This is a genomic window from Variovorax sp. 01T432 (assembly GCF_056398605.1).
In genome coordinates this window covers 1-113,745 of record NZ_JBFTPS010000001.1, presented here as the reverse complement: position 1 = coordinate 113,745, position 113,745 = coordinate 1, and the positions used below count along the sequence as shown (strand labels likewise).

At 63.6% G+C, this 113,745-nt stretch carries 106 protein-coding genes, 1 tRNA gene, 2 pseudogenes and 1 riboswitch (1 of these 110 only partly in view); of the genes and pseudogenes, 40 read left to right on the top strand and 69 right to left on the bottom strand.

Annotation, left to right across the window (positions count from 1 at the left end; translation table 11 throughout):
* The 9 genes in view from AC1DNF_RS00545 to AC1DNF_RS00505 are tightly spaced (at most 46 nt apart) and all read right to left on the bottom strand, a layout consistent with a single transcriptional unit that may run on beyond the window.
* Nucleotides 1-696: the 5' portion of an SDR family NAD(P)-dependent oxidoreductase gene (locus tag AC1DNF_RS00545; protein WP_478146573.1), read on the bottom strand. The gene continues 66 nt to the left of window position 1, outside the view; the window shows 696 of its 762 coding nt (coding positions 1-696); it begins with the start codon at nt 694-696; its stop codon lies beyond the left edge, outside the window.
* A gap of 46 nt (nt 697-742) precedes the next feature.
* Complete coding sequence (locus AC1DNF_RS00540) at nt 743-1,729, bottom strand: branched-chain amino acid ABC transporter permease (protein ID WP_478146572.1); 987 nt, start codon at nt 1,727-1,729, stop codon at nt 743-745.
* Between the two features lie 44 nt (nt 1,730-1,773).
* Nucleotides 1,774-2,652, bottom strand: coding sequence for a branched-chain amino acid ABC transporter permease (locus AC1DNF_RS00535; RefSeq protein ID WP_478146571.1), 879 nt, complete (start codon nt 2,650-2,652; stop codon nt 1,774-1,776).
* 9 nt (nt 2,653-2,661) lie between these two features.
* On the bottom strand, nt 2,662-3,375 hold the full coding sequence (locus AC1DNF_RS00530; protein ID WP_478146570.1) for an ABC transporter ATP-binding protein: 714 nt from the start codon (nt 3,373-3,375) through the stop codon (nt 2,662-2,664).
* A complete protein-coding gene (locus AC1DNF_RS00525) occupies nt 3,372-4,148 on the bottom strand; it encodes an ABC transporter ATP-binding protein (protein ID WP_478146569.1) in 777 nt (258 codons plus the stop codon). The genes AC1DNF_RS00530 and AC1DNF_RS00525 overlap by 4 nt, the downstream gene beginning before the upstream one ends.
* 12 nt (nt 4,149-4,160) lie before the next feature.
* Entirely contained in the window at nt 4,161-5,018 is an 858-nt protein-coding gene (locus tag AC1DNF_RS00520; RefSeq protein WP_478146568.1) for an SMP-30/gluconolactonase/LRE family protein, read from the bottom strand.
* Nucleotides 5,019-5,033: 15 nt separating this feature from the next.
* Nucleotides 5,034-5,822: an SDR family NAD(P)-dependent oxidoreductase gene (locus tag AC1DNF_RS00515; protein WP_478146567.1), complete on the bottom strand. Its 789-nt coding sequence runs from the start codon at nt 5,820-5,822 to the stop codon at nt 5,034-5,036.
* Nucleotides 5,823-5,855: 33 nt separating this feature from the next.
* On the bottom strand, nt 5,856-7,496 hold the full coding sequence (locus AC1DNF_RS00510; protein WP_478146566.1) for a flavin-containing monooxygenase: 1,641 nt from the start codon (nt 7,494-7,496) through the stop codon (nt 5,856-5,858).
* Nucleotides 7,497-7,511: 15 nt separating this feature from the next.
* Nucleotides 7,512-8,348: an enoyl-CoA hydratase/isomerase family protein gene (locus AC1DNF_RS00505; RefSeq protein ID WP_478146565.1), complete on the bottom strand. Its 837-nt coding sequence runs from the start codon at nt 8,346-8,348 to the stop codon at nt 7,512-7,514.
* Between the two features lie 220 nt (nt 8,349-8,568).
* Between AC1DNF_RS00505 and AC1DNF_RS00500 the strand changes: the two genes are divergently transcribed.
* Together AC1DNF_RS00500 and AC1DNF_RS00495 are read left to right on the top strand one after the other, a co-directional pair.
* A complete protein-coding gene (locus AC1DNF_RS00500; RefSeq protein ID WP_478146564.1) occupies nt 8,569-8,805 on the top strand; it encodes a hypothetical protein in 237 nt (78 codons plus the stop codon).
* On the top strand, nt 8,802-9,986 hold the full coding sequence (locus AC1DNF_RS00495; RefSeq protein WP_478146563.1) for a lipid-transfer protein: 1,185 nt from the start codon (nt 8,802-8,804) through the stop codon (nt 9,984-9,986). Before AC1DNF_RS00500 ends, AC1DNF_RS00495 begins: the two co-directional genes overlap by 4 nt.
* Nucleotides 9,987-10,022: 36 nt before the next feature.
* Here AC1DNF_RS00495 and AC1DNF_RS00490 read toward each other — a convergent pair whose 3' ends face one another.
* From AC1DNF_RS00490 to AC1DNF_RS00425, 14 genes are all read right to left on the bottom strand, one after another.
* Complete coding sequence (locus AC1DNF_RS00490) at nt 10,023-10,919, bottom strand: DMT family transporter (RefSeq protein ID WP_478146562.1); 897 nt, start codon at nt 10,917-10,919, stop codon at nt 10,023-10,025.
* Between the two features lie 377 nt (nt 10,920-11,296).
* The gene (locus AC1DNF_RS00485) at nt 11,297-13,477 is read right to left on the bottom strand and encodes a 3-hydroxyacyl-CoA dehydrogenase NAD-binding domain-containing protein (protein ID WP_478146561.1); all 2,181 of its coding nucleotides are present in this window, start codon (nt 13,475-13,477) and stop codon (nt 11,297-11,299) included.
* 27 nt (nt 13,478-13,504) lie between these two features.
* Complete coding sequence (locus AC1DNF_RS00480; protein WP_478146560.1) at nt 13,505-14,716, bottom strand: acetyl-CoA C-acetyltransferase; 1,212 nt, start codon at nt 14,714-14,716, stop codon at nt 13,505-13,507.
* Nucleotides 14,717-14,758: 42 nt separating this feature from the next.
* A complete protein-coding gene (locus AC1DNF_RS00475; RefSeq protein ID WP_478146559.1) occupies nt 14,759-16,315 on the bottom strand; it encodes an acyl-CoA synthetase in 1,557 nt (518 codons plus the stop codon).
* Nucleotides 16,312-18,735 (bottom strand): efflux RND transporter permease subunit, encoded by a 2,424-nt coding sequence (locus AC1DNF_RS00470; protein ID WP_478146558.1) that lies wholly within the window; start codon nt 18,733-18,735, stop codon nt 16,312-16,314. The genes AC1DNF_RS00475 and AC1DNF_RS00470 overlap by 4 nt, the downstream gene beginning before the upstream one ends.
* 33 nt (nt 18,736-18,768) lie before the next feature.
* The gene (locus AC1DNF_RS00465; RefSeq protein WP_478146557.1) at nt 18,769-19,929 is read right to left on the bottom strand and encodes a WD40/YVTN/BNR-like repeat-containing protein; all 1,161 of its coding nucleotides are present in this window, start codon (nt 19,927-19,929) and stop codon (nt 18,769-18,771) included.
* A 12-nt stretch (nt 19,930-19,941) separates the two neighbouring features.
* On the bottom strand, nt 19,942-21,306 hold the full coding sequence (locus tag AC1DNF_RS00460; protein ID WP_478146556.1) for a DUF1329 domain-containing protein: 1,365 nt from the start codon (nt 21,304-21,306) through the stop codon (nt 19,942-19,944).
* 18 nt (nt 21,307-21,324) lie between these two features.
* A complete protein-coding gene (locus AC1DNF_RS00455) occupies nt 21,325-23,121 on the bottom strand; it encodes a DUF1302 domain-containing protein (RefSeq protein WP_478146555.1) in 1,797 nt (598 codons plus the stop codon).
* A 137-nt stretch (nt 23,122-23,258) separates the two neighbouring features.
* A complete protein-coding gene (locus tag AC1DNF_RS00450) occupies nt 23,259-24,563 on the bottom strand; it encodes a cytochrome P450 (protein ID WP_478146554.1) in 1,305 nt (434 codons plus the stop codon).
* 34 nt (nt 24,564-24,597) lie between these two features.
* Nucleotides 24,598-26,034: an aldehyde dehydrogenase family protein gene (locus tag AC1DNF_RS00445; RefSeq protein ID WP_478146553.1), complete on the bottom strand. Its 1,437-nt coding sequence runs from the start codon at nt 26,032-26,034 to the stop codon at nt 24,598-24,600.
* 27 nt (nt 26,035-26,061) lie between these two features.
* The gene (locus AC1DNF_RS00440) at nt 26,062-27,174 is read right to left on the bottom strand and encodes an NAD(P)-dependent alcohol dehydrogenase (RefSeq protein WP_478146552.1); all 1,113 of its coding nucleotides are present in this window, start codon (nt 27,172-27,174) and stop codon (nt 26,062-26,064) included.
* A gap of 125 nt (nt 27,175-27,299) precedes the next feature.
* On the bottom strand, nt 27,300-28,649 hold the full coding sequence (locus tag AC1DNF_RS00435) for a DUF1329 domain-containing protein (RefSeq protein ID WP_478146551.1): 1,350 nt from the start codon (nt 28,647-28,649) through the stop codon (nt 27,300-27,302).
* A gap of 45 nt (nt 28,650-28,694) precedes the next feature.
* Nucleotides 28,695-29,018: a 2Fe-2S iron-sulfur cluster-binding protein gene (locus AC1DNF_RS00430; protein WP_478146550.1), complete on the bottom strand. Its 324-nt coding sequence runs from the start codon at nt 29,016-29,018 to the stop codon at nt 28,695-28,697.
* 14 nt (nt 29,019-29,032) lie between these two features.
* Nucleotides 29,033-30,151, bottom strand: a complete 1,119-nt coding sequence (locus AC1DNF_RS00425; protein WP_478146776.1) for an ABC transporter substrate-binding protein — start codon at nt 30,149-30,151, stop codon at nt 29,033-29,035.
* A 292-nt stretch (nt 30,152-30,443) separates the two neighbouring features.
* Here AC1DNF_RS00425 and AC1DNF_RS00420 point away from each other — a divergent pair, with 292 nt between their 5' ends.
* From AC1DNF_RS00420 to AC1DNF_RS00350, 15 genes and pseudogenes are all read left to right on the top strand, one after another.
* Nucleotides 30,444-31,373, top strand: coding sequence for an SDR family NAD(P)-dependent oxidoreductase (locus tag AC1DNF_RS00420; RefSeq protein WP_478146549.1), 930 nt, complete (start codon nt 30,444-30,446; stop codon nt 31,371-31,373).
* Nucleotides 31,373-32,563 (top strand): acyl-CoA dehydrogenase family protein, encoded by a 1,191-nt coding sequence (locus AC1DNF_RS00415; RefSeq protein WP_478146775.1) that lies wholly within the window; start codon nt 31,373-31,375, stop codon nt 32,561-32,563. The genes AC1DNF_RS00420 and AC1DNF_RS00415 overlap by 1 nt, the downstream gene beginning before the upstream one ends.
* A gap of 10 nt (nt 32,564-32,573) precedes the next feature.
* A complete protein-coding gene (locus AC1DNF_RS00410; protein ID WP_478146548.1) occupies nt 32,574-33,713 on the top strand; it encodes an acyl-CoA dehydrogenase family protein in 1,140 nt (379 codons plus the stop codon).
* 10 nt (nt 33,714-33,723) lie between these two features.
* On the top strand, nt 33,724-34,179 hold the full coding sequence (locus tag AC1DNF_RS00405; RefSeq protein WP_478146547.1) for a MaoC family dehydratase: 456 nt from the start codon (nt 33,724-33,726) through the stop codon (nt 34,177-34,179).
* 11 nt (nt 34,180-34,190) lie between these two features.
* A complete protein-coding gene (locus AC1DNF_RS00400; protein WP_478146774.1) occupies nt 34,191-35,351 on the top strand; it encodes a thiolase domain-containing protein in 1,161 nt (386 codons plus the stop codon).
* A 1-nt stretch (nt 35,352) separates the two neighbouring features.
* A complete protein-coding gene (locus AC1DNF_RS00395; protein ID WP_478146546.1) occupies nt 35,353-35,715 on the top strand; it encodes a Zn-ribbon domain-containing OB-fold protein in 363 nt (120 codons plus the stop codon).
* Nucleotides 35,716-35,724: 9 nt separating this feature from the next.
* Nucleotides 35,725-36,507 carry an enoyl-CoA hydratase/isomerase family protein gene (locus AC1DNF_RS00390; protein ID WP_478146545.1) on the top strand — a complete coding sequence of 261 codons (783 nt, stop codon included), beginning with the start codon at nt 35,725-35,727 and terminating at the stop codon, nt 36,505-36,507.
* A gap of 100 nt (nt 36,508-36,607) precedes the next feature.
* On the top strand, nt 36,608-37,462 hold the full coding sequence (locus AC1DNF_RS00385) for a branched-chain amino acid ABC transporter permease (protein WP_478146773.1): 855 nt from the start codon (nt 36,608-36,610) through the stop codon (nt 37,460-37,462).
* A 4-nt stretch (nt 37,463-37,466) separates the two neighbouring features.
* The gene (locus AC1DNF_RS00380) at nt 37,467-38,543 is read left to right on the top strand and encodes a branched-chain amino acid ABC transporter permease (RefSeq protein WP_478146544.1); all 1,077 of its coding nucleotides are present in this window, start codon (nt 37,467-37,469) and stop codon (nt 38,541-38,543) included.
* A gap of 5 nt (nt 38,544-38,548) precedes the next feature.
* On the top strand, nt 38,549-39,358 hold the full coding sequence (locus AC1DNF_RS00375) for an ABC transporter ATP-binding protein (protein WP_478146772.1): 810 nt from the start codon (nt 38,549-38,551) through the stop codon (nt 39,356-39,358).
* A complete protein-coding gene (locus AC1DNF_RS00370; RefSeq protein WP_478146543.1) occupies nt 39,355-40,152 on the top strand; it encodes an ABC transporter ATP-binding protein in 798 nt (265 codons plus the stop codon). Before AC1DNF_RS00375 ends, AC1DNF_RS00370 begins: the two co-directional genes overlap by 4 nt.
* 7 nt (nt 40,153-40,159) lie before the next feature.
* Nucleotides 40,160-42,022: an AMP-dependent synthetase/ligase gene (locus AC1DNF_RS00365; RefSeq protein WP_478146542.1), complete on the top strand. Its 1,863-nt coding sequence runs from the start codon at nt 40,160-40,162 to the stop codon at nt 42,020-42,022.
* A 40-nt stretch (nt 42,023-42,062) separates the two neighbouring features.
* Complete coding sequence (locus AC1DNF_RS00360) at nt 42,063-43,235, top strand: ABC transporter substrate-binding protein (protein ID WP_478146541.1); 1,173 nt, start codon at nt 42,063-42,065, stop codon at nt 43,233-43,235.
* 29 nt (nt 43,236-43,264) lie between these two features.
* A pseudogene (locus AC1DNF_RS00355) lies at nt 43,265-43,434 on the top strand (thiolase C-terminal domain-containing protein); the annotation flags it as partial.
* Nucleotides 43,435-43,473: 39 nt separating this feature from the next.
* Nucleotides 43,474-46,302, top strand: coding sequence for a winged helix-turn-helix domain-containing protein (locus AC1DNF_RS00350; protein WP_478146771.1), 2,829 nt, complete (start codon nt 43,474-43,476; stop codon nt 46,300-46,302).
* Nucleotides 46,303-46,328: 26 nt separating this feature from the next.
* On the opposite strand, the gene AC1DNF_RS00345 is transcribed toward AC1DNF_RS00350, so the two are convergent.
* The 13 genes from AC1DNF_RS00345 to AC1DNF_RS00285 all read right to left on the bottom strand — a co-directional run bounded on the left by AC1DNF_RS00345 (nt 46,329) and on the right by AC1DNF_RS00285 (nt 59,663).
* Nucleotides 46,329-46,526 (bottom strand): hypothetical protein, encoded by a 198-nt coding sequence (locus tag AC1DNF_RS00345; RefSeq protein WP_478146540.1) that lies wholly within the window; start codon nt 46,524-46,526, stop codon nt 46,329-46,331.
* Nucleotides 46,527-46,568: 42 nt separating this feature from the next.
* Nucleotides 46,569-47,576, bottom strand: a complete 1,008-nt coding sequence (locus tag AC1DNF_RS00340; RefSeq protein WP_478146539.1) for a zinc-dependent alcohol dehydrogenase family protein — start codon at nt 47,574-47,576, stop codon at nt 46,569-46,571.
* Between the two features lie 216 nt (nt 47,577-47,792).
* A complete protein-coding gene (locus AC1DNF_RS00335; RefSeq protein WP_478146538.1) occupies nt 47,793-50,528 on the bottom strand; it encodes a winged helix-turn-helix domain-containing protein in 2,736 nt (911 codons plus the stop codon).
* Between the two features lie 10 nt (nt 50,529-50,538).
* Nucleotides 50,539-50,655, bottom strand: coding sequence for a rubredoxin (locus AC1DNF_RS00330; protein ID WP_478146537.1), 117 nt, complete (start codon nt 50,653-50,655; stop codon nt 50,539-50,541).
* A 300-nt stretch (nt 50,656-50,955) separates the two neighbouring features.
* Complete coding sequence (locus tag AC1DNF_RS00325; protein WP_478146536.1) at nt 50,956-52,194, bottom strand: thiolase family protein; 1,239 nt, start codon at nt 52,192-52,194, stop codon at nt 50,956-50,958.
* A gap of 17 nt (nt 52,195-52,211) precedes the next feature.
* On the bottom strand, nt 52,212-53,762 hold the full coding sequence (locus AC1DNF_RS00320; RefSeq protein ID WP_478146535.1) for an AMP-binding protein: 1,551 nt from the start codon (nt 53,760-53,762) through the stop codon (nt 52,212-52,214).
* Nucleotides 53,759-54,484 carry a glutathione S-transferase N-terminal domain-containing protein gene (locus AC1DNF_RS00315; protein WP_478146534.1) on the bottom strand — a complete coding sequence of 242 codons (726 nt, stop codon included), beginning with the start codon at nt 54,482-54,484 and terminating at the stop codon, nt 53,759-53,761. The genes AC1DNF_RS00320 and AC1DNF_RS00315 overlap by 4 nt, the downstream gene beginning before the upstream one ends.
* A complete protein-coding gene (locus AC1DNF_RS00310; RefSeq protein WP_478146533.1) occupies nt 54,481-55,200 on the bottom strand; it encodes a glutathione S-transferase family protein in 720 nt (239 codons plus the stop codon). Before AC1DNF_RS00310 ends, AC1DNF_RS00315 begins: the two co-directional genes overlap by 4 nt.
* Before the next feature lie 4 nt (nt 55,201-55,204).
* On the bottom strand, nt 55,205-56,338 hold the full coding sequence (locus AC1DNF_RS00305; RefSeq protein WP_478146532.1) for an ABC transporter substrate-binding protein: 1,134 nt from the start codon (nt 56,336-56,338) through the stop codon (nt 55,205-55,207).
* Nucleotides 56,332-57,099 (bottom strand): ABC transporter ATP-binding protein, encoded by a 768-nt coding sequence (locus AC1DNF_RS00300; protein ID WP_478146531.1) that lies wholly within the window; start codon nt 57,097-57,099, stop codon nt 56,332-56,334. Before AC1DNF_RS00300 ends, AC1DNF_RS00305 begins: the two co-directional genes overlap by 7 nt.
* Nucleotides 57,096-57,854 carry an ABC transporter ATP-binding protein gene (locus AC1DNF_RS00295; RefSeq protein ID WP_478146530.1) on the bottom strand — a complete coding sequence of 253 codons (759 nt, stop codon included), beginning with the start codon at nt 57,852-57,854 and terminating at the stop codon, nt 57,096-57,098. The genes AC1DNF_RS00300 and AC1DNF_RS00295 overlap by 4 nt, the downstream gene beginning before the upstream one ends.
* On the bottom strand, nt 57,851-58,768 hold the full coding sequence (locus AC1DNF_RS00290) for a branched-chain amino acid ABC transporter permease (RefSeq protein ID WP_478146529.1): 918 nt from the start codon (nt 58,766-58,768) through the stop codon (nt 57,851-57,853). The genes AC1DNF_RS00295 and AC1DNF_RS00290 overlap by 4 nt, the downstream gene beginning before the upstream one ends.
* 1 nt (nt 58,769) lies before the next feature.
* On the bottom strand, nt 58,770-59,663 hold the full coding sequence (locus AC1DNF_RS00285; RefSeq protein ID WP_478146528.1) for a branched-chain amino acid ABC transporter permease: 894 nt from the start codon (nt 59,661-59,663) through the stop codon (nt 58,770-58,772).
* 33 nt (nt 59,664-59,696) lie between these two features.
* Here AC1DNF_RS00285 and AC1DNF_RS00280 point away from each other — a divergent pair, with 33 nt between their 5' ends.
* Together AC1DNF_RS00280 and AC1DNF_RS00275 are read left to right on the top strand one after the other, a co-directional pair.
* Complete coding sequence (locus AC1DNF_RS00280; protein WP_478146527.1) at nt 59,697-60,554, top strand: SDR family NAD(P)-dependent oxidoreductase; 858 nt, start codon at nt 59,697-59,699, stop codon at nt 60,552-60,554.
* Nucleotides 60,555-60,569: 15 nt separating this feature from the next.
* A complete protein-coding gene (locus AC1DNF_RS00275) occupies nt 60,570-61,307 on the top strand; it encodes a TetR/AcrR family transcriptional regulator (RefSeq protein ID WP_478146526.1) in 738 nt (245 codons plus the stop codon).
* Between the two features lie 724 nt (nt 61,308-62,031).
* Here the strand turns inward: AC1DNF_RS00275 and AC1DNF_RS00270 are convergent.
* The 12 genes from AC1DNF_RS00270 to AC1DNF_RS00215 all read right to left on the bottom strand — a co-directional run bounded on the left by AC1DNF_RS00270 (nt 62,032) and on the right by AC1DNF_RS00215 (nt 73,806).
* Complete coding sequence (locus tag AC1DNF_RS00270; RefSeq protein WP_478146525.1) at nt 62,032-63,273, bottom strand: tyrosine-type recombinase/integrase; 1,242 nt, start codon at nt 63,271-63,273, stop codon at nt 62,032-62,034.
* Between the two features lie 217 nt (nt 63,274-63,490).
* A tRNA-Pro gene (locus AC1DNF_RS00265) sits at nt 63,491-63,567 on the bottom strand.
* Between the two features lie 26 nt (nt 63,568-63,593).
* On the bottom strand, nt 63,594-64,055 hold the full coding sequence (locus AC1DNF_RS00260) for a MerR family transcriptional regulator (protein WP_478146524.1): 462 nt from the start codon (nt 64,053-64,055) through the stop codon (nt 63,594-63,596).
* Between the two features lie 64 nt (nt 64,056-64,119).
* Nucleotides 64,120-64,491, bottom strand: a complete 372-nt coding sequence (locus tag AC1DNF_RS00255) for an integration host factor subunit alpha (protein ID WP_478146523.1) — start codon at nt 64,489-64,491, stop codon at nt 64,120-64,122.
* Nucleotides 64,488-66,923: a phenylalanine--tRNA ligase subunit beta gene (gene pheT, locus AC1DNF_RS00250; RefSeq protein ID WP_478146522.1), complete on the bottom strand. Its 2,436-nt coding sequence runs from the start codon at nt 66,921-66,923 to the stop codon at nt 64,488-64,490. Before pheT ends, AC1DNF_RS00255 begins: the two co-directional genes overlap by 4 nt.
* Nucleotides 66,924-66,942: 19 nt before the next feature.
* Entirely contained in the window at nt 66,943-68,019 is a 1,077-nt protein-coding gene (pheS, locus tag AC1DNF_RS00245; RefSeq protein ID WP_478146521.1) for a phenylalanine--tRNA ligase subunit alpha, read from the bottom strand.
* A 134-nt stretch (nt 68,020-68,153) separates the two neighbouring features.
* Nucleotides 68,154-68,513: a 50S ribosomal protein L20 gene (rplT, locus tag AC1DNF_RS00240; protein WP_028253492.1), complete on the bottom strand. Its 360-nt coding sequence runs from the start codon at nt 68,511-68,513 to the stop codon at nt 68,154-68,156.
* Nucleotides 68,514-68,537: 24 nt separating this feature from the next.
* Nucleotides 68,538-68,741, bottom strand: coding sequence for a 50S ribosomal protein L35 (rpmI, locus tag AC1DNF_RS00235; protein WP_028253491.1), 204 nt, complete (start codon nt 68,739-68,741; stop codon nt 68,538-68,540).
* A 156-nt stretch (nt 68,742-68,897) separates the two neighbouring features.
* Nucleotides 68,898-69,506, bottom strand: coding sequence for a translation initiation factor IF-3 (gene infC / locus AC1DNF_RS00230; RefSeq protein WP_478146770.1), 609 nt, complete (start codon nt 69,504-69,506; stop codon nt 68,898-68,900).
* 96 nt (nt 69,507-69,602) lie between these two features.
* Nucleotides 69,603-71,510, bottom strand: a complete 1,908-nt coding sequence (gene thrS, locus AC1DNF_RS00225; RefSeq protein ID WP_478146520.1) for a threonine--tRNA ligase — start codon at nt 71,508-71,510, stop codon at nt 69,603-69,605.
* Nucleotides 71,511-71,850: 340 nt separating this feature from the next.
* Nucleotides 71,851-73,170 (bottom strand): isocitrate lyase, encoded by a 1,320-nt coding sequence (aceA, locus tag AC1DNF_RS00220; protein WP_478146519.1) that lies wholly within the window; start codon nt 73,168-73,170, stop codon nt 71,851-71,853.
* Nucleotides 73,171-73,404: 234 nt separating this feature from the next.
* Nucleotides 73,405-73,806, bottom strand: a complete 402-nt coding sequence (locus AC1DNF_RS00215) for a gamma-glutamylcyclotransferase family protein (protein ID WP_478146518.1) — start codon at nt 73,804-73,806, stop codon at nt 73,405-73,407.
* 34 nt (nt 73,807-73,840) lie between these two features.
* On the opposite strand from AC1DNF_RS00215, the gene AC1DNF_RS00210 reads away from it, so the two are divergent.
* Nucleotides 73,841-74,770, top strand: coding sequence for a DMT family transporter (locus AC1DNF_RS00210; protein WP_478146517.1), 930 nt, complete (start codon nt 73,841-73,843; stop codon nt 74,768-74,770).
* Nucleotides 74,771-74,953: 183 nt separating this feature from the next.
* The gene (locus AC1DNF_RS00205; protein WP_478146516.1) at nt 74,954-75,373 is read left to right on the top strand and encodes an SWIB/MDM2 domain-containing protein; all 420 of its coding nucleotides are present in this window, start codon (nt 74,954-74,956) and stop codon (nt 75,371-75,373) included.
* A gap of 75 nt (nt 75,374-75,448) precedes the next feature.
* Here the strand turns inward: AC1DNF_RS00205 and AC1DNF_RS00200 are convergent, their stop codons facing one another.
* Complete coding sequence (locus AC1DNF_RS00200; protein WP_478146515.1) at nt 75,449-77,176, bottom strand: thiamine pyrophosphate-binding protein; 1,728 nt, start codon at nt 77,174-77,176, stop codon at nt 75,449-75,451.
* A gap of 253 nt (nt 77,177-77,429) precedes the next feature.
* Nucleotides 77,430-77,596, top strand: a riboswitch (FMN riboswitch).
* Between the two features lie 85 nt (nt 77,597-77,681).
* Here AC1DNF_RS00200 and AC1DNF_RS00195 point away from each other — a divergent pair.
* Nucleotides 77,682-78,194 carry a 6,7-dimethyl-8-ribityllumazine synthase gene (locus AC1DNF_RS00195; protein ID WP_478146514.1) on the top strand — a complete coding sequence of 171 codons (513 nt, stop codon included), beginning with the start codon at nt 77,682-77,684 and terminating at the stop codon, nt 78,192-78,194.
* Between the two features lie 34 nt (nt 78,195-78,228).
* Here the strand turns inward: AC1DNF_RS00195 and AC1DNF_RS00190 are convergent, their stop codons facing one another.
* Complete coding sequence (locus AC1DNF_RS00190; protein WP_478146513.1) at nt 78,229-79,476, bottom strand: MFS transporter; 1,248 nt, start codon at nt 79,474-79,476, stop codon at nt 78,229-78,231.
* A gap of 88 nt (nt 79,477-79,564) precedes the next feature.
* Between AC1DNF_RS00190 and AC1DNF_RS00185 the strand changes: the two genes are divergently transcribed.
* Both AC1DNF_RS00185 and AC1DNF_RS00180 read left to right on the top strand, forming a co-directional pair.
* On the top strand, nt 79,565-80,410 hold the full coding sequence (locus AC1DNF_RS00185; protein ID WP_478146512.1) for an AraC family transcriptional regulator: 846 nt from the start codon (nt 79,565-79,567) through the stop codon (nt 80,408-80,410).
* A gap of 60 nt (nt 80,411-80,470) precedes the next feature.
* Nucleotides 80,471-82,192, top strand: a complete 1,722-nt coding sequence (locus AC1DNF_RS00180; RefSeq protein WP_478146511.1) for a SulP family inorganic anion transporter — start codon at nt 80,471-80,473, stop codon at nt 82,190-82,192.
* On the opposite strand, the gene arfB is transcribed toward AC1DNF_RS00180, so the two are convergent.
* A complete protein-coding gene (gene arfB / locus AC1DNF_RS00175) occupies nt 82,161-82,574 on the bottom strand; it encodes an alternative ribosome rescue aminoacyl-tRNA hydrolase ArfB (RefSeq protein WP_478146510.1) in 414 nt (137 codons plus the stop codon). The two genes, AC1DNF_RS00180 and arfB, sit on opposite strands and share 32 nt — an antisense overlap.
* Nucleotides 82,575-82,748: 174 nt before the next feature.
* Here arfB and AC1DNF_RS00170 point away from each other — a divergent pair.
* Nucleotides 82,749-83,366, top strand: a pseudogene (locus AC1DNF_RS00170) (LLM class oxidoreductase).
* A 23-nt stretch (nt 83,367-83,389) separates the two neighbouring features.
* Here the strand turns inward: AC1DNF_RS00170 and AC1DNF_RS00165 are convergent.
* Both AC1DNF_RS00165 and clpB read right to left on the bottom strand, forming a co-directional pair.
* Nucleotides 83,390-83,719: a hypothetical protein gene (locus AC1DNF_RS00165; RefSeq protein ID WP_478146509.1), complete on the bottom strand. Its 330-nt coding sequence runs from the start codon at nt 83,717-83,719 to the stop codon at nt 83,390-83,392.
* A gap of 8 nt (nt 83,720-83,727) precedes the next feature.
* The gene (gene clpB, locus AC1DNF_RS00160; protein WP_478146508.1) at nt 83,728-86,349 is read right to left on the bottom strand and encodes an ATP-dependent chaperone ClpB; all 2,622 of its coding nucleotides are present in this window, start codon (nt 86,347-86,349) and stop codon (nt 83,728-83,730) included.
* Between the two features lie 97 nt (nt 86,350-86,446).
* On the opposite strand from clpB, the gene AC1DNF_RS00155 reads away from it, so the two are divergent.
* Nucleotides 86,447-87,439: a Bug family tripartite tricarboxylate transporter substrate binding protein gene (locus AC1DNF_RS00155; RefSeq protein WP_478146507.1), complete on the top strand. Its 993-nt coding sequence runs from the start codon at nt 86,447-86,449 to the stop codon at nt 87,437-87,439.
* Between the two features lie 33 nt (nt 87,440-87,472).
* Here the strand turns inward: AC1DNF_RS00155 and AC1DNF_RS00150 are convergent, their stop codons facing one another.
* Complete coding sequence (locus AC1DNF_RS00150) at nt 87,473-87,949, bottom strand: molybdenum cofactor biosynthesis protein MoaE (protein WP_478146506.1); 477 nt, start codon at nt 87,947-87,949, stop codon at nt 87,473-87,475.
* 247 nt (nt 87,950-88,196) lie between these two features.
* Between AC1DNF_RS00150 and dapA the strand changes: the two genes are divergently transcribed.
* Nucleotides 88,197-89,087 (top strand): 4-hydroxy-tetrahydrodipicolinate synthase, encoded by an 891-nt coding sequence (gene dapA, locus AC1DNF_RS00145; protein ID WP_478146505.1) that lies wholly within the window; start codon nt 88,197-88,199, stop codon nt 89,085-89,087.
* Here the strand turns inward: dapA and AC1DNF_RS00140 are convergent.
* The 6 genes from AC1DNF_RS00140 to AC1DNF_RS00115 form a co-directional block, all read right to left on the bottom strand.
* Nucleotides 89,074-89,325 (bottom strand): MoaD/ThiS family protein, encoded by a 252-nt coding sequence (locus AC1DNF_RS00140; protein ID WP_478146504.1) that lies wholly within the window; start codon nt 89,323-89,325, stop codon nt 89,074-89,076. The two genes, dapA and AC1DNF_RS00140, sit on opposite strands and share 14 nt — an antisense overlap.
* Nucleotides 89,326-89,327: 2 nt before the next feature.
* On the bottom strand, nt 89,328-90,581 hold the full coding sequence (locus AC1DNF_RS00135) for a molybdopterin molybdotransferase MoeA (protein ID WP_478146503.1): 1,254 nt from the start codon (nt 90,579-90,581) through the stop codon (nt 89,328-89,330).
* Entirely contained in the window at nt 90,574-91,119 is a 546-nt protein-coding gene (gene mobB / locus AC1DNF_RS00130; RefSeq protein WP_478146502.1) for a molybdopterin-guanine dinucleotide biosynthesis protein B, read from the bottom strand. The genes AC1DNF_RS00135 and mobB overlap by 8 nt, the downstream gene beginning before the upstream one ends.
* A gap of 15 nt (nt 91,120-91,134) precedes the next feature.
* The gene (thrC, locus tag AC1DNF_RS00125) at nt 91,135-92,550 is read right to left on the bottom strand and encodes a threonine synthase (RefSeq protein WP_478146501.1); all 1,416 of its coding nucleotides are present in this window, start codon (nt 92,548-92,550) and stop codon (nt 91,135-91,137) included.
* A 66-nt stretch (nt 92,551-92,616) separates the two neighbouring features.
* The gene (locus AC1DNF_RS00120; protein WP_478146500.1) at nt 92,617-93,939 is read right to left on the bottom strand and encodes a homoserine dehydrogenase; all 1,323 of its coding nucleotides are present in this window, start codon (nt 93,937-93,939) and stop codon (nt 92,617-92,619) included.
* 49 nt (nt 93,940-93,988) lie between these two features.
* Nucleotides 93,989-95,212, bottom strand: coding sequence for a pyridoxal phosphate-dependent aminotransferase (locus AC1DNF_RS00115; protein WP_478146499.1), 1,224 nt, complete (start codon nt 95,210-95,212; stop codon nt 93,989-93,991).
* 66 nt (nt 95,213-95,278) lie between these two features.
* Here AC1DNF_RS00115 and AC1DNF_RS00110 point away from each other — a divergent pair, with 66 nt between their 5' ends.
* From AC1DNF_RS00110 to AC1DNF_RS00085, 6 genes are all read left to right on the top strand, one after another.
* Nucleotides 95,279-95,665: an Mth938-like domain-containing protein gene (locus tag AC1DNF_RS00110; RefSeq protein ID WP_478146498.1), complete on the top strand. Its 387-nt coding sequence runs from the start codon at nt 95,279-95,281 to the stop codon at nt 95,663-95,665.
* A 131-nt stretch (nt 95,666-95,796) separates the two neighbouring features.
* The gene (locus AC1DNF_RS00105) at nt 95,797-96,273 is read left to right on the top strand and encodes a peroxiredoxin (RefSeq protein WP_007830801.1); all 477 of its coding nucleotides are present in this window, start codon (nt 95,797-95,799) and stop codon (nt 96,271-96,273) included.
* Between the two features lie 189 nt (nt 96,274-96,462).
* Nucleotides 96,463-98,214 carry a PhoH family protein gene (locus tag AC1DNF_RS00100; protein WP_478146497.1) on the top strand — a complete coding sequence of 584 codons (1,752 nt, stop codon included), beginning with the start codon at nt 96,463-96,465 and terminating at the stop codon, nt 98,212-98,214.
* Between the two features lie 90 nt (nt 98,215-98,304).
* Nucleotides 98,305-98,754 (top strand): EVE domain-containing protein, encoded by a 450-nt coding sequence (locus AC1DNF_RS00095; RefSeq protein ID WP_477925240.1) that lies wholly within the window; start codon nt 98,305-98,307, stop codon nt 98,752-98,754.
* 21 nt (nt 98,755-98,775) lie between these two features.
* A complete protein-coding gene (locus AC1DNF_RS00090) occupies nt 98,776-99,231 on the top strand; it encodes a GyrI-like domain-containing protein (protein WP_478146496.1) in 456 nt (151 codons plus the stop codon).
* A 108-nt stretch (nt 99,232-99,339) separates the two neighbouring features.
* Nucleotides 99,340-100,038: a helix-turn-helix transcriptional regulator gene (locus AC1DNF_RS00085; RefSeq protein WP_478146495.1), complete on the top strand. Its 699-nt coding sequence runs from the start codon at nt 99,340-99,342 to the stop codon at nt 100,036-100,038.
* On the opposite strand, the gene dnaB is transcribed toward AC1DNF_RS00085, so the two are convergent.
* The 7 genes from dnaB to ppsA form a co-directional block, all read right to left on the bottom strand.
* Nucleotides 100,032-101,441, bottom strand: a complete 1,410-nt coding sequence (dnaB, locus tag AC1DNF_RS00080; RefSeq protein ID WP_478146494.1) for a replicative DNA helicase — start codon at nt 101,439-101,441, stop codon at nt 100,032-100,034. The two genes, AC1DNF_RS00085 and dnaB, sit on opposite strands and share 7 nt — an antisense overlap.
* Nucleotides 101,442-101,609: 168 nt before the next feature.
* Nucleotides 101,610-102,062, bottom strand: coding sequence for a 50S ribosomal protein L9 (gene rplI / locus AC1DNF_RS00075; protein WP_478146493.1), 453 nt, complete (start codon nt 102,060-102,062; stop codon nt 101,610-101,612).
* Nucleotides 102,063-102,075: 13 nt separating this feature from the next.
* Nucleotides 102,076-102,357, bottom strand: coding sequence for a 30S ribosomal protein S18 (gene rpsR / locus AC1DNF_RS00070; protein WP_007830781.1), 282 nt, complete (start codon nt 102,355-102,357; stop codon nt 102,076-102,078).
* Between the two features lie 21 nt (nt 102,358-102,378).
* Nucleotides 102,379-102,681, bottom strand: coding sequence for a primosomal replication protein N (priB, locus tag AC1DNF_RS00065; RefSeq protein WP_478146492.1), 303 nt, complete (start codon nt 102,679-102,681; stop codon nt 102,379-102,381).
* 4 nt (nt 102,682-102,685) lie between these two features.
* A complete protein-coding gene (rpsF, locus tag AC1DNF_RS00060) occupies nt 102,686-103,060 on the bottom strand; it encodes a 30S ribosomal protein S6 (RefSeq protein WP_478146491.1) in 375 nt (124 codons plus the stop codon).
* A 116-nt stretch (nt 103,061-103,176) separates the two neighbouring features.
* Nucleotides 103,177-103,680 carry a hypothetical protein gene (locus AC1DNF_RS00055; RefSeq protein WP_478146490.1) on the bottom strand — a complete coding sequence of 168 codons (504 nt, stop codon included), beginning with the start codon at nt 103,678-103,680 and terminating at the stop codon, nt 103,177-103,179.
* A gap of 220 nt (nt 103,681-103,900) precedes the next feature.
* Entirely contained in the window at nt 103,901-106,294 is a 2,394-nt protein-coding gene (gene ppsA, locus AC1DNF_RS00050) for a phosphoenolpyruvate synthase (protein ID WP_478146489.1), read from the bottom strand.
* 205 nt (nt 106,295-106,499) lie between these two features.
* Between ppsA and ppsR the strand changes: the two genes are divergently transcribed.
* The 3 genes from ppsR to AC1DNF_RS00035 are packed head-to-tail and all read left to right on the top strand — an operon-like array spanning nt 106,500 to nt 108,969.
* The gene (gene ppsR, locus AC1DNF_RS00045) at nt 106,500-107,321 is read left to right on the top strand and encodes a posphoenolpyruvate synthetase regulatory kinase/phosphorylase PpsR (protein ID WP_478146488.1); all 822 of its coding nucleotides are present in this window, start codon (nt 106,500-106,502) and stop codon (nt 107,319-107,321) included.
* A gap of 53 nt (nt 107,322-107,374) precedes the next feature.
* Entirely contained in the window at nt 107,375-107,890 is a 516-nt protein-coding gene (locus tag AC1DNF_RS00040; protein WP_478146487.1) for a MarR family winged helix-turn-helix transcriptional regulator, read from the top strand.
* A complete protein-coding gene (locus AC1DNF_RS00035) occupies nt 107,887-108,969 on the top strand; it encodes an FUSC family protein (protein ID WP_478146486.1) in 1,083 nt (360 codons plus the stop codon). The genes AC1DNF_RS00040 and AC1DNF_RS00035 overlap by 4 nt, the downstream gene beginning before the upstream one ends.
* A 98-nt stretch (nt 108,970-109,067) precedes the next feature.
* On the opposite strand, the gene ahpF is transcribed toward AC1DNF_RS00035, so the two are convergent.
* Nucleotides 109,068-110,657, bottom strand: a complete 1,590-nt coding sequence (gene ahpF / locus AC1DNF_RS00030; protein ID WP_478146485.1) for an alkyl hydroperoxide reductase subunit F — start codon at nt 110,655-110,657, stop codon at nt 109,068-109,070.
* 77 nt (nt 110,658-110,734) lie between these two features.
* Nucleotides 110,735-111,307, bottom strand: coding sequence for an alkyl hydroperoxide reductase subunit C (gene ahpC, locus AC1DNF_RS00025; RefSeq protein ID WP_478146484.1), 573 nt, complete (start codon nt 111,305-111,307; stop codon nt 110,735-110,737).
* 223 nt (nt 111,308-111,530) lie between these two features.
* Between ahpC and bfr the strand changes: the two genes are divergently transcribed.
* From bfr to AC1DNF_RS00005, 4 genes are all read left to right on the top strand, one after another.
* Nucleotides 111,531-112,007, top strand: a complete 477-nt coding sequence (bfr, locus tag AC1DNF_RS00020; RefSeq protein ID WP_478146483.1) for a bacterioferritin — start codon at nt 111,531-111,533, stop codon at nt 112,005-112,007.
* Nucleotides 112,008-112,208: 201 nt separating this feature from the next.
* Nucleotides 112,209-112,481 carry a (2Fe-2S)-binding protein gene (locus AC1DNF_RS00015; protein ID WP_478146482.1) on the top strand — a complete coding sequence of 91 codons (273 nt, stop codon included), beginning with the start codon at nt 112,209-112,211 and terminating at the stop codon, nt 112,479-112,481.
* A 149-nt stretch (nt 112,482-112,630) separates the two neighbouring features.
* Nucleotides 112,631-113,266, top strand: a complete 636-nt coding sequence (locus tag AC1DNF_RS00010; protein ID WP_478146769.1) for an energy transducer TonB — start codon at nt 112,631-112,633, stop codon at nt 113,264-113,266.
* A gap of 24 nt (nt 113,267-113,290) precedes the next feature.
* On the top strand, nt 113,291-113,745 hold a 455-nt coding region (locus tag AC1DNF_RS00005), incomplete at its 3' end, for a MotA/TolQ/ExbB proton channel family protein (protein WP_478146481.1).

Genomic DNA, 113,745 nt, shown 5'->3' with positions numbered 1-113,745 from the left:
CGACAGCCACACGACGAGTTCAGCAACTTCCTCGGGGTTGCCGAGCCGCTTGAACAGCTGCTGGTCCGCCACACTGCGCAGGTTGTCTTCACCGCGCCATGCCGTCATCGGGGTCTTGGTGAAACCCGGGGCCACGGCATTCACACGAACACCCTGGCCCCCGTAGTCGACCGCGGCGCTGCGTGTCAGGCCAAGCACGCCGTGCTTTGACGCGATGTAGGCCGCAAAGCCCGGCGCGTGCGCGACCTGCGCCACTATGGAGGCGATGTTGACGATGGAGCCCCCGCCGGCGTGAATCAGTGCCGGAATCTGCGCACGCAAGCCGAAGAACACGCCGGAGAGATTGACTGCAAGGACCTGCGCCCAGTGCTCCGGCGCCACATCGGCCAGAAGCAGATTTCCACTTTGCTGTCCGCGAACGGTGGCGGCATTGTTGCAAGCGACATGCAGCGCCCCCCATCGCTCCACTACGTGTTCAACGGCCTTGAAGTGCTGGTCAGGTTGCGTGACATCCAACAAGTGGAATGCGGCCTTGCCGCCTGCGCCCTCGATCAGCGCGACCGTTTCCTGCCCCCCTTCGCCATTCACATCGCACACGAGCACGCGGGCACCCTCCCTTGCGTACTGCAGCGCAACACAGCGGCCGATGCCGGAACTGGCACCGGTCACCAGCGCCACCTTGTCTTTCAGCAACATGTCTTGTCCTATCACTGTCAACGCGCACTGCCCCGGGATGGCGCAGTCACGCTCTTTGGTCCGCTGCGCCGCGACGACGCAAGCGGTTGCGGCACGCTGCCACCACCCCGGCCAAACCTGCGGGCATGAGGAACACCAGCAGAATCAGCAGGACGGCGTACACGATGCCCTCCGAGCCTTTTTGGAAGCGCTCGGACAGCTGGGGAACGAACACAATGAAGATCCCGCCGAAGAATGCTCCCGGCAACCAGCGGATGCCGCCGAGAACCATTCCGACGAAGAACGCGATGGACACGCCCATCGTGAAGCTGTCCGGGGAGACGTATTGCACCGTGATCGCACTCATCGCGCCGGCTACTCCTGCGTACAACGCGCTGATGCCGAATGCCAGCGTTTTGTAGAGGGAGATGTTCACTCCCATCGATCGGGCCGCGATCGGGTTGTCGCGAATTGCGACCAGCGCGCGCCCGCTGCGCGTGGTCATCAAGCTGACGGCCCCGGCGAGCATCAGCAACGTCACGAACAGAACGCACAAGTAAAGCCACGCATCAGGGCTCATCGCGAGGCCGAACGGAGGCTCCGGCTTCGCAAGAGAGATTCCGTTGACACCACCGGTAAACGGGATGAGAGGAGTGAGTTTCAGCACCTGCGGGGTTGCCACGGCCAACGCAAACGTTGCCAGCGCCAGATAGATACCCTCAAGTCGGAGGGCGGGAAACCCAAACAGAAATCCGAAGACGAAACAGATCGCGCCTGCGACCAGCAACGTGACTGGGTAGGACACAAGATTCCGATCGAGCAGAATTGCCGCCGTAAACGCACCCGCGGCGAAGAACGCCCCATGGCCAAGCGAGAACTGGCCGTTGAAGCCCGTCAGCAGGATCAGGCCCATGATGGCGACGCTGTACACCAGCACCTGGGTCAACTGGAACGTGATGAAGCCAGGCAGAAGAAACGGAGCTGCCGCGGCCAGGACAATCAATCCCGAAACCACCCATGGATGGCCGGCCGGCTGCTTCTTGTGCGCAGCCACGGACCGGACTGCCAAGGGATTGTCTTGTCTCGATAAGGACGTCATTACACTCGCTCCACGATCGCTCTGCCGAACAGCCCCCGGGGGCGCACCAGGAGCATGGAAATGATCAGCACAAGGGCAATGGTCAGCCGCAGCTCCGTGCCGATCACCGGTATGTAGGTTCCGGCGAGGTTCTCGATGACGCCGACCAGGATACCGCCGACCACCGCCCCCAGCGGGCTCGTCAACCCGCCCAGTACTGCACCCGCGAAGCCGTAGACGAGAATGCCCATCATCATGTTCGGCTCCAGGTAAACGACGGGCGCGATCAGCATTCCGGCGACGGCGCCTATTGCAGATGCAAGCCCCCAGCCGAGCGCTGTCATCCACCCGACCCGCACGCCGACCAGCCGGGCGGAAACCGGATCGGCAGCCGCCGCCGTCATGGCCAGTCCCACGCGTGAGAACCGGAAAAACAGGAACAGCGACAGCAGGATGACCAGGCAGATCGCGAGCATGCCCAGCTGATGGTTGCTGATCAGACTGCTGCCCAGGAAAGGCTTGAATCCGAAGGGAGACGGGAACGTGCGAACCGTGTGCGACCAGATGGCACCGGCGCCACTGTTGAAAAGGCTCATCAGCGCGATGAACATGACGACCTGGAGAAAGGCCGATGCCCGCAGCAGCGGGCGGATCGTCACGCGCTCCACCACCACGCCTCCCGCGAACGAAACGGCGATGGTGAGGACGAAGGCCACCCAGTAGGGGGCGCCCCACTGGATCAGCTGCCATGCGACGAAAGTGGAAAACATCGCCATTTCGCCTTGAGCGAAATTGATGTGGTGAATGGCCTGGTAGATCATCACTGCCGACAGTGCCACGCAGGCGTAGATGGCGCCAGTCGACAATCCGGAGGCAATCTGCTGGATCAGGTGTTCCATGGCTTGGTCTCAGTAGCCCAGATACGCACGGGCGACGTTCTCGTCCTTCTTGACGTCAGCGGCGGCGCCGCCGAGAACGACGCGACCCGTTTCGAGGACGTAAGCCTGGTCGGCAAAATCAAGTGCAATCGAGGCGTTCTGCTCCACGAGCAGCATGCTCGTGCGCTGCTCGCGATTCAACCGGGCGAATATCTTGAAGATTTCCTCGACGATCAACGGTGCGAGGCCGAACGAAGGCTCATCCAGCAGCAACAGCTTCGGGCGCAGCATCAGGGCCCTTCCCACGGCCAGCATCTGCTGTTCGCCGCCGGACAAGAGGCCGGCCTGCTGTGTCCTGCGGGTCTTCAGGATCGGGAAGTAGTCGAACACCATCTCGTGGTCCTGCCGGACCTCTGCCGAAGGCCGCCGCGTGATGGCCCCGAGCCGCAGATTTTCCTCCACGGTCTGGCGTTTGAAGGTTCCGCGCCCATCCGGCACGTGGGCCACACCCTTGCGGACGATCTCCTCCGTGCTCATTCCGATGATCGACTCTCCGGCCAAGCGAATGTCACCCGTACGCGGGATCATCCCGCTGATCGCGCGCAGCGTCGTGGTCTTGCCGGCTCCGTTCGCCCCCAGCAGGGTCGTCACCTTTCCTTCGGCAACGTCGAAGCTCAGGTCGTGCAGTACGTTGGTCTTGCCGTATCCCGCGCCGACGCCGCGGACCTGGAGAATGTTTGTCATGATGCTTTTCCGGCCCCGAGATAGGCGGCGATCACGGCGGGATTGCTTCGCACCTGGTCGGGCGTACCGGCGGCGATGCAGCGGCCGAAGTTCAGTGCAACGATGCTGTCGCAAATGGACATCACCAGTTGCATGTGGTGCTCGACGAGCAGGATGGAAATCCTTCGCTCGGCGCGCACTCGCCGGATGAGGCGTCCGAGATCCTCCACCTCTTCGTGGTTCAGTCCGCACGCTGGCTCGTCGAGCAGCAGCAGCTTGGGTTCCATCGCCAGTGCGCGGGCCATTTCGACGCGCTTCTGGGTACCGAAAGGCAGGTCGGAAACCGTCACATCCTGCATCCGGTCCAAACCCATGTAGTCGATCATCTCGTCGGTTCGGCGCTCGATGTCCCGCTCGTTTTGACGCGCGCGACCCAGCCTGAACATGTCACTGACCAGATTGTTCGGAAATACAGAGTGCGACCCGATCCTGACGTTGTCGCGCACGCTCAGGTCATTGAACAAGGCCAGGTTCTGAAAAGTCCGGCCGATTCCCAGGGGCGCTGTCTTGTGGGGCGCCACGCGCAGCAGTTCGTTGCCTTCGAACAGGATGGAGCCCGAGTTGGGCGTGTAGATCCTGCTGAGGCAATTGAACAGGGTGGTCTTCCCCGCACCATTCGGGCCGATCAAGCCGGCGATGACCCCTTGGGGTACCTCGAACGAGACGGCATCGAGGGCGAGGATTCCCCCGAACGCGACACGAACGTCCTGGACCTTGATGATCGGATCGGCCATCGAAGGGCGACCTCAGCGAAACGGGTGCAACGCCAGCCCGGGGTGCGGCCACTTTCCCCGCAAGACGCGGCCGTTCGACGAATCGGTGACGACGATGTTGCAGTCGGCATCGATGGCGACGTTGGTGCAGTACTGACCGGCGCCGAGTTCGACGATCTCCAGCAATTTGCCTTGGGGTGAGAACACCTGCAGGCAACCCATTTCCTTGTCGCTCAGCCCCACAGTGGCGACGACGAAGTTGCCGGCTGTATCGATCGCAAAACCGTCCGGCACGTTGCGGCTCATCTGGATCACCACCTCCGCTTTCTCCGTGCGGGGATCATCGAGACGAAACCGGAGGATGCGGCCGGACCGTGTATCGGCGACATAGAAGCAGTCGGTCTCGGTCGTGAACCCGATGCCGTTGCAATACCAGTCCATGGTCGTGAGTCGCTCGCCCTCGCCCGACGCCGTGTCGAACCGCCAGAGTCGGCCGTCGTTACGCGCCGGGCCACGTGTGGGGTCGGTGACGTAGAGCAGCCCGTCCGGCCCGAAGGCCAGGTCGTTAGGAGCCGTCGGCCCGCTACTCAGCGCCTGGAAGCTCCCGTCGCGGCGCACGTGCACGACGTCACCCTTCGCCGGAGGCACATTCGGCTTGGTGAGAAACACCCCGCTGGTCCCCCCGCCGCTCTGCGCCACGAACAGATCGCCATTCTTGGCTTCGACGGCGCCATTCGGGCCGCCGCCCAACATGGCCAACATGCTCAGGTTGCCATCCGAGATCTTGTAGAGGCAGCCGTCGCTGAGCGACACGACGACAATGCTGCCATCGCGGCATTGCACCGGTCCCTCGCAAAACCCCACCGCATCCGTTACGACTTCGAAATTCATCTTGTCTGCTCCTAATTAGTCGGCTTTCCACAGCGCGGTGACACCCATCACCGGGCCTGCCAGCTTCCCGCCGTCGACGTTGAGCGATGCGCCGGTCACAAAAGAGGACGCGGGCGAAGCGAGCCAGTAGATGGCCTCGGCCACCTCCTCCACAGAGCCGACGCGTTTGAGGGGAGTGACTGACGAAATGGCGGTGTCGATGTCTTTCCCGTACAGCCGCTCGCTCATGGGGGTGCGGAACGAGCCCGGAGCAATGATGTTCACGCGGATGCCCTTCTCGCCGTACTCGAGTGCGGCCGATTTGGTCAGGCCCACCAGCGCGTGTTTCGTCGCGCAGTAGGCCGCCATGCGGGGCGTGCCCCGAAGCCCGGCACTCGAACCGACGTTGACGATTGCGCCGCCGCCCGTCTCCAGCATCGCCTTGATTTCATGCTTCATGGCGGTGAACACGCCCATGAAGTTGATGTCGTACAGCCGCCTGGCTTCGTCCTCGGAGTAGTCGACGAGAAACCCGCGCGTTCCTTCGACGCCGGCATTGTTCACCGCGCAGTCGAGACGGCCGTGCGTGCGGATTGCGAGGTCGACGAGCGCCTGGACATCGGCGGGCACCGCGACGTCCGTGCGCACAAACGTGGCCCTGCCTCCGGCCGCCCGGATCTGTGCCGCGGTTTCTTCACCGCCCGCGGCGTCGCGGTCGCCGATGACGACGTCATAGCCGTCGCGCGCGAAACGCATCGAGGCCGCGCGACCGAGGCCGGAAGCGCCGCCCGTGATCAGGCAAACTTTTGGATCTGGAGATGTCATGGTTCTCGTACGTGATTGAGTTGGAATGTGGATTTACGAAATGTCCAATTGCTGGTAGCCGGAATTCGCAACCTCGTCGCACTTCTTGCGGTACTCGGTGGCAGGCCCGTTGTACCGAATCACGGACCGCTGGGTCTTGCCGGCGACGTTCTTGTTCACACCCGTCATCCACGAATCGATCTTGCTGGCGAGCAACTCGGTGCCGAGTCCCCGTACGTGTTCCGTCCACGCTTTCATCACCTCGACGGGTGCTGCAATGCGCGTGATTCCCTTGCGCGTCGCGAATCGAAGCAGCTCGGAAATCCACTCCGCGCCGTACTCGATGCCACGGGGCGCATTCCCCAGCGCCATGTGCGGGCCGGCGAGCATCAGGAAGTTCGGGAAGCCGGCGACAAGGATTCCGAGGAAGGTTTCCGGCCCGTTCTTCCACGTCTCTTTCAGCGAGACACCGTCCTCTCCGCGGATGTCGATGCGATCGAAGCTCCCGGTCAACGCGTCGAATCCGGTCGCATACACGATCATGTCGAACTCGAGCTCTTCGTCCCCGCTCACGATTCCCCTGGCGGTCATGCGCTGTATCGGCGACTCGTTGACGTCCACCAGCCGCACGTTGGGCTGGTTGTAGACCTCGTAGTAGTTGGTCTCGAGAGGCACCCTCCGCGTGCCGAATCCATGGTTCTTGGGGATCAATTTTTCCGCCGTGGCAGGGTCCTTGACCCGCTCGCGGATCTTCCTGGCCACGAAATCCGAGAGGGCGGCATTCGCTTCGGGATTAATGAACGCATCGCGGAAGTTCCCCATCCACAGCCCGAAGCCGGGAGTGTCATACTTCTCTTGCCAGAAAGCCTCCCGCTCCTCGGGGGGCACTTCCATCGTGAGGCGAGGGTCGGGAACATGGATGAAACAGCCCGGACTCTCCTGGCATCGGCGAAAGATCTCGGGGAAGTCGGCGCGCAGCCTTTCCATTTCGTCCTTGGCGATCGGGCGGTTGCCGAGGGGAACGCACCAGTTCGGAGTCCGCTGGAACACGGTCAGGTGCTTGGCTGTCTTGGAGATTTCCTGAATCAGTTGCACGCCGCTCGAGCCGGTCCCGATCACGGCGACGCGTTTGCCGGCAAAGCTGACCTCCGTCTTGGGCCAGAGCGAAGCCTGGTACGACTCGCCGGCGAAGTCATCGATGCCCTCGTAGTTCGGCAGGGTGGGCGCCGAAAGCGGTCCAAGGGCTGTGACGAGGAAGCGGCACGTGCAGGTGGAACCGCTTTCCAGCGTTACAGACCAACGCCGTTCTGACGCGCTGTATTTCGCCGACTTCACGCGGCTGTTGAACTGCATGTCTCGCCGCAGATCGAACTTGTCGGTCACGTAATTCAGATAGCTGAGCGTCTCGGGTTGCGGGGCGAAGTGCTCCGACCAGTCCCACTCCGCCAGCAGTTCTTGCGAGAACGAATACGCGTAGGAATAACTCTCCGAGTCGAACCTCGCGCCCGGATACCGATTCCAGTACCAGGTTCCGCCGACGCCGGTGCCGGCCTCCACTACGCGGAAGCGCAACCCCATCTGGCGGAGCCGGTAAGCCTGATAGATCCCTGCAATCCCGGCGCCGATGACGACGACGTCGTAGTCGTTCACCTGCTCGGAAACGAAGCTTTTCAGTGTTGTCTCAATTTCTTTCATGCCCTCGCTCCTCTATCAACGTCCGCGCCACACCGGTTTGCGCTTTTCAAGAAAGGCCGTGGCGCCTTCCAGCAGGTCTTCGCTCCCGAAGAAGATCGTCCGCATTGCGTTCAGATAGGACACGGCCGCATCGAAATCCATGTCCGCCGACTCCTGCATCGCTTCGATCCCAAGGCGCAGGGCGAGGGGGCTGAACTCACCGACGGTGGTCGCCAGGTCCAGTGCCGTCTGCTGGAGGTCTGCCGCGGGCACCACCCGGTTCACGATGTTGTGCTCGAGGGCCTCTTGCGCATCGAGAATCCGGCCGGTGAGTGCCAGTTCGAACGTGAGGCGATCGCCGAGTATCGGGCGAACCACGGGCACAACCGTGAGCGGGAAGATTCCCAGCTTGATCTCCGGAATTCCGAAGGTCGCCACGTCCGACGCAACTGCCAGGTGGGCGAGGCAGGTGATCCCCAGGCCGCCGCCCAGCGCAGCACCGTTCACCGCCGCGATCAGCGGCTTGCGGTAGCTGCGTGCCAACCGGAAGATCTCCAACGGCGGATAGTCGGACAGAACCTCAGGAGGCCGTTTGCTGAACCCGGCCTGGAAGTCCTTCTGGTCACCGCCGACGCAGAACGACTTGCCGTTGCCCGTGAGGATGACGGCTGAAACCTCCGTGGCGGCCGCGGCTTCCTGGAGGGCCGTCAGCAGGTTGCGGGCCTGCACGAAGCTGAGGGGATTGCGCCGCTCCGGCGCGTTGAGCGTGATGCGACGCACGCGCCCAATGTTTTCTACTATCAGTTCCTGAGACATTTGCTCCTCGCGGAAAGCGATCTTGGGATGAGGCGAGGCAAAGGCGATGGTCGCCACGCCTCATTCAGGGGGGGACTCCTGGCCGCGGTGTTCGTGCTTTCGGTCATGACGCTACTGTGCCTTGAGGCTGGGCGGCCGCCATATCGTCGCAACCGACGAATTTGCGTTCCGCACCGCACGGCGCCGCCAAACGAAGGCCCCAATCGTCGGATGCGACGATTGGCCTGTAGCGGTACGCGCTTAAGCTGCCCCTTAACGACGCAAAGGGACGCAAGCCATGGCCCCGACGGAACATCTGCTCGACGTGACGGAACGCCTCACCCGCTGCTGGGACAAGCGCGACATCGAGGGCGCCTTCGGCGACGTCAACTACCGGGAAGCGCTGCGCGAGCACCTGGTCGGCTACTTCAAAGCCTTCGACAGCCGTTGGGTGATCACATCCCACGATCACCTGGCAGGCAAGGACGCAATCCTCGTGAGCGGCCTGATCCAGAAACAGATGCGAATGCCATGACAAGACCGGTCCACGTCGCGGGCGTCGGCATGATGCCGTTCACCAAGCCCGGCGCGAGCGAGTCCTACCATGCCATGGGTGCGCGCGCGGCACGCGCCGCCCTCGACGACGCCCGCGTGGACTACCAGCGCGTCGAGCAGGTGTACGCGGGCTACGTGTACGGCGATTCGTGCAGCGGCCAGGCCGCCACTTATCACCTGGGCTTGACCGGCGTGCCCGTGGTCAACGTCAACAACAATTGCGCCACTGGGTCCACCGCCCTGTTCCTGGCGCGCCAAGCGATTGCCAGCGGCGCCGCCGAATGCGTGCTTGCGCTGGGCTTTGAGCAGATGCAGCGCGGCGCCATTGCCACGCACTGGCAGGACCGCCCGGACCCGTCGCAGCGCCTGCTCGATGCCATGGAAGCCATCCAGGGCCCGTCCACGGACGCGCCGGTCGCTGCGCAGTTCTTCGGCGGCGCCGCCCGCATGCACATGCAGCTGTACGGCACCCGCGCGGACACCTTAGGCCGCATCTCGGTCAAGGCGCGACGCCACGCCGCCGGCAACCCCCTCGCGCTCTTTCGTGAGCCGCTGACACTGGACGAAGTGATGGGGTCGCCGGCCGTGTTCGACCCGCTGACCCGGCTGCAATGCTGCCCGCCCACGTGCGGCAGCGCCGCGGCCGTGCTGTGCTCCGCCGACTTTGCCCGCACGTACAGGTTGGACGCGGTCGTGCGGATCGCCGCGCAAGCCATGACCACCGACGGCAACAGCAGCTTCGACGAGAAGGACATGCGCAAGCTGGTTGGCTACGACATGACCCGGCGCGCGGCGGCACAGGTTTATGACGCCAGCGGCATCGGCCCCGAAGACATCCCCGTGGTGGAACTGCACGACTGCTTCACGGCCAACGAGCTGATCACCTACGAGGCACTCGGGCTCGCGCCCGAAGGATGCGCAGAGAAATTCATTCTCGAGGGCGACAACACGTACGGTGGCAAGGTGGTAACCAACCCCTCCGGGGGTCTGCTGTCCAAGGGTCATCCTCTGGGTGCCACCGGCTTGGCCCAGTGCGCGGAACTGGTGTGGCAATTGCGCGGGCAAGCGGGTGCGCGCCAGGTGGAAGGTGCGCGGCTCGCGCTGCAGCACAATCTGGGACTAGGCGGCGCCTGCGTCGTGACCCTGTTCCAGCGGGACTGACCCTGCCGCCGGCTTGCTCGAAGAGCTGCGCCACGATCAGGCTTCCACGGGTTCCATCTTCATGCGCGTCTCGCGCACCGTGAGCCAGCCGCCCGCCGCGCCGCAGAGCGCGATCAACACGATGCCAGCCAGAGTCCACTGGTCCGGCACGTGCGAGAACACGACGACGCCCGCGAGCATCGCGAAGGCGATCTGCGAGTAGAGATAAGGCGTGAGCGTGGCCGCCGGCGCGCGCTGGTAGGCGAGGATCAGCATGAAGTGGCCGATTGTCGCGGCGAAGCCCATGAAGCCCAGCAGCAGCCAGGTCCACGGATTGGCGATCCAGGTCCACACGAAGGGCAGCGCGAAGCTCGCGCCGATCGTGCCGACCCAGCCGCTCCATAGCTGCATCGTCACCGGGTCTTCGGTGCGCGCCAGGCGGCTCGTGAGCACTTGGAACCACGCGTTCGTGACCACAATGCCGAGCGGCATCAGGCTCGCCCATTGGAACGCTTCGGCGCCGGGGCGGATGATAACGAGCGATCCGACGAAGCCGCCGGTGACCAGCACCCAGCTCAGCGGCGAGACATGTTCCTTCAACACCGTCGCGGCGAGCACCGTGACGGCCAGCGGCGTGATCATCACGATGGCCGTGTACTCGCCGACCGGCATGTACTTCAGGCTCGAGAATGCGATCAGGGTGCTCGCGAGCTGCAGCAGGCCGCGCAAGACCTGGAAGCCCGGATGCATGGTGCGCAGCACGGCCAGGCCGCGCCGCGGCAGCACGGTGGCTGCCGTCGCGAAGGCTTGGAAAGCGTAGCGGAACCACAGCGCCATCAGCAGCGGCACGGTGGCGCTGATGTTGACGTACTTGATCGTCGTGTCGAGCGCGGAGAAGCACGCGCACGCGGTGACGACCAGCGCGATGCCCGCCAGCGCGTGGGCCGGCCACATCACTGGATGCGGTCCGCCGGCAATCCCCACAACGGCATGAGTTCTCCCGGCAGATGGGGCAGCGTCCCGGGCGCCACGTCGAGCGCACCAGCGAATCAACGCAGGGGCGGCATGTGCCACACGTACCAGCCTAGGAGGACGGCGCCGGCCCAGGGCCGCTGCCAGCAGTGCCGCACAGCCGAGGCGGTCGGCCCAATCAAGCAGTCCGTGGCGCGCCGCGCGCCTGGTGTGCGTTTCGGGGTGCTTCTTCACGCCGGCCAGGACGCCGGAATCCGCCTCGGTACCGCCACCGTGTGAAAGCAGAACGGGCGAAAAGCCAGCGTCCTGGTTGCATGAGGATCTCGATCGGTTGCCGATACGCCGTGCTCGCATTTGAACTACGCGGGAGCCGAGAGCCTTTGAGGTGTCAGCGGCGCGTGAAAGCGGCTGTTGTCGAGGGCTCGCTGCTTGAGCCAGCCAGACGGCGCATACCGCACGCCGTACTGCTCGGCCATCTGTTGCGCCTCGTCGACGAAGTGCTGCAAGCCCACCGTTTCGATATAGGACAGCACGCCCCCCGTCCATGCCGGGTAGCCTATGCCGAAGATCGAGCCGACGTCCGCATCGCCCGGGTCGGTGATGACGCCCTCTTCCATGCAACGTGCGGCCTCCAGGGCCTGAATCGTCAGGAAACGGCGCTTGAGCTCCTCCACCTCGGGCTGCACGCTGGCCGGTGGGCAGACTTCGGCTAGTCCTGGCCACAGAAACTTCTTGCCGTCCTTTGGGTATTCGTAGAAGCCCGCACCCGCCGCCTTGCCCTTTCGACCCAGATCGTTGACCATCTTGCGCGTCAATTCGATCGACAACGCCGGCTCGTGCACAGGCTTGATGCCGTCGGCGAGCCACTGGTCGTACACCTTCAGCCCAATCTCCAGCGACACTTCGTCGATCACGGCCAACGGACCGACCGGGAAACCCGCCTGGCGCGCCGCGTTCTCGATCAACGCCGGCTGCACGCCCTCTTGCAGCATCGCCATGCCCTCCTTGACGAAGGTGCCGAACGTCCGGCTGGTAAAAAAGCCGCGGCTGTCATTGACCACGATGGGCGTCTTGCGCAGCTGCTCGGCCAGATCCAGCGCACGGGCCAGCGTTGCCTGGCTGGTCTTGGCGCCGACGATGATCTCCAATAGCGGCATGCGCTCGACCGGCGAAAAGAAGTGCACGCCGATGAAGTCCTGTGGGCGATCGAAGGCTTCGGCCAGGCCGGTGATCGGCAAGGTCGAGGTATTGCTGCCGAACACCGCGTCTTTGGGCAGGGCCGCGGCCGCCTTGCGTGTCACGTCAGCCTTGACGTCGCGATTCTCGAACACCGCCTCGATCACGAACTGGCAATCGGAGAGGTCGGCGTACTCGACCGTGGGCTTGATCCGGGCCAGCAGCGCGTCCGCTTTTTCCACGGTGGACTTGCCGCGCGCGATGGCCTTGTCGAGCAAATTGCGCGAATACTGTTTGCCGCGTTCGGCCTGCTCCTGCGTGGCATCGAGCAGCACCACCTCGATACCCACGGCAGCCGCAGAGTAGGCGACACCCGCTCCCATCATGCCGGCGCCCAGCACGCCGAGCTTGCGCACGCGTGCCTTCGGCACACCGGCCGGACGGTTGGCGAGCTTGTCGGCCCGCCCCTTGTTCACGAACATGGTGCGCATCAGGTTGCGCGCCACCGGGCCGGACAGCAACTGTCCGAAGTACTTGCGCTCGATGCGCAGACCCAGGTCGATCGGCACCTGGGTGCCCTCGTAGACAGCCGACAGAATGGCCAACGGCGCGGGCATGTTGCGCTGGGTCTTCTGTGCCAGCAAGGTGGTGCCGGCGGTGAAGGTGCGGCCCGCATGGCCAGCTGCCGGGCCCGCCCCTCCGGGGATACGGAAACCTTTGGCATCCCAGGGCTGGACTGCCGATGGGCTGCCGAGCAGCCACGCGCGCGCGGCCTCAATCAGCTTCTCAGGTGCCACGACGGCGTGCACGATGCCCAGTTGCAATGCCTCGGCAGGACGCAGATGCTGCCCGCCAAGCAGCGGCCCCAGGGCCTTCTCGATGCCGATCAGCCGCGGCAGCCGCTGCGTGCCACCGCCGGCCGGCAACAGCCCGAGGCCGACCTCCGGCAAGCCGACCACCGCCTTGTGGCTGTCGGCCAGCACCCGGTAGTGACAGGCCAGCGCCAGTTCCAGGCCACCGCCGAGTGCCACGCCTTTGATGGCCGCCGCGAACGGCTTGCCGCAGGTCTCCAGACGGCGCAGCGTCTGGCCCATCTGGTCGCCCAATCTGGCTGCGGCCACGGCATCGATGCCGCGTTCGAATAGATCGAGCATGCCGTTGATGTCCCCGCCAGCCACGAAGCCATCGGCCTTGCCGGAGGTGAGGATCGCGCCGCGGATCGCACTCGTGTCGGCTACCTGTTCAATGGCGGCGGCCAGATCCACCGTCAGTTGCGGCGTGAGGACGTTCATCGAACGGCCAGGAAGGTCGATGGCGATCGTGGCAATGCCGTCGCTGCCCGTCGTCAGTGTCAAGGTCTGCATAGGAGGTTCCAATGGTGTTCTGGCGCGTCAGACACGCTCGATGATGGTCGCCGTGGCTTGGCCAGCGGCAGCGCACAAGGTGATGAGCGCCGTGTTGAGGTTGCGCCGCTCGAGTTCATCGAGCACGGTGCCGACCAGCATCGCACCGGTCGCGCCCAGCGGATGGCCCATTGCGATGGCGCCGCCGTTGACGTTGACACGGTCGGGGTCGAGCTCCAGCGCGCGCATGAAGCGCAACACCACGGAAGCGAAGGCTTCGTTGATTTCGAACAGATCGATGTCGCGCACGCTCATGCCGGCCAGGCGCAGGGCCTTCTCGCTCGCTGCCGCCGGACCGGTCAGCATGACGAAGGGCTCGCTGCCCACCACCGCATAGCTGCGGATGCGTGCCCTGGGCTTGAGTTGGGCGGCATGGCCGAACCCGGCCGAGCCGACGAGGACGGCCGACGCGCCATCGACGATCCCGCTGGACGTCCCGGCGGTGTGCAGGTGCTGAACTCTTTCCAGATGCGGATAGCGCTGCAGCGCAACTGCGTCGAAGCCGCCCTGCTCGCCGACCATGTCGAATGCGGGCTTCAGGCTGGCCAGGCTTTCCATCGTCGTGCCAGGACGCGGGTACTCGTCGCGCGCCAATACGACTTCGCCGAGGATGTCCTTGACGGGCACGATCGCCCCGCTGAAGCGGCCTTCCGCAATCGCCTGCGCGCAACGCTGCTGGCTTTGCAGACCGAAGGCGTCGAGCGCCTCGCGGCTGTAGCCGTCGAGCGTGGCCAGCAGGTCGGCCGACACGCCGGTGGGTGAGAAGTAGGTCGTCCAGATGACCTGCGGATCGTTGCACCAGGCGCCTCCGCCGCCCAGCGGCGCGACGCGGGACATCGACTCCACGCCGCCGGCCACGATGGCCTGCACCTGCCCGCTCGTCACTTGTGCGGCAGCCAGGTTGATCGCCTCCAGGCCCGAGGCGCAGTAGCGGTCGATCTGGATACCAGGCACATGCTGGCCATATCCGGCCACGAGCGCGGCGGTGCGGGCGATATCAGCGCCCTGTTCGCTGAACGGAGTCGTACAGCCGAGGATCACGTCCTCTATCAATTCGGTCGCTACCGCGCTTCGGTCGCGGATCGCGGCCAGCATCTGCGCTGCCAGTTGTACCGGCGTGATCTCGTGCAGGGCGCCGTCGCTGCGTCCCTTGCCGCGCGGTGTGCGCACGTGGTCGAAAATAAAGGCACTTGGAGTCATGTTGATTGCTGTGACCGCTGTCGCGGCAGAGTAAGTTGGCTGTCAAGTCGCCGACACGATGGCGAAATATTGTTCTCTCAACTTTCGGCGCAGCAGCTTGCCGGTCGCCGTGCGTGGCAAGGCAGCGAACTCCACCCGCCGCGGGCATTTGAAGTGGGCTATCTTGTTGCGGCTGAATTCAATCAGTTCGGCGGCCAGAGCCGGGCTGGGTTTCATGCCGGCTTTCAATTCGACCACCGCCAGGACGTCCTGACCGAACTCGGCGCTCGGCACGCCGATAACGGCGACGTCGAGCACGTCCGGGTGCATCAAGAGCGCCTCTTCAGTTTCGCGCGGATAAATGTTGACCCCGCCCGACAGGATCAGGTCCGTGCGCCTGTCGGCGATATAGACGAAGCCGTCCTGGTCGACATAGCCGAAGTCTCCCAGCGTGCTGTAGCCCTGCTTGCTGAAGGCGCTGCGCGACTTTTCGGGATCGTTGTGGTACTCGAAGGACGGCGTACCGCTGAAGTAGATCATGCCGATCTCGCCGGTCGGCAGTTCCTCGCCATCTTCGCCAAGGATATGCACCTTGCCGAACACCGCGCGCCCCACGGTACCCGGATGCGCGAGCCAATCCTGCGAATCGACGGCGCACATGCCATTGTTTTCGCTGCCTGCGTAGTACTCGTACACGATGGGGCCGAACCAATCGATCATGCGCCGCTTGATATCCACCGAGCAAGGCGCAGCCGCATGCACGGCACGGCGCAGGCTGGAAAGGTCGTGGCCCTGCCGCTGTTCCTGCGGCAAATTGAGCATGCGCACGAACATGGTCGGCACAAAGTGGGCGTGCGTCGCTTTGTACCGGTCAATCAGCTGCAGGGTCTGCAGAGCGTCGAACGACTCCGTCAGAACGACGGTGCCGCCTTGCCGCAGCGTTCCCATCGACCAGCCGAGTGGAGCCGCGTGGTACAGCGGCGAGACAGACAACAACACGGCGTCCGAACCGACGCCGTGAAACACGCGTAGCATGCCATCGGCGACGGTTGGCGTTCCCCACGGCTGGCAAAGTGCCGGGCGCTTGATGCCCTTCGGCCGCCCTGTGGTGCCGGAGGAGTAGGACATGACCTGGCCTTCGCACTCGTCCAGCGGCGCGCCCGCGATGTCAGCGCTGAACACGCCCTCGAGCGACGCAAATGCGCCGCAAGCCGGACCATCGACCAGGCGTACCCGCAGCCGGTCGATCTTGGCGACCACCGCTTCGCCCAGTTCGGCTTCGGCGGACGAGATGATCAGCGCCTTGGCGCCACAGTCATCGACAATGTACGTGACTTCGTCCGGAGACAGATGCCAGTTCACCGGCGTGTAAGTCAGCCCGGCGCGCTGGGCCGCCCAGCAAACCACCAGGTAATCGGGTCCGTTCCTCATCAGGATCGCGAGGTGATCGCCGCGCTCGAGGCCATTGCTGCGCAAGTGGTGCGCCAGCTTGTACGAACGGTCGTCCAGCATCGCATACGTGGTGACGGCACCCGTAGCGCCCATGACGATGGCGGGGTGCTGCGGGCGTTCCTGCGCATGGATGCTCAGGTGCAGCACTTCAGGTCCTGGCGTGTTCATGCCATCTCTCCAATCTTTGTTAACCGGCTCTCGCCGCTTGGCCGCTCCCGCATCAGCAAGCTGGCCAGGGCGGGCATCAAGGCGATCGCGCCGACCATGTTCCAGATGAACATGAACACCAGCAGCAGCCCCATGTCTGCCTGGAACTTGATCGCCGAGAACACCCAGGTCAGCACACCCAGTGCAAGCGTGATGCCAGTCAGCGCGACGGCGGCGCCGGTGGTCTTCAGCGTCTCGAAGTAGGCCTGCTTGAAAGTCAGTCCTTTGCGCAGGAAGGCCTCGATGCGGTTGTAGATGTAGATGCCGTAGTCGACGCCGATGCCCACGCCCAGCGCGATCACCGGCAGCGTGGCGACCTTCACGCCCAGCCCGAGCTGCGCCATGATCGCCTCGCACAGTGCCGAGGTCACATACAAGGGGATCATGATCGCCAGCGCCACGCGCCAGGACGCAAACTCCCACCACATGAGCAACCCCACGATGGCATAGACCAGAACGACCATCAGCCACTCGGTTCGCTCGATCACGTCGTTGGTCGCTGCCTCGATGCCCGCATTTCCCGCCGCCAGCAGAAATTGCACCTTGTCGTCGTCGTTCGCTTGCGCGAACTGCATGACCGTCTGTGTCACGCCCTTGAGCGTTTGCGCCTTGTGGTCGGACAAAAACACGACCAGCGGCAGCATCGAACAGTTGCTGTTGTAGAACTCGCTCGAGATCGTCTTGAATGCCGAATTCGCGACAAAGCGATTGCGCGAGAGTCCGTACCACTTCAGGTCGCCGCCGTTCGAGCCCACGATGTAGTTCTTCATCTCATCGAATAGCGAAAACGTCGACTCGACACCGGCCGTGTCCTGCAACGCCCATTTCAAGCGCTCGACGGCCGCGCCGGTTGCGTAGGCGCCGCACTCGCCCGGCGGAGTCTTCACGATCACCACGAAGACGTCCGGGCTTGCGGAATAGTGGGCCGCGATGAAGTCGTTGTCGATGTTGTAGCGCGAGTCCTTGCGCAGCTCGGGTGCACCGCGGTCGAGGTCGCCTATCTGCAGGTCGCGCTTCAGATAGAACGCACCGCCGAGCACCAGTGCAGTAATGACCAGGGACAGCGCGGCCGGTTTAGGGCTGGCCAGCATCGACATCAGTCCGGCCACGCGGTGTGCGCTCGTCGCCTTCTTCTGCTGGTGGCGCAGGCAGGCCGGTGTCACGCGGACAAAGGACATCAGTACCGGCAGAAGAAACATCTTTGTGAAGATGATCACTCCGACGCCAACGCTGGCACTGATCGCCAGTTCCCGAATGACCTGGATGTCCAACACCAGCATGGCCGAGAAGCCGACAGCGTCGCACAGCAATGCAATCGTGCCGGGTACGAAGAGCATTCGAAAGGTCCGCCTGGCGGCCTCCATGCGGTCTATACCCGCCGCCTGGTCGGCGGCTACCGTGTTGATGTTCTGGACCGCATGGCTGACGCCGATGGCGAAAGTGAGAAATGGCACCAGCATCGAATATGGGTCGAGTCCGAAGCCGAACAGCCGCACGGTTCCCAACTGCCATAGCACCGCCAGCAGGCAGCAGAAGACAGTCACCGCTGTACTCTTCCAGCACCGCGAATAGGCCCATAGCAGCAGCGAGGTCAGCAGCACCGTGAGACCGAAGAACCCGWTGATGTCGCGGCCCCCTTCGATCAAATCGCCGATGATTTTCGCAAAGCCGGTGATATGAATCGTGATATCGCCGTGCTGGTACTTGTCACGCACCGTGCGCTCGAGCTGCTCGGAGAACTGGCCGTAGTCCAGCTTGCGTCCGGTCTGCGGGTCATTTTCGAGCAAGGGCACCAGCACGATGCTCGATTGGTGGTCCGCGGCGACCAGGCTGCCGATGCTGCCGGAACGGCGCACATTCAGACGCACCGCGTCCAACTCCTTGGGCGAACCGCCGAAACCCTGGGGCAACACCTGGCCGGCCGCGAAGCCCTCCTCGGTCACCTCGTGCCACAGTACATTGGGTGTCCACAGCGATTTCAGATTGGCACGGTCCACTCCGGGGATGAAGAACACCTCGTCCGTGATCTTCTTCAGCGTGTCCAGATACGCCTTGCTGTAGATGTCGCCGGTCTTGGTGGCCACCGCAATGCGAACGACGTTGCCTAACGGACGCAGCTCGTTCTCATAGTTCAGGTAGTTGGCGATCGAAGGATGGTGTTTGGGCACCATCTTCTCGAAGCTCGCGTCCACACGCAGGTTCGCCGCCGAATAGGCGAAGAGCGCCGATATCAGCGCGAACACCAGCATCGCCCACCGCCGGTGATTGAACAGGATGGGTTCCAGCCAGCGCGCCAGCGCCGCCAGCCCCTTTCCATGTTGTCGGGTGGAGCTGGGGCCGTCAGCTGCCCCAGAGGTAGAAGTATTGAATGAATGGGCCATCGACGTTGGCAGAACTGCTTTCGAATTCGCTATTCAAGGCTTGGCGGCAAGCGGCACGATCGTGACGCCCCCCAGCCCGGCCACTGCTGCACCAGAACCGTCAGCCCAGGCGGCAAGACCTGCCACGCGTGGTGCCGGGGCTTGACCCGCCGCCTGTACCGAGCGGCCCCCGTCGACGCTTCGCCAAAGGGTGCCGTCCTGGCCAAGCAGCAACAGCGCGGTCGAAGACAAGCGCTGCCCGGCCACCAAGGTCGCGCGCTTGTCGCCGGCGCTAACCGCAGTCCAATTCGCGCCACCGTTATCCGATCGGAAAATGCGGCCGGCAAACCCGAAGACGAGCAGCGTCGTAGCCTGGGGCTCTCCAAGATCCAGCACGCCATACAGCGGACCGTTGTAGCCGGTGTCCTGCACGCGCCACGATTCGCCACGATCGTCCGAGCGAAACAGCTTGCCGGACTCGGCCGCCACCAACAACGTTGCGGCGCCGCTGCCCTGGATGGCATTGAGGTGCAGCCCTTCGGAATTGGGAAGCCGGGCTCCCAGAAATTGCCATTCCCGCCCGCCATCCGTGGTGCGGAATATCTGGCCATACGAGCCGACCACATAGCCCTCGGTTTCACTGGAAAACCACAAGCCAAGCAGGGGCCTGGAAGGCCCGAAGCTGTTGCCGGCCTTGGCATCGTCCAGCGCGAACTCGGCCTGGTCCAACGCCTTTTGCGCGCCTTCCCTGGCTGATGCGCCGAGGGCTGCGTTCAACGCCGCGCGTGCGGCGTCGACGCGCTGACCGGCAGCCTTGCTGACCATCGCATTGGCCTGGCCCCCGTCGAACACGCGCTCCCAGCTCTGCCCGCCATCGCTGCTGCGCAGCACCACCCCATCGTGGCCAACCGCCCAGCCACTGTGTTGATTCACAAACTGCACCGCAGTCAAGGTCACCGACACCGGCACCCTCGCCTGCGTCCAGCTCTTGCCGCCGTCGTCCGAGTACAACGCGACGCCACGTTCACCGACCGACACCAGCCTGCGGCCCGCCGTGGTCACCGCGATCTGCAGGATACGGGCGGCATGAGGAGACACGCGGGCCGGCAGTTCCAGCAGATCGGGGTGCCTCTGACCTGTGAGGGCGCTGGTGCCAGCCGCTGCCAGCAGAACGCCCGCGACGAGCAGCCAGCACGGGAGTCGTCCGTATTCCATTGCCGCCCAGCCTCAATTGCTGCGCCGCAGACTGTCCGCGGTGAAGTACGAGCGCGGCTTGAAGTTGCCGAAGACCGGCGGCTTGTCTTCATTTTGCAGAAACTCGAAGAAATAGCGCCGTGCCTGGAGGTCATGCTGGACGGCCAGCGCGTACCAGGTGGTCGGCACGTCATAAAACTGCATCGCGTGGCCTTCGTGCACTCGCCACAGTCCGCCGCGAGCGTCGTATTTGTCTGCGTGCGCAATCTGCCAACTGTCTTCGTCGACATAGAACACGCGCTTTGCATAGATATGGCGGGCGCCTGGCTTGAGCGTGGCTTCCACAACCCAGACACGATGCTTCTCATAGCGAGGCAGTTCCTGATTCGGGACACCGGCTTTGATGACATCGGTGTACTTCAGCGCCTTGCTTGCCAAGTCGTAGTTGTTGTACGAAATCAACATCTCCTTCTTGCCGAGGAGCTTCCACTCATAGCGGTCCATGGCACCGTTGAACATCGCGGAGTCGTCGATCGTCGCCAGCCCGTCCACATTGAAGAACGGCGTATCGTAGCCAACGTCAGGCGCCCGCAGCACGCGACGTTGACCCGGGTTGTAAGTCCAGGCCTGTTGAGTGAACTTGGTGTGATCGATCGCGCCGATGACGATCGTCGCTTCGCCCGCTGAATTGGACGGACTGAGCGTTTGCTGCTTGAAGTAGTAGCCGTTGTTGGGCTCGGCATCGGGCATCTTGGCCGTGTAGTTGATTTCGTAGAGCCAGCGGACGGGCGTGAACGAGCCGTTGGTCTGAACCGCCCCGACCGACATGTTCGTCTGTATCGCATCCGCGATGTAGCGCATGACGTGGTTCTGGATCACCTCGGTGCCGTTTTTCGGAATCGGAAACGGCACGGTCGGCATTGCATTGACGTCCTGTACACCGAGACCGCCGTCAATGAGCTTGGCCTTCGCTGCGTCGCGCTGAATGGCCTCATAGTACGAAGATGGATATCCCGCGCTACGCCGGCTCGGGTAGACCTTCATCTTGTATTCCGGATAGCGCTTCAGCAGCTCCATCTGGCCTGGTGCCAGCAGCGCCTCGTATTGCGCGGCATTGGCTGCCGTGATGATGTACAGCGGCTTGTCGCCGGCATATGGGTTGACGTAGCCCTTGTTGCGGTCAAAGCCGGCCGGCGGTTTCGTCAAGCCGCCATCCCATGCGGGAATGGAACCGTCTGCATTGGCCTCCTTCTGCGCTCCCACGGGTGTCAACTCACGACCCAGTCTCTGCAATTCCTGGGGAGTGAGTTCCGCGCGCGCGCCCGCCGCGACCAGTGTCGTCACGACGAGTACTGCCAGTTGTCGGCCGATCGCGCTCCTGCTGCCCTTGCTTGCCATGTCTTGTCTCCTGAACTTCTAGAAATTGATGCCAGCCACGAGGGAGAAGAAATCCCGGTCGTGAAATTCGTCGTATTTGGCCCTGGCATAGCGCGCATAGCTGAAGTCAAGGTAATACTGGTTGCGATATTCGAAGCGAACACCTGGCGCCACTGTGACGCGGCCTTCGGAGAATAGTCCGTCGGCAGACCAGCCCTTGACGTCATACGACAAGAACAGGCGAGGCTTGATGTTGATGCCCGCGACGACATTCGGATAGCTCAACTCCATGAGAGCGCGCAAGCCCCATGCAGTAGATGTCGCGTAGCCCCGGTTCTCGCAATAGCTGGCGTTGGGATTCAGTGCGGCGCAAGGAATGCCGGCCACCGGGCCTGAGCCGTACACAAATGCGCGGCCGTAGCGGGTACTGGTGGCTGGGTCGCCGATACCTGACCACTTCTGGACCGCGGCTTCGCCGATGAAGGTCAGATTCTCGGCACCCAAGACGCGCGGGAACAGCTGCAATGCGGAGATCTGGGCCTGGGTCTTGGACTTGCGGTCGAAGCCCGCAAGGTACTGACCCTGCGGTGCGGCCGCAAGGTGGCCAACCGGACCGATGCCAGCCACCACGCCGTTCAGCAAGTCCGTGCCATTGATTTGTACCGGCAAGTCGCGGGTGCGGCTGACCTCACCGAACACCGACCAGCCGCCCAGCAGGGTCGAGGCACTGAGGCCGAGCACCTTGATTTTCTCGGCGCTGTAATCGAGCTGCGACTGCATTGCGCGCGATGCCCCAGGGATCGTCTGCGACCAGATCGAGCCGGGGATGGTCGTCGGCACCAGCACTGCACTGAGATTGGGAAGACGCGCGTTGTATTGCGCGTGGTAGAGACCGAAGTCGGTGTCGATCGCTGCCGCGCGGTACCGCCCCGCCAAGCCGAACTGACCGCTGTTGCCCGGCTTGCGATCCGGTTGCAGCGACATCTGCATATTGGCCCCGCCTAGCGCCGCGATGCCATTGAACATCTGTTGATCGGAAAACGGCCCGGCGCCGACCAGGGTGCCGCTGTTCGAGCAATTGACAATGTTGGCAGCCGACCAATAGGTACCGCACCCGTCCAGCACGTCCTTGCGCCAGCGGAATTGGTAGAAGCCCTCAACGCTCAAGCTGTCCGTCAGGGACAGGCTGGCGAAGGCCTGCGGCACGGGCAGCAAGATCTCCTTGACCTGCGCGCCAGGTCGATGGGCCGCCGTGATGTCGAAAGCCCCGAACTGGTTGATCCCGGGAACGAACAAGCTCTCGCCCCAGTTCACCACCTGGTTTCCGAGGCGAACCGTCAATGTCCGCTGGCCCGGCAGCTCGAACGTGTTGTATGCGTAGGCATCAAGCAGGGCCACACCAGAAAACTTCGAGAGGGAATCAAAGTCGCGGTCTTCGAGCCGGGCACCGGGCACGTAGCCGTTCGCATAGCTGCCATGGGGTACACCCTTATTCGAAAGCGTGTAGTCGTACCAACCTTTGGCGCGGGCGAAGAACCCCAGCTTGTTCTTGCTGACATCGACCTCGCCGAGAACGTTGGCGACCGTCGAAAAGGGCTTGTTCTTTCCAAAGTTGAGGTTGCCGTTGTCATTCTGAATTCCCGACAGGCCCCCGTTGCCGAGCGCAATCAGGCTTGGGTCGGCCGCTCTCGCGCGCCAACTGGTACCGAGCGATGCGCCCAGCGACCAGCGCACGTCCGTCCCATCCTCCGTCTGAAAGTTCCCCGCCTGCGCGCCGCAGCAGAGGCTTGCGGCCGCAGCTATCAGGCTCGCTCGCCAGAGTCTCCTGTTGTTCATCGTTGCGTTCCTAGACTTGTTGATGTGAAGGCCAGTCGGAAGGGCAGCGCCTGCAGGCGCGCCCAGTACGCCGGGATTCTGTTTGGACAGAGGACACAGGACACTCGCCACAAATGACGATTTGCCCGTGTCTTGCGTCAGGACATGCGAAAGCGAATCGGCAACCGCTTCGGCCCGTTGACGAAGTTGGACGCGGTCAGCACGATCGGGCTAGTGAGCTCCACCGATTCCAGTCTTGGAATCAGTTCCTCGAACAGGCGCCGCATTTCCATCCGGGCCAAATGTTGGCCCAGGCAGACGTGGGCACCGTAGCCGAACGCGATATGACGATTGGGTTTTCGATCGATCAGGAAATCGAAAGGCCGATCGAATACGTCCTCGTCGCGGTTGCCGGAGGCATAGCACAGCATCAGCCAGTCACCCTTGGCGATCTTGCGGCCTCTCAGTTCGGTATCCGCCGTCGCCGTGCGCATGAAGTGGCGCACGGGCGTTCCCCAGCGGATGGCTTCCTCTACCAATCCGGGGATCAATGCCGGCTCGGCCTTGAGCCGCGGTAGCAGTTCGGGGTACTGCGCCAGGGCCCACATCGCGGTGGCCGTGGAGGACGAGGTGGTGTCGTGGCCTGCCGTCGCGATGATCAGGTAGTAGCTCGAACGCACCCCATCGGAAAGCGGTGCGCCATCGATCTCGGCGTTAGCCAGCAAGGTCGCAATATCATTGCGCGGGTTCTTCAAGCGGTCCGCCGTGATGGCGGCAAAGTACCGTTCGAAGTCGGCAATCACCGCGCCCAACTGGTTCGCTCGAGCGACCGGATCGATCGCGGCGGCCTGGTCGCGGCTCAACTCCGGGTCCTGTGGGGAAAAGATTTCCTGCGTCAGCTTGAGCATCAGCGGCTCGTCCTCCGGCGGCACACCGAGGATGTCCATCACCACATGGAGCGGGTAGTGGAGCGCGACGTCGGCAACGAAGTCGCATTCACCTCCCTTGGCGTGCATCTTGTCGACGGAAGCCTTGGCGATTTCACGGATACGGCTTTCCAGCTTCAAGATGCTGTTCGGCGTGAACCACTCCTGGGTGATGCCCCGTAGCTTACGATGCTGGGGCTCGTCCAGATTGACGAGCGTGTCGGTGGGATTGGGCTTTCCCGTCATCGCGATGAACTGGTCGACCGTGGCTTTCGGGAAGACGAGGGCCGATCGATCGCTGTTGCGAAACGTCTGGTTGTCGCGGCCGACGTGAGTGATGTCAGCGTGCTTGGTAACGACCCAAAACGGATCGAATCCCTCGATGCGTGCAATCCCGAGCGGATTGATGCCACGCGCCCATGTATAGACCGCATGGATCCTCTCCGGGTCGGCATGCGCCTTCGGGTCCACCAGGGTTTGTGCGATATACGGGGGTAGGTCAGTCTCCGTCATCGATGCGGGCAATGTGTTCGACATCGTTGTTGTCTCCTGTGTTGCTAATGACAGGACCTCAGGCCCCGGTACCGGTGGACTTGCGGACCACCATTGTTTGCGCAGCGGTATATTCGAGCAGGCCCTCGACGCCGTTCTCCGTGCCGATGCCGGACTGCTTGTGACCGGCGAAGGCCGTGGCCGGACTCAGGTAACCCGCTTCGTTGATCCACACCGTGCCGGCCTCCAGCCGCTCGGCCACCGCCTGGGCCTTGGCCACATCCGCCGACCAGACCGATGCGCCCAATGCATAGGGAGAGTTGTTCGCCCTCGTAACGGCTTCGTCGAGATCGTTGAACTTGAGCAGAGAGCGCACCGGCCCGAACACTTCTTCGCGAACGATGCGGGCATCGTCCGGGGGGTTGTCCACGAGGGTCGGCGGCACGAAATAGCCTTTGCCCTTGGGCGCCTCCCCGCCGGTCAGGAAACGCAGGCCCTGCGCTCGCGCGTCATCAAGCAGGCTGAGCAGCCGCTCGAACTGCTTGCGGTTTTGAACCGGCCCGAGCTGGGTGCCCTCCTCCAATCCGTTGCCGACCTTCACCGAACGTGCGATGTCAACCATGGCATTTGCCATGGCGGCATAGATATCGCGGTGTACGTAGATTCGTTTGATCGCGATGCACGTCTGCCCGTTGTTGATGAAGGACGACCAGAACAGCTGCTGCGCAACGGTCTTGACATCGACGTCGGGCAGCACGATCGCCGGATCGTTGCCGCCGAGTTCGAGCGTCACCCGCTTGAGCGTGGCGGACGCGCTTTCCATCACGCGGCGGCCGGTCTCGGTGGAACCGGTAAACGAAACCTTGTCGATGTCCGGATGCGCGGTCACCAGGGGGCCGAGCGCGTCGCCACCCGAAATGACGTTCAGCACACCCGGCGGCAGCAACTCACGCGCCAGCTCGCCAATCTTCAGCACCGTGAGTGGCGTGTACGGCGAGGGCTTCAGCAGCACAGTGTTGCCCGCCAGCAGCGCGGGCAACACTTTCCAATAGGCGAGCAGCACCGGGAAGTTCCACGGCGACAGCGCGGCCACCACGCCCAACGGAACGCGCCGCGTCTCGCTGCGACGCTCGGCGCTGTTCTCGGTCACCACCACCGGCAGATCCAGACCGGCTTGCGCTTGCAGCCAATGCACGCAGGCGCCGAGCTCGTATCGCGCATCGACAAGCGGCTTGCCCTGTTCGCGGCTCAGCAGCTGCGCCAAAGGTTCAATGTGCTGCTGCAACACGACGGGCAGCGTCGCCAGATGTTCGCGCCGCTGCTGGACCGAGAGCGCGCGCCAGGCACCGAAAGCATGGCGCGCCGCGGCCACGGCCTGGTCCAATTGCACCGCCGAACAGTCGGGCGCCTGTGCGACGACGTCCTCGGTGGCCGGGTCGATCACCGGCATCACCCTTGCCCCGGCAACGCTTTGGCCGCCGATGGTCATCGTGAATTGAGAGTCAAGAATCGTCATTGCCGCTTCCAATAAATCCGGGTTTGTTCAGGGGAGCAAAACCGGTTTGACACACAGGCCTTCGTGCTGGTCGCTCACCGCCTGGTTGATGTCGGCCAGCGGATAGGTCTTGACCAGCTTGTCGAAAGGGAAGCGGCCTTCCAGGTACAGCGCCATCAATTGCGGGATGAAGACATCGGGATCGCTGTCGCCTTCGATGATTCCGCGAAAGGTGAAGCCCGCCTGCATGGCGCCGGTGAGGGTGCCGGGCAGCTTGAGGTCCATTGCCGCCAAGGGCGGCACGCCGACAAAGCCAAAGGTGCCGCGCGGCGCAAGGAAACTCACCACTGACTCCACCACCGCCGGCAGTCCGGTGGTGTCGAACGCGTAGTCCGTGCCAGCCGGCACGATCGCGCGTACGGCCTGCGCGACATCTGCGGCCTTGGGATCGATCGTGTGGGTCGCACCCAGACTCATTGCGAGCTCGCGCCGCACCGCGTGCGGTTCGACCACGACGATTTGCTTGCAGCCCTGCAGCACCGCCGCCATGACCGCACTCAGACCGACCGCGCCACCGCCGAGCACGACGATTGACGAACCCGGCTTGCAGCCCATCGAGCGCATGACGGCGCCCGCACCCGTCTGAACACCGCAGCCAAGCGTGCCTGCGATCTCCAACGGCACGCCCTCAGGCACCTTCACCAGGTTGCGTTCATAGGCGAGCGCGTAGGACGCAAACGACGATTGGCCGAAGAAAGTGCCGGAAACAGCATTATTCGAGGCGGCCTCCCTTAGCGTCTTCGAACCGTCGGCACGCGCGCCAAGGTAGTTCAGCATCGGCATCGTGTGGCAATAGGCCGGCGCGTGCTCGTCGCAACTGGGACAGTGCCCGCAGGACAAGAAGGTCATGGCAACACGGTCGCCCGGCTTGACCTTCGTCACGCCGCTGCCCACCCGCTCAACAATGCCCGCGCCCTCATGGCCGAACACCGCGGGAAGCGACATCGGAAACGCACCCGCCTGAGCGACAAGGTCCGTGTGGCACAAGCCGACACCCGTGATGCGAACGAGGACCTCGTCGGCTCGCGGCCCGTCGAGCTCGAGTGGCTCAATTGAAAATGGCGCCATGGGTGCCCGCACGACGGCTGCTTGAATCTTCATTGAGTCTCCTGTGATCGGTATCTGCGCGCTATCCATTGCCAGCACGCGCAGCGAACATCCACTCTATTGATGACGGCCGCCGGCGCCGATCGTCAGTAATGATGATTTTGATGATCCTTGCGCGGTCAGCGCGTGAGGCGGCGCAGCGAATCCGACGTGAAAAAGTTGGGTTCGAGGCTCACACCGAAGCGCATGGGCGGTGCCTCATTCGTGAGGCCACTCACCAGATATCGTCGAGACTCCAGGTCATGGGAAACCTGGGCGGCGTACCAAGGCGCGGGCGCGTCATAGAACTGCACGGCATGGCCTTCCTGCACGCGCCAGAGCTGTCCACGGCCGTCGAACTTGTCCACGTGCGCGATCTGCCAAGTGTCTTCGTCCAGATAGAACACGCGCCGCGCGTAGACATGACTCGCACCGGGTCTGAGCTTTGCTTCGACCACCCACACGCGATGAAGCTCGTACCGAAGGTATTCTGGATTCAAGTGGAGCGGCCGGATCAAATCTGCATGGCGCAACTTCTTGCTCGTCAATCGGTAGTTGTTGTAGGAGATCAGCATCTCGCGCTTGCCAAGCAGCTGCCATTCATACCGATCCGGCGCGCCATTGAATCCATCGAAATCGTCGATGGTGCTCAGGCCGTCCGCACCATCGGCCGGGCTGTCATAGCCCAGCGACGGTGCGCGCAGTACGCGGCGCTGCCCCGGGTTGTAGGTCCATGCAAGCCGCGCCTCGCGCGTCTGGTCCATCGGGTCGATGGCCAGCAGGCCGAGCCCGGCCAACGCGGGCGGGGATTTCACTACACCCAGGAAGTACACGAGCCGGTTCGGCTCCGGCCGTTCCATCGCCGCTGCCCAGGCGATCCATTCCTCGACCCTGATTGGCGTGAATGCGCCGTTGGCCAGCACCGGGAAAGTGTCGCTGCTTCGCTGCACGCTGCCGCCGCGCCAGCGAAACAAGTGATTCCATAGGGCTTCCAAGCCGCTCGCAGGCAACGGGAACGGCACCGTGGAGCGGCGAATTCCGACGACTCCGTTGCCGCCCTCGGCGAGGACGGCATCGCGTGCCTCGCCGCGAATGTGTGCATATGCCCGCGCCGGATAGGCGGCCGTTCGGTGACTCGGATAGACGAAAAGCCGCAGGCTGGGGTATCGCTTGAGCATCTCCAGCTGCCCCTGCGGCAGTTTGTCGAGGTACGCTGCGACGTTGGCGCCGTCAATCGCGTAAAGCGGTCGTTCACCGGCGAAAGGGTCAGAAAGGCCCTGAGCCACGTCCAAGCCGAATGGCGGTGCGGACAGGCCGCCATCCCACGATGGGATGCTGCCCTCACGGTTTCCCACACGCAGCGCACCCATCGGCGTCAGATCGCCGTCCAGGTGCTTCAGATCGTTCTCGGCGGATGCGCCTCCTGCCGGGCACGATGACAGCATCCAGAGCGGGGGACACGACGCGGCCAGAACTTGCCTGCGCCTCATTGCGTTCAAATCTCCGGCATCGGAGGCCGCGACAGCCGCTGCTGATCAGGCTTGGGGATGAGCGACCCTGACGGTGAGCCCGTCAAGTTGGTCCGTCATCACCGTCTGACAGCTCAGCCGGCTGTTGTTCGCCCTCGGTGCCGCAGTGAAATCGAGCATCTGCTCTTCCTGCTCGGAGACGGGAGGCAGTAACTCGAGGTACGAGGATTCGACGAAGACGTGGCAAGTGGCACAGACCGCCACGCCCCCGCAATCCCCGAGGATGCCGCTGACACCATGGTCGCCCGCAGCGCGCATCAAGTTGGTTCCGACGGGGACCTCGGCCTCGATGCGCCGTCCGTTGTGTTCGATAAAGATTGCTCTTGGCATGATTTCGTCCGCGCTCAGGGTGCTTTGACTCGAGAGAGCGGAACGGTTTTCCACCGACCGTCCTGAAGCTGCGCCAGCAGGACCCTTTCCGTTCCCAGGTGCATCGTCTTGCTGAACGTCATCGCCGGAGTGCCGAACATATCTTCCGGCGCTGAAAATGACTCCATCGTCCTGGCAAAGCTGTCGGTTGTCAGGTTCGCACCCGTCTTCTGCAATGCGGCGACGAGCCGGTCCACGATGGCATAGCCGTAAACCGACAGCACCGTGGGTTCCATGCCGAACGCGGTCTGGTATTTGGCCGCCCAGAAGCGAATCGCCGGGGACGTGTCGTCCAGGTAGGGATGCTGCACGAACATGCCGGCAAAGAAGCCGTCCATCGCCTTGCCTCCCAGCCTGGGGATGATCGTCGTGTACGTCGCCGTCGAGCCGATCGTGGTCGGATGGAAATTCAGCTTCCGCATCTCCGCGATCGCGCCTATGGTCTCGCGGATGGCCGTACCGAGAATCACGAAATCGCAATCCGCCGACTTCAAGCGAGCGGCTTGCGAAGAGAAATCCGTTGCGCCGCGCTTGTATGTCGTCTTCTCCGAGATCTCGACGCCGATTTCCTTCAAACCGGCCTCAGCGCCGCGAACGATCTCCTGCCCAAACTCGTCGTCCTGGTGCAAGGTACAGGCTTTCGTCGCGCGCTTGTCCCTGTACAGGAACGGAATGGTCTGCCTGGCACCCTCGAAATAGGATGGCGCGAACGCCCACTTCAGCTTGGTCGGCGGGTCGTACATCTCCCTGGCGCTCGAGGTCGGCATGAAGTTGATGATGTTCTTTGCGAATAGCACCGGCATGGCAGCAAGGTTGGTCGAAGTGCCGATGCTGCCGACCATCATGAATATCTTGTCCTGGTCGACCAGTTTCTGGGCCGCGAGAACCGCCCTCTTGGGGTCGTAGCCGTGATCCTCGACCAACAAGGTCAGTTTGCGGCCATGCACGCCGCCTTGCTCATTGATCTCCGAGACACGCAACTTCATGCCGTTGAGCTGCTCCTTGCCGAACCCCGCCAGCGGACCTGACAAGTCCTGAAGCGTGCCGAGCAGCAGTTCACCCTTGGAGACGCCTTGTTGCTGCGCCATCGCCATCGATCCGGCGCTCAGTAGCAGTGCGAACAGGGACAGTGATGAATACCGCGCAAGCCGCGCGACGATGACTTGATAGGACAGCAAGCTGAGTCTCCTTGTATTTGATCAACATCCAGCGAGCCAATTCTTGAAGGGGTGCGCCACGTCGCGACATCGTCACAACTGATGATTTTCAGCGTGGCGGCATTGGCCAATGGCCCCAGCCTGAAAAGTTCGTCGGATGCGACGATAGTCGCCGTCCAGCGCTTCCGCGATCCTCTGCCGAATCGAACATTCACAGAAGGAGATTGCGATGCGGATGAAGGATCGGGTTGCCGTCGTGACCGGCGCCGGCAGCGGGTTGGGGCGCGAGCACGCATTGCTGCTCGCGCGTGAAGGCGCGAAAGTTGTCGTCAACGACCCGGGTGGGAGCGTCAATGGCGTGGGCGGCGACAACTCCGCAGCCGACAAGGTCGTGGCTGAAATCCATGCTGCCGGCGGACAGGCTGTGGCGAACTACGACTCGATCGCTTCGCGCGAAGGCGCGCAGCGTCTCATCAACACGGCGGTCGAGCATTTCGGCCGAGTGGACGCCCTGATCAACAACGCCGGCATCCTGCGCGACAAGACCTTCCTCAAGATGCCGCTCGAGGACTTCGAGGCGGTTCTGGCCGTGCACCTGCTCGGCACCCTCTACTGCACCAAGGCCGCCTGGCCGCTGATGATGGAGCAGAAATACGGCCGCATCGTGATGACGACATCCGTCGCCGGCACCCACGGCAACTTCGGCCAATCCAACTACGGCACGGCAAAGATGGCCGTGCTGGGCCTCATGAACGTGCTGGCTGTGGAAGGCGCCAAGGCCAACATCCGTGTCAACGCCGTCAGCCCCAGCGCCACCACGCGGATGACGGGGGGCCTGGGTGCTTTCCCCGGGGAGATCGAGGAGATGATGCACCCCAGCAAGGTCTCCCCCGCGGTGGTCTACATGGCCAGCGAAAGCTGCGAGTTCACCGCCCACACGATCAGCGCCGCCGCCGGTGGCTTCGGTCGGGTGCAAGTCTTCGAAACGAAGGGCGTCCAGTTCGACCCGCGCAAGCCGGTCACAGTGGACATGTTCGCCGGCGCCGTGCAACAGATCAACGACCTTTCGACCGCGAATCCGCCTCCTCCGGGCATCTTCGCCGAGTGGCCGGCCCGCCTCGCGAGCGTCGGCGTCAAGATTCCGGGCGTCACGGCGTGATCGATTCGTATCTTTCGCCCGCAGACCGCGCCTTCCGCGAGGAAGTGCGAGAGTTCCTGCGCGTCAACCTGACGCCGGAGCTGGCGCGCGCGCAGCGCAGGAGCCCGCATCTGACCAAGGAGGCCGAGATCGCCTGGCACGCGATCCTGCACGCGCACGGATGGGGCGCGCCCAGCTGGCCCAAGGAGTACGGCGGCACGGGCTGGAGCCTGATGCAGCGCTATATCTTCGAGGACGAATGCGCGAAGGTCGACGCGCCGCTGCTGCCCCCATTTGGCCTGAGCATGGTGGGCCCGGTGATCTATACATTCGGCACCCCGGAGCAGAAGCAGCGATTTCTGCCCGGGATCCTGGCGATGACGGAGCACTGGTGCCAGGGCTACTCGGAGCCGGGCGCGGGTTCCGACCTCGCGGGAGTGAGGACCCGGGCCGAGCCGGAGGGTGCCGACTACATCGTGAACGGCAGCAAGATCTGGACGACCGATGCCCACAAGGCAGACTGGATCTTCTGCCTGGTTCGCACCGACACCAATGCGCGCCAGCAGCAGGGCATTTCCTTTCTGCTGATCGACATGAAGACACCGGGCGTCACCGTGCGGCCCATCATCACCATCGACGATGCGCACACCGTCAACGAGGTGTTCTTCGACGACGTGCGCGTTCCGCAAGCCAACCGCATCGGCGAGGAGAACAAGGGGTGGACCTACGCCAAGTTCCTGCTTGGCCACGAGCGGTCGCTCACGCCCGAGGTGAGCCGCTCCAAGCGGCGCATGACGCTGCTGCGGGAAATTGCCGCCACGACGCAGTCGAACGGGAAATCCCTGATCGAGGATCCGCACTTTGCCCTGCGCATCGCGGGCGCTCAGATCGAGCTCGACGCACTGGAACTGGCGAACCTGCGCCTGCTGCTCGATGAGCAACGCGAAGGCGACCTGATGGCGAGCGCCAGCATGCTGAAGCTGCGCGGCTCCGAAGTGGGTCAGTTGCTCACCGAACTCACGGTCGAGGCCTTGGGCCCCTCCGGGATGCCCTATGACATCGCTGCCGATGGCACCCCTCAGACGGTCGGCGCCCCCGATTACGCGCTTGGCCGCGTGGCGGATTACTTCTATCGTCGCGCCTCGACGATCTTCGCCGGTTCGAGTGAGACCCAGCACAACATCCTGGCCAAGCTGGCCTTCCGCACTTGAGGAGCAGCGGGTGAAACTCGAATTCAACGAAGACCAGCACCTGCTGCAAGAGAGCATCCAGACCTGGCTGGCCGGAGAGTATCCGCATGAGGCTTGGCGGGTGCAAGCCCGCGGCGAGCGCGCCGGCTCGCCCGCGTACTGGAAGCAATTTGCCGAGATGGGGTGGCTGGCGGCTGCGCTTCCGGAGGCCCATGGCGGGCTCGGCGGCGGCACGGCGGATGCCGGTGCGATGGCCGAAGCGTTCGGCAGCGCCCTCGTGCTCGAGCCTTTCCTGTCGACCGTGGTACTGGGCGCCGGCTTGATCCAGGCGGCAGGCAGTGCGCAGCAGCAGGCGGAGTATTTGCCAGCCATTGCGCAGGGGCGGCTGCGGCTGGCATTCGCACAGGCCGAGGCGGGATCGCGCTTCGCCCTGGAGGACGTGCACACTCGCGCCGAGCGCACGGCCTCGGGCTGGCGCATCACCGGCGAGAAGATCAGCGTGTGGGACGCACCAGATGCCGACCTGCTGATCGTGTTGGCACGTTGCGCCGGCAGCCAGCGCGACGCCGGTGGACTCGGCCTGTTCCTGATCAAGCGTGGCGCAACCGGGGTGACCTTGCAGCGCTTTCCGATGATCGACAAACGACCCGGCGCCCATTTGCGCTTCGACGGCGCCCCGGCTCAAGCGGTTCTGGGCGACGCGGAAGCCGCCTTGCCCGCGGTCGAGCGCGTGGTCGATCAAGCGATGGCCGTCATGGCTTGCGAGGCCGTGGGGGCCATGCGCACCGCCATCGCGCTGACCACCGAGTATCTGCATCAGCGCAAGCAGTTCGGCCAGCCGCTGGCCAGCTTTCAGGTTCTGCGCCACCGCGTGGTCGACATGCAGGTGCAACTCGAATGCAGCCGCTCGCTCGCCTTGCACGCGGTCCTCACTGCGGAGCGCGACGCGGCATCCCTGCCCCGCGCGGCCGCTGCTGCCAAGTTTCAAAGCGGCCGGGCCGGGCGCTGGATCGGCCACCAGGCCATCCAGTTGCACGGCGGCATGGGCATGACCGACGAGCTGGCCATCGGCCACTACATGAAGCGCCTGCTGATGCTGGACACGCTGTTTGGCAACGCGGACCACCAGCAACAGCGCTTCGCCCGCATCACCGCCCCCGTGGCCGCCTGAAGGAAACATCATGTTGGTTATCGAGAAACCCTCACTGCTCCCCGGCATGGTGGGCCGCAGCGTCGGCGCGGGCGATTGGCTCACGGTCGGCCAGGGCATGATCGACGCGTTCGCCGAGCTGACTGGCGACCGGCAATGGATCCACGTGGATACCGTGCGCGCCGCGAAGGAAATGCCCGGTGGCAAAACCATCGCGCACGGCTTCCTCTTGTTGTCGCTGGTGGGCCGGCTCTTGCCGGCCCTCTACGAGGTGCGCGAGGCCACGCGCATCCTGAACTACGGCTCGGATCGTTTGCGCTTCCTCAACGCCGTCCCCTCCGGCTCGCGCATCCGCGCCAGCGTGCTGTTCAAGTCGGTAGAACCCGCCAACGGTGGCTTCAAGTGCGTGCTCGAGACAAGCATCGAAGTCGAAGGGCAGTCCAAGCCGGCACTGATCGCCGAGTCCATCTTTCTTTACTTCGAATAAAGCAGTCGCCCATGAGCATCCGTGGCAAGGCATTCATCGCCGGCATTTACGAACACCCAACCCGGCTGGCGCGGGATAAAACGCTCGCTCAACTCCACGCCGACGTGGCGCGCGGCGCGCTGGCTGACGCGGGCTTGGCCAAGGAGGACGTCGACGGGTTCTTCTGCGACGGCAGCGTGCCCGGCTTCGGCGCACTGACGCTGGCCAACTACATGGGCCTGAAGCTGCGCCACACCGATACCACGGAGTCCGGCGGCTCAGCGCCCATCCTCCATGTTGGCCACGCTGCCCAGGCTATCGCCGAAGGCAAATGCCGGGTCGCACTCATCACGTCCTGCGGCCGGCCGCGCGCGGCGGGGGTGAGCCCGGCAATGCCGGTCGATCCGGAAACGCATGAAGATGATTTCGACGTTGTCTACGGCTGTCACCTGGCACAGAGCTATGGCATGGTGGCGCGGCGCCATATGCACGATCATGGCACCACGTCGGAACAGCTGGCCTGGATCAAGGTGGCGGCCTCGCACCATGCCCAGCACAATCCGCATGCCATGCTTCCCAAGGTCGTGACAGTGGAAGAGGTGCTGGCCTCCCCCATGGTGGCCGACCCGCTGCATCGGCTCGACTGTTGCGTCATCAGCGATGGCGGCGGCGCCATCGTGGTGGTCCACCCCGACATCGCGCGAGAACTCAAGCGGCCGATGATCCGGGTGCGTGGAGCGGGCGAGGCCGTGAAGATCATGAACGGCGGCTGGTTCGACCTCGCCAGCTCGGCAGGGGCTGTATCCGGCGCCACCGCGTTCGACGAAGCCGCCGTGAAGGCATCCGACATCCAGTATGTGTCGCTTTATGACAGCTTCACGATCACCGTGCTCATGCAACTGGAAGATCTCGGCTTCTGCGAGCGCGGGGAAGGGGGCAAATTCGTCGCCGACGGCGGCCTGATCTCCGGCGTCGGGCGCTTGCCCTTCAATACCGACGGCGGCGGCCTGTGCAGCAATCACCCCGGCAACCGCGGCGGCATCACCAAGGTCATGGAAGCGGTGCGCCAGGCGCGCGGCGAAGCGCATCCCAAGGTGCAAGTCCCGAACTGCGGCCTGGTGCTGGCCCATGGCACCGGCGGCTCTCTCGGCCAGTTGCACGAGGCCGCCACCCTGATCCTCGAAAGAATCTGACATGCCCACGCCCGAAACGCAAGCCTACTGGGACGCCGCGGCACAGGAACGCCTGCTGCTGAAGCACTGCGGGACCTGCGGCCGCAGCCACTATCCGCCACGCAGCCACTGCCCGCTGTGCTTTGCCGAACAAACCGATTGGGTGCAGGCGAGCGGCCGCGCCGAGGTGTACAGCTTCAGCGTCGCCAACCGCGCCGAGCCGCCCTACGTGGTGGCTTACGTGCGGCTGGAAGAAGGACCGATGATGCTCACGAACATCACGGGGTGCGCGCCGTCGGAGGTCCGCGTCGGACTGCGCGTGCAGGTCACCTTCGCACCTGACGCAGAAGGCCGCATGCGCCCGTACTTCACACCCGCGGCCTGAGGCAAAGACATGCCTGATCTCATCGAATCAAGTGAAGGCGGCGTCGCCACGCTCACCCTCAACCGGCCGGACAGCCTGAACGCGCTCTCCGATCCGATGATCGACGCCTTGCGGGAGGCTATCGATCGGCTCGGCAAGGATCCGTCCATCGGGGCGATCGTCGTCGGCGGAGCCGGGCGAGCCTTCTGCGCCGGCGGCGATGTGAAGGCGATGGGGACTTCGGATGCGCGCTCGCCCCAACAGAGATTGGACTGGATACGCGCCGCCCATCGGGTACCCCTTGCCCTGGCGCAATGCCCGAAGGTGACGATTGCCTGCATCCAGGGAGCCGCCATGGGTGCAGGCCTTGGCTTGGCCGTGTGCTGCGACTTCCGGATCGTTGCGCGTTCGGCGAAGTTCGGCGCTGCGTTCGTGAAGATCGGCCTCAGCACAGACTTCGGCCTCAGCTGGCAATTGCCGCGCCTGGTGGGAGAGTCCCGCGCGCGGGACCTGCTCCTCACGGGCGACGCCGTCGATGCCGCGACGGCAGAGCGCATTGGCCTGGCCACGTGCGTCGTCGATGACGCAGCCCTTGCCTCGGACACGCGCGCTTGGGCCGAACGCTTCGCCCGGGGACCGTGGCTTGCGCAAGCCAGCATCAAGCGCAACCTGCTGGCCGCGCAGACCCAGGGCTTCGCCGAGTTGCTCGAATACGAGGCCATCCAGCAGATCCATGCCGCCGGGACCGCGGACCACCAGGAAGCCGTGCAGGCATTCATGCAAAAACGCTCGCCCGCCTTCCAAGGCCAGTAAAAACGCCAGTTCGTCGCATCCGACGATTGCCACCCGGCATGCGATCTTTAAGCTGGCCTCCATAAACAGGAGACACAAGTTGCTGCTATTGCAGATCATCATGGCCGGTATCGCACAGGGCTGTGTGTACGGCCTCGTCGCGCTGGGTTTCGTGCTCATTTACAAAGCGACCGAGACCGTCAATTTCGCACAGGGTGAACTGATGATGCTGGGCGCGTTCTTCGCGCTCGCCGGCATCGGGCTGTTCGGCTTGCCGTTCTGGGCCGCTTCGCTGCTGGCCCTGGCCGGCATGGCTGCTGTCGGGTTGGCCATCGAGCGCGTCGTGATCCGTCCTGTGCTGGGGCAGCCGGCCCTCTCGATCGTGATGCTCACCTTCGGACTCGGCTATATCGCGCGCGGGGGCGTCACTATGCTGCCCGGCATAGGTACCGAAACTCATGCGCTGGCCGTCCCGTACAAGGGCGCGGTGTTCGCTGTTGGCGGCGTGGTGTTGGTGGCCGAGCAGATCGCCATCATCGGCTCGACGGCGGTGCTCTGCATGTTGCTGTGGCTGGCGTTCCGGTTCACGCGCGTGGGCATCGCCATGCAAGCGTCCTCGCAGAATCAGTTGGCGGCCTATTACATGGGCATCCCGGTCCAGCGACTCAACGGACTTGTGTGGGCCTTGGCGGCTGCGGTCGCCACTGTGGCGGGCATCTTGCTGGCCCCGTTCACTTTCGTGCACGCGAACATGGGCTTCATCGGTTTGAAGGCATTTCCCGCCGCGATCATCGGCGGCTTCAGCAGCCTGCCAGGTGCCATCGTCGGCGGACTGATCATCGGCATCGTCGAAGCGCTATCCGGCTTCTTCCTGCCTGAGGGCTTCAAGGACGCTTTGCCCTACGTCGTGGTGTTGGTCATGCTGGCCGTCAAGCCCACCGGCCTGTTCGGCGAGCGCGTGCGCAAGAAAGTCTGAAACCGTGCGATTCATCTTCAAGACCGCCTATGACCAGGACCTCGACCTGGGCAAAGACAATCGACAGCGCCTCTGGTATGGCGCCCTGTTCGTTGCCTTGTTGCTCGCGCCATGGGTGCTGCCCGAATACTGGTTGGCCCAGCTAACCTTCATTTGCATCTACGCAACGGTTGGCGTTGGGCTGATGCTGCTGGCTGGTTACACGGGCCAGTTTTCGATCGGCCATGCCGCGTTCATGGGCGTGGGCGCGTACACGGACGCCTACCTCGCTGCCCGCGGCTGGCCCTTTCCGGTCGCCATGGCCACTTCGGTGGCGCTGTCAGCCATCGTCGGCGTTGTTGTGGGCTTGCCAGCGTTGCGCGTGAAAGGCCTCTACCTCGGCATCGCGACGCTCGCCTTCGGTTTCATTGTGGAAGAAGTCCTGGCCCGTTGGGAGTCGGTGACCGGCGGCAACGCCGGACGTTCGGTGGTCGCACCGGCGATCGGCGACTGGAAGCTCGCCGACTCCGTCGGCTTCTACCTGCTCTGCCTGGCCTGCGCCACCGCCGCAACGCTGCTGGTCGCGAACCTGCTGCGCGCGCCAACGGGACGCGCCTTCGTCGCGATCCGCGACTCGGAGATCTCGGCCCAGAGCATGGGCATCACCTTGGCGCGGTACAAGTCCCTGTCGTTCGCCATCTCGGCGGCGCTGGCGGGCTTGGGCGGTGCGCTCTACGCCCAGAAGATGCAATACATCTCGCCGGAGCAGTTCAGCATTGTCCAGTCAATCGACCTGCTGCTGATGGTGGTGGTGGGCGGAATCGGCTCCATCCATGGCGCGTTTCTGGGTGCGATTTTCCTGATCGCGATGCCGCAGCTGATCTCCCTTGGCAAGGACGCGCTGCCAACGGCGATTGGTCAGGCCCCCGGACTGCAAAGCGTCGTCTACGGGGTGCTGCTGATCGCTTTCGTGATGCTCGAACCGATGGGACTGTACGGTCGCTGGCTGAAGGTTCGCGCCTGGCTGGAGCTCTATCCGTTTTATCGCCGCGGCATGTTCAAGCGGCAGAAGACGTTCCAGAAGTCGGACCGCGTGAAATGAATCAGATGACGCATTCGTCCGGCATCATGCTCTCGGCCCGCGATCTCACGGTGCGATTCGGCGGTGTGCTTGCCGTGAACAAGGTGAGCTTCGACGTGCGTCGCGGCGAAGTGTTCACGCTGATCGGCCCGAATGGTGCCGGCAAGACCACCGTGTTCAACCTGATCAGCCGCATCTACGATCCGACCGCCGGCATCCTGCGTTTCGAGGGGCACGACTTGGCTGAGGTGGCACCGGCGCAAGTCGCCGTCATGGGAATCGCACGCACCTTCCAGAACATCGAGTTGTTCGAACACGCCACCGTGCTGCAAAACCTGTTGATCGGCCGGCACGTGCACAGGCGCACGAGCGCCTGGGCTGAAATGCTGTTTCTTCCTTCCGTGCGCGCCGCGGAACGCAGCACCCGCCGCAAAGTGGAGGAAGTCATCGATCTGCTGGATCTGCAGCATTACCGGGACCAGCTTGTTGCCGGCCTGCCCTACGGCGTGCGCAAGGTCGTCGAGCTGGCGCGCGCGCTCTGCGCCGAGCCCAAGCTGCTGTTGCTGGATGAACCCTCCTCGGGACTCAACGTAGAGGAGACCGACGACATGGCATTTTGGATCCAGGACATCCAGCGTGATCTCGGAGTCACGGTTCTGATGGTTGAACACGACATGAGCCTCGTATCCAAGGTTTCGGATCGCGTATTGGCCATGAACCAGGGCGAGGTGCTGGCGCTGGGATCGCCGGCCGAAGTGCAAGCGAACCCCGATGTGATCGAAGCTTATCTGGGGTCGGTCGACGACGTGAGTTCGCTTAGAAGGGTCGCGGCATGACGACCAATCCACCGCCCGTCCACGACACGCCCGTCCTCAGGCTGTTGAACGTCGAGTCGGCCTATGGCCCGATCAAGGCGATTCGCGGTGTCAGCCTGCAGGTGCGTCAAGGCGAGATCGCGACCGTACTCGGCTCCAACGGTGCCGGCAAGACCACGATCCTGAAGACGATTTCCGGCATCATCGATCCACGCAAAGGCAGCATCGAGTTCAAAGGCGCGAGCATCGCCGCCAACGATCCTGCGCGCATCGTGCAGATGGGGTTGGCGCATGTGCCGGAGGGCCGTGAGGTATTTCCGCTCCTCTCTGTGCGCGACAACCTGCTGATGGGCGCCTACACCCGCAAGGATCGCGATGGCGTGGCCCGCGATGTCGAAGCGGTGTACGGGTACTTCCCGATCCTGAGGGACCGCTCGACGCAGGACGCGGGGCTTCTCTCGGGCGGCCAGCAGCAGATGCTGGCGATCTCGCGTGCCATCATGGGAGCGCCCGATCTCATCTTGCTGGACGAACCCAGCTTGGGCCTCTCCCCCAAGCTCACCAAGGACATCTTCGAAATCGTCGTGCGGATCAATCGCGAGCGCGGCACCACCATCTTGTTGGTTGAGCAGAACGCCAATATGGCACTCAACGCATCGGACTACGGTTATGTGCTCGAGAACGGCCGCATCGTGATGGAAGACACCTGCGCGCGTCTTCGCGAGAAGGAAGACATCAAGGAGTTCTACCTGGGTATGAAGGAAGCCGGCGTCCGCGGTGAGCGGCGCTGGAAGAAAAAGAAAACGTGGCGATGAGGATCCAATGAGCAGCACCCGACTCTGGAAGCAGGACAATCTTGGACGGACAACGCGTCCCGGCATGAAGGGCGACACCCTGCACGCCATGTTCTGGAATGGCGTTGCCGAGCGAGGCGACGGCGTGCTGATGCGCCAGAAGGAATTCGGCATTTGGCGGGGGTGGACCTGGCGCGAGATCGGCACCACGGTGCGGCAGCTGACAATGGGTTACGCGGCCCTGGGAGTGCAGCCCGGCGACTGCGTTTCCATCCTGTCAAACACCCGTGTGGAATGGGTCTGGTGTGACCTCGCCGTGCTGAGCGTCGGCGCGGTCTCCAGCGGCATTTACCCCACCGACGCCGCCTCCCAGGTCCAATACCTGTGCGAGGACTCCGCCACCAAGGTGCTGGTGGTCGAAGACGAGGAACAACTCGACAAGGCGCTGGCCGTCCGCGATCGCCTTCCGCAGTTGGCGAAGATCATACTGATCGATCCCAAGGGACTCGCGCAGTTTTCCGATCCGATGGTTGTGACGCTCGACGATCTGCGGAAGCTGGGCGAAGAGCACGATCGCTCGAACCCGGGGAAGTTCGAGCGCCTGTGCGGGCTGCGACAGCCGGCAGACCTCGCGATCCTGATCTACACGTCGGGCACCACAGGAAAGCCTAAAGGCGCGATGCACTCCCACGCCGGGCTGCTCACAGTAATACGCGGGCAGAACGAGTTCCTGCCGCAGGATGAGCGCGACGAACGCATGTGCTTCCTGCCTCTGTGCCACGTGGCCGAGAGAGTGACCGGGCTCTATGCGGCGCTGTACACGGGCACCCGCATGAATTTTGTCGAGAATCCGGAGACGGTGCCGGAGAACGTGCGCGAGATCGCACCGACGGTCTTCGGCGGAGTGCCGCGCATGTGGGAGAAGTTCTACTCGGCGGTCACGATCGCGGTCAAGGAAGCAGGGCTTGTACAACAGGTGCTGTATGCGTGGGCCATCGGTGTTGGACAGCAAGTCGTCGACGCTGCGCTGCGGGGCGAGCCTGTCGGTCCCGTATTGCGCTTGCGTTACTGGCTGGCGGGAATCGCCGCATTGAACAACGTGCGCCGTTTCATCGGCATCCATCGCTGCCGCTTCCTTGTCACCGGGGCCGCCCCCATCTCCCCGGACCTGATCCGGTGGTACCTGGCCCTGGGTATTCCGATGCTGGAGGCCTGGGGCCAGACGGAAACGGGCGGCATCTCCACCAGCATGCCGCCACAATGCATCCGGCTCGGCTCGATTGGCCAGGCCCGGCCTTACAACGATGTGCGGGTGGATCCCGCGACTGGCGAACTCCTCGTGCGCGGTCAGAACGTCTTCATGGGTTACCTGAATCAGCCGGAAAAGACAGCCGAGACGATCGACGCCAGCGGGTGGCTGCACACCGGCGACGTCGGCACGGTAGACAACGATGGCTTCTTCTCCATCACGGACCGGATGAAGGACATCATCATCACCGCCGGAGGAAAGAACATCACGCCCAGCGAATGGGAGAACGAGCTCAAGTTCTCACCCTACGTCACAGACGCAGTGGTGATCGGGGACCGCCGTCCCTATCTCTGCGCGATCATCATGATCGAGCAGGAGAACGTGGAGAAATTCGCGCAGGACCACGACATCCCGTTCTCCAACTATTCGAGCCTCACCCGCGCGCCGCAGGTGCGAGCGCTCGTCGAGGCGGAAGTCGCGAAGGTCAACGCAAAGTTCGCCCGGGTCGAGCAGATCAAGAAATTCTTTCTCTTCGAGACGCAGCTCTCGGCCGAGGACGAGGAACTCACCCCCACGATGAAGCTCAAGCGCAAGCTGATTCACCAGAAGTACGCCGAGCAGATCGAAGCCATGTACCAGTGACAACACAACGGCAGCCCACACCGACTCGAAAGGAAACACGATGAGATCCAGCAACCTCGGCGCCCTCCTCGCCATCATCACCATGGGGCTCACCGTCGCGCCTGCGGCCGCGCAGCAGCAGGGCGTCAGCCGCGATGAGGTCGTGATCGGCACTGCCACCGACCTGTCCGGCCCTATTGCGGCCTGGGGCAAGGATTACGTGAACGGCGCGCGCCTGCGCGTGACCGAGTTGAACGAGCAGGGCGGCGTTCACGGCCGCAGGATCAAGTTGCTCGTCGAGGACAACGGCTACGACCCGAAGAAGACCGTTCTCGCCACCCAGAAGCTGGTCACGCAAGACAAGATCTTCGCGATGGTCGGGCTCATGGGCAGCGCGTCCGCCATCGCTGCCATGCCGTTGATCGTCGATAAGAACGTGATCAGCTTCATGCCCTTGTCTCTGGCGCGCGAGATGTACGAGCCGCTGCACAAACTGAAATTCGCCTACGGTTCGCCGTCTTACGAGAACATGAAGAACAGTACCCCTCGGCTGTATCAGGCAACCAAGGCGACCAAGGCATGCTCGCTGGTGCAGGACGACGAATACGGTCTGGAGGCGCTACGCGGCGCCGAGGCGGGACTCAAGGGCATCGGTGTTGAATTGCACGAGCGAACCTCCTACAAGAGAGGTGCCACGGACTTCTCGTCCCAGGTCGGCCGCCTCAAAGGTGCCGGTTGCGACTTTGTCGTCCTGGGCACGCTGATTCGCGAAACGGTCGGCGCTGTCACCGAGATGCGCAAGCTTGACTTCAATCCGGTCTTGTTTGGGGCATCCGCGGCCTACAGCGAGCTGGTTCCGAAGCTCGGGGGCAAGGCCGTCGATGGGCTGTACGCTGAGATGCACGCGGAGATTCCTTATGTCGACGCCGAGTCCCAGCCAGTCCGCTTCTGGGCCAACAAGTACAGGACCCAGTTTGGCACCGAGCCGACCTTGTACGCCGCCATCGGCTACCTATCGATCGACCGATTCATCGCAGCCTTGCAGAAGGCAGGGCCCAACCTGACCACGGACAGCTTTGTGAAAGCCATGGAGTCGCTCACGATCCCGCCGGATATCTTCGGCAGTCCGAAGCAGACCTTCTCGCCGACCAAGCACCTGGGCGCGTCCGTGTCGCGCGTCTCGCAAGTGCAGAATGGCCGATGGAAAGTGGTCCTCGACTATCCCCAGCAATAGTCGCCAAAACGCGAACGAACGAACGCATCGGACGGCCTCTGTCGAAGGGGCATTCACTGCCCGCCGCAGGGCCCGCGCAATGCGCCGAATCGGTCTGGCAGCTGCGCGGGCAGACTGGCGCTCGCCAAGTGTAGAGCGCCAAGCTGCCCTGCAGCATAATCTGGGACTTGGCGGCGCATGCGTCGTCACCCTGTACAAGCTGGCCCGAAGGCCCCTTGGACCAGCGAGGGTTCTTACCATGTCAATCGCTGGAAAGGTTGCCGTGCCCAATGGGCTGAATTGCGATGAACCTGCCGCCGCGAGCGAGCCGTCGCGGCAGCAATCCGCGGCGAACGCACCTGTGGTCGGCATGCCCGGGGCCGTGCAAGCGCGCTTGGTCCGGCTGTCCGGAAAGCTCACGCCCCCGCAACTCACCACGTTTGAGATCGCTCGCTCGGAAATTTCTGAGCGGATCTTCGCCGCTGGTGCGGCCAAGCTGGTGCTGCTGCGCGCCCCGGCCGGCTTCGGCAAAACAACCACGATGTTGCAGGTGCGAGAGCGTTTCGCCCAGACCGGCCTGCCCACCGCCTGGCTTACATTGGATCGCGCCGACAACGACGTGGTGCGCTTTCTTGCGGCGCTGACCGCGGCGATGGCGCCTTTGATTCCCGGCTTGGCCTCTCCACAAACGGCCAGCGCCAACGACGGTCCAGACGCGCTTGCATTCGCCGTGATCGACCGCGCTGCCGCGCATCCGACGCCTTTTGCGCTGTTCCTGGATGATTTCGAAGCGCTGCAGAACGCCGCCGCCGTGGCTATCGTTGCCGAGCTGATCGAACAGCTTCCGCGTGGCGCCCAAGTCATCATCGGTTCGCGCGGCGTTCCGGAACTCGGGCTCGGGCGCCTCCGCGCGCGCGGCCGGCTGCTCGAAGTGGACCCGACCCAACTGCGCTTCACCGAAGCCGAGGCCGATGCCTACCTGCGCCAGCGGCGCGGCCTGCACCTGGCAGCCGAGGATGTGCGCCGGCTGCACCGTTGCACCGAAGGCTGGGCAGCGGCGCTCTGGCTGGCGTCCGTGTCGCTGGAGCATCGCGACGAGCCGGCCCGCTTCATCGCCGGTTTCTCAGGCTCGAATACCGCTGTGGTCGACTACCTGGTCGAAGACGTTCTGGCGCACCAGAGCGACGACGTGCGCGGCTTCCTGCTACGCACCAGCCTGCTACGTGAATTGAATGCGTCGCTTTGCGATGCGGTCTGCGGGCGTCGCGACAGCGCCCAAATGCTTCAACAGCTGGCGCATGCCCACTTGTTCCTGATTCCTTTGCAAGGGGAAGAGGGCCACTACCGCTACCACGGCATGTTTGCCGAGTTTCTGCGCGCCGAGCTCGGGCGCCAGCACGCCGCGGAGATACCAAGCCTGCATCGCGCGGCCGCAAACTGGTACCAGCAACGCGATCGCCCGATACCGGCCATCGACCACGCGCTCGCTGCCGGCGATATGAACTTCGCGCTGGCAGGGCTGACTCGCCATGCTCCCTCTCTTCTGGAGGAAGGCAGGGTGCAACTTCTATCGCGCTGGCTGGATCCGCTGCTGGCGTCGGGTGCATTGGACGGGCACCCCTTGCTGCAGGTCATCCATGCCTGGGCTGTTTGCCTGGCCCGGGGTCCAGTACCTGCCGCCGCCCTGCTCGGCCGACTGGAACAATGCAACCATCCGGAACCCGAGGTTCGCGCTTACAGCACTGCCCTGCGCCCGCTGCTGCTGGGGCTGACCGACCGGATGGACGAGGCGCTGCTGCTGACCACCCAGGCGCTGGAGACTGTGCCAACCGAAGTTGCCTTTGTGAGCGGGTTCATGGAGGTCAGCATGGCCCACCTGGCCCTGATCGCCGGCCGCTACGATGAAGCGCTGCGTTTTGCCGACGCGGCGCGCTCTCGCCAATCGGTCCACAGCAGCCCGTTCAATTTTGCGCTGTCCGAAGCCGTCGAAGCAGCAGTGAATCTCACGCAGGGGCGTCTGCGCAAGGCCATCGCCGGCTTGCGCATCGCCGTCAGCGCCGGCGCAATGGACGCCACCCGGCCGGGAAACGGCAATGCGTTGGCGGGCATTCCGCTCGCCCACGCGCTGTACGAGGCCGGCCAGCTGGAGCAGGCCGAGCGGCTTCTGGTGGTCTACCTCCCGCTGATCCGCCGGGTGGGTATCCCCGATGAACTCATCACCGGCCACGTGGTGATGGCGCGCATCGCCGCCGATCGTGGCGATGCGGAGCGAGCGGAGCAAATGCTCAGCGAGTTGGAGCACATCGGCCATCGCGACGGCCTGGCGCGCGTGGTGGCGGGGGCGCGCCTGGAACGTGTACGCATGCTGTTGATGGCGGATCGGCTTGCACCTGCTCGCGCGGAGCTCGATCGCTGCGGTGACAAGGCGCTCTGGGCTCGCGTGAGCCGCTTGTTGCTGCGGGCCAACGAGGTCGAGACCTACGATCTCGGGCTGGCGCGCTGGTCGATTCGCAGCGGCCATGCCGCCGAGGTCGTGTCCATGCTCCGCAGCGAACTGGAGGCGGCAGAACGTGCCCGCCGTGAGCGCCGGGCACTGACGCTGCGACTCGTGCTGGCCCAGGCGCTGTATCAGGACAACCAGCGCCACAAGGCCATGCACCTGCTTGCGCGGGCAATGCGCGAGGCCCTTGTCGAGGGATACATCAGCGCCTTCCGCGATGAAGGCGCGCTGCTGCAGACCATGCTCCACGAATTGCGGTCGATGCCGGACTTGCTCTGCGAGGCTGGTGGCAAGAAAATCGCGCTGGCTTTCCTCGATCGATTGCTGCCGCGAAGCGGGCAAGCTGCATTGACGGCGACATCGGGCACAGGGCGTGAGGAAGCCCGAGCCAGCGAGCTGTTGACCCGCAAGGAGATACAGGTGCTCCGGCTTGCGGCCGAAGGCCTGTCCAATGATGAAATGGCCGAGCGGCTGTTTGTCGCGGAAACGACGGTGCGCACACACCTGCGCAACATCAGTGTCAAGCTGGAAACGCGCAACCGGATCGAGGCGATCGCTGCGGCGCGGCGACATGGGCTCTTGCCCTAGGGAAAGCTGAACAAAATCGCCTTGGGCTACCCTAGTTCGCTGTTGGTGACCTGCGCAGTGTTGGAACGTTCGCTCCCGGAAGGATACAGCCCGTTGGTGCGCTGCACGTGGTGGACGGTGGGTTGGTACGCGATGATGGGCCGGCCCATGGCGATCGCGCCATCGTTGGCGAGGCACTCTGCGCGGCGCTGATCGTCGAGGAGAGATTCAAGGATCGCTGACATGTCACTTTCCTGGCAAGTAGTTGGAGGGCGACCTCAAGTCGGTCAGAACTCCAGCACGATCTTTCCGAAATGCCCGCCCGCCGCCTGCACGCGGAACGCAGCTGCAATGTCATCAAGAGCGAATGACTTATCGATGATGGGCCGCAGGTCGAGAGCATCAAGGGCTTCGACCATCTCTTGCTGGTGCCGCCGGCTGCCGACGACCACCCCTTGCAGCCGCACTTGGCGCACCATCAGTTCGGTGATCGAAACCGGTCCCGCCCTCCCTGTGAGGATGCCGATCTGCGCGATGTGCCCACCCACGCGCGCTGYTTTGATCGATTCCGGTAGCGTCGCGGGCCCCCCCACTTCAATGACGTGATCAGCACCCAAGCCGCCGGTCATTTCAAGGACAGGTTTGTGCCATTCCGGTTCGCGTGCGTAGTTGATCAGGTGGTCGGCGCCGAGTTGGCGCGCACGCTCGAGCTTCTCGTCGGAAGATGAGGTCGCGATGACTTTTGCGCCCAAGGCCTTGGCCATCTGCAGCGCGAAAATCGAGACCCCGCCGGTACCCATGACCAGCACCGTCGCACCGGGCTTCAAGCCGCCATCGACCACCAGCGCTCGCCAGGCGGTGAGGCCCGCGGTGGTCAGCGTGGCCGCCTCGGCGTGTGTCCAGCCGCGCGGGGCCCGCGTGAATAAGCTGGCATCGACCACCGCAACCTCACGCGCATATCCGTCGATGGCATCACCAGGCGGCGACTCCGCACCGAGAGCGATTGCGGGCCCATCCAGCCAACGCGTGAAGAATGTGGACACGACGTGGTCGCCAGGGGTGAACTCGGTGACACCCTCGCCCACTCGCTCGACCACGCCGGCACCGTCCGCCATGGGAATGCGTCCGTCCGGCGTCGGGATGTGGCCCTGCACTACCAGCAGGTCATGAAAGTTGAGAGAACTGCCGTGCAACCTCACACGGATCTGCCCCGGGCCCGGATCGCCGGGATCGGGTAGGTCCATCGTCTCCAGGCGGTCAAGGCCGCCGGGCTTTCGCAATCGGATGACTTTCATGACTTAAATTTGAAGCGGCGCGCCGCTGTTTGATCGATGATTCACGGAGTCGATTTTTGAAGGTTGCGCCCCTTCGCGCTATCGTCGCAACTGACGATTTTCAGCGTGACGGCATTGCCCGATCGCCTCGCCCTGGATAGTTCGTCAGATGCGACGATCAGCTGAGGACAATGCGCACTTCGGACTGCGCCCGGGTGGCGCGTGCACGCGCTCGCATTAGAGCCAGCCGGCGCGCCGCGCGGTCAGCACGGCCTGCATGCGGCTGTGGACGCTCAGCTTGGAGTAGATGTTGCGAAGGTGCGTACGCACGGTGCTCAGCGAGAGGAATAGTTTCTCGGCAATCAACAAATCGCCGAGACCTTCGGCCACCAGACGCAGCACCTTCAGCTCCTTGCGCGTCAGCGGCTCGGCCGGTGTGGCGACCATTGACTCGACGTGCGCATCGTGCGCCAGACCGAAGGCCCCGAGAATGCGCACCAGATAGGCCCCGAACACCGGCTCAGCGCAGGCGCGCTGGCCGGCGGGCGTAGCGGCGAACTGCCGCACGAGTGCTGCGGCGAGCGGTCCCTCTTCGGCGAACATCTGCACAAAGCCTTCGGCGCAGGTCTCGCGCAACAGGGTCTCGATGCCCGCCTGCGCTTCGCCCAGGCGCTCACATCGAGCCAGCGCCATGACCCGCAGCAGCCGCAGCCTGAAGGCGCGGCTGCGCCGGCGTGCGGCCAACGCCTGCGCGATTGCAGCCTCGATTTTCGCCGCCGCGGCGGCGGCATCGCCCGCCACCGCGTCCCAGCGCAGCGTTGCAATTGTCAGGTCGTCAACCTCGTTGGCGGCCACCCGCGTACGGGCCACACGCTGCCACAACGCATCGTCGCCGGCACGATGCAGCTCCTCGCGCGCCGGTTCGGCATGCCCCTGCAGCAGAAGCAGGCGGCTGCGTTCGAGCTTGGCGGAGGCGATGACCCGCTCGAGCCGCCGCTGGTGCCCCAGGTACTCCAGTTCCGAGAGCGCCTGGAACGCATCGCCCACCTCGCCGCGACCGAAGGAGATGCGGGCGAGGCACCGGTAGATGAGGATCATCATGTCCGCGAGTCCCACCGCATGGATTGCCGGCGCGTGAACGCGCAGCAGACTTTCGGCGGTGTCCAGGTCGCCCAGTTCATAGTGAGCACATGCGTGCAACACGCCTGCCCACGCATTACCCGCGGACCGCACCTGTTTGTCATGGCGGCTGGCTTCCACAGCCACCCGCAGGCGCGCGAGCGCCTGGCGCAGGCGCCCTTCCTGGGAGTCGATGATGGCTTCGGTGATCTCGCAGTGCATGACGGTGAAGCCTGAGACGGCGCCAACCTCGGCACGCCGCGCCAGCTCCAGCAGCTCCCGCGCCCGCTCATAGTCACCCAGGCTGGCGAGCGAGCACGCTACCGTGCAGGAGAGCACGGCGTCGGAAAATCCGCGCGCGTCGCGGCGCTCCGCCACGCTGCGCAGCCCCACGGCCGCAGCTTCGTCGAGCTTGTCCATGAACGCCAGCAAGAGCGGTCTCAGCGGGCGGAGGCACGATTGAACCACCGCATCATCGCAATCATCGATCGCATAGCGCTCCAGCAGGGCTGCGGCGGTCTGGGCACCGAGCGTGTACGTCGTGGCCCACAAGTGCATCGCCTGCAACCGCGGCTGCGCCTGCATGACGGCAGCCGGCAGGGCCGAGAACCAGCGCTCCAGCAGGCGCGTGCGGCCCTGCGTCATCAGGGGATGCGCATGCTCGCGTAACAAGTCGACCGCATGGGCCGTGTCGCCGCTTTGCAAGGCGTGCGTGATGGCCGGAACCGGGCGGTGCTGCGCGGCATACCAGTGGGCGGCGCGTCGATGAAGTTGAGGGATCTCTTCAGCGGCCTCCCGCTCCAGCACCGACTGCAGAAAGGCGGCGAACATGCCGTGGTAGCGGAACCAGCGCCCGCTGCCGTCCAGGGGGGCGAGCGGGATATCCGCCGCCGCGAGCTTGTCTAGCATCGCGCACGCGTTCACGCCGGGCAGCAAGGCCTCGCACAGGGGCGCGTTGAACTGCTTGAGCACGCTGGTGCGCAGGAGGAAGCGCCGCATTGCGTCGGGTTGGCGCGCCAGCACACACTCCGCGAGGTAGTCCGACACCGTCGCGTAGCTGCCCGAGAACGCTTCGATCAAGGCCGTGCGATTCTCGGCGCGCTCGAGTGCCACCGAGGCCAGCCACAGGCCGGCCGCCCAACCCTCGGTGCATGTCTGCAGCTGGGCTATCTCGCCCGCCTGCAAGGCAAGCCCGCGCTGGACGGTCAATAGCTGGTTGGTTTCCTGCAGAGTGAAACGCAGCGCTGCCGAATCCAACTCGATGAGGCGTCCGCGCGCCCGCAGTCCTGACAGCGGCAAGTCGGGCACCCGGCGCGAAGCCATCACCAGGCCGCCGCATGGTGGCAGGTGATCGACCAGCTCGGCAATCCAGGCGAGGGCCGCAGCGTCATGCAACTCCTCGAAATCGTCGAGGAAAATCACGAAGTCACTTGCCGCCCGCGCGACGCGATCGAACAAGTCGGCCGCTGCGTCGGTGGCCGCAGGGGCGGCGTTCCCGCAGGCCGCGGGACGCATCCCCGGGATCGATCGCGTCAGGGCCGTTGCCAGGCATTGCAGCAGGCGGGTGGCGTCGTTATCGGTCGCATCAAGGTTGATCCATGCGGTGGCGACGTGGGCTTGCCGAAGTTCCTCGCGGCAGGCCTGCATCAGGGTTGTCTTGCCGTAGCCGGTGGGGGCTCTCAGCAACGTCACCCGACCCGCCGCGGAACGGCACACGCGCGCAGCCAGTTCGGGGCGTTGCACATGCGTCGCGGGCGGCACAGGCGACGCGAATTTCGATGCCTGAATCGGCGGCGGCCTCGCCACCGGTGCCCTGCGCACCTCAGCGCGCGCTTCCAGGATGGATGCGTCCATTCCGGCAACCTCAGCCCACGAGCCGCAGGGAGTTGCTCTTGCCCGCGCCGCGATCCGGGCAGATCCATTCGTCCTGGAGATTCTCCAAGCGCGTTCCCGGCGTGATGCCGTTGTCGGGCCTACGCACGCTTTTGTCCTAGACGTCGGAGCAACTTTCGTCCTAGACGTCGAAGCGAGAGTCGCATTGCGATTTCCTCATGACGGCCTCCGGGTTACGGGCTTTCAGGTTCAAAGGAACTCCTTTGCGGTGCACTGGCAGACGCTTTCTGGCGATGGGACGGGCAAACCGAACTTTGCAGGCGCACAGTGGAGTCGGAAAATCGTCGTATACGACGAGCGGCATGCGGAGAAACCCCTGCCCCCGCGCCGCCAGGATGCCGTGTACCGCGAGTTCCACAGCCATCGTCTTTTCACGGCCCGTTCCTGCTCAGTCACGACTGAGGATAGTGACGCAGGCGCTGGCCTCCTCAAAGCCGTGGAAGCCGCCACCGTTCTCCGCGATGGCGAAGCGCGCGTCGTACACTTGCCGCTTTCCGGCGTCATGGCGCAGTTGCGTCACCAGTTCATGGATCTGCCCGAGCCCGGTCGCGCCGATGGGATGCCCCTTGCATTCGAGACCGCCCGACGGGTTGATCGGTATGCGTCCCCCCAGCTTTGTGTCCCCACGTTCAGCGGCCGGCCCGCCTTCGCCGAATTCGAACAGGCCAAGGTTCTCCGACTGGATGATCTCGCCGACCGCTGACGCATCGTGCACCTCGGCCAGCGACATCTCGCTTGGCCCCAGCGCAGCCAGTTCGTACGCGCGGTTGGCCGCACGATGCGAGATATGCTTGCGGTAGTCGTCCGCACCGCGATCACTGCCGCTTGCGAGCGCGCTGGCGCGTACACGAACCGCGCCCGAGGCGCCGAGCCGGCGCAGCGCGCGGCCGCTGCAGACGATCGCCGCGGCACCACCGTCGGTGATCGGCGAGCACATCGGCACCGTCAGTGGCCAAGCCACTTCGCGCGCCGCGAGCACCTCGTCGATCGAGAACGGTTCCCGGTACTGCGCCAACGGGTTGAAGGTCGAGTGCCAGTGGTTCTTGCTCGCCACCGCGGCGATCTGTCGCCGAGTCGTGCCGAACATCCGCATGTGCTGCTTGGCAAGAGAGGCGTACACATCCATGAAGACGCTGTACGGAGCGGCACTGGGGGTGTCGGGCTCCTCGGCACTACGTGGGCCGGCGATGCGCCTGAGATTTTCAAGAGTCGCGTCGAGGCCGTGGACGTCCCATGCCCCGTTGAACACGGCGAAGCTGCGTGCCTTGTCCGGCATCACCATCTTTTCGGCGCCGACGGCCAGCACGACGTCCGCAGCTCCCGCACGCACGTGCGTGCACGCCAGGTAGAAGGCTGTGCTGGCGCTTGCGCAAGCGTTCTCCACGTTGACGATGGGGATGTGCTCGATGCCCGCGCTGCGCAGCGCGATCTGGCCACCGATCATGTGCTGGTCTTCGAGGGCCCCCTGACCCGCGTTCGCGAAGAATGCCGCCTCGATCTCGCGCAGCCCGACGCCCGCGTCTGCGAGCGCCTGTGTCGTCGCGTCGCGAGTGAGGTCGGCGACCGAACTCTCGGTGTGGCGTCCAAAGCGCGTCATGCCGACGCCGATCACGTAAACATCGTGCATTCGGAATCCTTGCTTCTTCAGGCCGCAGCAGCGGAACTCGAGTTCGCAAAAAGCGCGCGCAGCTGGCGCTTTTCCACCTTGCCGTAATAACCTTTGGGAAGTTCCTCGAGAAATACGTAGGCCCGCGGTCGCTTGAAGCGCGCGATGTTGTCCAGGCACAGCTGGTCGAGCTCGGCTTCGGTCACCAGCGAGCCTGGTCGGCGCACCACGCAGGCAACCACCTGCTCCACATAGTCCGCGTGCGGCCGGCCGATGACGCTGACTTCGGCAACCCCGGGGTGCTGCAGCAGGACTTCCTCGATTTCACGCGGGTAGATGTTGAAGCCACCGCTGATGATCATGTCCTTTACGCGGTCCTGGATGGTCAGGTACCCATCCGCGTCGAGCGACCCGACATCGCCCGTGTGCAGCCAGCCGCCGCGCAGCGTGACCGCATTCGCCTCTGGGTCTTCCCAGTAGCCCGCCATCACCACGTCGCCGCGCACCAGCACTTCGCCGAGTTCGCCGGTCGGCACGGTACGGTCGTCCGAGTCGGCAATGCGCAGCTCGACCCCGGTTCGTATGGTACCGGCCGAAGTGATGCGTTCGAGATAGCGGGGATGCTCCGTGTCCAGATGGTCGGCCCGTCCGAGCGCCGTGCCCGTATTCGGCGTTTCCGCCTGCGCCCACATCTGGGTGAGTCGCGGCCCGAGCCGCGCGATGGCGCTGCGAAGGTCGGCCAGGTACATGGGGCTGCCGCCATAGAACACGAGGTCGAGGTTGGCGAGGTGCGCGCCATCCAGCGCGGGATGCTCCACCAGCCGTTTGAGCATGGTGGGCGTGTGGTACATCGTCACGCCCGTGTAGTCGCGGAGCAGTCCCAGGATCTCCTCGTGGTTCATCGACCTGCTCTCCATCACCACGTTCGGCGAGGCCTTGGCAAAGTGCGGCAGCGCGAGCAGCCCGGTGCCGTGCGACAGCGGCGCGGCATGAAAGATGGTATGGGCGGGCGTGGCCGCCTGGATGTCAGCCAGGTAGGCCAGCGACATCATCAGCAGGTTCAGGTGCGTGAGCGTCGCCGCCTTGGGCCGACCTGTGGTGCCACTGGTGAAGAACAGCCACGCGGGGTCCGCCGCCGCACGTTGCGCAGGCTCGATGCGTGGCGCGTGCGCAGCGAGCTGTTCGAAAGCCGATGTGTCGACCCGGATGACCTCGCGCAGGTCCGGCGAATGACCGGCGACCGAGGCCACGGCCGTTTCAGTTTCCGCATTCACGAAACACAGCTTCGCACGCGACTTCTGCACGATGTACTCGGTCTCCTTCACGTGCAGCCGCGCATTCACCGGCACAACAATCAGGCCTGCCCACCACGCCGCGAACAGCACCTCCAGGTAGGAGGTGTGGTTCGTCATGACAACAGCGACGCGGTCGCCCTCCTTCAGCCCGTATTTTTGGGTGAGCGCGCCGGCGACGGCGCGCACCCGAGAGGCCATGCCTGCATAGGTGTGCACGACGCGGGGTCCGAGGCAAAGCGCCGGGCGATGGCCATGGCTGCGTGCCGAGTTGTCGAGGAAGCGGGCGATGTTCATGACACGTGGCTTTCGGTAGAAGGGGTGAAGCGTGCGGCGTTCCGCCCGAGCCCGTCGAACAGGTCCAGCATCCGCGCGAACCAGGCGGCGATCGCCTCGCCAGCCTCGCGTTCGAGCGCAACGGGCGACGAGCAGCGCGCCCACTGGAAAGCGCCGAACAGGATGTAGTCGCCGTATGCGGGCGCGTCTCCGGCGACAAAATCGCTTTCCTTCAGCACCCGGCGCGCGAACGACAGCGCAGCCGCGAAGCGCGCGAATGCATCGGGCGTGCGATCGCAGATGTCGCCGATCGGCTGACCATACGCCTGCTCGCGCGTGCGCACGAAGTAGTCGATGTCCATCGGGTGCAGGCCCGCGAGCACGTCTTCCAGGATCAAAGGAACGATCAGCGGATGAAGCACGCGCTCGGCCCAGTGGTGAATCCATCGCGCGTACGCACGCGACTGCGCCGAGTCGAAAAGGGGCCGAGCGGGGTACGTGCGGTCGAGATACTCGGCGATGTTCCAGGAGTCGGCCACCACAGCTTCGCCATCGACGATGACGGGCACCGTCACCGAACTCGCACCGACGATGCGGTCTTTCTCCACCAGTCGCCAAGGAACGGCTGTGTGCGGCAGCCCCTTGTGCGACAGCGCCATCCGGATGCGCCAGCAGAACGGGCTGGTGCGTACGGCGTCATCGGCGCCGGCGAGGTCGTACAGGATGATCGGTGTATCGCTCACCCCGTCACCTTTGCGGGGCCACCGGCCCCGAACACGTTCGCATGCTGCTGCGGCGTCAGGCCGCCTTGGCGCAGGTCCTTGCCGACGTCGATTGCGCGCTGCACGGCTGCCCTCGCTTTCATGCCGTCGAACCAGCGCGCGAAGTGCGGGTAGTCTTCCTTCTTCACGCCCTGGCGCTTGTAGAACACCGTCCAGGGAAACACGCACATGTCGGCGATGCCATAGTGGTCGCAAAGGAACTCGGACTGCGCCAGACGGCGATCGAGTACGCCGTAGACCCTTTCCGCTTCGCGGGTGTACCGATCGATCGCATAGGGAATTTTCTCCAGCGCGTAGGTACGGAAGTGATGGTTCTGCCCCAGCATCGGCCCGATGGTGCCCACCTGGAACAGCAGCCACTGCAGGATGTCGCGCTCTTCGCGAGGTGTCCGGCCACCGAAACGGCCGGTCTTGCCAGCGAGGTACAGCAGGATCGCCGCGGACTCGGCGAGCACCACGCGCTCGCCTTCGGGGCCTTCGGGATCGACGATCGCCGGCACCTTGCAGAACCGGTTGATCGCCTCGTACGCTGGCGAGAACTGCTCACGCTCGAGAATGTTGGTGGGCAGGATGCGGTAGGCCACGCCCGCCTCCTCGCAGAAGATCGTGACCTTCCAGCAGTTGGGCGTGGGCCAGTAGTAGATGTCAATGGGCGCACGGCCCCCCGCTGCGTTCATGGCTTCAGTCGGCCAGGACCAACTGGCCCTGCTTGACGCTGAGCACGGCGGCCCCGTAATAGGGGTTGCGGTTCTGGTCGAGATCCAGCGAACCGGTGCCCAGGATCACCGGCATGTTCTTGGTGCGCTCGAGGGCGTCGCGAATCTTGGCGCGGTCGGGATTGGCTCCTGCGTTCTTGATTGCCGAGATGCCCATCTGGCCGAGTGTGTAACCCACCGCCGCCCAGTTGTCTGGCGCGACGTTGTGCTTGCGCGTGTAGGCTTGCACGAACTTCTTGTTCGCGTCGCTCGGATTGCCGACGAAGTAGTCGGCGACGAACACCGTCCCGTCCACCGCGCTGCCGCCGATCTTGGAGAACTGCGGCGACGCCATCGTCGACACGCCGAGCAGCCGGGTGCCTGCAGGCATGCCGTTTTGCCGCGCCTGCAGGATGACGTTGGCCGCGATCTCCGGCGGCGCCGCGATGAAGAGCGCCTCGGGCTTCAGCGCGATCAGCTTGGTGGCGAGCGCGAGGAAGTCGGTGTCGCTCCCCACCACCGATTCCTCGGCCAGCACCTTCACGCCAGTGGGTGCCAGCGCGGCCTTCATGGTGTTCTTCTGGCTGATGTAGCCCTCGTTGTCCCGCACGAACACCATCGCGATGCTCTTGATCTTCGCTTTCTCCACGGCATAGGTGGCAAGCGACCCCATCACCTGCGTCGGCGCCGAAGTTACCTTGAACGACCACTTGCCTGCTTTTGTGACAACCTCGCTCAGTGCAGGCGACAGAAGCGGGATCTGCAGGTCGTTCGCGACCGGGGCCGCAGCGGCTGCCTCGATGCTGGACGTGGGGCCCAGTACCAAGTGCACGCCGTCGCGCGTTGCGTAGCGATTGACGAGCGTGATGGCCTGCGCCTTGTCGCTCGCATCATCGTCCACGGTCCACTTCACCTTGAGGTTCCCGAATGTGCCCGCCGCCTGCGCCTCTTCCAGCGCCAGCACGATTCCGTTGGTGATCGGCACGCCCACGAAAGCGTAGGGGCCGGAAAGTGCCGCCGGCACGGCAATGCGCACCTCCTGCGCACCTGCCGCGCCCGCCAATAGCGAGGCGAAGATTGCGAGGGCGGGAAGGCTGGAACGAGGTATGAGTCTCAGCATGGTTGCTCCTGCAGGCGGGTGGTAAAAAGGCCGGTGCCCATTCGGCCGAGGTAATGGGCTTCGATCTGGGGATCCGTCGCGAGGGCGGCTGCGCTGCCGTGCTTCACGACCGCGCCGGACTCCATCACGTACGCGCGGTCCGCGGTGGCGAGCGCAAGGCGCGCATTCTGTTCGACAAGCAAAATCGTCATGCCATCGGCGCGCAGCCGACGCAAAGCGGCAAAAACCTGGTCGACCACGAGGGGGGCAAGCCCGAGGCTCGGCTCGTCGAGCAGCAAAACGCGCGGCCGACCCATCAATGCGCGCCCGATCGCGAGCATCTGCTGCTGGCCGCCCGAAAGCGACCCCGCTTCCTGCGCAGCGCGTTCGGCCAGCAGCGGAAACAGCATGTGGACGCGCGCGCGGTCCGCAGGTGCGGGCTTGCCGCGCCCCACGAGAGCGAGACTGCCTAGCGCCAGGTTTTCTTCGACGGAAAGCGCTCCCAGGATGCGCCGGCCTTCCGGCACCTGCAGCAGGCCACGGCGCGCGATGCGGTGCGGCGGCGAGCCGTCGATGCGCGTGCCTTCGAACACGATCTCCCCGCGAGCCGCGGGAACCAGGCCTGAAAGCGCGTTGAGCAGGCTTGTCTTGCCGGCACCGTTGGGGCCGATGAGTGCCACCATCTCGCCTTCATTCACATGCAGCGTTGCGCCGCGCACGGCCGCAATGCCGCCATACGCTACATCGAGGCCCCGTACGTCGAGGAAAGTCGCGGCGGTCATGCCGACCCCAGGTAAGCCGCAATCACGGCGGGGTCGCGGGAGACTTCCGCAGGCGTGCCGCTCGCGATCAGCCGGCCCGAGTCGAGCACGTGCACGCGGTCGCACAATGACATGACGAGTCGCATGTTGTGCTCCACCAGCAGGATGCCCATGCCGTCACCGGCCAGGCTGCGGAAGATGCGCCCAAGCAGCTCCGCCTCGACATCGTTCATACCGGCGGCCGGCTCGTCGAGCAGCAGCAGCGAGGGGGAGGCAGCGATAGCCCGCATGATCTCCACGCAGCGCTGGTGCCCGTAGGCGAGTTTGCCTGCCGGTAGCGCGGCGAAGCGGTCCATGCCGAAGCGTTCGAGCAGGGCCTGGGCGCGGCGCTTCCATTCGGCGGCTTCAATGCGCGCGGCCCGCAGGTTCAACAGGTTGGCAACAAGCCCCGCCGCGCTGGTCCGCACGAGCCCCGACACCACATTGTCGAGCACCGACGATTCCTTCAGCAGCCGGATGGTCTGGAATGTGCGCGCCACGCCGGCTTGCGCAATCGCATGGGGCGTGGCGGCCGTGATGTCCGTCGCACCGAGGCGGATGCGCCCAGCCGTGACCGAGAGCATGCCGGTGATGAGGTTGATGAGCGTCGTCTTGCCGGCGCCGTTGGGCCCGATCAAGCCAGTCACGTGGCCGGGATGGACGTCAAATGTGACCGCTTCCACGGCGTCCACGCCGCCGAAGCGTTTGCCGACCGCCTCGAGCGTGAGCGCCATCATTTGGCCACCTCCCCCGCGACGACGGAAGGCGCGTCGATTGACCCGCGCGTTGATGCAGTCGCGGCCGGCTGCTTGCGGCGCTGCATGTCGTGCCAAGCCAGGCGCAGGGTATCGACCATGCCGTGCTGCATGAAGGTGATGACGACGATCAGCAGTCCACCGTGAAGCAGCATGCGCTGTTCGGCGAGCGGTCGCGCCACCTCCGGAAGCGCAGTCAGCACTACAGCGCCAACCACCGCCCCCCAGGCGGTGAGATGGCCGCCCAGCACGACGAAGGCCAAGGCAGCCACCAGCATGCCGAAGCCAAATTCCTCTGGCGTGAGGCTGTAGCTGTGGAAGGCAATAACGCCGCCCGCCAACCCGGCGATGGCGCCTGAAAGGCCGAACGCAACCGCGTGCGTGCGCGTGACGTGGATGCCGAGCGCGACCGCGACTGTCTCGTCCTGCCGAATAGCGTCGAACGCGCGACCAAGCGACGTGCGTCCCACTGCGTTCAGAAGCAGCAAGACGAAGCCCGTGCAGGCGAGCAGCGTCCAGAAACCTACCGATTTCGTGATGCCGTTAAGGCCGACGGCTCCGCCGGTGAAGTCGGTCGCAGCGAGGTTGAGCGACAACACGATCTGCACAAAGGCGAGCGTTGCGATTGCTTGGTAGACACCGCGCAGGCGCGCCAGCGGCAGGCTGAGCACGAGCGAAACGGCGGTCCCGAGCGTCACGGCGGCAGCGAGTGCTACCACAGCCGGCACTCCAGCACGCATGTGCAGTAACGCGGCCGTGTACGCGCCGATAGCCGCGATTCCCGCGGTTGCGACGGAGAACACGCCTGCGCGCAACACGATGTATTGCGACAGGCCCAGGAGGCAGTTGACCAGCATGAGTTCCGCGAGCGGCTTCCAGCCCAGGAGGAGATCCATCTCAACGCCTCCCGATCGCTTGCACGCGGTGGAGGCCGGGAAACATGCCTTGGGGACGGAACAGGAGCAGCGCGAATAGCAGCGAGAAGATAAGTGCGTCGGCAAGCGCCGTGGAGAAGTAGGCGATGGTCAGCGTCTGCACCATGCCGAGCAGCAACCCTGCAACCACCGCACCGCGCACGCTGCCCAAGCCGCCGGCGACGATCACCACGAACGCGCGCAGCATGAAAGGTTCGCCCATCAGGAAATGAACCGAGTTGTAGAGCAGCCCGATCAGCACGCCGCCCGCCGCCGCCAGCGCACCGGCAATGAAGAACGTCTGGAAGTACACGGCCCGCGTGTTCACGCCCAGCAGCGACGCTGTATGCCGCGAAAGCGCGACTGCCCGCAGCTGGCGGCCGGCGCTGGAGCGCTGCAGCCATAGCACCAGGAAAACGACCATCACGCTGACTGCGCCAAGAACCAGTAGCTGCAGCGAGGTGATCCGCAAACCCGCCACCTCGAACAGTTGCACGTCAATCGTGCCGAAGGGAAAGCGGGTGATCTGCGTCTTCGAAACCTGCTGCGCGATGCTGAGCAGGATGAGCGACGCGCCAATGGAAGAAATGATGGCGGAGAACTCCGGCGCCTCCCGCTTGCGCAGCGCGCGGAATGCCACGTGGTCCACAAGCACCGACAGGAGCCCGCCTACCAGCATCGCAAACACGAAGGCGGCCGGCAATGGCAGCTTGAATTCGGTGATGGCGAAGAGTCCCGCATAAGCGCCCCACATGAAGACGGCACCGTGCGCCAGGTTGAGGATGTGCAATACGCCGAACACGAGTGTGAAGCCGAGAGCGAACAGCGCGTAGACGCTGCCGAGCACAAGGCCGTTCACAAGTTGCTGCGCCAGCATGGCAGGCGATCTCCTGAGATGATGGAGCGAATTATGATTGACGAATCATTTTTTGGCGATACCATTTCGTTAGGGAAAACACGGTACACCCTGAAAATTGTGACGAGCGGTTTGAATGGAAAGTCATTTATGAACGACAGGCCTGTTGCAGTTGTCACGGGTGCGGCCGGTGGTATCGGCATGGCCGTCTGCGAGCAGCTCGCGAACGCGGGCTATGCGGTGGCTGTGGCCGACCTCGATGCGAAAGCCGCACAGGCATCGGCCGCGAAGCTTGCGGAAAGCGGCGGCGTTGCTGTCGCGCTAGGGATGGATGTCGCGGTACCTGCGTCGATCGAAGCCGGCTTTGCGCGCGTGCGCCAGCAGTTCAAACGCTGCGACGTGCTCGTCAACAGTGCAGGCATCGCCACACGCCACGAATTTCTCGACTACCCGCTTGCCGACTGGGAACACGTGCTAGCCGTGAACGTCACCGGCACGCTGCTTTGCGGCCAGCACGCGGCGCGGCTCATGGTAGATTGCGGCCGCGGCGGCAGCATCGTCAACCTGGCGTCGGTGGCGGGCCTGCGCGCGAGCCCCGGCCGCACCGCCTACGGGACTTCGAAGGCAGCCGCGATCGCGCTCACTCGGCAGATGGCAGTGGAACTCGCCGTCCACCGCATCCGAGTGAACGCAGTAGCGCCAGGCCCGATCGACACGCCGCTGGTCAAGCGGTTCCATACGGCACAGGCGCGCGCCGCTTTCATCCGGGGCGTGCCGAGCGGCCGGTACGGCGACGTGGTCGAGGTCGCGGCAGCCGTGGCTTTTCTCGCATCGCCAGCCGCCTCGTACATTACAGGCGAAGTGTTGACGGTCGACGGCGGACTGGCGGCAGCCGGGTTGCTGAACATTTGACGAGTGAGGATCGACATGGCGAAAGTGGAGCGAAACGGCCGGCAGGCAGCCGCATCGGAACCGGCTGGTTCAGGCGATCCGACCCGCGCAGGCCCTCCGAAGCGTCGCAAGGTCCCGCGCGCCGAGAAAGCCATTGAGAACCGGAATGCCCTGTTGCGCGCAGCCGCAAAGGTCGTGGGTGAAGTTGGCTACCAGCAAGCGAGCATCGCGCGGATCACGCGGGAGGCGGGTCTCGCGCACGGGACCTTCTATCTGTATTTCGATAACCGGCAGGACATGCTCGACGCGGTGCTCCCCTTCGTCGGCGAAGAGCTCTCGCTTTTCATTCGCCAACGCGTCTCTGGCGCGCGGGATGGCTTCGAAGTGGAAGAGCGCAGCTTTCGCGCAGCTTTCGAATACCTGGGGCGCAACCCCGGGTTCTACCGGACGCTGAACGAGGCGGAATTCGCTGCCACCGTGGGTTTCGAGAAGCATTTCAACAGTACCGCCGACCGGTACCTCAAGTCGCTGAAGCGCACAAAGGACAACGGCGAGCTGACCGGCTATTCATCGCGAGAACTCGAGGTGCTCGTCTATATGCTGATGGCGGTGCGCTTCTATCTCTACCTGAAGTTCGTGAAGGCAGATGGCGGTGAGGACGGTCGGCTGCCGGAATGGGTGGCAAAAACCTATCTGAAATTCCTGCGAGGCGGCCTCGGCTTCGACCCGCCTGTCGCAGCGAAGAAGGCAGTCAAGTCAAGAATAGCGCGTTAGTCTGGAACTTCCCAATGCATCAACATCACGCGCTGTCGCGCATTTGGCGCCAGCTGAGGAGCGGCAGCTGCCGTCGAAGCGGCTTGCATGCTCTTTGCGGTAACCTGCCAAGGCGATGCGGCCGATCAAAAGGCAGTCGAATTGGCGCGGGAAGTTCGCATCGCTACGAGCGGTGCATTCGAAGCTGCGTGCGTGAAGCACCCAAAAGCTGACGCTCTGCGGACCCTCATAACGCCCCATTCCGTCGTCAGCCCATGACGCCGACCTGCCCCTGAACGAAAGGCAATCGGATCCTCAAGGACCGCGCCCTGTGCGCGTCTCATTGGGGTTTGTCTTGGCGCCAAGTGCCCAATCCATCACGCGAGCATCAGCACCTCGTCCCCAATCGACCGAACAAATTTGAGGAGGGGAAGTACATGATCCTGCAACGTAGCGCCGCCGATCTGCCTGATCTCACGGGAGCCAGTTGGAAACGCTTTGGGCCGGCCCCCGACCTCGGCCTCATCTGCTGCTGGCTCCGTGGGCTTGAAAAGGCAAAGCAAGAGCCCGAGCTTGCAGATGCCGCTCGGGCGAGGTGAGCTTCCGGTGCTGGCCTGGAAGGGCGGCGCCGACAGCTTGCCTGTTTCTACTCGCGTGCAAGTACGGCGGGCGCCTGAACGTGCATTCTAGCCAGCGGTCGGCACCGGACTTGCTGGCCTGCCCTATCCAGCGCGCAAGCTCCTGATCAGGCGGCCCTCTTGCTCAGTCGCGTCACATTCCCAGTGGCCAGCTTGTCCAGGTAGTCGGCCCACCGCTGCATCATGACGATACGCTGCTTCACGTACTGCGTTCGGTTGTAGGCCCGCCCGTTGGGGTCCTTCACTGCATGGGCGAGCTGGGCCTCGATCACCAGCGGATCGACCTCTAGCACTTCCGCCAGCAGCGTGCGCGCCGTGGCCCGGAAGCCGTGAACGGTCTGGACCGTTGGGCCGTAGCCCAAGGTTAGCAGCGCCGCGCGCAGTGTGTTGTCGCTGATGGGGCGGTCATGACTGCGTTCGCCGGGGAATACCAGCACGCCATGGCCGGTGACGGAGTGCAGGTTGCGCAGGAGCTCGACGGCCTGCGTCGGCAACGGCACAACGTGCGGGTCACCGTTCTCCTTGCCATCGATACGCCGCTTCATACGCGCGGCCGGCACCGTCCACTGCGCGGTATTAAGGTCGATCTCGACCCACGCCGCGCCGCGCAGCTCGTTCGGCCGCTGGAACAGTAGCGGCGCCAGCTGAAGCGCGGTGCGCACGATCACGCCGCCCTGGTAGCCCCGGATCACCCTGATCAGCTCGCCCACCTTCTTCGGATCGGTGATGGCAGCGAAGTGCCGCTTCTTGTGAGGCGTCAGCGCACCCTTGAGGTCGGCCGTGATGTCGCGCGCTGCCCGCGCCGTGGCGACGGCATAGCGCCAAACGGCCCGCGCTGTTTGCAACACCCTGCTGGCCACATCCAGCGCACCGCGGTCCTCCACGCGGCGCAGCGCGGCCAGCAACTCGATGGGCTCGATTTCGCCGACGTGCCGCTCGGCAAAATACGGAAACAGATCCTTTTCCAGGTTGCGCTTCTCTCGGATGGCGTAGTGGCTGCTCCAGCGCGCCTCATTCTTGCCGTACCACTCCAGCGCCGTCGCCTTGAAAGTGTCGTCCGTCGCCACGGCGCTCTTGAGCCTGGCGATCCTGCGCGCCTGCACCAGATCGATGCCGGCTGCCCGGTCCCGCTTGGCGGCGTCGCGGGCGAGCCGGACGGACTTGAGCGTCACGTCGGGATAGCTGCCCAGCGCCAGACGCCCTTCCTTGCCATCGGTGTAGGTCTTCCAGAACCAGCGCTTGGACCCCGCGGGGCTGACTTCCAGATAGAGCCCGGCCGCGTCGGTCAGGCGCAGGCGTTTCTTGTCAGGGGGGCAGACGGCGTTCTTGCACTGGACTTCGGTCAGCATGGGGGGCACCTCCGACCGGGGAACGCCGCTCTTCAAGCGAGACCGGGGAACAAGACTCCGGCTTTCGACGCTTACCCTGGTTTGTTCCCCGGAATGTTCCCCGGTTCGGAGCTGGCAGTCAACGAACCGCCCTGGATGGCCCCGGAGGCTAAACGCCTGATTTCTCAATGACAAAGGGCGCCCGGTGGATGAAACCGGACGCCCTTGGACGTTTTGTTGGTCGGTGTGAAAGGATTCGAACCTTCGACCCCTTGCACCCCATGCAAGTGCGCTACCAGGCTGCGCCACACACCGAAGCCCGCAATTATAGCCTTGCGATTTCAGTGACTCGCCGTCAGCAGCTCACGAATTTCGTACAACTCGCGCCGCAGGTGCAATAACTGCGAAAGATCGACGGTGCGGGTCGCCGATTCGGAGGCGTCCATGCCGTCCTGGACAGCGGCGTCGAATTCCTCGCGATCGATCTCGATCGCCTCCAGCCCTTCGAGCGGGACCTCGCCGGCCTTGCGGCGATCACGCTCGGTTTGCACCAGTTCCTGCAGCTTGTTGCGCGCGCCGCTGATGGTGAAGCCCTGGTCATAAAGCAAGTCGCGGATGCGGCGGATCATGAGCACTTCATGGTGCTGGTAGTAGCGCCGGTTGCCGCGCCGCTTCATCGGACGCAGTTGCGTGAACTCTTGCTCCCAGTAGCGCAGCACGTGCGGCTTGACGCCGCAAAGCTCGCCGACTTCACCGATCGTGAAGTAGCGTTTGACGGGAATCGGGGGGAGCGTTTTCTCCATTGAAATCAAGACAGTGCGAGCGAAACCTTAGAGGTTACCCCAGGCTCGTGTGCAGCACCAAGCACTATTCGGCGCCAAGGCTCCACTCGACCTCCTGCGGCGTCTCATCGCCGATGACGCCGTGCATCTGCTCCTTCAGTTTCGCGCTCGCGTGGAAAGTCGCCACGCGGCGTTCGCCGATGGGAATGGCTTCGCCCGTGCGCGGATTGCGGCCGGGCCGCGGCGCCTTGACGCGGATCTGGAAATTGCCGAAGCCGGAGATCTTGACGTCGGTGCCTTCGATCAGGCTGTTGGCGATGAGGTCGAAGAAGGCTTCGACCATATCCTTGGACTCGCGCTTGTTCAACCCGATCTGCTCGAACAGCAGGTCGGCCAGATGCGCCTTGGTGAGAGCCGGCGTTTCAAGGGCTTCGAGCGTGAATTCCATGGCGTTCATACTCGCAGGCGTGCACCGAGCTTGGCGCCGAGTTGATCAATGATCGTACGCACCGCGGCCTCGACCTGCTCATCGGTCAGTGTGGCGGTTTCGCTGTTGAAGCTCAGGCGCACGGCCATGCTCTTTTCGCCGGGGGCCAGGCCGCCGGGCGCGGCGGCCGCCCCGCTTGTGACCGGTGGCCGATAGATGTCGAAGAGAGCGAGCTCGCGCAAGAGGCTGGTATCCGACGCGGCCCGGATCGCGTTCATGAGCGCGTCGTGCGTCACCGATTCAGCGACCACGACTGCAATGTCGCGCTCGACCGCCTGGTGCCTGGGCACCGGTTCGGCAAGCGGCACCGGGCGCGCGGTGACGGCATCGAGTTCGAGTTCGAACAGCACCGGAGCCTGCGCGAAGTCCCACTTCTGGCGCCAGCGGGGATGGAGCTCGCCCACGACGCCGATGGCACGACCATCCAGCAGCACGCGAGCGGCACGCCCCGGATGCAGCGCGGGATGTTCCGTGGGTTCGAAGCTCGGCACCAGCGGCGCCAGCAACGCCTCGACGTCACCCTTGATGTCGAAGAAATCGGCGCGCCGCACCTTGCCTTCCCATCGTGCGTGTTCCGCATCGCCCCAGGCCAGGCCAGCCACGCGCATGGGCTGGTGAATGCCCTTGACGGTGCTGTCGGTGGTGACAACTGTGTCGTCGCGCAAGAACACGCGTCCCAGCTCGAAGACACGCACACGCGGCGCCCGGCGATCGAGGTTGAACTTGAGCACCTGCAGCAGCGAGCCGATCAGCGATGAACGCATCACGCTCATCTGGCTCGCGATGGGGTTCAGCAGTTTGATCGGATGAGCATTGCCGGCGAGATCCTGCTCCCAGTGCGCCTCGACAAAACTGAAGTTGATCGTCTCCTGGTAGCCGAGCGCCGCGAGTCGATGGCGCACCGCAAAACGGCTGCGCTGGGCCTCACGAGGCACCCGCGCAGTGATCGGAGCCAGCGGCGGCGTGGTCGGCAGGTTGTTGTAGCCGACGAGACGCGCGATCTCTTCGATCAGGTCCTCCTCCAGGCGCAAATCGAAACGATGTGGCGGAGGAGTGACGACCAGCGTGCCTTGACCTTCCTCGATGAGAAAGTCGAGCCGGCGCAAGGCGTCGCGGCACTGGGCCTGCGTGAGCGGCATCCCGATGACGCGCGCGGCGCGCGCCACGCGCAAGGTGACCGGTTCGGCTTCGGGCACGCGAAGGGTCTGGTCGTCGATGGATGCAGCTTGGCCGCCGCAGATATCGACGATCAACTGCGTGATGCGCTCGATGACCGCGACAGTGCGGCTGGGGTCGACGCCGCGCTCGAACCGATGTCCTGCATCGGTCGAGAAATTGAAGCGCCGCGAGCGCCCCTGGATGGCCTCGGGCCACCAGAACGCCGCCTCGACGTAGATATTGCGAGTGTCATCGGACACGGCCGTCGCATCGCCGCCCATGATGCCGGCGAGGGATTCCACTTCGCGCTCGTCCGCAATCACGCCGACATTTTCGTCCACGGTGACGGTGCTGCCATTGAGCAGCTTGAGTTGCTCGCCCGGCTTGCCCCAACGAACAGTGAGGCCGCCATGGATCTTGTCGAGATCGAAGATGTGGGTCGGCTGCCCGTATTCGAACATGACGTAGTTCGAGATATCGACCAGCGGCGACACGCTGCGCTGGCCGCAGCGCGCGAGGCGATCGACCATCCATGCGGGTGTCGCGGCCCGCGTATCGACGCCGCGAACGATGCGGCCGGAGAATCGGCCGCAGAGTTCGGGGGCTTCGACCTTGACGGGCAGCTTGTCCGCGAGTGCGGCCTTGACGGCGGGAATCGCCGGCGCCTGAAGCGGCGCGCCGGTCAAAGCGGCCAGCTCGCGGGCAATGCCATGGACACTCAGCCCGTGCGCGAGGTTGGGTGTGAGCTTGAGCGTCAGCAGTGCGTCGTCGAGCTTCAATACGTCGCGCACGTCCGCACCGATCGGCGCGTCCGCCGCGAGTTCGAGCAAGCCACCATGATCGTCGCTGAGCTTGAGTTCGCGCGCAGAGCAGAGCATGCCCTGGCTTTCCACGCCACGCAGCTTGCCCAGCTTGATGAGGAAGGGCTTGCCGTCGTCACCTGGCGGCAACTCGGCGCCCACCAGCGCCAAGGGCACCTTGATGCCGACGCGCGCATTGGGCGCGCCGCAGACGATATTGAGCAAGGCGCCCTGCCCAGCATCCACCTGGCACACGCGCAGCCGATCCGCGTTCGGGTGCTGAACCGCATCCTTGATCTCGCCGACCACGACTTTGGTGAATGGGGGTGCGACCGGGCGGCGCTCCTCGACCTCCAACCCACCCATGGTGAGCGTCTCGGCCAGTTCGGCGCTGCTGAGCGGCGGGTTGCAGAACTCGCGCAACCAGGACTCTGGGAATTGCATCTCGTCGTTCTCGTTCTGTTTACTGGAATTGGCTCAGGAAGCGAAGATCGCCCTCGAAGAAAAGGCGCAGATCATTCACGCCGTAGCGCAGCATCGTGAGCCGGTCCGGCCCCATGCCGAAGGCGAAGCCGATGTAACGCTCAGGGTCGAGACCCATATTGCGCACCACGTTCGGATGCACCTGGCCGGAACCCGCGACCTCGAGCCAGCGGCCAGCCAGCGGACCGCTCTGGAACTGGATATCGATTTCGGCGCTCGGCTCGGTGAATGGGAAGAAGCTCGGGCGAAAGCGAAGGACCAGGTCGTCGCTCTCGAAGAACGTGCGGCAAAAGTCGGTGAACACGACCTTGAGATCCTTGAAGCTCACGTTCTCACCCAGCCACAGGCCTTCGCACTGATGGAACATCGGCGAATGCGTGGCGTCGCTGTCGACACGGTAGGTGCGGCCCGGCGCGATCACGCGCACTTCAGGCGCCTTGACCGTCCCCGTGGTGTCAGCCGAGGCGGCCGCGAACTGCGCGCCGTACTTCTTGATGTGCTGCTGGGCATAACGCACCTGCATCGGGCTGGTGTGCGGTCGCAGGTTGTAGGGAATGCCGTCTTCGCCGTCGATGTCGACGTAGAAGGTGTCCTGCATCGACCGTGCGGGGTGATTCGGGGGGTTGTTGAGCGAGGTAAAGCTGTGCCAGTCGCTTTCGATCTCGGGGCCATCCGCGACGTCAAATCCCATGCTCGAGAAAATGGTCTCGATACGCTCCATCGTGCGGCTCACCGGATGCAGGCCGCCGGGCATGCGATGGCGGCCAGGCAAGGTGACGTCCAGGGCTTCAGCCCGCAGCTGCACAGCGAGTTCATCATCGGCCAGCTGCTGGCGGCGCTCGGTGAGCGCCGCTTCGATGGCCTGCTTGGCGACATTGATGGCTGCTCCGCGCGACTTCTTCTCGTCGACGCTCAATGCGGCCATGCCTTTCATCAGTTCGGTGATGTGACCGGCCTTGCCAAGGAAGCGGGCCTTGGCGTTCTCGAGCTCGGCCGGGGCATTCGCTTCTGCAAAGGCGGCGCGTGCGGTGCCGACCAGGGAGTCCAACTCGTTCATGGGAAATTCTTCGAGGTGAAAATATGAAGGGGCCGACGCGGCGATGAAAAAAGGGCTGGAGCCCTTTCAAGCGCCAGCCCTTGTGCCGTGGGCGCATGCCGCCATCCCGGAGGAAGGCGACCTGCTATGCAGGATCAAGCAGCCAGCTTGGCCTTGACCTGCTCCACGATGCCGGCAAAAGCGGCCTTGTCGTGCACGGCGATATCGGCGAGAACCTTGCGGTCGATCTCGATACCTGCCTTGCGGATGCCATTGGCGAACTGGCTGTAAGTCAGGCCCAGTTCACGCGAAGCGGCATTGATACGGGCGATCCACAATTGGCGGAACACGCGCTTCTTGGTGCGGCGGTCACGGTAGGCATATTGGCCTGCCTTCATCACCGCCTGCTTGGCGATGCGGAAGACATTGCCGCGGCGACCGCGGAAACCCTTGGCGAGTGCGAGAACCTTCTTGTGGCGGGCGCGAGCCGTTACACCACGTTTGACGCGAGGCATGTGTGTACTCCTTGTTCGTCTGGGTTAGATGCCGCTGCCGGGCAACATGGCGGCCATCGAAACCATGTTGGTCTCGTGAACTGCAGTTGCACCACGCAAGTGACGCTTGTTCTTGGTGGTCTTCTTGGTCAGGATGTGACGCTTGAAGGCTTGACCGCGCTTGACGGTGCCACCGGGACGAACGCGGAAACGTTTTTTCGCGCTGCTCTTGGTCTTCATTTTGGGCATATGAATGCTCCTTTAGTTTGTGCTCGTGAGGCGCCGCGGAATGTTCCACGAACTTGTTGGCCCCGAGACACTTCTTTATCCCGCCCCTGCCTGCACCCTGAAGTGCCAGCAAGGACGAAATCCCTTCGAATTCTTCTCCGATTCGCTAACAGCGACTCACGCCGCCGCTGGTGCCGCCGTCGGCTCCGAAGCCGGCTTCGCGGGCCCAGCCTTCCTGCGGCCGGGCGCGATCATCATGATCATCTGACGACCTTCGAGCTTTGGAAACTGCTCGACTACGATCAGGTCACCGAGTTCGTCACGAATGCGCTGCAACAGCGCAAGACCCAGCTCCTGGTGCGTAATCTCGCGACCGCGGAAGCGCAGCGTGATCTTGCATTTGTCGCCTTCTTCAAGGAAGCGCCGGATGTTGCGCATCTTGATGTTGTAGTCACCGTCGTCGGTACCGGGCCGGAACTTGATTTCCTTGACCTCAATGACCTTCTGCTTCGACTTCGCCTCGGCTGCCTTCTTCTGCTCGTGGTACTTGAACTTGCCGTACTCGATCAGGCGGCAGACGGGCGGATTGGCCGCCGCGACAACTTCCACCAAATCCACGTCTTGTTCACCAGCCAGGCGCAGTGCCTCAGCAAGACTCACAACACCCAACGGCTCGTTCTCGGGCCCGATCAGGCGGACTTCCGGGGCCATGATTTCCCGGTTCAGGCGGTGTTGGCGTTCCTCGCGGTGGCGCCGGTCGCGAAATGCAGTAGCGATGGTCAGGATCCTTCAATCAAACTGCTACAAAAATTGTAGCTAACACCGTAGAGTCCACGCCCACAAGCAGCCTGATCGGTAAATCAGCCTTTGAACCGTTCAAATTCAAAGCTTGTGTTGGATGTCGTTGGCGATCTTTTGTGAAAACGCCTCCACCGACATGGCACCGAGGTCAATATTGCCTCGGGCGCGCACTGCGACGGCACCTGCCTCCTTCTCTTTGTCACCTACAACAAGGATGTAAGGAAGCTTTTGCAACGAATGCTTCCGTATTTTATACGTAATCTTCTCGTTGTGCAGATCCAGCTGGACTCTAAGCCCTTGATCCAGCAGCGTTTTCGCAACGTGCTTCGCGTAATCTGCCTGCCCTTCGCTGATATTGAGCACCGCGACATGCACCGGCGCAAGCCACGCTGGGAGTGCGCCGGAGTGATGTTCGATGAGCATGCCGATGAAACGCTCAAGGCTCCCGACGATGGCGCGGTGAAGCATGACGGGGTAGGCGCGCCCGCTGGTCTCCGTCACGTATTCGCCGCCGAGGCGCTCAGCCGTATTGAAGTCAACCTGCATGGTGCCGCACTGCCACTGGCGGCCGATCGCGTCACGCAAGGTGTACTCGATCTTCGGCCCGTAGAAGGCGCCTTCGCCAGGCGAAATGATGAAGTCGACACCCGAACGGCGAAGCGATTCCATTACCGCATGCTCGGCTTTGTCCCACAGTTCGTCGGACCCCACCCGGTTGTCCGGCCGCGTCGCAACCTTGTAGAGGATGTCGGTGAAACCGAAGTCGGCGTAAACCTTCTGCAGTTGCGCCGTGTAGGCAATGCACTCCTCGAGGATCTGGTCTTCGGTGCAGAAGATGTGACCATCATCCTGGGTGAAGCCGCGAACCCGCATGATGCCGTGCAGCGCGCCGCTGGGTTCGTTGCGATGACATTGGCCGAATTCGCCATAGCGCAAGGGCAGGTCACGATAGCTGCGCAGGTCCGACTTGAAGATCAGTACGTGGCCCGGGCAGTTCATCGGCTTGAGCGCGTACTCGCGCTTCTCCGACTCCGTCGTGAACATGTTCTCGCGGTAGTTCTGCCAGTGACCCGTCTTCTCCCACAAGCTCTTGTCGAGGATCTGCGGGCCCTTGACTTCCTGGTATTCCGTGGCCCGATAGACGCCGCGCATGTACTGCTCGACGGCCTGCCAGATGGCCCAGCCCTTGGGATGCCAGAACACGACACCCGGCGCCGCCTCGTCGATGTGGAACAGATCGAGTTCCTTGCCCAGTCTGCGGTGGTCGCGCTTCTCGGCCTCCTCGATGCGTCGGATGTAGTCGTCGAGCTGTTTCTTGTCCGCCCAGGCCGTCCCGTAGATACGCTGCAGCTGCTCGTTCTTGGCGTCGCCGCGCCAGTAGGCACCCGCAAGCTTCGTCAACTTGAAGACCTTGAGGAAACGCGTGTTCGGCACGTGCGGGCCGCGGCACATGTCGACATACTCTTGGTGATAGTAGAGGCCCATGGCCTTCTCGTCGGGCATGTCCTCCACCAGGCGAAGCTTGTAGTCTTCGCCGCGGGACTTGAACACCTCGATCACTTCCTCGCGCGGCGTCATCTTCTTGATCACGTCGTAGTCCTGAGCGATCAGTTCACGCATGCGCGCTTCGATCGCTTCCACGTCATCGGGCGTGAAGGGGCGCTCGTAGGAGATGTCGTAATAGAAGCCCTCCTCGATAACCGGGCCGATCACCATCTTGGCCGTCGGGTAAAGCTGTTTCACTGCATGGCCAACCAGGTGGGCTGTGGAGTGGCGAATGATCTCAAGGCCTTCTTCGTCCTTCGGCGTGATGATCTGGAGCTTGGCGTCGCGGTCGATGACGTCGCTCGCGTCGACCAGCCGGCCGTCAATCTTGCCAGCCACGGTCATCTTCGCGAGGCCGGGGCCGATGGACTTGGCAACGTCGGCCACCGAAACCGGGCCAGGGAACTCGCGGCGCGAGTTGTCGGGGAGCGTGATCTGGATCATGAAAAAACCTCGGCGAGAAAACAAAAAAGCGCGGTCTGTGACCGCGCTTGGCTATGGTTCATGTGCTGGATGTCTTCAGCGTGCGCGGCCTACCGGCCTTTTCCTTCGGGGAAAAGACCGCTCAATCCTTGCGGCGTAGTTCGCGGTGTCATAACCAGATTGCCTTTCTCGCTCTTGTTGCAGAGTTGGAGGTGCCGACGGAGTTGTCGATGGAGCTGAGGATTCTATCCGCGCTCGCGGAAGTTGCCGAAGCCGGCTGTTGCACCTGAACGCGCCACGGCAAACAAAAAAATCCCCGCGGATTTCTCGCGCGGGGACCCAAACCATCGACCGGCGAAGTTCAGTGGAACTGCTCTTCTTCGGTGGAACCCGTCAATGCCGTCACGCTCGACTTGCCGCCCTGGATCACGGTGGTCACTTCATCGAAATAGCCGGTCCCCACTTCCTGCTGGTGCGACACGAAGGTATAGCCGCGCTCGCGTGCCGCGAACTCGGGCTCCTGCACCTTGTCGACGTAGGCTGACATGCCGCGCGCCACATAGTCCTGTGCAAGATCGAACATGTTGAACCACATCGAGTGGATGCCCGCCAGCGTGATGAACTGGTACTTGTAGCCCATGGCGCCCAGTTCCTTCTGGAACTTCGCGATGGTGGCGTCGTCGAGGTTCTTCTTCCAGTTGAATGAAGGCGAGCAGTTGTAGGCCAGCATCTTTCCGGGGTGCACCTTGTGGACGGCTTCGGCAAACTTGCGCGCGAACTCGAGGTCGGGCGTGCCGGTCTCGCACCACACCAGGTCGGCATAGTAGGCGTAGGCGACGGCACGGCTGATCGCCTGATCCATGCCCTTCCTCGTCTTGTAGAAACCTTCGGCGGTCCGCTCGCCGGTGAGGAAAGGCTTGTCGTTCTCGTCGTAGTCGCTGGTGATGAGGTCGGCCGCTTCCGCATCGGTGCGGGCGATCACGAGCGTGGGCGTGCCGCAAACGTCGGCAGCCATGCGAGCGGCGATCAGCTTCTGGACAGCTTCCGTCGTGGGCACGAGAACCTTGCCACCCATATGACCGCACTTCTTGACCGAGGCGAGCTGGTCTTCGAAGTGCACGCCGCCGGCGCCGGCCTTGATCATCGCCTTCATGAGTTCGAAGCCGTTGAGCACGCCGCCAAAACCTGCTTCGGCATCCGCCACGATAGGCGCGAAGTAGTCAACGTAGCCCTTGTCGCCGGGGTTCACACCCTTGGACCACTGGATCTCATCGGCACGGCGGAAGGTGTTGTTGATGCGTTCCACCACCGTCGGCACCGAATCCACCGGATACAGCGATTGGTCGGGATACATCGATGCATAGCTGTTGTTGTCTGCGGCGACTTGCCAGCCCGACAGGTAGATCGCCTTTACGCCGGCCTTGACCTGCTGCATCGCCTGACCGCCCGTCAGCGCACCAAGGCAGTTGACGTAGGGTTCGTTGTTCACGAGGTCCCAAAGCTTCTCTGCGCCGCGGCGCGCCAGGGTGTGCTCGATCGGGAACGAGCCGCGCAGGCGCACCACGTCGGCTGCGCTGTAGCCTCGCTTGATGCCTTTCCAGCGCGGGTTCGTCGCCCACTCTTTTTCGAGCGCGGCGATCTGTTGTTCGCGGCTGAGTTGTTCTGTGAGGGTCTGGGGCATGGTCACTCCGAAGGTTGTTGATTGAGGGGTGGGCGCTGTTGCGACCGTGGAGTCACTTTAAAGCCGACTCTTCACTCTTATGTCTTATATAAGACATATTTTTTGTTCATTAAAATCAACAACTTGCAGATTTTTTTCTCAATACGGAATAATTTTTCTTATATTGAGAAAAAATATTGCGCCGCAGCACGACTTCATTTCGCAATATGGAACGATCTCTTCGCGCATGAAAAATCAGCCTGATCGGTGCGCCATCCAGTCCCCACCGGCGATCACGGGCTTGCCGGCGATGCGAGCGGGATGGATCTCATAGACCAGGCACACGAACCGCTGAATGCCCACCAAGACCTGCACCTCCCGCTTGATGTATTCGCCCATGTCGTCCGGAAGCACTTCCTCGAGCGCGTCGAGCTGTGCTTCGACTGATGCGGTGATGCGATAGATCTCACCGAGCACCTGGCCGCTTCCCCTCAGCGCGGCTCCAGGGTAGGCGCCAAGGTCATATAGCGTTCCGGCGATGCACGCGTCGGCCACGTACTCGGGCGACGGCGAATAGCATGCGATGTCGTTGCGACCGCCTCTGCGCAAGGTGCCGTAGACAAATACATGGCGGGCCGAGTCGGTGGATTGGGGCATCATCGAATCCTTTGTTCGCAACGCCTCCAGTCTATTGAACCCCGCCCTCCCCGCACCGGGCCGCCTCATGGCCTATGGCTGCCTCGCCCTGAGCATGTCGCTCGTGGGCAGCTACGTCGCTCTCTCCAAGCCGCTCGTGGTCGCCTTCCCGGTGCTGCTGCTTGCATGGCTGCGCTTCGGCATCGCGGCCCTCGCCATGCCGCACTGGCTGCGGCGTCCCGCAGACGAGCCAACAATGAGCGCGCGCACGCGCGGACTGGTGTTCCTCGAATCCTTTCTCGGCAACTTCCTCTTCTCCATCTGCATGCTCTTCGGCGTGAGCCTGACCAGTGCGGTGTCGGCCGGCGTGATCATGGCGTCGATCCCTGCAGTGGTTGCGATCGGCAGCTGGCTCTTCTTGCGCGAGCGCATCGCGGCGCGCATCGGGCTTGCGATCGCATGTTCGGCCCTGGGCATCGGCCTGCTCGCGCTCGCGCCTGCGCAAGCAACGGTGCATGCGAACGTGCCGGCATCGTCATCGTCGATGCCATGGCTCGGCAACCTGCTGGTGTTCTGCGCCGTGCTGTGCGAGGCCGCCTATGCGGTGATCGGAAAGTCGCTCACGGGACGCCTCGGCCCCAAGCGGATCTCGTCGCTGATCAACCTCTGGGGCTTCGTTCTTTCGACACCCTTCGGCATCTGGTTCGCGCTGCGCTTCGATTTCCGCGCGGTCAGCATGGGGCTTTGGGGCCTGCTGGTGGTCTATGCCCTGGCTGCCAGCATCTGGACGGTATGGCTCTGGATGACGGGCCTGAAGAAGGTTCCGGCCTCGCAGGCCGGCGTCTTCACCGTCATGCTGCCGGTCAGCGCCGCACTGGTCGGCGTGCTCGTTCTTGGTGAGAGCCTGACGGCTGCGCAGCTGCTCGCATTCGCGCTCGCGCTGCTTGGCGTGGTGCTCGCGACCTGGCCCCAGAGGCGCGGCTGAGCAAGCATCGAAGGCGCCTTCAGAGGAGAAACACATCGTTCTCTCCTCTGAAAAAACAACAACCTCCAATGAAAAAGTCGCTTTTTCCCTTGGAAACGCGTTTCTTCTCCTTTAGCATCCGCAATGCCAGTGGAGACACCGCTTTTCATTGGTGAAGTGTCCAACCAAAAAAGGAAATCAACCATGGCAACTGCAAAGAAGGCTCCGGCCAAGAAAGCTCCCGCGAAGAAGGCCGCTCCGGCCAAGAAGGCGGCTGCACCGGCAAAGAAGGCTGCACCTGCGAAGAAGGCAGCTCCCGCGAAGAAGGCTGCACCCGCCAAGAAGGCCGCTGCGAAGAAGGCTCCCGCCAAGAAGCGCACGCCCAACGCGGCCTTCATGAAGGCGCTGACCCCCAGCCCGGCACTCGCCGCTGTGGTCGGTTCAACGCCCCTGCCGCGCACCGCTGTCGTGAGCAAGCTGTGGGACTACATCAAGAAGAACAATCTTCAAGACAAGGCCAACAAGCGCAACATCAACGCCGATGCCAAGCTGAAGGAAATCTTCGGCAAGGCGCAAGTGTCGATGTTCGAGCTGGCTTCGCTGATCGGCAAGCACGTCAAGTAAGCGACAAGCGCCTCGTGCGCTTCAATCAAAAAGCCGGCCCAAGCCGGCTTTTTTTTTGGCTCGACTACGCCCCCCTCAAGCGTCCGAAGAGTGCGCCTGCGCGGCCTTTCTGATCGAGCTCAGCGTGCCCCGTGTAGTGATCACTTCGGGATCCAGCGGGATCTCGATCAGCGTTCCGGTGTCGGCCGCGAGCGCGCGCAGCAGCGCGCCTTCAAATTGCGAAGTCTCGGTCACGAGTTCCGCGGCATAGCCGTAGGCCTTGGCCAGCGCGCAGAAATCCGGGTTGCGCAATGCGGTGCCGCTGACCTTCGTCGGGTACTCGCGCTCCTGATGCATGCGAATCGTCCCGAACATGCCGTTGTTCAGCAGAACGATGATGCTCTTGCCCCCGTGCTGCGAGGCGGTGGCGAGTTCCTGCCCGTTCATGAGGAAGTCGCCGTCGCCAGCGATCGTGAAGACAACGCGCCCCGTCGCGATGTTGGCCGCGATGCCGGCCGGAACGCCATAACCCATGGCACCGCTGGTCGGCGCGAGCTGCGTCTTGTGGCCCTTCGCGAGGCCGTGGTAGCGAAAGTAGCGGTGCACCCAGCTGGCGAAATTGCCCGCCCCGTTCGTGATCGCCGCGTCTGGCGGCAGGTGCTTCTGCAACAGCCCGACCACTGCGACCATGTCCACGGACCCGCGCGGCGCCTCCGCCGGGAGCCCCGCGAGGGCCTGCGGCTCCAGATTCGCAAGGTAGTCGGCATGCGCAGCGGCGGTCCATGCCTCCCACGGCAACTCGGTCGGCGCGCTGAGCACCTCGAGGCTGCGCGCGGCCGAGCTCATGCCGGCGTTGATCGCGAGGTCCGCCTGATAGACCCGATTGAGTTCTTCCGCGCTCGCATGGAAGTGCACCAGCGTCTGTTTCGCCTTCGGTGCTTCGAGCAGCGTGTATCCATTGGTCGTCATCTCGCCGAGCCGCGGACCGATGGCGATGATCAGATCGCTGTGCTTCACGCGCTCCGCGAGCTTCGGATTGAGCGCGATGCCCACGTCGCCGGCATACAGCGGATGGTGGTTGTCGAAGGTGTCCTGGAAGCGGAACGCATTGGTGACCGGCAGCCTCCAGTTCTCCGCGAAGCGCTGCAGCGCCTGCGCCGCCTGCGGCGTCCAGCCGCCGCCACCGGCGATCACCAGCGGCCGCTCGGACTTCATCAGCATCTCGCGCAAGGTGCGCAGCGCGCCGGGATCGCTCCAAGGCTCGACCGCCTCCACGCGGCGCAATGGCCTCGACGCAGTCATCGCACGCAACATGTCTTCAGGCAACACCAGCACCACCGGCCCCGGGCGGCCATTCATGGCCGTCGCGAATGCGCGTGCAATGTATTCCGGAATGCGATTGGCGTCGTCGATGCGCTCCACACGCTTGGCGAAACCCTTCGTGCTCGGACCGAAGAAACTGCCGTAGTCGACCTCCTGGAAGGCCTCGCGATCGCGGAAGTCGCTGCCGACATCGCCGACGAACAGCACCATAGGCGTCGAATCCTGGAAGGCGTTGTGCACGCCAATCGAGGCGTTGGTGGCGCCCGGGCCGCGCGTGACGAAGCAGATGCCGGGCCGGCCCGTCAGCTTGCCGTGCGCCTCGGCCATGAAGGCCGCGCCGCCCTCCTGACGATTCACGATGAAGCGGATGCGCTCGCCGTAGGCGTGAAAGCCGTCGAGCACCGCGAGATAGCTTTCGCCGGGAACACCAAAGGCCAGTTCGACGCCTTGTTCGATCAGGCACTCGACGATCAGATGGCCTGCGGGTTGTGATGAGCTCATGTACGGAATGCCTCTGCTGCAATATGGGTGCGCGGATTATCTGCGCCCTCCTTCACCGGCGCGACCGTGCTGCGTGTCCCACCGCACCCACCGCTTCTCCAAGATCAGTTTCGGCTGCAACCCGGCCAACCACTTGGCGTACCTCGACGCCGTGCTCGCAACGCTCAGGAATGAGGTCCGGCGCGCAGCCCGCACGCAAGCGCGGTCTTGCAGCCTTGCCTAGAATCGGCCCTGCTCCGGCTTCTGCCGGTGCAAGCGTTCTCAGGGCGGGGTGAGATTCCCCACCGGCGGTGATGGCGACGCGTGGCGACACGCTCGCATGAGCCCGCGAGCGCCAGCGGCTCGTCATGAGCCGCTGGGTCAGCAGACCTGGTGAGATCCCGGGGCCGACGGTCATAGTCCGGATGAAAGAGAGCGCGACCCCGTTGCCGGGCAGGCGCATCCTTGCGCATGCTCCGGCGATGGGTTCGTGCGCCCTGATTCAGGAAACCGTCAAAGGCCAACCATGAGTCAGATCAACGACCTTCCCCTCTCCGCCATCGCCGCATCGGATGCCCCGCGCGGCCAGCGCATCGCCTTCATACAGGCGCAATGGCATTCGGACATCGTCCACCAGGCACGCGACGCCTTCCTCGAGGAAATGGCCCGCCAGGGCGTGGCGCTCGACACCATCGATGTGTTCGACGTGCCTGGCGCCTTCGAGATTCCGCTGCACGCGAAGCGGCTCGCCAGCTCGGGGCGCTACGCCGCCATTGTCGGCTGCGCGCTGGTGGTGGACGGCGGCATCTACCGCCACGAATTCGTCGCCAGCACGGTGGTGAACTCATTGATGACGGTGCAGCTGGAAACCAACGTGCCGATCCTGTCGGCCGTGCTCACGCCGCATCACTTCCATGAGCACGTGGAGCACCGGAAGTATTTCCACCGGCACTTCGCGGTCAAGGGGACCGAAGCGGCCGAGGCCTGCGTGAAGACCATCGAGGGACTGCGGCGCGTCGACGCGCTCCTCGCCGCTTGATCGCCGCCCGACAGGGCGGGCAATCAAGAGGGCGTCAAGCCGAGGCGGCAACCAATGCTTCTCGCCGCACGCGACGCACATTGAATGCGCTTGCGATCAGCACGCCCTGCACGATGGCCAGGCCGATAATCACGCTCGTGTATTGGCCGTTGTCCATCAACCGGCCGAAGATCAGCGGCGCCACTGCCTGCCCGATGTCGAGCCCGGCATAGACCACGCCGTACACGCGCCCGGTGGCATTGGCCGGCGTCGAGCGCTTGACCAGGAGATCGCGCGACGGCCCGGCAATGCCGGTAGCAAAACCCATGGCACCAAAAATGACCGGCACCATGAAAGGCGCGAAATCCGCCAGCGCCAGCACCAGCGCCAGCACCGCCGCAACGCCGAAGCCCGCTCCCACGATGCGCTCGCACCGTGAGGGGTCGGAGGCCAGGAAGCCCCCCACCACCATGCCGCTGGCGCTGGCAACCATGTAGATGGTCAGGCATACCGCGATCAGCGCTACGGGCACTGCGTGCAAGTGGCCGGCCGCAGCCGGTGCAAAGGTCTGCACCACGCTCAGGGTCATCGCGTAGAAGAGGAAGAAGCCGAAGCACATCCAGACCGCCGGGATCTTCAGGAAGGCGAACTCGCCGCCGCCGGTGGCATTCGGCCCTGTGGCCTTTTGCACCGCGCTCGCGTCGAGCGATAGCACACTGCGGTTGAACCACAGCACGAGCAGCACGGCCACGGCCACGGCACCTGCCGAAGCCAGCGCCACCCGCCATGAGAAGGCGATGGCGAGAGGCACCACGAAGGCCGGCGCCAGCGCCCAGCCCAGGCTGCCAGTGATGCCGTGCACGCTGTAGGCGTGGCCGAGTCGCGTCGGTGCCACCTTGCGATTGAAAAGCGTGTAGTCGACCGGGTGGAAGACACCGTTGCCGGTGCCCGCGATCACCGCGCTGCCGAGAAGCATCCAGTAGTTCTGCGCCAGGGCGTAGCTGAAAGCGGCCAGCCCGAGCATGCCGAGCCCCACGAAAAGCACGGGCCGCGGGCCCAGCTTGTCGACGATGAAGCCCGAAGCCGCCTGCACGATGCACGAGACGACGAAGAACACTGTGAGGACCGCGCCGAGCTCGGTGTAGCTCACATTGAACGCGTCCTTGAGCCAGGGGAACAAGGGCGCCAGCACGAGCTGACTGAAATGGCTCACGGCATGCGCCAGCCCCACCAGGCCAATCAGCTTGACATCAGAGCGCAGGGTGGGCGCCGCGGTGGCGGCGGTCTTGGTGAAAGAGGACATGGTTTGCAACAAGAAACTGGCGGGGCACCGATCCTATGCCGCGCCGTCGCGGCAGAATGGCGATACAGAGACAACATTTGTCGCAATCATGCCGCCTACAGTCGCCACGCCTCCGGCGCCCTACCCGGCTCCGACCACCAGCGTCGGCCCACTCACCCCGCATCTCTACGCGCCCGACGCCCTGCGGCCGCTGCGCGCCAAGGAGCACTTCCTCAAGGCCGACACGCTGGTCGAGCTGCACACCCATCCCTGGCCGCAGCTCACCTTCTCGACGCGCGGCGTGATCCGCTTGAGCACCGAGGATGGCAGTTACATCGTGCCGCCGTCGCGCGCGCTCTGGGTGCCCGCCAACATGTCGCACAGCATCACGCTGATCGAAGACGCGGAACTCCGCACCGTGTACCTGCACAGCTGGCTCGGGCCGCCCTGGGAGAGATGCGAAGTGCTGGAGATCAGCCCGCTGCTGCGCGCGCTGATGCTCGCGCTCGACACCACGCCCGATGGCCTGCCACCGGCCGACCCGCATGCGGCGCAGCGCGAACGCTGGATCGCCCCCCTGCTGGTCGATGAGCTCGAGCGCGCGACGCAGATCCGCATCGACGTACCGCTGCCGGCCGACAAGCGCCTGCGTCAGCTCTGCGAGGCGCTGCTGCGCAATCCGGCCAACCGCGCCACGCTGGCCGACCGCGCCGCGACCATCGGCGCCAGCGAGCGCACCGTGGCCCGCCTGTTCCGCGACCAGCTCGGCATGAGCTGGCAGCAGTGGCGCCAGCAGGCCGTGCTGGCGCATGCCCTGCCTCTGCTCGCACGCGGCATGGCTGTGAGCCAGGTCGCCTCCGCAAGCGGCTATGCGACCGACAGCGCGTTCTGCGCCATGTTCAAGGCGGCCACGGGCCAGTCGCCGACGGCGTTCCAGCACAAGAAGAAGGCGTAGCCTCTTTCCGCTTTCGTATCATCGCCCGGTGCATTCCAATCCTCTCCGCCCACCGAGGGCATGGCCTTGAACCGCGACCAGCTCGCGCGCTGGCTTCCTTTTCTGAACTGGGAACGCCCCGACAAGGCGATGCTCGTGAACGAGGCCACCGCGGGCATCACGGTCGCGTTGATGGTCATCCCCCAGGGCGTGGCCTATGCGGCGCTTGCGGGCATGCCCCTGGTCACCGGCGTCTACGCTGCATTGCTGCCGGCGTTGATCGCCGTGCTCTTCAGCTCCTCCGCGCGGTTGTCGGTCGGGCCCACCGCGCTGACGAGCCTGCTGGTCGGCGCATCGCTCGCGCCGCTCGCGATTCCCGGCAGCCGCGAGTGGGTAGCGATGGCCGTCTGGCTGACCCTGCTTTCGGGCCTGATGCAGGTGACGCTGGGCGCGGCGCGCTTCGGCTGGCTGCTGCGACTGGTCAACTCACCGGTGCTGATGGGCTTCACGCAGGCCGCCGCCGTGCTCATCACGCTCTCGCAACTGCCCGCGCTGCTGGGTTTCACCGGGCGCTCGGCGCTCCAGCTGTTGAAAGGCCCGCCGCCGGACTTCGTTGCCATCGCATTCGGACTGGGCGGCATGGCGACGCTGTGGCTGGGCAAGCGGCTGGCGCCGCGCATCCCCACCACGATGGCTCTCGTGGCGGCCAGCGCCGCCATCAGCTTCGGTGTCGGCTACGCCCTCGAGGGCGGCGCGGTGATCGGCGCCCTTCCCTCGGGACTGCCTTCGCTCTACTGGCCCGGCGGTCTCTCTTTCGACAGCCTGAGCGCACTGCTGCTACCGGCCTTCCTGATCACGCTGGTGAGCTTCCTGGAAACCGCATCGAGCGCCAAGATCGACAACGCGCGCGCCGGCAAGCTCTGGAACGAGAACCAGGACCTGATCGGGCAAGGCCTGGGCAAGATCGCCTCGGGCCTGACGGGCTCCTTTCCGACCAGTTCGTCGTTCTCGCGCTCGGCCATCACGCTCTATGCCGGTGCCAAGACGCAATGGTCCACGCTCGTCAGCGTCGCCGTGGTGGCCGCCGCGTTGCTGTGGGCCATGCCGCTGCTCTATCACGTGCCGCAGGCGGTGCTCGCGTCCATCGTCGCAACGGCAACCCTCGGCCTGCTGCGGCCCTCGGCATTCATCGCGCTGTGGCGGATCTCACCCATCGAGGCGGCCATCGCGCTGGCCACGTTTGCGCTGACCATCGCGACCGCTCCTTCCATCTATTGGGGCGTGCTCGGCGGCCTGCTGGCCGCATTGGCGCACTACATGTACCGGCACCTGCACCCACGCATCATCGAAGTGGGGCTGCACCCCGACGGCAGCCTGCGCGACCGCCACCTTTGGCACCTGCAGCCGCTCGCGCCCAATCTGTACGCACTGCGCATGGACGCCGAGCTCGACTTTGCATCGGCCAGCACGCTCGAACGCGCGATCACCGTCGCGCTGGCGCAGCGGCCCGGGCTGACCGACGTCTGCCTGTTCGCGCAGCCGATCAACCGCGTCGACATCACGGGCGCCGAGGTGTTCGGCAGCATCCGCCGCTTTCTCGAATCACGGGGCGTGCGGCTGCACATCTCGGGGCTCAAGCTGCCGGCGCAACAGGTGCTCGATCGCGCCGGGCTGCTCGCGCCGGGCCCGCATCTGCTGAGCTACCGGACCGACGCCGATGCGCTGGCGGCACTGACCGCCGGGGCCGAGGTACCGCTCATGCCGGAGGAGGTCAGTCCTTCACCGGCCCGCGCAAGCTCTTGATTTCCGAGCGCTGGCTCTTGCCTTCGAGCCGACGCTGCCTGGAGCCATAGCTCGGCTTCGTGGCACGACGCACACGCGGTGGCGTGGCGACGCCGTCGACCAATTCCTGAAGGCGGGCGAGCGCATCGGCCCGGTTCATCTCCTGGCTGCGATGCCGCTGCGCCTTGAGCACCAGCACGCCCTCATGGGTGATACGGCTGTCGCGCAGGGCAAGCAGGCGTTCCTTGACGTCCTCGGGCAGCGAACTCGCCAGGATGTCATAGCGCAGATGCACCGCGCTCGACACCTTGTTGACGTTCTGGCCGCCCGCGCCCTGCGCGCGGATGGCGCTGAACTCGACCTCCATGGGATCGATGAGGACGGGTGGACGCAGGATGGACATGCGCTATTTTGACGCTTGCGACATGTTTCCCCTCGTTGCCTGCGCAACGAAGCTCAAGGGGGAGCCGGGGACGCCCGCACGTTCACTACGACGAATTGGAGCATCGATCCAGGAGACCGCTCTCCATCCACGGAAAGCACCGTGTCACGCGAAATCCGAATCAACGCCTTCGACATGAACTGCGTAGGCCACATCCAGCAGGGGCTGTGGACGCACCCGCGCGACCAATCGTCCCGCTATCTCGACATTCACTACTGGACCGAATACGCCCGCAGGCTCGAACGCGGAATCTCGGGTTCGGCGTGACCGCCAACCTCACCTGCGAACCCCCTTTCCTCTTCGCGCGCCGCATGTCCACACCGGATGGACGCCATGCACCAGAGCGAACCATCGCCGCAGCGTACGCCGGTGCTCTGCCAGGCCGGCTCATTCGCGAGAGGATCGCGTTTAGGCCATGAAGCGCAACGCCGGGCCACAGTGGACCAAGCGCAAGCTCCTGGAACAGATGGTGCTGGGTAGCCGGCAGCAGCCGCTGGTCGGATCGGCCGAGAGCATTGCAGACGCCTTGATCGCATGGACCACCGACGCCGATGTCGATGGCTTCAACCTATCACGCACCGTGGCGCCGGAGTGCTTCGTGAATTCATCGGCCTGGTTGTGCCGATTCTGCAGGAACGCGGTGTCTACAAGACCGCCTATGGAAACGGCTCGCTACGCGGAAAACTCTTTGGCCGCGACAGGTTGCCGCCAAGCCACCCGGCCGCCGCATACCGGCCCCTCACGGCCGACTGAGAAGGCGGCCACGCTCTTGGCGCTTACTCGCCCCGTGAAACGGGCCGGGCCTGCACGTCGGTTACATGGCCCGGGTCGCGCACGCGCAAAGGGCCATCCGCAGCCTCGCCACGCGCGCGGGCACTGGCGACATCAGCCGCAGTGGGCTGGGCCTGACGGCCGGCTGCGCGGAAGCGGTCGAACCCGCCTCGCGGGTTGAAGCGCATCACCCAAGGGTTGACAGGCTGCCCCGTGAGGCGCGCCCAGCCGTAGCGCAGGCCCCAGACGACCGCGAGCAGCAGCACGGCGACAGCCAGACTGGCCGCGAACACGAGGCCCATCACGAGGAGAACGAGCCGGAAGACAAGGTTCATCATCAGCATTAGGCCACGGCCTCGGCCCTTGGTTCCCCTGTCTTTGTGAACGTGAACTGGCCAGGCGTGCGGATCGGGTCGGTGTTCACGTGGATCGTGTCCTTCGGCCCGAAACTGCCGTCCAGCAGCAGCGTGGACAGCGGATTCTCGATGCGCTGCTGGATCGCGCGCTTGAGCGGTCTGGCGCCGAATACCGGGTCAAAGCCGACCTTCGCGATCTCCGCCAGTGCGGCCGGCGAAACGTCCAGACCGAGATCCATCTTCGCCAGACGGTCTTGCAGCACCTTGAGCTGGATGGCCGCGATCGCCTCGATGTTCTTCGCGTCGAGCGCATGGAACACCACGGTTTCGTCGATACGGTTCAGGAACTCAGGCCGGAAGTAGTTCTTCAATTCGCCCCAGACAGCGTCCTTGATCTCCTCGTTCGGGCGGCCCACCATCGACTGGATGATGGGCGAGCCGATATTGCTGGTCATCACGATCACGGTGTTCTTGAAGTTCACCGTACGCCCCTGTCCATCCGTGAGGCGGCCGTCGTCGAGCACCTGCAGCAGCACGTTGAAGACGTCCGGATGCGCCTTCTCGACCTCGTCAAGCAGGAGCACGCTGTAGGGCTTCCGGCGCACCGCTTCGGTGAGGTGACCGCCCTCTTCGTAGCCGACGTAGCCGGGCGGCGCGCCAATGAGTCGCGCGACCGAGTGCTTCTCCATGAACTCGCTCATGTCGACGCGGATCAGGTGGTCTTCGCTGTCGAACAGAAAGCCTGCCAGCGCCTTGCAGAGCTCGGTCTTGCCCACGCCCGTGGGGCCGAGGAACAGGAAGGAGCCGGTCGGACGATTGGGGTCCGACAGGCCGGAGCGCGAACGACGGATCGCGTTGGCGACCGCTCCGATGGCCTCGTCCTGGCCCACGACGCGCTCGTGCAGCCTGGCTTCCATCATCAGCAGTTTGTCGCGCTCACCCTGCATCAGCTTGGAGACGGGGATGCCGGTCGCGCGCGCCACCACCTCGGCGATTTCTTCCGCGCCGACCTGCGTGCGCAGCAACGTGGGGGCACTGGACTTGCCCTTGCTGGCCTCTGTGTCCTGCGCTTCCTTCAACCGCTTCTCGAGCCCGGGCAGCTTGCCGTACTGCAGCTCAGCGACCTTGTTGAAGTCGCCCTTGGAGGTGAATTCCGCAATCTGGAACTTGATCTTGTCGATTTCTTCGCGGATCTGCGCACTGCCCTGGGCCTGCGCCTTCTCGGCCTGCCAGATCTCGTCGAGGTCCGCGATCTCCTTCTGCAGCTTGGCGATCTCTCCCTCGATCAGGGCGAAACGCTTCTGCGAAGCCTCATCCTTCTCGCGACGGACGGCTTCGCGCTCGATCTGCAGCTGGATAAGCCGGCGGTCGAGACGGTCCATTGCCTCGGGCTTGGAGTCCATCTCGATCTTGATCTTGGCGGCGGCTTCGTCGATCAGGTCGATGGCCTTGTCGGGCAGGAAGCGATCGGTGATGTAGCGGTCGGACAGCTCGGCCGCGGCGACGATCGCCGGATCGGTGATGTCGACGCCATGGTGGACTTCGTACTTTTCCTTCAGGCCACGCAGGATGGCGACGGTCGCCTCCACGCTGGGCTCGCCCACCAGGATCTTCTGGAAGCGGCGCTCCAGCGCGGCATCCTTCTCGATGTACTTGCGGTATTCGTCCAGCGTGGTCGCACCGACGCAATGCAACTCGCCCCGGGCCAACGCGGGCTTGAGCATGTTGCCCGCGTCCATCGCGCCCTCGGCCTTGCCGGCACCGACCATCGTGTGCAACTCATCGATGAAGACGATGGTCTGGCCCTCATCCTTGGCCAGTTCGTTGAGGACGCTCTTCAGGCGTTCCTCGAACTCGCCCCGGAACTTGGCACCTGCCAGCAACGCAGCCATGTCGAGCGACAGCACCCGCTTGCCCCTGAGCGAGTCGGGAACTTCGCCCGCGACGATCCGCTGCGCCAGGCCTTCGACGATGGCCGTCTTGCCCACGCCCGGCTCGCCGATCAGCACAGGGTTGTTCTTGGTGCGGCGTTGCAGCACCTGAATGGCGCGCCGGATTTCCTCGTCGCGGCCGATCACGGGGTCGAGCTTGCCCAATCGCGCGCGCTCGGTAAGGTCCATGCAGTACTTCTTCAGCGCCTCGCGCTGGCCTTCGGCATCGGCGCTGTTGACACCCTGACCACCACGCACTGCCTCGATGGCGGCTTCGAGCGATTTGCGCGTCACGCCATTGCTACGCGCCAGATTGCCGATGTCGGCCTTGCTGTCGGCGATGGCGAGCAGGAAGAGCTCGCCGGCGATGAACTGGTCGTTGCGCTTGATGGCTTCCTTCTCGGTTGCCTGCAGCAGCTTGCTCAGGTCGGGTCCGACCTGAACCTGGTCGTGGCCCTCGACCTTCGGCAGCCTCTTGATGGCGGCCTCGGCGGCCTGCAGCAGGCCGGGCACGTTGGCGCCAGCACGCTCGAGCAGCGCGCGCGGGCCGTCCTCCTGGCGCAGCATGGCGACGAGCAGGTGAACCGGTTCAATGTAGGCGTTGTCGTTGCCCAGGGCGAGCGACTGCGAGTCGGCGAGTGCTTCCTGGAACTTGGTGGTGAGTTTGTCTTGTCGCATGGCTTGATTCCTGCATTCAAAATAGGTCTATTCCGCGGCGATTCAAGAGCACGACCGCCCCGGATGCGTTCTTCTTATTCAGGCTTTGGAGTTGATCATGTCCTTTTCGAGACGAGTTGTTCTATCGCAAGCTTTGCGCACGATGCTGACGCTCGGCGTCTTCACGGCGATGGCCGGTCTCGCCCAAGCCCAGAGCGGCACACCGGTCCGTCTGCTGGTCGGTTTTCCGGCCGGCGGCGGCACCGACGTCATCGCGCGCACGCTGGCGGAAAAGCTCAAGGACCAACTGGGCACTCCGGTGGTGGTGGAGAACCGTGCCGGGGCCGGCGGCCAGATCGCGGCACAGGTGCTCAAGACGGCACCGGCCGATGGGCACACCCTCTTTCTTTCGCACGACCACTCGATCTCCATCCTGCCGCTGGTGGTGAAGAACCCAGGCTTCAATCCGGCCAATGACTTCGTCCCGGTGGCCGGGTTCGCCACGTTCGCAAACGCGCTGGCAGTGTCAGGCGGAACGCCGGCGAAGTCGATGAACGAGTACGTGGCCTGGGTGAAGGCCAAACGCGACGGCAAGGACACCATCGGCGTTCCGGCGCCAGCTTCGATCCCGGAATTCCTGGTCAAGCTGATCGGTGACAAGTACAAGCTCGACGTGCAGGCCGCTCCCTACCGGGGTAGCGCACCGATGATGTCCGACATGCTGGGCAATCAGATCTCTTCGGGCATCGGCTCGATTCCCGATTTCATCGAGAACCAGAAGGCTGGCAAGATCCGCGTCGTGGCCGTGATCGGCGACAAGCGCCAGGCGCTTCTTCCTCAGGTGCCTACGTTTGCCGAACTCGGCTTTTCCGGCTTGGACGATCTGCCCTACTACGGCGTCTTCGCGCCGGTGGGCACACCTCAGGCGGTGATCGACCGCTTCGGCGAGGCACTCGCCAAGGTGATCGCCATGCCGGATGTGCGACAGCGCCTGACGGCAATGGGGCTGAYGGTCGCCTATATGCCACAGGGGCAGTTTGCCGGGCGTGTGCGAAGCTACACCCAGACCTGGGAGCAGATCATCAAGGCCAGCGGCTTCCAGCCCCAGTAGGAAAAGCAAGCGACGGTCGCCGGGTCGTGGTCCTCAGGCGTTACTGGCAGTGATGCCCCAGCGCGCGAGCGCGGCGTCGTCGTCCACGCGCGCATCCACCCAGCGGGCGCCCTCGGGCGTCTGCTCCTTCTTCCAGAACGGCGCCTGCGTCTTGAGATAGTCCATCAGGAATTCGCAGGCCTGGAAGCTCTGGCCACGGTGGGCCGAGGTCACGGCCACCATCATGATCTGATCCAGCGGCTGCAGGAGCCCGACGCGGTGGACCACGCGCGCGCCGAGGATGTCGAAGCGCCGATGGGCCTCGTCGATCATGGCCTCGATGGCCTTCTCGGTCATGCCGGGATAGTGTTCGAGCTCCATCGAGGCCACCGCACTGCCGTCGTTGCGGTCGCGCACGGTGCCGATGAAGCTGCAGACGGCGCCGACACCGGCGTCAGCCGCGCGCAATGCGGCAATCTCCTGCTGCAGGTCGAAGTCTTCGGTCTGGATCGAAACACGCGGGCCAGTCATGCCCGGATTGTGGCACTGCGATAGACTGCGCCCATGCCCGCCCCCGCCACGCAACCCAGCTTTTCTTCGGTCGAAGAAATGGATCTCGTGCGCGCGGAAGGCAAAGCCAAAAAAACCAAGCTCATCTGACCGGAGCTTTGGTTCCGTCGTCGGATGAGCGACGGAACTACAAGGCCTGGGCCCATGCTGGTTGCGCGCGCGTTCGACGGTGGTTCTTCCATCGGTCGATTCCTGAAAGGAAAGCTGCGTGCCTCATTCTTCGACTCCCCCCGATTTTTCGGGCCTCTGGGTCCCGCTCGTGACGCCGTTTCGCGACGGCGCGGTCGATCATCCGGCGCTGGCGGCACTGGCCGAGCGGCTCGCGAGGACGGGCATTGCCGGCTTCGTGGTCTGCGGCTCGACCGGCGAGGCGGCCGCGCTCGACGAAGGCGAGCAGCTGGCCGTGCTCGCCACTGTCGCGAAGGCCGCGCCTGCGCTGCCGCGCATCATGGGCGTCTCGGGCCATCACCTCGGCAAGACCCTGGCCTGGGTCCGGCGGCTCACCGATCGCGAGGGGTTGGCTGGATTGCTCGTGCCAGCGCCTAGCTATATCCGCCCCGCCCAGGCCGGGCTCGCCGAATGGTTCAATGCCATTGCGAATGCCAGCCTTGTCCCGCTGCTGATCTACGACATACCCTACCGCAGCGGCATCGAGATAGCGCGCGAGACATTGCTCGCGCTCGCCGACAACCCGCGCATCCGAGCGATCAAGGACTGCGGCGGCGACAGGGCCAAGACGCAAGCGCTCATCGCCGATGGACGCCTGCAGGTGCTGGCCGGCGAGGACACGCAGATGTTCGCCACGGTCGCTGAGGGTGGCGTGGGTGCTATCGCGGCCAGTGCGCATCTGCAAACCGCGCGCTTCGTCGAAGTGCTGCGTCTGCTTCGCGAAGACCGTCTTGCGCAAGCTCGCTCGCAGTGGCAGCCGCTCCTGCCCTTGATCGAAGCGCTGTTCGTCGAAGCGAACCCCGGCCCGCTGAAGGCAGCGCTCGCCGAAGAGGGCCTGATCCTGGATGAGCTGCGCGCGCCGATGACGCGGGCGTCGAGCGCGCTTCGGGAACGGCTGCGACAAGCGCAGGCCGCGCTCAGCCGCCCGTAACCGGAGGGAAGAAGGCCACTTCGCTACCTTCATGCAGCAAGGCGGCTTCGTTGCTCATCACCTGGTCGAGGGCCATGCGCACGGCCTTGCCCCGGGCCAGCACGCTTGCATGCGGCTCACCGCGCGCGATCAGTTCGTCGCGCAGCGCGCCGAGATCGGGTGCGGCAGAGTCGATGGCCTCGCTTCCGGTTCCGAGTGCCTCGCGAACCGAGGCGAAGTAACGAACATTGATCTTCATGCTCAGGCAAGCAAGGACGCGAAGGGAATGAACTGCACGATGTCGCCGGCCTTGAAGGGCTGGCCGGCCGGCGTGTCGATCACACCATCGCCCCAGACCATCGAGGTCAGGACGCCGGAGCTCTGGTTGGCAAACACGTCGAGTCCGCCGGCCGCATTGCGGCGCGCGCGCAGAAACTCGCGCCGACGATCGGCGCGCGGCCAGTCGAAGTCTGCACGCATCGCAATCGGCTGGGGCGTGACGCGCTTCACGCCCTGCAGCGTCAGCAGGAAGGGGCGCACGAGCAGCAGGAACGTCAGGAAACTCGAGACCGGGTTGCCGGGCAGCCCGGTGAGGTGGGCGCCGCCGATGCGGCCATAGGCGAAAGGCTTGCCGGGCTTCATGGAGAGCGACCACAGATCGAGCTGGCCCAGGTGCTGGACGGCGGCCTTGATGTGGTCTTCCTCGCCAACCGAGACGCCGCCGGTGGTGATGATCAGGTCGTTGCCGAGCGACGCTGCGAGCAGGGCATCGATGGTCGCGTCGCGCCGATCCGGCACGATGCCCAGATCGTTCACCTCGCAGCCGAGCCGGGTGAGCAAGGCGCGCATGAAGAATCGGTTGGAGTTGTAGATCGAGCCGGGCTTCATCGCCTCGGGGGCGACATCGCCTGGCATGACAAGCTCGTCGCCTGTGGACAGCAAGGCGACGCGCGGGCGCTTCGATACCTGCAAGCGGTCCAGTCCGACGCTGGCTGCGAGCCCCAGCGCAGCGGGCGTGAGGCGTTCGCCCCGCGACAGCACGACGTCTCCGGCGGCCACGTCCTCTCCGGCGCGGCGAATCCACTGCCCAGGCGCCGGAACGATTTCGACGCGCACTTTGCCCAGGCTGCCCTCTTCCGGCAACGGGCTGGTGTCTTCCTGCATCACGACCGCATCGGCGCCCGCAGGGATCTGCGCGCCCGTGAAGATGCGTGCCGCCGTTCCAGCGAGGAGGGGCACGCCCACGCTGCCGGCGGGGATGCGCTGCGTCACCGTCAACATGGCGCCGGGGGCGGCGCAATCGGCGACACGTACTGCGTAACCGTCCATAGAGCTGTTGTCCCGCGGCGGCACGGTGAGCGCGGACACGACTTCCTGAGCCAGCACGCGCCCGTCGGCTTCGAATGTGGAAACACTCTCGACACCGACCTGGGGGGTGGCGGCGGCGAGCAGACGGGCCAGCGCCTCGTCCAGAGGCATCAGGGCGGGTCGCGAGGAAGAGGAAGTGCTAGCCATAGTGCTCCACGTTGTATTCGAAGCGCTGCGCATTCAGGAGCAGCCATGCGCCAATGCCATCGACGTCGTCGAGGTCAAAGATCGGCAGCCCGGTGGGCCGAGGCAGCAGATGCGGCTGGTTCGTTGCGATGGCGACGATGAAATCGTCATCAACGTAGCGCGCGGGCCGTGCCTCATTGCCTTCGTCAGCTGACCGCCAAACCTCGATCTTCAGCAGGTCGCTGTGCTTGAAACCCTCGACCAGCACCCAGTCGACACTGTTGCACAGCTCGGCGATCAACTGGTGCACGCTGAGCTGTGCGGGCTGTTCGAACTCGCGAATCAAGGCCAGCCGCCTGTCGGATGCGACGACAACCTCGAAGGCGCCCGCCTCACGATGTCGGTAGGTGTCCTTTCCCGGATGGTCGATGTCGAACTTGTGATGCGCGTGCTTGACCACGGACACGCGCTGGCCATGCAGCTTGAGCACGGGAATCAGTCGTTCGACCAGCGTGGTCTTGCCTGCACCCGAGAAGCCGGCAAAGCCGATGACTTTCATGCGCCGCCTTGGGGATCAACCGCAGTTCTGCGCAATGTAGGCCTTGACTGCCTCGACGTCCGCAGGGAGGTCGACGACCCGCTTGGGCAATGATTCGATGCCTTCGAACCGCGCCGGGCGCTCGGGCGCATGGCCCAGGGCTTCAACAATGGTTTCCGCGAACTTGATGGGCAGCGCGGTCTCGAGCACAACCATGGGCACGCCCGGTGTCAGGTGTTCGCGCGCCGCCTTGAGGCCGTCGGCGGTGTGCGTGTCGATCAGCGTCGCGAAGCGCTTCTCGGTGTCGCGAATCGTGGCAAGGCGGTCGGCGTGCGTACTGCGGCTGCTGGTGAAGCCAAACCGGGTCGCCGCCTGGGCGAATGCCGGGTCGGCGCTCAGGTCGAAGCGGCCGGCACGGCCGAGTTCGCCCTCGAACAGCGCACGTGTCTTTGCCGCATCGCGACCCACGAGATCGAACACGAAGCGTTCGAAGTTGCTGGCCTTCGAGATATCCATCGAGGGGCTCGATGTCTCATGCGTATCAGCGGGCGCGCGCACGCGGTAGAGGCCAGTGCGGAAGAATTCGTCGAGCACATCATTCTCATTGGTGGCGACCACGAGCACGTGGATCGGTAAACCCATCATGCGTGCGACGTGCCCGGCGCAAACGTTGCCGAAGTTGCCCGAGGGCACGGTGAAGCTGACCTGCTTGTCGTTGTCGCCGGTCGCCTGGAAGTAACCCGCGAAGTAATACACGACCTGCGCGAGAAGACGCGCCCAGTTGATCGAGTTGACGGTACCGATCTTGTACTTGCGCTTGAAAGCCAGGTCGTTCGACACCGACTTGACGATGTCCTGGCAGTCGTCGAACACGCCCGCGATTGCGATGTTGTGGATATTGGGGTCCTGCAGGCTGAACATCTGCGCCTGTTGGAACGGGCTCATGCGACCTTCGGGCGACGTCATGAACACGCGCACGCCCTTCTTGCCCCGCATCGCGTATTCGGCCGCGCTGCCGGTATCGCCGCTGGTCGCGCCGAGGATGTTGAGCTCTTCGCCGCGCCGCGCGAGTTCGTACTCGAACAGGTTGCCGAGGAGTTGCATCGCCATGTCCTTGAAGGCAAGCGTGGGGCCATTGGACAGGGCTTCGAGATAGACGCCATCTTCCAGCTCGCGCAGCGGCACGATGTCGGCGCTACCGAAAACCTCGGCGGTGTAGGTCTTCGCGCAGATGGCCCTGAGATCGGCGGCGGGAATGTCGTCGATGTACAGCGAGAGAATCTCGAAGGCAAGTTCGTGATATGGCAGGCTTCGCCACCGGGCGAGCGTGGGGGCATCGACTTGCGGGTAGCGCTCAGGCAGATAAAGGCCGCCGTCCGGTGCCAGGCCCTCCAGCAGGATCTCGCAGAAGCGGCGGCGGTCCGGATGGCCGCGGGTGCTCAGATAGTTCACATTACATTCCAAATAGCGCAAGGGAAGCGATGGATGGCAGGAGCTGCCGCGTTCCTGCCATCATGCTCAGGCCAGTTCTTCCCTGCGGATCCGCACGATGGGCGCCAGCACGGTCGGCAGCGCCTGCAATTGCGCGAGCGCATCGTCCAGCGTGCCCTCGCGGGTGTCGTGGGTCAGGATGATCAGGTCAGTCTGGGTGGAACCTTCGCCGCCCACCTCGTCCGCTTCGCGCTGGAGCACCGCGTCGATGCTAATGCCCGCGGTTGCCAGCAGGCCCGTGACCTGTGCGAGCACGCCGGCCTCGTCGGCCACGCGCATGCGCAGGTAATAGCTGGTCACCACCTCCGCCATCGGCAACACCTTCAAGTCGCTCATCGCGTCCGGATGGAACGCGAGGTGCGGCACGCGGTGAGCCGCGTCCGCCGTGTGCAGGCGGGTGATGTCGACCAGGTCGGCGATCACCGCGCTGGCGGTCGGCTCGCTGCCTGCCCCCTTGCCGTAGTAAAGCGTGGTGCCGACGGCGTCGCCATTGACCACGACGGCGTTCATCGCGCCTTCGACGTTCGCGAGCAAGCGCTTGGAGGGCACCAATGCGGGATGCACGCGCAACTCGATGCCTTGCGCCTTGCGCTTGGTGATGCCGAGAAGCTTGATGCGGTAACCGAGCTGCTCGGCGTACTTGATGTCTTGCGCCGCGAGCCTGGTGATGCCTTCGACGTGAGCCTTGTCGAATTGCACCGGGATACCGAAGGCGATGGCGCTCATCAGCGTGACCTTGTGGGCAGCGTCGACACCTTCGATGTCGAAGGTGGGGTCAGCCTCGGCATAGCCCAGGCGCTGCGCCTCCTTCAACACGGTTGCGAAGTCCAGGCCCTTGTCGCGCATCTCGGACAGGATGAAGTTGGTGGTGCCGTTGATGATGCCGGCGATCCACTGAATGCTGTTGGCCGTGAGCCCTTCACGCAACGCCTTGATGATGGGGATGCCCCCGGCCACGGCAGCCTCGAAGGCCACCATGACGCCCTTGGCGTGAGCTGCCGCGAAGATCTCGGTGCCGTGCACGGCGAGCAGCGCCTTGTTGGCCGTCACCACGTGCTTGCCGGCGGCGATCGCTTCGAGCACCAGTTGCTTCGCGATGCCGTAGCCACCGATCAGCTCGATCACGATGTCGATGTCGGGATTGGCGATCACGGCGCGCGCGTCTTCGACCACTCGCACCTGTTCGCCAACGATGGCCCTGGCGCGGGCCACGTCGAGATCGGCCACCATCGTGATCTCGATGCCGCGACCCGCGCGGCGCTTGATTTCTTCCTGGTTGCGCTGGAGCACCTTGAAGGTACCGCTGCCGACCGTGCCGATGCCGAGCAGGCCTACTTGGATGGATTTCATGTGTTTCGTCTTGAAGCAGTAAATGAGCGCGAGTGTTGCGAGGCGGGCGTCAGGCGACCCGGTTTCGGTATCGTTCGAGGAAGCCCGCGATGCGTGCGACCGCTTCCCGCAAGTCTTCTTCATGTGGGAGGAACACGATGCGGAAGTGATCCGGCGTCGCCCAGTTGAAGCCGGTGCCCTGAACCAGCATCACCTTGGTTTCCTTCAGGAGGTCGAGAAAGAATTGGCGGTCGTCATCGATCGGATAAACCTTGGGATCGAGCTTCGGGAACATGTAGAGCGCCGCGCTGGGCTTGACGCAGCTCACGCCCGGAATCGCGGTGATGAGTTCGTAGGCCAGATCGCGCTGCCGCCGCAGGCGGCCGCCCTCGCCCACCAGGTCGTTGATGCTCTGGTAACCGCCAAGGGCCGTCTGGATTGCCCATTGACCGGGCACGTTGGCGCACAGGCGCATATTCGAGAGCATGTTCAAGCCCTCGATGTAGTCGGAAGCCATCTTCTTGTCGCCGGACACCACCAGCCAGCCGGCACGATAGCCACAGGAGCGGTAGCTCTTCGAGAGCGAATTGAAGGTCAGCGTGAGGACGTCCTTCGATAGGCTGGCGATCGCCGTGTGCCTGACGCCGTCGTAGAGCACCTTGTCGTAGACCTCGTCGGCGAAGATCACGAGCCCGTGTTCGCGCGCGATGTCGACGATGCCCCTGAGCAGCTCGTCCGAATACAGCGCGCCCGTCGGATTGTTGGGATTGATGACAACAATGCCCCTCGTGCGTGGCGTGATCTTGGCGCGGATGTTGTCGAGGCTCGGCATCCAGCCGTTGTCCTCGTCACACATGTAGTGCACCGGCCTACCGCCCGACAAGCTCGCGACCGCGGTCCATAGTGGATAGTCAGGGGCCGGCAAGAGCAACTCATCGCCGTCATTGAGCAGCGCGTTGGTCGCCATGGCGATCAGTTCGCTCGCCCCATTGCCCAGGTAGATATCGTCGAGTGTCACGCCCGCGATGCCCTGCTTCTGCGTTTCGTGCATCACGGCCTTGCGCGCAGCAAAGATGCCCTTGCTGTCCGAATAGCCCGCAGAGGCCGGGAGGTTGCGGATCATGTCCTGCTGGACCTCCTCCGGCGCGTCGAAGCCGAACACGGCCAGATTGCCGATATTGAGCTTGATGATCTTCTGGCCCTCTTCCTCCATCTGCTTCGCGGCATCCATGATGGGCCCGCGAATGTCGTAGAGCACGTTGGCCAGCTTGGCCGATTTCTTGAGCGGTTTCAAAGTCCCTCCAAGGGGGTCTGCGCAGGGGAAAACCTATAATTTGACCACAGTTCCCTCCGCATCCTGATGAAGCTCCAGCCTGACAAATCCGACGTTCAAACCCTCACCGCGCACGGCCCGGGCTGGGTCGCCATCAACAATGAGCGCGTCGAAACCAGCGTGGTGGTCGGTTCCCGCGGCGAGCGCTTCGAATGGGATTGCGCCGGCTTCGAGCAGCTCGGCGCACAGCATTTCGCGCAGTTGTCAGCGCTGGGCGCCGAATTGATCATCTTTGGCAGCGGCGCACGCATTCGATTTCCCCAGGCGGCATGGCTCCAACCCCTGATGGCGCAGCGCACCGGCGTCGAAACCATGGACACGCCCGCAGCATGCCGCACTTACAACATCCTCGCGAGCGAAGGCCGGCACGTGGTCGCGGCCTTGCTCATCGAGAGGCCGGAAGATGGGAAATAGTGCGTAATTCGGGGTAAAATCATGGGTTGCAAACCGGCGGCCCGCCCTCAGTTAGCAACGACCAATCCTCCATGCGTATCGAGAGCCAAGAGCCAGCTCGAACATGGAATCAAACGGAGAAAACAAGTTTCATGGCGATCGTTGTCAACAAACCCATTCCCGAATTCGACGCCAATGCCACCGGCGGCCTCAAGGTCTCGAACACTTCGCACCTCGGCCATGTGCTGGTCATGTATTTCTATCCGAAAGACAATACCCCCGGCTGCACGACGGAAGCCATGCAGTTTCGCGACCGCTACAAGGATTTCGAGAAGGCCGGTGCTACGGTCTTTGGCGTTTCGCGCGATAACATGAAATCGCATGACGAGTTCAAGGCGAAGCTTGAGCTGCCGTTCGAGCTGATCGCCGATACAGAAGAGAAGATGTGCCACATGTTCGGTGTGGTCAAGAACAAGATCATGTACGGCAAGAAGGTCAAGGGCATCGAACGCAGTACCTTCTTGATCGGTGCGGACGGCATATTGAAGGCCGAATGGCGTGGCCTCAAGGTGCCCGGCCATGTCGACGATGTGCTCAAGGCAGTGAAGGCGCTCAAGAAGGCAGCCTGATGTGAAGTGTGTGTGGTTTTGCGCGCTCGCGTTGGCGATTGGCAACGGTCACGGATTGCGACCCACACGATGTGCATAATGGCCTCATGCCGTTGAGCTCCACGACCGCATCCACCGAACAAAGCCGCCCTGGTATTCAGGCGGCTTTTTCGCTTTCTGGCCCCTCCTCTTCTGCGAGCGAACTCACAAATGCCCTTGCCTCCCGCCCCCACGAAACGCGCAGCATTGCTCTCGCCGGACGCTCACGACGCGCCCTCCCGCTCCTCGCACGGTAGGGGCGGCCGTCGCTCGCCCGATCGGCAAGCCGAGGACGCCGGAGCCGCCGGACCTCGGCCGCTGGAACTGTTCGATCGTGAGGCAGTCGAAGCCGGTGGCGCCGTCGAGTCACCGCGCGCCTCCACAGCCAGAGCAAAGGCTCCCGCACCGCAAGCGCTGCGCAACGCGCCCGAGCCTCGCCAGATCGCTCCCGCACCGGTGCAGGTGCAGGTTCAACAAGGGCAGCCACGCACCAAACGCAACAAGTCCACTGGCCCGGCCAAGCTGTTCGTGCTCGACACCAATGTGTTGTTGCACGATCCGATGTGCCTTTTCCGTTTCGAGGAGCATGACATCTTCCTGCCCATGATCGTGCTGGAAGAACTCGATGGCCACAAGAAAGGCACGACGGAGGTCGCACGCAATGGCCGCCAGACGAGCCGCACCCTCGACGCGCTCGCTGGCGCGCAAGGCGCAGATATCGGCAAGGGGCTGAAGCTCGATACCACCGGTCATCGCGAAGCCGGCGGCAAGCTCTTCTTTCAGACCGCCCCGCTCGACTACGCGCTGCCGACCAGCCTGCCGCAGGGCAAGGCCGACAACCAGATCCTGGGGGTGGTTCAAGCGTTGCGTGATCTCTATGCTGCGGACGCTCCCGGTCGCCCGAAGCAGGAGGTGGTGCTGGTGTCGAAGGACATCAACATGCGCGTCAAGGCGCGGGCACTCGGATTGGCAGCCGACGACTATCAGAACGATAAGACCCTCGAGGATGGAGACCTGCTCTACGCGGGCTCGCTCGCGCTGCCTGCGGACTTCTGGACACGCCAAAGCAAGACCATCGAAAGCTGGCAGAACGGGAGCAACACTTTCTATCGGATCAGCGGGCCGATCGTCCCGAACCTTTACATCAACCAGTTCGTCTTTTTCGAGGCGCCCGGCGAGCCGAGCATGTATGCCCGAGTGACCGAGATTCGCGACAAGACAGCGGTTCTCAAGACACTCAAGGACTACGGATCGATCAAGAATGCCGTCTGGGGCGTGAACACACGCAACCGCGAGCAGAACTTCGCGATGAACCTGCTGATGGATCCCGAGGTCGACTTCGTCACCCTGACGGGCACCGCAGGCACCGGCAAGACATTGATGGCGCTGGCCTCCGGTCTGACGCAAGTGCTTGACGATCGACGCTACACGGAAATCATCATGACGCGCGCGACAGTCAGCGTTGGCGAAGACATCGGATTCCTTCCTGGTACCGAAGAAGAGAAGATGGGCCCATGGATGGGCGCCCTCGATGACAACCTGGAGTTCCTGGCCAAGGGTGACAGCGGTGGCGCCGGCGAATGGGGGCGCGCGGCCACCAACGAACTGATCCGAAGCCGCATCAAGATCAAGAGCATGAACTTCATGCGCGGGCGCACCTTCCTCAATAAGTACGTGATCATCGACGAGGCGCAGAACCTGACCCCCAAACAGATGAAGACTTTGGTCACACGCGCAGGGCCCGGCACAAAGATCATCTGCATGGGCAACTTGGCACAGATTGACACGCCTTATCTTACCGAGGGCTCATCAGGTCTCACCTTTGCGGTCGACAAATTCAAGGGCTGGCCGCACGGCGGACACATCACCTTGGCCCGCGGTGAGCGTTCCCGGCTTGCGGATTTCGCCAGCGACGTGTTGTAGCAGCAGGCTGGGTGCGGATCTGCGTTTCTGCGCGATGCAAGAAGGCTGCTGACAGGACGCTGTCAGTAGGCCTCGCGCAGCATGGAGGGCATGAACCGCAGAAACTGGGTCGCAGTCGCCAGCGCAGACCACGCACGCCGTGGACGGGACCACCCCGGCAGGGGCTTCATGCAGACTGGCCATGGCAAGCTGGCCCCGCTCAAGCGCGTTGCGCACGGCGATCGTGTTGTCTACTATGCGCCGACCACGGTATTCGAGAGCGGCGAGAAACTGCAGCGCTTCGTGTCCGTCGGTATCGTTCAGGGCGCTGAACCGTACGCATTCGATATGGGAGATGGCTTCGTGCCTTGGCGGCGCGACGTCTGCTATGTGCCCGCCCAAGAAACGCCGATCCTGGCGCTGCTCGATCAACTCAACTTCATTGAAGATTCGAAGCGCTGGGGCTACAAGTTCCGCTTCGGACTGTTCGAAATCGACGACCACGACCTCCGCCTGATCGCCCGCGCCATGAATGCGAGCACAGATGCGCTCGACCTTTGATCTCTCCACAGGAGCAACTCCATGCAACCTCGACTCCAACGCAATCAAGCCTTCAGCGTTGCCGGAGTGACCGTCAGGACAAGCAACAGCGCGCAAGATGGGTCGGTGGCGACCTCCATTGGGGCGCTATGGACCCGCTTCTTCGATGAGCGGGTCTACCAAACGACACCGCACCGTTCGAACGACCTGCGGCTCTATGGTGTCTATTCGGCCTACGAATCCGATGCAAGCGGGCCATTCGACCTTACAGCGGGCATCGCGGTGGCTGAAGGCGCCTCGGTGGTCCGCATCGAAGCCGGAGACTATCTCGTCTTCGCCGGTCAGGGCGAGATGCCGCAGATGCTGGTCGCGCTATGGCAAACGATCAGGCAATATTTCGAGCAGCACCCTGAGATCCGGCGAAGCTACCGGAGCGACTTCGAGGCTTACAGCGGGCCCGACGCGGTTGCCATTCACATCGGCGTGCGATTGGAGTGAAATGGCCATGCGCCAGCCCACATGCGAACAACACACCATGGCGCCTTGTGGCAAGCGCCACCGCGTCGAAGATCTTGAAGAGAAATTCTTGGGAAGCTGACCGTTTGCATGCGCCGCGCCGATCGCCTTTTCCAGATTGTCCAGCTCATTCGCGGACGGCGGCTCACCACCGCTGCGTTCCTGGCACAGCGCCTCGAGGTTTCCGAGCGCACGGTTTATCGTGACGTAGCGGATCTCCAGCGCCAAGGCGTCCCGCTGGAAGGCGAGGCGGGTGTCGGCTACCGGCTGGGGGCGGGATTCGATCTGCCACCGCTCATGTTCACGCAGGACGAGGCTGCTGCGCTTGTCGCGTCCGCGCGACTTGCGCAAAGCTGGACCGACGAGGCGATGGCGCGTGATGTGGATGCTGCGCTCGGCAAGATCCTCTCGGTGCTGCCACCCGCGGCTCGCGCTTCGGCCGAGGGCCTTGCGCTTTATGCGCCGGCCTTGGTGATCGACAGCAGAACGCGATCACGTCTGCGGACACTGCGCGAAGCGGTGCAATCTCGCCACAAGTTGCGCATGGATTACCGCGACGTCACAGGCTCGCCGAGTCGACGCGTCGTGCGCCCGCTGGGCTGCTTCTATTGGGGCAAGGTCTGGACTTTCTCAGCCTGGTGCGAATTGCGGGATGACTTTCGCGGATTCCGCATCGACCGCATCAACGAGATCGAGGTGCTGCCCGAGCGCTTCCGGGACGAACCGGGCAAGACGCTGGCGGAGATGCTGCGGCGCTTGCAGGCAGACCCGCCCGAATCTAGTCAATAGTCGCCACCACCACCGCCGCCAGCCAGGCTCTCGAACTTGGTGATCGACTTCAGGAAGGCCAACTTGACGGTACCGGTGGGCCCGTTGCGTTGCTTGCTGATGATCACTTCGGCGACGCCGGGCTCCTTGCTGTCCTTGTTGTAGTAGTCGTCACGGTAGATGAACATGATCACGTCCGCATCCTGCTCGATGGCGCCCGATTCGCGCAGATCGCTCATCATCGGTCGCTTGTCCGTGCGCGACTCGACGCCGCGGCTGAGCTGGGAAAGCGCGATCACTGGACACTTGAGTTCCTTCGCAAGCATCTTGAGTCCACGCGAGATTTCACCAACTGCTGTCGCGCGGTTTTCGTCGTTCATGCTGGTCGACACGCTCATGAGCTGCAGGTAGTCCACGACAATCAGCCCGAGCTGGCCGCACTGCCGTGCCAGCCTTCGCGCGTTGGCACGCAGTTCGCTCGTTGTAAGGCCCGGCGTTTCATCGATGTGCAGCGAAATGTTGCGCAGCTTCTCGATGGCTTCAGTTAGGCGCGGCCATTCCTCGTCGGTGAGCTTACCGGTTCGCAAGTGCGTCTGGTCGATGCGGCCGATCGAGCCAACGATACGCACAGCCAACTGAGAGGCGCCCATTTCCATCGAGAACACCGCCACCGGCAGCCCCTCGTTGAGAGCCACATGCTCCGCAATGTTGATCGCGAACGCGGTCTTGCCCATCGAAGGTCGGGCGGCTAGCACGATCATGTCGCCGGCCTGGAAGCCCGAGGTCATGCGATCGAGGTCGACGAAGCCAGTCGGAACGCCCGTGATGTCATTCGGGTTGTCGGCCATCTCGGTCACGCGGTCCAGCAACTCGACCACCAGGGAATCCATACCCTGAAAGCCTTGCTTCATGCGCGAACCTTCTTCACCAATATTGAAGATCTTCTGCTCAGCTTCGTCCAGGATCTTGTCTACCGCCTTGCCCTGGGTGTTGAATGCGTTGGTCGCGATTTCGTCGCTCGCGCTCACCAGTTTGCGCAGGATCGAACGCTCGCGCACGATCTCCGCATATCGCCGGATGTTGCTTGCGCTCGGCACATACTGAGCGAGAGAGTTGAGATAGGACAAACCTCCGATTTCTTCGGCCTTGCCAAGGTTTTGCAACTGCTCGTAGACGGTGATCACATCGGCCGGCTTGCTGGCGTTGATCAGGGTGCCGATGGCGGCGTAAATCAGCTTGTGTTCATGGCGGTAGAAATCGCTGTCCACCACCACATCGCCCATGCGATCCCATGCGCCGTTGTCGAGCAGGAGTCCGCCGAGCACACTCGATTCGGCCTCGATCGAATGTGGGGGGATGCGCAGTTGCGCAATCTGACGGTCGGCCGACGGGTCGTTGTCGGCATAGGAGAAAACGGCGGACATGAGCTTCCTTGCAACCTCGCATGCTAAGCCGAGCGACGCGTGGCGTCACTGGACAAGGCTGTGAATAACCAGTGATCTTCCGGTGCAGCGCATGGGATAACGCTGGGCCGGAAAAACAAAAGCCGCCCGAAGGCGGCTCCGTTTGTGCGCACGAAGCGCGTCGGACGGTCAGGTGCTTTCGCCGTAGACCGTGACGGTGATGTCGACCACCACGTCAGTGTGCAGCGCGACGCTCACGGTGCTGTCACCAACGGTCTTGATTGGACCATTAGGCATGCGGACCTGCGACTTCGCGACCTTGTAGCCCTGCTTAGTGAGTTCTTCGGCGATGTCATGGTTGGTCACCGAGCCGAACAGGCGGCCGTCGACGCCGGCCTTCTGCGTCAGCTTGACGGCCGTACCGCTGAGCTTCTCGCCCTGCGCTTGAGACTCGGCCAGTTTGGCGGCCGCAGCCTTTTCGAGTTCGACGCGTTTGGCTTCGAACTCGGCCTTGTTGGCTTCAGTCGCGCGGCGAGCGCGGCCAGAGGGAATCAGGAAGTTGCGCGCGTAGCCGTCTTTGACCTTGACGATTTCGCCGAGCACTCCGAGGTTGACAACCTTGTCCAGAAGAATGACTTGCATAGTGTCTGACTCCTTAGACGCGGTGTTGGTCGCTGTAGGGCACCATCGCGAGGAAGCGTGCACGCTTGATCGCGGTGTTGAGCTGGCGCTGATAGATCGCGCGCGTGCCGGTAAGGCGCGCCGGGATGATCTTGCCGTTTTCGCTGATGAAGTCGCGAAGGGTATCGATGTCTTTGTAGTCGATTTCCTCGACGCCCGCGACGGTGAAGCGGCAGAAGCGCTTGCGCTTGAACAGCAGCGACTGGGTATTGCGCTTCGGACGCTTGTCTTTGTTGAATTTCTTGAACGTGGCCATGGAGGGACCTCTTGTCGAAAATTAATCTTGCTGAAAATCCTGGATGTGCAGCACCGGATGCTTGCCGTTGCCCGGTGTCGCAAGAAAGCCCTGAAAACGCCAGAGGCTTCCCAACGGTTGCCTTGCGAGCCGCTCGGCAACTGCGCCGAACGCCACGGCCTTGAGGGCCGCCTTGACCTGCCTGACTTGAGCCGCTTCGGTTACCGTCGACTCATGTTCGAGCTTCAGGTCGATGGCGGGCAAACCGGCAGGCGTGAAACGCAAGTTACCGAGTTCGGCGACGCAGGCAGTCAGCACGAGCTGATTGGCCGCGACGGTGCTCACATCATCAGTTGTTGTTGGCGGCGTACTCGGCCTGCTGGACCTTACGAGCCTCCTCGCGCTCGACAGTCTTCATCATCGACGAAGGGCCTGTATCGGCCTTCTTCTTGACCACAGTGAGATGGCGCAGAACGGCGTCGTTGAACTTGAACGCGTGCTCGAGTTCGGCCATCACGGTCTGTTCGGCCTCGATGTTCACGCAGAGGTAGTGAGCCTTGTTGAGCTTGTTGATCTGATAGGCCAACTGACGCCGGCCCCAATCTTCAACCCGGTGGACCTTGCCACCGCCGGCCGTGATCAGGCCCTTGTAACGCTCCAGCATGGCCGGAACTTGCTCGCTTTGATCCGGGTGGATCAGCAAAATGATTTCATAATGACGCATGGCACTCCTTGTGGGTCTTCCGTGGAAGGGATTAAGCCACCCGCAGCGTCGGTCGCGGTGTGGCAAGGCAAAGCCGCAAATTATAGCAGTCGGCTGGCGTGGAGCCCGAAGCGTGCTCAGACGCCCAGAGCTCGGTCAAGGGCCTGCATCTTCCCGGGGCCTACCGCGGCGCGGATCTTGGGTATCAGGGCGAGCAGTTCCTCGTAGTTCGAGGTGCCTTCGACGGATAGGTTGAGCCGGAATCCCATGAGACCCAGACTGCCCGTGATTTGAGTTGCGATCGGATACGCATCCTTGTAGCGTTGTTGAGCCGATCGAGCGGGGGCCGCCTGTAACGAGCCTGCCGAGGGCGGTGCGGATGACAGCGGCTGAAGTGCAGCGCCGGACGCCACAATCGCACTCGCGTTCGCTGCATCCATCGCCCCACCGACCTGCCCAAGCAGGCCGAGTTCGAGCATCTGGTCAATGTCTTCGCGACAAATGCCCACCCCAGCTTCGAGCACCTCGCGCACGGAGCGTTTGCCATCGAACATGATGAACGCCGAACGCTGGCGTGGCGTAAGCCGCATGGAACGGTCCTTGAAGACCTGTTGCCCGGTTTCTGTCTTGACAAGAATCATGTGCCTTCCTCTACGTCAATGCGAAATGCCCAAACGTGATCGAAGCTTGTGTCCGCCTCTGCCTACATGTTCGGGGGTGCGCTCCCGTGTATGGCCGAAGTCTGGCACCAAAGATTCAAATTGTTGCAAATGCGCGAATCTGACGCGAAAATTGCGCGGATCGGTGTGACGAAAGTCGCGGCGGGGACGAGTTCATTCGGCCCCGCCGGCCATGATCCACTCAGCGTTGGGCCAGTTGCTGCCAAGTATCAATCACGCTGTCCGGATTGAGGGAGATCGACTCGATACCCTGTTGGGCGAGCCACAGCGCGAAATCAGGGTGATCGCTGGGGCCTTGTCCACAGATACCGACGTACTTGCCCTGGGCCTTGCATGCCTTGATGACTTTGCTGAGCAGCGCCTTGACCGCCGGATCGCGCTCGTCGAAGTCAGCCGCTAGCAATTCCAACCCCGAATCGCGGTCCAGGCCAAGCGTGAGCTGCGTCAGGTCGTTCGATCCAATCGAAAAGCCGTCGAAATACTGGAGAAAATCTTCCGGCAGGATGGCGTTGCTCGGCACCTCGCACATCATGATCAGCTTGAGTTCGTTCTCGCCGCGCTTGAGACCGTGCTCACCCAGCAGCGTCGTCACGCGCTCAGCCTGACCCAGGGTGCGAACGAAAGGCACCATGATCTGCACATTGGTCAGCCCCATATCGTTGCGCACACGCTTGAGCGCCTCGCACTCCATCGCAAACGCCTCGCCAAAATCTTCGCTCAGGTAGCGAGCGGCTCCCCGGAATCCAAGCATCGGGTTCTCCTCCTCGGGCTCGTAGCGGCTGCCGCCGATCAGCTTGCGATACTCGTTGGACTTGAAATCGGACAGGCGAACAATCACGGGCTTTGGCCAGAATGCGGCGCCAATGGTTGCGATGCCCTCCGCCACCTTGTCGACATAGAAAGCCCGGGGCGAAGCATGGCCGCGGGCAACCGATTCGACGGCCTTCTTGAGATCCGCGTCGACATTGGGGTAGTCGAGGATGGCCTTCGGGTGGACGCCGATGTTGTTGTTGATGATGAACTCGAGGCGCGCCAGGCCGACACCATGATTCGGCAGCTGCGCGAAATCGAATGCCAGCTGCGGATTGCCGACGTTCATCATGATCTTGAGATCGATCTCGGGCATTTCGCCGCGCCGAACCTCGGTCACCTCGGTTTCGAGCAGTCCGTCATAGATGAAGCCCGTGTCGCCTTCCGCACAGCTCACCGTGACCAGCGTTCCATCCTTCAACAGATCGGTTGCATCACCGCAACCTACGACCGCCGGAATGCCGAGCTCCCGCGCAATGATGGCGGCGTGACACGTACGCCCACCACGATTCGTGACGATGGCGGCGGCGCGCTTCATCACCGGCTCCCAGTTCGGATCGGTCATATCCGTCACGAGCACATCACCGGCCTGCACCTTGTCCATCTCGCTGATGTTGTGAACCAAGCGAACCGGACCGGTGCCAATCTTCTGACCGATCGCGCGCCCCTCGGCCAACACGGCACCCCGGCCGAGCAGCTTGTAGCGTTGCTCTGCCTTGCCTTGCTGCTGGCTCTTCACTGTTTCAGGGCGAGCCTGCAGGATGTATAGATGCCCGTCCGTTCCGTCCTTGCCCCACTCGATGTCCATCGGACGCCCATAGTGTTCCTCGATGACCAGCGCGTACCTGGCGAGCTGCTCGACATCGGCATCGGTCAACGAGTAGCGATTGCGCTGCTCGGCCGGCACGTCCGTCGTCTTCACCAGCTTGCCGCTAACGGCTTTCTCCTCGGCGCTCGCAAACTCCATCTGGATCAGCTTGGAGCCGAGGTTGCGCCGGATCACGGCACGATGACCAGCTCGCAGGGTGGGCTTGTGTACATAGAATTCGTCGGGATTGACGGCCCCCTGCACCACAGTCTCGCCCAGCCCGTAGCTCGACGTGATGAAGACGACCTGATCGAACCCGGATTCGGTGTCGATAGTGAACATCACCCCCGCAGCGCCCAGATCGCTGCGAACCATGCGCTGCACACCTGCAGAAAGCGCTACTACGTCGTGCGCGAAGCCCTTGTGCACCCGATAGCTGATGGCACGGTCGTTATAGAGAGAAGCGAAGACCTCTTTCATCTTGAGAAGCACGTCTTCAATGCCGACCACATTCAGAAAGGTCTCCTGCTGGCCTGCAAAGGAAGCATCTGGGAGATCCTCTGCCGTTGCCGAGGACCGAACGGCAAAGCTGGCCTGGGGGTTACCCGCAGACAAGTCAGCGAAGGCATCGTGGATGGCTTTCTGCAAGTCGGCGGGGAATGGCTGAGCCTCGACCATCGACCGGATCTCGGCACCGACAGCCGCAAGTGCTCGCACGTCTTCCGTGTCGAGCTTCGCGAGCTTCGCGCTGATCTTGTCCGCCAGGCCGTCATGGGCGAGAAAGCGCCGGAAGGCGTGGGCCGTGGTCGCAAACCCCGTGGGCACGCGAACGCCCTGCGGAAGCTGTGAAATCATCTCGCCGAGGCTGGCATTCTTGCCGCCGACAGACTCGACGTCCGTCATCCTCAGGTTTTCAAACGGTACGACCAGGGCGGTCGCTTCGAAGAGTGCAGACATGGGAAAGCTCCAGAAGTTAAAACTGAGGCAGCATGCAGACGGCTCGGCACGATCATTCTTCTTGCTCTGGGCGCAGGGGCGGTGTGCATGTAGTTCGCGATTTCGGCAGGGAACTGGCAGGTCGTTGAGACTCGCATTCCCGATAATGAGCGAGATTGTAGGCGCCCACCCATTTCGGCGCGCCGCAGGACAAGGCCGCAAAACCATGCACACACGCACCGTATTCTTTGTTTCCGACGGCACCGGGATCACCGCCGAAACCTTTGGCAACGCCGTTCTCGCCCAGTTCGAAATGAAGCCTCGCCATGTGCGGCTGCCTTTTACGGACACGGTCGACAAGGCGCACCAAGCAGTTCGGCGAATCAACCATACAGCGGAAATCGAAGGCCTCCGGCCTATCGTTTTTACGACGCTCGCCAATATGGACGTACTCGAGGTCATCGAGACCGGCTGCAAGGGCATGCTGCTCGACATGTTCGGGACCTTCGTGCGGCCCCTTGAAATCGAATTGGCGATGAAATCGAACCACCGCATTGGCCGTTTCAGCGACGTCAGCAAGAGCAAGGAATACAACGCGCGAATCCAAGCCATCGATTTCAGCTTGGCCCACGACGACGGACAGAGCAACCGCGACCTCGAGAGCGCCGACGTGATCCTGGTCGGCGTGAGCCGCAGCGGCAAGACCCCGACCTCGCTCTATCTGGCCATGCAGCACGGGCTCAAGGCGGCGAACTATCCGCTCATCCCCGAGGACTTCGACCGCCGCCAATTGCCGCCCGCGCTGCTGCCCCATCGAAAGAAGATCTTTGGCCTTTCGATCCAGCCCGAGCGCTTGAGCGAGATCCGCAATGAGCGCCGCCCGAATTCGCGTTACGCGAGCATCGAGAATTGCCGGCACGAGGTGAGCGAGGCCGAGGCGATGATGCGCCGCGCGGGGATTCGCTGGCTGTCGACCACCACCAAGTCGATCGAAGAGATCGCGACCACGATCTTGCAAGAGCTGCGACCGGAGCGGCTGACCTACTGACCAGCTTCGATCGGGGCGCTGACATTTACTAAGATTGATCTTATCATCAGTCAATGCCTTCAACCCCCGCCGATGCCCTGCACGCTGCAATCCGACTGCGCGCAACCATTTCTACACTGACGCGACGTCTGCGAACACAAGCCACTAACGACTCGCCGGGCTCTGCAAAGCTCAGCGTACTCGGTCAGCTATACCGGCAAGGCCCGTTGACACCGACGCAGCTCGCATTTCAAGAGGGGGTCAAGGTACAGTCCCTGACCAGGCTTTTGGCGGAACTCGAGAGGGATGGCTATGCGGCGCGGCGTCCACACGACAGCGACGCGCGCCAATGCCTCCTCTCCCTCACCACCCATGGTGCCCGGCTCCTTGCAGACGAAGTGCATCGCCGAGAAGCCTCCCTCGCATCGGCGATGGACGCGCAGCTCAGCGCGCATGAACGCGCGCAACTCCTGTCGGCCTGTGACCTGATCGATCGTCTCGCCGGTGCCCTGGGCACCGACCGAGCCTGTCCCCCTGCCCGACAGCAGCCGAAGCGGCGCGGCGCGACAGCCAAGGGCCGCCCATCATGAGGGGCGCTCTTTTCCGTTCGACCCGCGCGCGGGCAGGCCATCTGGCGGCGAACTGGCGCCACGGATTGCAGCTCGCGGCTGCGGTGGTTGTCTCCTACCTTATTTCCGCGACGCTTGGCTTACACGAGAGCCTGTGGGCGGTCATGAGCTCCTTGATCGTGATGCGTCCGACGACCGGCTCGACAATGGGAGCCGGTTGGGAGCGGATGCAAGGAACATTGGCGGGCACCCTCTTCGGGCTCGGCGGCATTTGGCTGCATCAGTTCGGCATCGCGACCCCGCTTGCGACACTTGGCATCGTGGCCTTGCTTGCCCTCTCGAGCGCCTGGTTCCCGTCGATGCGCAGCGCGCCGATCACCGCACTGATCGTGCTGTCCAGTGCCGATGTCGCGGGTCAGCCAGCGCTGAAGGTTGCAGGCCTTCGTGTCGCCGAGATCGCGATCGGCGTGATGACCGGCCTTGCCATCTCGATGCTCGGTCGGGCGTCTCGAGCGCGAGCGCGCTTCGATACGGCTTGCGCAGAGACACTGCGATACATCGCGGCCGACGTACTTCGTAATTTCGACATGGTGCCGACGACGTCACAAGAGAAGGAAGACTCCTCCAGCGCGTTGCGGCTCAAGTTGCGGGAGTTGGCACTGCTCGCCGTGGGCGCCGATCGCGACGCCCGCCTTTGGCGGCGTAAACCAGCTCGGAGGCAAGCTGATAGAGAGGCCTGTGCACGAACGGCACGCCTGCTGGTACGTATCTCGCACGACGCCGCGATCTTTGCAAGGCTCGCGGAAAGTGGGCCATTGGCCAGCCATGATGCGGCATGGCGCACGCTTGCAGTCTGCGTCACCCAAGCGCTCGAAGCCTCTGCGAACGGCCTTGAAACGCACGCCGCCCCAGACTTTGGCTCTCTACGCCGATTCTGCAGCTTGGCCGGGCTGGACGACACCGCCCATGCGTCTCCGGGGATGCGCTCAACTATCGCGTGGGTGGCCCCCTCGGCTCGATTGCTCTTGCGAGATTTGATGGGCCTTTCGTGCAAGCAGCTCAGCGAGACCGATCAGGTTCTTCAACCGAGCACGTCATAGGCGGTCGGTTCTCGGTGCACTCAGACCGATGCGGCGGCTGGGTGATGGCGTCGGGCGCTTGCCGACCCCATCGATCACCCAAGAACCGTGCGCACTGATCAGGCGATCGCTTCGGCAACAACCGACTCCTCGGCTGGAGCCGAGGTACGGATCAGATGATCGAACGCACTGAGCGCGGCCTTCGCACCATCGCCCGCCGCGATGATGATCTGCTTGAACGGCACCGTTGTCGCATCGCCTGCGGCAAACACGCCAGGCACAGAGGTCTGCCCTTTCGAGTCAACGACGATCTCACCGTGCTTCGACAACTCGACCGTGCCCTTGAGCCAATCGGTATTTGGCACCAGCCCGATCTGTATGAAGACGCCTTCGAGCGGCACCTGGTGACTTTCGCCAGTGGCCCGATTCTTGTAGATAAGCCCGTTGACCTTCTGGCTATCACCCGTGATCTCGGTGGTTTGCGCATTTGTGATCACTTTGACGTTCATGAGGCTGCGCAGCTTGCGCTGAAGCACGGCGTCGGCACGGAGCTGCGCATCGAACTCGATCAGGGTGACGTGGCCCACAAGACCCGCCAAATCGATCGCCGCTTCCACGCCCGAATTGCCACCACCGATCACCGCAACGCGCTTACCCTTGAACAAGGGACCATCGCAATGCGGACAATAGGCGACGCCCTTGTTCTTATATTCGTGCTCGCCGGGCACATTGATGTTTCGCCAGCGCGCGCCCGTCGAGATCACAACGGAGCGGCTCTTGAGCGAAGCGCCGCTTTCCAGCTTGATCTCGATGAACTCCTTGCCGGGCACGAGCGCCGATGCACGCTGCAAGTTCATGATGTCGACATCGTAGTTGCGCACATGCTCTTCAAGTGCGAGCGCGAACTTGGGCCCTTCAGTCTCCTTGATCGAAATGAAGTTCTCGATGCCCATGGTATCCAGCACCTGGCCGCCGAAACGCTCGGACGCCACGCCAGTGCGAATGCCCTTGCGCGCAGCATAGACTGCCGCCGCAGCGCCCGCAGGGCCGCCACCCACGATCAAGACGTCGAATGGCTCTTTGCCTGCGATCTTCTTTGCTTCCCGCTCGACGCCGCTGGTATCGATCTTGGCCAGGATTTCTTCCAAGCTCATGCGGCCCTGACCGAACTCGGTGCCGTTCAGGAATACGGTCGGTACAGCCATGATCTGGCGTTCCTTCACTTCATCCTGGAACAGTGAACCATCGATCATCGTGGTCTTAATGCGCGGGTTTTGCACCGCCATCAGGTTGAGCGCCTGAACGACGTCCGGACAGTTGTGGCAAGTCAGGGAGATGTAGATCTCGAACTCGAAATCGCCGTCGAGCGCACGAATCTGCTGCAGCACTGCGTCGTCGGCCTTGGGCGGGTAGCCGCCAACCTGCAACAACGCTAGGACTAACGATGTGAATTCGTGCCCCATCGGCAACCCCGCGAAACGCGGGCCATGGTTTTCGCTCGGCCTGTTGATCGAGAACGATGGTTTGCGATGACTGTCATCGAGACTCTCCGTCACCTTTACCAATGAGGATGACTCCGTCACGTCCCGCAGCAGAGATCTAAGTTCGCCAGACGCCTTGCTGTCATCGAGCGACGCGACGATCTCAACCGGCTGCGTGATGCGGTCGAGGTAGCTTTTCAGTTGTGCCTTGCTGCCAGCGTCAAGCATGGTGAACTCACTTTGCAAAATTCAGAAAGAAAAAGCCCGGGAGCAAACGCGCCCGGGCTGCGGCGCGAAAGGTCGGGTTAGATCTTGCCGACGAGATCGAAAGAGGGCTTGAGCGTTTCAGCGCCTTCGGTCCACTTCGCGGGGCAGACTTCACCAGGGTGAGCGGCGACATACTGAGCGGCCTTGACACGGCGCAGCAGTTCAGCAGCGTCACGTCCGATGCCGTTGTCGTGCACTTCAATGGTCTTGATCTTGCCTTCGGGATCGATCACAAATGTGCCGCGGTAGGCAAGACCGGCGTCTTCGCCTTCTTCAATGAGCACTTGGAAGGCACGAGCAAGTTGCTGGCTCGGGTCGCCGATGAGGGGGTATTGCACCTTGGCAATGGTGTCCGACGTATCGTGCCACGCCTTGTGCGTGAAGTGGGTGTCGGTCGACACGCCATACACCTCGACGCCGAGCTTCTTGAATTCAGCGTAGTGGTCTGCGAGGTCGCCGAGTTCGGTGGGGCACACGAAAGTGAAGTCGGCGGGGTAGAACACGACGACAGACCACTTGCCCTTGAAGTTCTCATTGCTGACAGGCACAAACTTGCCGTTGTGATATGCGGTGGCCTTGAACGGGATGATTTCGGTATTGATCAGGGACATGTAGGGTTCCTTGTTGGGTAATGGGAAAAGCGAGTGATTAGTATAACTACCGACACGCCTATTTTCATAGGCATGGTCTATGAAAAGTATTGGGGACCGCTATGGCTGAAGGAACGCCCGTTCCTCAAGACACTACTGGGACGTTGAAGCAGGGGTTTGCTTGCGCGCGAACGCGACCGGCTCTCACAATCAACCGTTTACGTTTTGAGAACAAGGAACAACCATGAAGGGCGACCCTCAAGTCATCGATCACCTGCAGGCGCAGCTCAAGAACGAGCTCACGGCGATCAACCAGTATTTCCTTCACTACCGGATGCTCAAGCACTGGGGTCTGGACAAACTCGCCAAGAAAGAATACGAAGAATCAATGGGCGAAATGAAACACGCCGACAAGTTAATGGATCGGATCTTCATGCTCGACGGCTTGCCAAACCTGCAGGACCTGGCCAAACTGAACATTGGCGAAGACGTCCCCGAAATTCTCGAGTGCGACCTCGGGGCCGAAACGGGAGCGCAGGCCACTATCAAGGCGGGTATCGCCTACTGCGAGACGGTGCGCGACTACGTTTCACGCGATCTGCTTCGGGAAATCCTCGACGACACCGAGGAGCATATCGACTTCCTCGAGACGCAGATCGACTTGATGGGCAAGGTCGGCTTGCAGAACTACCTCCAATCGCAGATGGGCGGTGTCGAATAGGTGGTTGCAACCCGCCCGCAAGCGCACGCTGCGTGTGAGGCCTTCACTCGGATGGCCGATTCGTCCTTGCACGCGTCACACACCAACATCACAGATCTAGACCCTTCTGTCCCCTGCAGCGGTCGATAGTTATTGCAAATGCGAGGGATTCGCATTTATAATCATTGCATCTTCAACAGCCAGCGAAGCCGCCGAACTGCCATGATTGTTTGCATCTGCCATCGAGTTTCGGATCGTGAAATTGCAAGACACGTGCGAGCCGGCATGACCTTCGACGAAATTCAGTTTGAACTTGGCGTCGCCACCCAATGCGGTCAATGTGAAGGTTGCGCGCGCGACGTGGTGGAGCAGTGCAATGCCTCGCACCCTGTAGCTGCGCTCTCCAGCGAAACAGGCTCAAGGGCAATCCAGCTTGCCAACTCCATTTCGGAAAGCAAAGCATGGAACTCCTCTCGGCGCTCGGCGGCAGTCTGATTCTCGTTGCCAGTTCTGTTTGGTGGATCTGCCGCTCGTAGCGGTTCTGCTGCATCCGGGCACCTTTCGGAAAGCCCATACTCGAATGGCTGATCGTGTCTGACCGCTTCTCTTCGCCCGCTCCAACGGCCCTTGGCCTCTCTCGCAATATGGCCATCGCTGGGAGCGTGGTGCTTTTCCATGTCGCAGTTCTGTGGGCGCTGCAGAGCGGCCTACTGCGCCGCACCGCCGAGATCGTCATTCCAGTCGAGATCTTGAGCGAATTCGTCGAGCCTCCCAAGCCGGTGGAATCGCCGCCCCCGGTCCCACCTCCTCCGCCGCCGGAACCCAAGCGCCCGGTCGCCAAGACGCCACCGCCTGCGCGGCCCCAGGCCATCCGGGAACCCACGCCAACCCTCGCGCCGAACGCACCGATTGGCGGCATCGAGCCGCCCTCTCCACCAGAACCTCCAGCGCCGCCCGCGCCACCAGCGCCTCCGCCACAGTCATCGGATCTGCCTGCGGTCCAGCTACCCTCCAGTAACGCCGACTACCTGCAGAACCCCAAGCCGATCTATCCGGCGATGAGCAAGCGCCTCGGGGAACAGGGCAAGACCATCGTACGCGTCCTCATCGGCGTCGACGGGCTGCCCAAGCAGGCGAGTATCCGAGCGTCGAGCGGCTATGAGAGATTGGACGAGGCAGCGCGCGCAGCCGTGATGAGTTGGCGCTTCGTGCCAGGCAAACGCAACGGCGTGGTCGAGCCGATGGAGTTCAACGTACCGATCAACTGGGTTCTCAACTGATCTTTTTTTCTGGAGCAGCTTCGTATGGATTCCCAATTTGGCTTGGCAAACGTTTGGCATCAAGGTGACCTCGTCACTAAGGCGGTAGCGCTGCTATTGATTGGCATGTCGCTCGCATCATGGATAGTGATTCTTGTTAAGGCGCTCGACGTCATCAACTACAAGCGCCTCGCCAAGCATTCGCAGGATTTTTGGCACAGCGAAGATTTCGCCACCGCTCTATACAAGCTTGGCAAGGACCCAAGCAATCCGTTTCGCGTTCTCGCACTCGAAGGTCGGGAAGCCGCGGCGCACCATCGCAACACGAAGGCCCATCTGCATGACGCGCTTGACGTGAGCGACTGGATCACCCGTGCGTTGCGCAATGGCATCGACGAATTCACGGCCCGTCTTCAGACCGGCTTGGCGATTCTGGCTTCGGTGGGCTCCACAGCACCGTTCATCGGCCTGTTCGGCACGGTCTGGGGCATCTACCACGC

Excerpts from the sequence above, each read along its gene's own strand:
- AC1DNF_RS00535 (WP_478146571.1), bottom strand. The coding sequence starts at position 2,652 with ATGGAACACCTGATCCAGCAGATTGCCTCCGGATTGTCGACTGGCGCC.
- AC1DNF_RS00530 (WP_478146570.1), bottom strand. The coding sequence starts at position 3,375 with ATGACAAACATTCTCCAGGTCCGCGGCGTCGGCGCGGGATACGGCAAG.
- AC1DNF_RS00525 (WP_478146569.1), bottom strand. The coding sequence starts at position 4,148 with ATGGCCGATCCGATCATCAAGGTCCAGGACGTTCGTGTCGCGTTCGGG.
- AC1DNF_RS00520 (WP_478146568.1), bottom strand. The coding sequence starts at position 5,018 with ATGAATTTCGAAGTCGTAACGGATGCGGTGGGGTTTTGCGAGGGACCG.
- AC1DNF_RS00515 (WP_478146567.1), bottom strand. The coding sequence starts at position 5,822 with ATGACATCTCCAGATCCAAAAGTTTGCCTGATCACGGGCGGCGCTTCC.
- AC1DNF_RS00510 (WP_478146566.1), bottom strand. The coding sequence starts at position 7,496 with ATGAAAGAAATTGAGACAACACTGAAAAGCTTCGTTTCCGAGCAGGTG.
- AC1DNF_RS00500 (WP_478146564.1), top strand. The coding sequence starts at position 8,569 with ATGGCCCCGACGGAACATCTGCTCGACGTGACGGAACGCCTCACCCGC.
- AC1DNF_RS00495 (WP_478146563.1), top strand. The coding sequence starts at position 8,802 with ATGACAAGACCGGTCCACGTCGCGGGCGTCGGCATGATGCCGTTCACC.
- AC1DNF_RS00490 (WP_478146562.1), bottom strand. The coding sequence starts at position 10,919 with ATGTGGCCGGCCCACGCGCTGGCGGGCATCGCGCTGGTCGTCACCGCG.
- AC1DNF_RS00485 (WP_478146561.1), bottom strand. The coding sequence starts at position 13,477 with ATGCAGACCTTGACACTGACGACGGGCAGCGACGGCATTGCCACGATC.
- AC1DNF_RS00480 (WP_478146560.1), bottom strand. The coding sequence starts at position 14,716 with ATGACTCCAAGTGCCTTTATTTTCGACCACGTGCGCACACCGCGCGGC.
- AC1DNF_RS00475 (WP_478146559.1), bottom strand. The coding sequence starts at position 16,315 with ATGAACACGCCAGGACCTGAAGTGCTGCACCTGAGCATCCATGCGCAG.
- AC1DNF_RS00465 (WP_478146557.1), bottom strand. The coding sequence starts at position 19,929 with ATGGAATACGGACGACTCCCGTGCTGGCTGCTCGTCGCGGGCGTTCTG.
- AC1DNF_RS00460 (WP_478146556.1), bottom strand. The coding sequence starts at position 21,306 with ATGGCAAGCAAGGGCAGCAGGAGCGCGATCGGCCGACAACTGGCAGTA.
- AC1DNF_RS00455 (WP_478146555.1), bottom strand. The coding sequence starts at position 23,121 with ATGAACAACAGGAGACTCTGGCGAGCGAGCCTGATAGCTGCGGCCGCA.
- AC1DNF_RS00450 (WP_478146554.1), bottom strand. The coding sequence starts at position 24,563 with ATGTCGAACACATTGCCCGCATCGATGACGGAGACTGACCTACCCCCG.
- AC1DNF_RS00445 (WP_478146553.1), bottom strand. The coding sequence starts at position 26,034 with ATGACGATTCTTGACTCTCAATTCACGATGACCATCGGCGGCCAAAGC.
- AC1DNF_RS00440 (WP_478146552.1), bottom strand. The coding sequence starts at position 27,174 with ATGAAGATTCAAGCAGCCGTCGTGCGGGCACCCATGGCGCCATTTTCA.
- AC1DNF_RS00435 (WP_478146551.1), bottom strand. The coding sequence starts at position 28,649 with ATGAGGCGCAGGCAAGTTCTGGCCGCGTCGTGTCCCCCGCTCTGGATG.
- AC1DNF_RS00430 (WP_478146550.1), bottom strand. The coding sequence starts at position 29,018 with ATGCCAAGAGCAATCTTTATCGAACACAACGGACGGCGCATCGAGGCC.
- AC1DNF_RS00425 (WP_478146776.1), bottom strand. The coding sequence starts at position 30,151 with ATGGCGATGGCGCAGCAACAAGGCGTCTCCAAGGGTGAACTGCTGCTC.
- AC1DNF_RS00420 (WP_478146549.1), top strand. The coding sequence starts at position 30,444 with ATGCGGATGAAGGATCGGGTTGCCGTCGTGACCGGCGCCGGCAGCGGG.
- AC1DNF_RS00405 (WP_478146547.1), top strand. The coding sequence starts at position 33,724 with ATGTTGGTTATCGAGAAACCCTCACTGCTCCCCGGCATGGTGGGCCGC.
- AC1DNF_RS00400 (WP_478146774.1), top strand. The coding sequence starts at position 34,191 with ATGAGCATCCGTGGCAAGGCATTCATCGCCGGCATTTACGAACACCCA.
- AC1DNF_RS00395 (WP_478146546.1), top strand. The coding sequence starts at position 35,353 with ATGCCCACGCCCGAAACGCAAGCCTACTGGGACGCCGCGGCACAGGAA.
- AC1DNF_RS00390 (WP_478146545.1), top strand. The coding sequence starts at position 35,725 with ATGCCTGATCTCATCGAATCAAGTGAAGGCGGCGTCGCCACGCTCACC.
- AC1DNF_RS00385 (WP_478146773.1), top strand. The coding sequence starts at position 36,608 with ATGGCCGGTATCGCACAGGGCTGTGTGTACGGCCTCGTCGCGCTGGGT.
- AC1DNF_RS00375 (WP_478146772.1), top strand. The coding sequence starts at position 38,549 with ATGACGCATTCGTCCGGCATCATGCTCTCGGCCCGCGATCTCACGGTG.
- AC1DNF_RS00370 (WP_478146543.1), top strand. The coding sequence starts at position 39,355 with ATGACGACCAATCCACCGCCCGTCCACGACACGCCCGTCCTCAGGCTG.
- AC1DNF_RS00365 (WP_478146542.1), top strand. The coding sequence starts at position 40,160 with ATGAGCAGCACCCGACTCTGGAAGCAGGACAATCTTGGACGGACAACG.
- AC1DNF_RS00360 (WP_478146541.1), top strand. The coding sequence starts at position 42,063 with ATGAGATCCAGCAACCTCGGCGCCCTCCTCGCCATCATCACCATGGGG.
- AC1DNF_RS00350 (WP_478146771.1), top strand. The coding sequence starts at position 43,474 with ATGTCAATCGCTGGAAAGGTTGCCGTGCCCAATGGGCTGAATTGCGAT.
- AC1DNF_RS00345 (WP_478146540.1), bottom strand. The coding sequence starts at position 46,526 with ATGTCAGCGATCCTTGAATCTCTCCTCGACGATCAGCGCCGCGCAGAG.
- AC1DNF_RS00335 (WP_478146538.1), bottom strand. The coding sequence starts at position 50,528 with ATGGACGCATCCATCCTGGAAGCGCGCGCTGAGGTGCGCAGGGCACCG.
- AC1DNF_RS00325 (WP_478146536.1), bottom strand. The coding sequence starts at position 52,194 with ATGCACGATGTTTACGTGATCGGCGTCGGCATGACGCGCTTTGGACGC.
- AC1DNF_RS00320 (WP_478146535.1), bottom strand. The coding sequence starts at position 53,762 with ATGAACATCGCCCGCTTCCTCGACAACTCGGCACGCAGCCATGGCCAT.
- AC1DNF_RS00310 (WP_478146533.1), bottom strand. The coding sequence starts at position 55,200 with ATGAACGCAGCGGGGGGCCGTGCGCCCATTGACATCTACTACTGGCCC.
- AC1DNF_RS00305 (WP_478146532.1), bottom strand. The coding sequence starts at position 56,338 with ATGCTGAGACTCATACCTCGTTCCAGCCTTCCCGCCCTCGCAATCTTC.
- AC1DNF_RS00300 (WP_478146531.1), bottom strand. The coding sequence starts at position 57,099 with ATGACCGCCGCGACTTTCCTCGACGTACGGGGCCTCGATGTAGCGTAT.
- AC1DNF_RS00295 (WP_478146530.1), bottom strand. The coding sequence starts at position 57,854 with ATGATGGCGCTCACGCTCGAGGCGGTCGGCAAACGCTTCGGCGGCGTG.
- AC1DNF_RS00290 (WP_478146529.1), bottom strand. The coding sequence starts at position 58,768 with ATGGATCTCCTCCTGGGCTGGAAGCCGCTCGCGGAACTCATGCTGGTC.
- AC1DNF_RS00285 (WP_478146528.1), bottom strand. The coding sequence starts at position 59,663 with ATGCTGGCGCAGCAACTTGTGAACGGCCTTGTGCTCGGCAGCGTCTAC.
- AC1DNF_RS00280 (WP_478146527.1), top strand. The coding sequence starts at position 59,697 with ATGATTGACGAATCATTTTTTGGCGATACCATTTCGTTAGGGAAAACA.
- AC1DNF_RS00275 (WP_478146526.1), top strand. The coding sequence starts at position 60,570 with ATGGCGAAAGTGGAGCGAAACGGCCGGCAGGCAGCCGCATCGGAACCG.
- AC1DNF_RS00270 (WP_478146525.1), bottom strand. The coding sequence starts at position 63,273 with ATGCTGACCGAAGTCCAGTGCAAGAACGCCGTCTGCCCCCCTGACAAG.
- AC1DNF_RS00260 (WP_478146524.1), bottom strand. The coding sequence starts at position 64,055 with ATGGAGAAAACGCTCCCCCCGATTCCCGTCAAACGCTACTTCACGATC.
- AC1DNF_RS00255 (WP_478146523.1), bottom strand. The coding sequence starts at position 64,491 with ATGAACGCCATGGAATTCACGCTCGAAGCCCTTGAAACGCCGGCTCTC.
- pheT (WP_478146522.1), bottom strand. The coding sequence starts at position 66,923 with ATGCAATTCCCAGAGTCCTGGTTGCGCGAGTTCTGCAACCCGCCGCTC.
- pheS (WP_478146521.1), bottom strand. The coding sequence starts at position 68,019 with ATGAACGAGTTGGACTCCCTGGTCGGCACCGCACGCGCCGCCTTTGCA.
- rplT (WP_028253492.1), bottom strand. The coding sequence starts at position 68,513 with ATGCCTCGCGTCAAACGTGGTGTAACGGCTCGCGCCCGCCACAAGAAG.
- rpmI (WP_028253491.1), bottom strand. The coding sequence starts at position 68,741 with ATGCCCAAAATGAAGACCAAGAGCAGCGCGAAAAAACGTTTCCGCGTT.
- thrS (WP_478146520.1), bottom strand. The coding sequence starts at position 71,510 with ATGATCCAGATCACGCTCCCCGACAACTCGCGCCGCGAGTTCCCTGGC.
- aceA (WP_478146519.1), bottom strand. The coding sequence starts at position 73,170 with ATGCCCCAGACCCTCACAGAACAACTCAGCCGCGAACAACAGATCGCC.
- AC1DNF_RS00215 (WP_478146518.1), bottom strand. The coding sequence starts at position 73,806 with ATGCCCCAATCCACCGACTCGGCCCGCCATGTATTTGTCTACGGCACC.
- AC1DNF_RS00205 (WP_478146516.1), top strand. The coding sequence starts at position 74,954 with ATGGCAACTGCAAAGAAGGCTCCGGCCAAGAAAGCTCCCGCGAAGAAG.
- AC1DNF_RS00200 (WP_478146515.1), bottom strand. The coding sequence starts at position 77,176 with ATGAGCTCATCACAACCCGCAGGCCATCTGATCGTCGAGTGCCTGATC.
- AC1DNF_RS00195 (WP_478146514.1), top strand. The coding sequence starts at position 77,682 with ATGAGTCAGATCAACGACCTTCCCCTCTCCGCCATCGCCGCATCGGAT.
- AC1DNF_RS00190 (WP_478146513.1), bottom strand. The coding sequence starts at position 79,476 with ATGTCCTCTTTCACCAAGACCGCCGCCACCGCGGCGCCCACCCTGCGC.
- AC1DNF_RS00185 (WP_478146512.1), top strand. The coding sequence starts at position 79,565 with ATGCCGCCTACAGTCGCCACGCCTCCGGCGCCCTACCCGGCTCCGACC.
- AC1DNF_RS00180 (WP_478146511.1), top strand. The coding sequence starts at position 80,471 with ATGGCCTTGAACCGCGACCAGCTCGCGCGCTGGCTTCCTTTTCTGAAC.
- arfB (WP_478146510.1), bottom strand. The coding sequence starts at position 82,574 with ATGTCCATCCTGCGTCCACCCGTCCTCATCGATCCCATGGAGGTCGAG.
- AC1DNF_RS00165 (WP_478146509.1), bottom strand. The coding sequence starts at position 83,719 with ATGAACCTTGTCTTCCGGCTCGTTCTCCTCGTGATGGGCCTCGTGTTC.
- clpB (WP_478146508.1), bottom strand. The coding sequence starts at position 86,349 with ATGCGACAAGACAAACTCACCACCAAGTTCCAGGAAGCACTCGCCGAC.
- AC1DNF_RS00150 (WP_478146506.1), bottom strand. The coding sequence starts at position 87,949 with ATGACTGGCCCGCGTGTTTCGATCCAGACCGAAGACTTCGACCTGCAG.
- AC1DNF_RS00140 (WP_478146504.1), bottom strand. The coding sequence starts at position 89,325 with ATGAAGATCAATGTTCGTTACTTCGCCTCGGTTCGCGAGGCACTCGGA.
- AC1DNF_RS00135 (WP_478146503.1), bottom strand. The coding sequence starts at position 90,581 with ATGGCTAGCACTTCCTCTTCCTCGCGACCCGCCCTGATGCCTCTGGAC.
- mobB (WP_478146502.1), bottom strand. The coding sequence starts at position 91,119 with ATGAAAGTCATCGGCTTTGCCGGCTTCTCGGGTGCAGGCAAGACCACG.
- AC1DNF_RS00120 (WP_478146500.1), bottom strand. The coding sequence starts at position 93,939 with ATGAAATCCATCCAAGTAGGCCTGCTCGGCATCGGCACGGTCGGCAGC.
- AC1DNF_RS00110 (WP_478146498.1), top strand. The coding sequence starts at position 95,279 with ATGAAGCTCCAGCCTGACAAATCCGACGTTCAAACCCTCACCGCGCAC.
- AC1DNF_RS00105 (WP_007830801.1), top strand. The coding sequence starts at position 95,797 with ATGGCGATCGTTGTCAACAAACCCATTCCCGAATTCGACGCCAATGCC.
- AC1DNF_RS00100 (WP_478146497.1), top strand. The coding sequence starts at position 96,463 with ATGCCCTTGCCTCCCGCCCCCACGAAACGCGCAGCATTGCTCTCGCCG.
- AC1DNF_RS00095 (WP_477925240.1), top strand. The coding sequence starts at position 98,305 with ATGAACCGCAGAAACTGGGTCGCAGTCGCCAGCGCAGACCACGCACGC.
- AC1DNF_RS00090 (WP_478146496.1), top strand. The coding sequence starts at position 98,776 with ATGCAACCTCGACTCCAACGCAATCAAGCCTTCAGCGTTGCCGGAGTG.
- AC1DNF_RS00085 (WP_478146495.1), top strand. The coding sequence starts at position 99,340 with ATGCGCCGCGCCGATCGCCTTTTCCAGATTGTCCAGCTCATTCGCGGA.
- dnaB (WP_478146494.1), bottom strand. The coding sequence starts at position 101,441 with ATGTCCGCCGTTTTCTCCTATGCCGACAACGACCCGTCGGCCGACCGT.
- rplI (WP_478146493.1), bottom strand. The coding sequence starts at position 102,062 with ATGCAAGTCATTCTTCTGGACAAGGTTGTCAACCTCGGAGTGCTCGGC.
- rpsR (WP_007830781.1), bottom strand. The coding sequence starts at position 102,357 with ATGGCCACGTTCAAGAAATTCAACAAAGACAAGCGTCCGAAGCGCAAT.
- rpsF (WP_478146491.1), bottom strand. The coding sequence starts at position 103,060 with ATGCGTCATTATGAAATCATTTTGCTGATCCACCCGGATCAAAGCGAG.
- AC1DNF_RS00055 (WP_478146490.1), bottom strand. The coding sequence starts at position 103,680 with ATGATTCTTGTCAAGACAGAAACCGGGCAACAGGTCTTCAAGGACCGT.
- ppsA (WP_478146489.1), bottom strand. The coding sequence starts at position 106,294 with ATGTCTGCACTCTTCGAAGCGACCGCCCTGGTCGTACCGTTTGAAAAC.
- ppsR (WP_478146488.1), top strand. The coding sequence starts at position 106,500 with ATGCACACACGCACCGTATTCTTTGTTTCCGACGGCACCGGGATCACC.
- AC1DNF_RS00040 (WP_478146487.1), top strand. The coding sequence starts at position 107,375 with ATGCCTTCAACCCCCGCCGATGCCCTGCACGCTGCAATCCGACTGCGC.
- AC1DNF_RS00035 (WP_478146486.1), top strand. The coding sequence starts at position 107,887 with ATGAGGGGCGCTCTTTTCCGTTCGACCCGCGCGCGGGCAGGCCATCTG.
- ahpF (WP_478146485.1), bottom strand. The coding sequence starts at position 110,657 with ATGCTTGACGCTGGCAGCAAGGCACAACTGAAAAGCTACCTCGACCGC.
- ahpC (WP_478146484.1), bottom strand. The coding sequence starts at position 111,307 with ATGTCCCTGATCAATACCGAAATCATCCCGTTCAAGGCCACCGCATAT.
- bfr (WP_478146483.1), top strand. The coding sequence starts at position 111,531 with ATGAAGGGCGACCCTCAAGTCATCGATCACCTGCAGGCGCAGCTCAAG.
- AC1DNF_RS00015 (WP_478146482.1), top strand. The coding sequence starts at position 112,209 with ATGATTGTTTGCATCTGCCATCGAGTTTCGGATCGTGAAATTGCAAGA.
- AC1DNF_RS00010 (WP_478146769.1), top strand. The coding sequence starts at position 112,631 with ATGGCCATCGCTGGGAGCGTGGTGCTTTTCCATGTCGCAGTTCTGTGG.